Below are 115,343 nucleotides of genomic sequence, written 5' to 3'. Positions count from 1 at the left end.
TTATACAATTGAAGCTAATCCATTGTATAGTAATGCTATGGGAGGAGTGAAATTATATGTCAAAAATGAAGACTTGTTAAGTGCTCAAGAAATTTTATCACAAATAAGCGAAGTTTCATTAGATGATAATAATAAACCTATTAAATGCCCAAATTGTGGAGCAGAACAAATAGGTATGTTTACTTCGATAAAAGATTTAAAATCGTTAATCACGTTCACATTCTCAACACTTCTTTTAGGAATTCCATTTCGTACGAAGCATAAGTATAGATGTGACAAGTGTAAATTTGAATTTTAGTAACCAATGACAATCTGTTAAATCAGTAGTATCCGTGGACTATTTATTTGGAAACTTTTGAAAAGGATTTTTGAAAAGAAACTTTGTGAATCTTCCTTTATCTTTGTGAATCTTTGCGAAACAAAAAATCTATGAAATTATTTATAACAGGAATTGGTACTGATGTAGGCAAAACTATTGCTTCAGCTATTATAACCGAAGCTTTAGAGGCAGATTATTGGAAACCTATTCAAGCGGGGGATTTAAACACCTCAGACAGTCATAAAATAAAATCTTATATATCGAACGCTAAAACGGTACTTCATCACAATAGTTATGCTTTAAATACGCCAGCGAGTCCACATTTGGCTGCTGAAATGGATAACGTTGTTATTGATTTAGAAAAAATAGTAGAACCAGTTACGGAGAATCATTTGGTTGTTGAAGGAGCAGGAGGACTTTTTGTTCCCCTGAATAATCAAGATTGTGTGATTGATTTAATAAAACCAGACTATAAAGTAATTGTGGTTTCTCGTCATTATTTGGGAAGTATCAATCATACTTTATTAACTATTGAAGCTTTGAAAAGCAGAAATATTGCCATTGCGGGGATTGTATTTAATGGTAAGGAGAATCAATCTACAGAATCTATTATTTTGAAAAAAACCGGTATAAAATGCATTGGAAGAATTAATGAAGAACCCTATTTTGACCAAAATGTAATTCGAGAATATGCTGATTTGTTTCGAGAGAATCTTTTAAGTTTATAGAGAATAGAAAAAAGAACAAAGAGAATAGACTTTCTTATCTTTGTCTAAAATTATATTGTATGGTCTTTATTCTATACTCTATTTTCTATATTCAAAAAAATGACTTTAACAAAAAAAGACAGCCAATATCTTTGGCATCCTTATACCCAACATAAAACGGCTCAAACTCCTATTGCAATTACAAAAGGTGAAGGTGCTTTGCTTTGGGACGAAAACAATAAAGAATATATTGATGCTATTGCTTCGTGGTGGGTGAATCCTTTTGGGCATAGCAACAAATTTATAGCCGATGCTATTTATAAACAATTAACGACTTTAGAGCATGTTCTCTTTGGAGGTTTTACGCATGAACCAGCAGTAAAAGTAGCAGAAAAGTTAATCGAAATTCTGCCTAAAAATCAACAAAAAATATTCTTTTCTGATAATGGTTCGACTTCGGTTGAAGTGGCTATAAAAGTAGCTTTACAGTATTTTTTCAATAAAGGTGAGAAACGAACAACTATTATTGCTTTCGAAAATGCTTTTCACGGCGATACTTTTGCGGCTATGGCAGCAAGCGGAATTTCGTTTTATACCCAGGCTTTTCAAGGAATGTTTATTGATGTGGTGCGCATTCCAGTTCCGGTAAAAGGACAGGAACAGCAAAGTTTTGATGCTTTGAGAAAAGTGATTCAGGAGTATAATTGTGCCGGATTTATCTTTGAGCCTTTGGTACAAGGAGCAGCTGGAATGGTAATGTATGAGCCGAATGCTTTGGATGAGTTAATCCAAATTTGTAAAGAGAATAATGTGCTTACTATTGCTGATGAAGTCATGACGGGTTTTGGTAAAACAGGAAAAACCTTTGCTATAGATTATGCCGAGCAAAAGCCTGATATGATGTGTTTGTCTAAAGCATTGACAGGTGGAACGATTCCTATGGCGATTACAACTTTTACCCAGGAAATATTTGAAGCTTTTTATGATGATGATATTAATAAAGCCTTATTTCACGGGCATACTTTTACCGCTAATCCTACAGGTTGCGCTGCAGCATTAGCTAGTTTTGAGTTGTTGCAAACTCCTGAAATGCAAGCTAATTTGGTTCGGGTAAATGCAAGCCATTTGGCTTTTCAAGAACGTATTAAGAATCATCCAAAAGTGACTACTACCCGGGTTTTGGGGACTATTTTTGCATTGGAAATAAAGAAAGAAAACGAAGAAAGTTATTACGGAACGATGCGTACGAAGTTGTATAATTTCTTTATCGAAAACGGAATCATTCTGCGCCCGGTAGGAAATATTGTTTACATTTTACCGCCTTATATCATTACGGATGAGCAATTGCAAAAAGTCTATGAAGTGGTCGAAAATGCATTGGAAATAGTTTAAATTTGCTAAAAATTTTTCACAAAGATTCACAAAGAAAACACAAAGCTTCGCTAAGTTATTTTATAAAAGTTTTGTGAATCTCTCCGAAAATTCTTTTGCGAATCTTCGTGTAATAAAATAAAAAATCTTGTCACAAATAATCTCCATAACCGCTCTAGCATCTATTTCTCCTTTAGGAAATGACCAGAAAACTATTTGGGAAAATTATCTTTCTGAAAAACATTTTTTCTCTAAAAAGTATTTAGATAATCAGGAAAGCTGGGTTGCCTCGTTAGATGAAAATTCAAGGCAAATTGTGGCTGAATTGCAGCAATCGGATATTAAATACAAATCGTTAGATCCATCGGTTTTGTACGCCATGGCTGCTTCGCGCCAAGCGGTTGCAGATGCAGGATGGGATACCAATTCGGTTTTTGGAATCAATATCGGTTCTTCGCGTGGGGCAACAGATTTATTCGAAAAACATTTTCAGGAATATTTGGAAACGGGCAAGGCACAAACGTTAGCTTCGCCAACAACTACTTTAGGGAATATTTCTTCTTGGGTGGGACACGATTTACAAAGTACGGGACCTGAAATTTCGCATTCTATTACTTGTTCTACGGCCTTACACGCCCTTTTAAACGGTGTGGCCTGGTTGCGTGCCGGAATGGTTGATAAATTTCTTGTTGGTGGCAGTGAGGCCCCTCTAACCGATTTTACCATTGCTCAAATGCGGGCATTGAAAATATATTCGCATAGTGAGGAAGCCTATCCCAATCAGGCACTGAATTTAGATAAAAAACTAAATTCGATGATTTTGGGAGAAGGAGCAGCGGTTTGTTGTCTCGAAATGGGGAAGAAAGATAATGCTTTAGCTTTCATTGAAGGAATTGGTTATGCTACTGAAATTTTGGAACACAATATTTCTATATCATCAGAAGCGACTTGTTTTCAGAAATCGATGAAAATGGCTTTGCAGAATACCAATTTAGAAGATGTTGATGTAATTGTAATGCATGCGCCTGGAACCAAAGCGGGTGATTTAACCGAGTATAAAGCGATTCAGAAAATATTTGGAGAAAACCTTCCGCTGTTAACTACCAATAAGTGGAAAATCGGTCATACGTTTGGTGCTTCGGGAATATTAAGCGTTGAATTAGCCGTTTTGATGTTGCAACACAATCAATTTATTGGAGTGCCTTTTGCGAATGAGCAAACACAAAGCAAACCGATAAAAAAAGTACTGGTAAACGCTGTAGGTTTTGGTGGAAATGCGGTGAGCGTTTTGTTAGGAATTTAACTACGAAGCTCACAAGGAAGGCACAAAGCCCTCAGTTTTTTGTCACAGATTTGACAGATTAAACGGATTTTAAACGATGATTTGTTGTGTTTTTAAGTAAATGATTTTTATAACTGAACACTAAAAACCTGATTACTGATCACTGCTTTCCAAGTCTCTAGCTTTTTCATAAACCAGATTACTCTCAAATCCGCGTCTTAGCATAAAATCACAAAATTTTTTTCTTTTTTTTAGCAAATTGGATTCTTGAATAGATTCCCAATGTCTTGTTGCTAAAGTGTCAAAAGTACTGTAATACTCCTCAGAGCTAATTTCTTTTAAGGCAATATTAATCAAAGTCTGATTAATTCCCCTGAATTTTAATTCATTGGTAATCCTGATTTTTCCCCAATGTTTGATACGGTGTTTTCCCCGGGCAAAACTGCAGGCAAAACGCTCTTCGTTTAGAAAATTGTCGTTGATAAGATGTGCAATTATTTGATCTATTTCTTCCGAATCCATTTTCATGCTTCGCAATTTTTGCTCTACCTCTTCGTGACAACGTTCCTGATAAGCACAATAATGTTCTATTTTTTGGATGGCTTCTTTAAGGGAATAGACTTCTTTCATTCCTGAGGATTTTAGGTATTCAAAATTCGGTTTTTTTATTGATTTTTCAAATCATATTTTTTTGTTTGTAGCTAAGTGGTTGTATAACAGATAAAAAGGTGCTTTGACGATTTTTTTACTTTTTACGATTCATAATTGCTAACTTCAATAGAGAATTAATTGAAAATCATAATCTTATATGGTTTTTTTGACCTGACAAATACTGCTTTAATTCAAAAAAAATACCACATTTTTATTAGAGCCAGTTTTAATTGAATTAAAAAGATTTCTTGTATCAGTCTGAGGCTTTTTTTTATAAAAAAGCAATATAAAAGACCTGTCAAAACTTCATACTAAAAGGCAAACATTCATAAGTTAAAGAATTAGATGGAATTTAAAAAGCTCTAAAATTAATAGATGAGTTTGTTATCGGTATAAAATAGTCTTATGTGAAAAATATTTTGTTGGGACTTTATTGAGAATTGAACCTTAAATGCTGAAATTATGAAAAGAAAAATACTTCAGAATTTTGGACTTAATCATACAACGCAAAGAATTTACTCAATTATACTTTTGATTGGATTGTTTATTATTGGATTTAATCAAAACCTAGCAGCTCAATGTTCTATTGTTGCTAGCCCGGCAGGGAATATAAATGCTAGCACATTTACATGCGGGACTTTGCCACTTAGTGCTTGTAATGGTACTTTAACAGTTGGAAACGGATCTTCGATTACGAATATTTATATGGATGCAGAATTGAATTTAACATGTTTAGGTGCTATTCAGGTTATTGTAAAAAATAAGGGTTCATTTGATTTTTCACCAGGGAATAATCGTTTACTTCTTGCTGAAGGTTCATCGATAACTTTTGAACCGGGATCTGATTTGATTGGAGGGTCTTGTAATGCATCGGAACGAATCTACATAGGGACAAATTTATTAGCAAGTTGTAATGGTGGAGCAGGAGCCGATTTAAGTTTTGCTGATTTATTATCATATGCTGGAACAGGTAGTTTGGCCTCAAATAGTCCGGTTTGCGTTGGTAGTCAAATAACCCTTACGGCAACACCTCCTCCAACTTCTTCAGGTACTTTTACTTACTCTTTTTCTGGTCCGGGTCTTGCAGCGACCTCTTTTTCTTCCAGTCCAACATATAGTTTTACTGCAACTGCTAGTTCAGCCGGGACATATCAGGTCAAAATAAAAAATTCGGGTATTACAAATCCCATGATTGCTGAAAATTCTGTTAGCGTAAATACTTTACCAGCCACACCGACAATAACTCCAGGAAGTTCAACAACTTTTTGTGCAGGAGGAAGTGTGACATTAACATCAAGTGCCGGAACAGGATATTTATGGTCAACAGGAGTAACTACCCAAAGTATAAGTGCTACTACATCGGGTAGTTATACTGTTCAGGTAACAAATGCTGCGGGTTGTCTAAGTGCATCATCATTGGCTACAGTGGTAACTGTAAACCCAATTCCAACAATAACAGGAACGACTCCTTCATCAGTTTGTGGAACAGGAACGGTAACATTGGGAGCCACTGCTTCAGCAGGGACAATCAATTGGTATGCAGCTTCAACAGGAGGTAGCTCATTGGGAACAGGAACCTCTTTTACCACTCCATCAATATCAGGTACGACAACTTATTATGTTGATGCGACCAATTTGGGCTGTACTACAGCAACAAGAACGGCGGTTGTAGCAACGGTGAATCCGATTCCAACAATAACGGGAACTACTCCTTCATCAGTTTGTGGAACAGGAACGGTAACATTAGGAGCCACGGCTTCGGCAGGAACAATTAATTGGTATGCAGCTTCAAGTGGAGGTAGTTCATTGGGAACAGGTGCTTCTTTCACTACTCCATCAATATCAAGTACGACAACTTATTATGTTGATGCTACTAATTCTGGTTGTACTACAGTAACAAGAACGGCGGTTGTAGCAACGGTTAATGCCTTACCCAATAATGTAACTAATGGTTTTTCGGCAACTACCATTTGTGCCGGAGGTAGCCCCCAATTGACTTTTAATGCTGAGGCTTCTAGTTTTTCGGCACCTTATAGTATAACTTATAGAAATGATGCCACTTTAATACAGTATACAGTTGCAATTCCATCTTCGTCAGCTTATAGTTTTACACCCGCAGATAATCCGACATCAAATACAGGTTATACATTAGTTTCTATTTCTAATGCCTCTTGTACAAATACTACAAGTATTGTAGATTCTGGTGCTAATTTGATTGTTCGTCCAATGCCTACAGCTACTATTATTGGTACGACGAGTGTCTGTGTGGGAGATTCTTCTCCTAATATTACATTTGCAAATCCCCAATCAGTTGCTATCACAATAACATATAATATAAATGGAGGAGCAAATCAGACAGTTAATGTTGCATCAAATAATTCTTCGACTGTACCAGTTTCTACAACTGCTGCAGGATCTTTTGTTTATAATTTGGTTAGTGTAATTTATCAAAGTACTCCTAATTGTTCTAATACGGTTTCTGGTAGTGCAACGATAACCGTTAATCCGAATCCAACAGCCAGTGCGGGAAGTGCCTTGTCAGCTATCTGCCAAAGCAGTACTTCTGCAGCTATGGGAGGATCTGTTGGAGGCGGTGCTACTGGAGGTACTTGGTCAGGAGGCTCAGGAACCTGGACCAATGCTACTAATCCATCAACAGCGACTTATACAGCTAGCGCAGGGGAATCCGGCAGTATCACATTAACATTGACAACAAGCGGAGGATCCTGTGGTACAGTAACAGCGACAAAAACAATAACCGTTAATCCGAATCCAACAGCCAGTGCGGGAAGTGCCTTGTCAGCTATCTGCCAAAGCAGTACTTCTGCAGCTATGGGAGGATCTGTTGGAGGCGGTGCTACTGGAGGTACTTGGTCAGGAGGCTCAGGAACCTGGACCAATGCTACTAATCCATCAACAGCGACTTATACAGCTAGCGCAGGGGAATCCGGCAGTATCACATTAACATTGACAACAAGTGGAGGGTCTTGTGGTACTACAACAGCGACAAAAACGATAACTGTTAATCCAAATCCAACAGCCAGTGCGGGAAGTGCCTTGTCGGCTATCTGCCAAAGCGGTACTTCTGCAGCTATGGGAGGATCCGTTGGAGGAGTTGCTACCGGCGGTACTTGGTCAGGAGGCTCAGGAATCTGGACAAATGCCACTAATCCATCAACAGCGACTTATACGGCTAGCGCAGGAGAATCCGGCAGTATCACTTTGACATTGACAACAAGTGGAGGATCTTGTGGTACTACTACAGCGACAAAAACGATAACTGTTAATCCAAATCCAACAGCCAGTGCGGGAAGTGCCTTGTCGGCTATCTGCCAAAGCGGTACTTCTGCAGCAATGGGAGGATCCGTTGGAGGCGGTGCTACTGGAGGTACCTGGTCAGGAGGCTCAGGAACTTGGACAAATGCCACAAATCCATCAACAGCGACTTATACAGCTAGCGCAGGAGAATCCGGCAGTATCACATTAACATTGACAACAAGCGGAGGATCCTGTGGTACAGTAACAGCGACAAAAACAATAACCGTTAATCCGAATCCAACAGCCAGTGCGGGAAGTGCCTTGTCAGCTATCTGCCAAAGCAGTACTTCTGCAGCTATGGGAGGATCTGTTGGAGGAGGTGCTATTGGAGGTACCTGGTCAGGAGGTTCAGGGATTTGGACAAATGCCACAAATCCATCAACAGCGACTTATACAGCTAGCGCGGGAGAATCCGGCAGTATCACTTTAACATTGACAACTAGCGGAGGATTCTGTGGTGCTACAACAGCGACAAAAACAATAACCGTAAATCCAAATCCAACAGCCAGTGCAGGTAGTGCCTTGTCAGCTATCTGTCAAAGCGGTACTTCTGCAGCAATGGGAGGATCGGTAGGAGGAGGTGCTACTGGAGGTACTTGGTCAGGAGGTTCAGGAACTTGGATTAATGCCACTAATCCATCAACAGCGACTTATACAGCCAGCGCAGGAGAATCCGGCAGTATCACTTTAACATTGACAACTAGCGGAGGATCCTGTGGTACTACAACAGCGACAAAAAACATAACAGTTAATCCTTTGCCAACAACTCCAATAGTAGGAACTCTTATCCAACCAACATGTGTTATGTCAACAGGAAGTGTCGAGTTAAGTGGTTTGCCAGCCTCTGGTACATGGACTATAAACCCCGGTGGTTATACAGGAACTGGTACTACAACTACTATTTCTGGTTTAGCTGTGGGAACTTATAATTTCACGGTTTATAATGGGACTTGTACTTCATTGGCTACAGCAAATGTTGTTATTGATCCAGTGATTACAAATACTTGGACTACGTCCTGGTCTAATGGTACTCCAACAATTTTACAAGCTATTGTTTTTAATGGAAACTTTTCTTCCACTGCCGATTTGGACGCTTGTTCTTGTCAGGTTACAACTGGATCAAGCGTTGTTATAAATTCAGGACATACCTTAAAAATAACCAATCAAGTAGAAGTCTTAGGTACGGGGTCATTAACTTTCGAGAACAATGCGAGTTTAGTACAAATTAATGATGCTGCAATAAATACGGGAAATATTAATTATAAACGTTATACTACTCCAGTAAGACGTTATGATTTTACCTATTGGTCTTCTCCAGTTGCGGGACAAACTTTAAAGAATTTATCGCCTAATACATTAGGGGATAAGTATTATGGCTATAATCCTAGTACAGGCTGGGTGATTTATTATAATGGAGCGGCTACTATGGTAGCCGGTAATGGGTATCTTATCAGAGCTCCGGAAACATTCAGCATTACTGTTGCTGCAATTGATACAAATCCTGTGTTTATTGGAAAACCTAATAATGGTGTGGTATCTTTAGCACTGACTGCAAATAACTCCTATCTCCTAGGAAATCCTTATGCCTCAGCTATTAATGCGGATGCTTTTTTAGATGCTAATTCAACGGTGTTAGAAGGAACGCTTTATTTTTGGACACATAATTCACCACCAAGTATCTCCGTAGCAGGAGATGCTATTTATAATTATACTTCAAATGATTATGCAAGTTATAATAGAACAGGTGGAGTGGGAACAGGAACGGCAGCCATAACTGGAGGGGCAACTCCAAATGGCAAAATTGCAGCCGGTCAGGGATTTTTTGCGCCTACAAGTGTCACTGGGGGAACGTTGGTTTTTAATAATAGTATGAGAATTACAGGAAATAATTCACAGTTTTTCAAATTAAGTACTAGTACTAAATCAGCTATTACCGTAGCTATTGCAGAGAAAAATCGTATTTGGTTAAACTTAACCAATAAAGAGGGGGCTTTTAAGCAAACTTTAATTGGTTATTTAACTGGGGCGACTAATAATTATGATCCCGGTTTTGATGGTGTAACTTACGATGGAAACCAATATGTTGATTTTTATAGTGTGAATCAGGGAATGAATTTGTCTATTCAGGGACGTGCACTTCCTTTTGTTGAAAAAGACAGTATAACTTTAGGATATAAGTCGGCAATTAAAGGTGAATTCCAAATTAGCATCGATCATGCTGATGGGGCATTAATGTCACAAACAGTATTTTTAGAAGATAAAGATTTAAAAATATTACATGATTTGAGAAAAGAGCCTTATACTTTTAGTACAGAGAAGGGTGTTTTTAATACTCGTTTTATGTTGCGTTATGTAGAAAAAAATACAGTTGAGCAAGTTGATAAAACGGTGTTGGTTTCGGTAAATAAAAATGAAATTAGTGTAAGTTCTTCAGAAGATATGATATCAAAAATTATTATTTATGATATTTCAGGAGCAATAATTTATCAGAAAGACGAAATAGATACTAACGATTATGTGATTCAAAATTTGAATTTGGCACCTCAAGTTCTTATTGTAAATGTGATTTTGGTAAATGGAAAAACGACTTCAACAAAAATAGTTTATTAATACAAGGGCACTAACTAAGTTTTAGATTTATAATTATCCCGGTTGCGAAAGTAATCGGGATTTTTTTGTGATTAAAGAAGATTTGTGCATTCTTAAACTGACTTGTTTTGTTGTAATAAATCTTTTTTAAAATATAAACCATAGAGTTGATTTGTTGCTAAATACTTAATATAAAAGAGGGTTTTACAAGTGTTAAATATGCACTTCAACGAGAAAACAAGTACATAGACGTTTTTAGTTTTTTGAACAGGAAATTACATTTAATCTTGCTCTATAATTCAGTTTTATTAATTGAAAATTAAAGTTTTAAGGCTTGTCCGTCCCAAATCAATTTTGTTTTTTATGAGGCTAATTTTACTTAAGAAATCTTTTTTTATATTTTTAATTGTTTTGTTTTTTTCTTTTGCCTTTGTGACCAAAGGAAATGCACAGTGTTCAATTACTACATCTAGAAATACTACTGGACTTAGTTGTGGTACTTCTCCTTTAAGTGCTTGTGGGGGAGTTTTATACATAGGTGATGGAACGAATACTATGATATTAACAATGACGTCAAATGTGGATCTTTCTTGTTTGGGACCAATTCGTTTTATTATTAAAAATGGAGCTTCAGTAGATTTTTCTACAGGGAATTATGATCTTCAATTGGCTGCAGGTTCTTCAATTGAAATTGAAAGTGGAGGACAACTTGGGGCTGCAACTAACTGTAGTGCTTCAGATTTGGTTAAAATAGGAGGGATAAACGTAGCATCTTGTAATGGTAGTGGTGGTGGAGTTTTGACAGATTTTCCAGGTTTAGTTTCAAGTGGTGGTTATAGTTCTGTAAATGCTACAGCAAGTCCTAGTTCTTTTTGTGATTCTGCAAGTCCAACATTAACAGCAACGGCTAATCCTTCGAGTGGAGTTACGTTTAAATGGTACGATGCTCAAAGTGGAGGGAATCTTTTGGATACAGGAGCTACCTATAGTCCAGGGACAATTTATACTACCAAAACTTATTATGTAGAAGCTGTTTATAGTGGGTATAATACAGTAAGGAAAGCAGTAACTGTAACAGCAAATCAAACGCCATCAGGTTTAAGTTATACAATTTCTTCACCTAGTTATTGTCTTGGTAATGCTATTTCTGCTAATAGCGCTACATTAACATCATCAGGAAGTTCAAGTGTTACTTATTCAGTTAGTCCTGTATTGCCTTCAGGTTTGTCTTTAAATACCTCTACAGGTACTATTACAGGGACACCTACAGTAGCTATATCTGCTACAAATTATACAGTAACAGCTTCTAATACCTGCGGTAATACAACAAGCGTCTTAAACATAACAGTAAATACAAATTCCATTGCTCCAACTAGTATTACAGGAACAAGCACAATTTGCAGTGGAAACTCAACGACTTTATCTTTAAATGGTGGAACTGCAGGAGCAGGTGCTACAGCTAAATGGTATACCGGTTCATGTGGTGGGACTTTGGTTGGTACAGGAAATAGTGTAATTGTTTCACCAACAACCACTACTGTTTATTATGTGCGATATGAGGGAACATGTAATACGACAACATGTGCTTCGACAACGGTAACGGTGACGGCTACTCCAACTATTCCGGGAACGATAACTCAGCCAACAAATACATGTGCTAGTACTTCAGGAAATACATTTAGTATAGCAGCTGTTAGTGGTGCAACATCCTATACTTGGTCAGTTACCGGTACTGGTTGGTCAGTTACTTCAGGGGGAACAACAACTTCTGCTACTATTACGATAGGTTCAGGAGTTGGTACAGTTTCGGTTAGTGCTACCAATGCTTGCGGAACAAGTTTAACATCTACAACAGGAAATATCACTCCAACATCTGTCCCTGTTACTCCGGGAACGATAACTCAGCCAACAAATACATGTGCTAGTGCTTCAGGAAATACATTTAGTATAGCAGCTGTTAGTGGTGCAACATCCTATACTTGGTCAGTTACCGGTACTGGTTGGTCAGTTACTTCAGGGGGAACAACAACTTCTGCTACTATTATGATAGGTTCAGGAGTTGGTACAGTTTCGGTTAGTGCTACCAATGCTTGCGGAACAAGTTTAACATCTACAACAGGAAATATCACTCCAACAAATGCTCCAGCTATTCCGGGAACAATTACTCAGCCAACAAATACATGTGCTAGTACTTCAGGAAATACATTTAGTATAGCAGCTGTTAGTGGTGCAACATCCTATACTTGGTCAGTTACCGGTAGTGGTTGGTCAGTTACTTCAGGGGGAACAACAACTTCTGCTACTATTACGATAGGTTCAGGAGTTGGTACAGTTTCGGTTAGTGCTACCAATGCTTGCGGAACAAGTTTAACATCTACAACAGGAAATATTACTCCAACATCTGCCCCTGTTACTCCGGGAACGATAACTCAGCCAACAAATACATGTGCTAGTACTTCAGGAAATACATTTAGTATAGCAGCTGTTAGTGGTGCAACATCCTATACTTGGTCAGTTACCGGTACTGGTTGGTCAGTTACTTCAGGGGGATCAACAACTTCTGCTACTATTACGATAGGTTCAGGAGTTGGTACAGTTTCAGTTACTGCTACTAATGCTTGTGGGACAAGTTCTGCTTCTACAACAGGAAATATCACTGCAGTCACGGTGTCAGCTCCAACAGCAGGAACACCAACTAATCCAAACTGTGCAGTGCCAACAGGGAGTGTGCCTTTGAGTGGTTTGCCAACTTCAGGAACTATTGTTCAAACAGGAAGTCATGATGATACTTATATTATTACTGGAGGGGGAACACAAACAATAACAGGGCTTCTTCCTGGAAATTATAATTTTGCCGTTTCTAATGGAGGTTGTACTTCTGCCACGGTAAATGTTACTATTGCTAGTCCCGTTACAAATACTTGGTCATCTGGTTCTTGGAGTAATGGAACGCCTACAATTAACCAAAGATTGGTTTTTGCTTCGGACTATACAAATGTAAATGATGTTGATATTGAAGGTTGTTCTTGTCAGGTTACAGGTTCGGCAGCTGTTACCATAAAATCGGGACGTACTTTAAAAATTGAAAATGGTGTTGATATAGCTAGTACAGGTTCGCTTACTTTTGAAAATAATGCGAGTTTGGTTCAAATAAATGATAATCCTACAATAAACTCTGGGAATGTCAATTATAAACGTTATACTGCAGCTGTAAAACGTTATGATTTTACTTATTGGTCTTCTCCGGTTGCGGGACAAACTTTGAAAAATTTATCACCTAATACGCTTTATGATAAGTATTATGGTTATAATCCATCTACAGGCTGGATGATTTCATATAATGGAGTAGCTACTATGGAAGCAGGTAAAGGTTATCTTATTAGGGCTCCGCAAACATTTAGTATTACTGTTGCTGCAATTGATACTAATCCAGTATTTATAGGGAAACCTAATAATGGAGTTGTGTCTTTTTCAATTGCAGGGGATCAAGTGCATCTTTTAGGTAATCCTTATCCATCAGCAATTGATGCCGATGCATTTTTAACTGAAAATGCAAGTAAGTTAGAAGGTACACTTTATTTTTGGACACATAATTCGGCACCAAGTAATGCTGTTGCAGGCGATGCTACTTATAATTATACTACCAGTGATTACGCAACCTATAATCGTACTGGGGGAGTAAGTACAGCTCTTGCAGCTGCTCCAGGCGGAACTTTACCAAATGGGAAAATTGCAGCGGGTCAAGGTTTTTTTGCGCCAGCCAGTACTGCGGGAGGAACAGTAGTGTTTAAGAATAGTATGCGATTGAGTTCGACTGGGACATTATTAAATAATTCACAATTTTTTAAATTGAGTGGAACATCTAAAATGACAACTAATACCGAAGCTGAGAAAAACCGTATCTGGTTGAATTTAACTAACAAAGAGGGGGCATTCAAACAGACTTTAGTAGGTTATTTAACAGGGGCTACTAACGATTATGATGGTGGTTTTGATGGAGTTACTTATGACGGAAATCAATTTGTTGATTTTTATAGTGTGAATCAAGGAGTGAATTTATCTATTCAAGGACGCGCACTTCCTTTTGTGAAAAAAGATAGTGTGGCTTTAGGATATAAATCGACTATAAAGGGTGAATTCCAAATTAGTATCGACCATACTGATGGCACTTTGGCGACACAAAATATTTTCTTAGAGGACACAGATTTGAAAGTGCTTCATGATCTTAAAAAAGAGGCTTATACTTTTAGTACAGAGAAAGGTGTTTTCAATACTCGTTTTATATTGCGTTATGTAGATAAAAACGCTGTCGAGCCAGTGGTTGATACGCCACAAGTTGACGAAACGGTATTGGTTTCTGTAAGTAACAGTGAAATTGCTGTAGGTTCTACAGAAGATTTAATTTCAAAGATTATTATTTATGATATTTCAGGGAAAATTCTCTATGAAAAAGAGGACGTAGCAGCTAATAATTTTGTGGTGCAAAATTTAATATCTAGCCAACAAGTGCTTTTTATAAATGTAGTTTTGGCGAATGGAAAAACAACTTCAACAAAAATAATTTATTAATGAAGAGTTACTAACTAAATTAAATTTATAATTATCCCGATTGCAAAAGTAATCGGGATTTTTTTGTCTTAATCTGGAGTTGGTTGCTGAATTTTAATTTTTTTAGATTTATTTAATTGAAAATCTTATTGTTAACTTTATTTGGGCTGAATAATTGTAGTTTTAAACTTTATTATTTTGTTAAAAAACGTATTTTAACAGTAAATTACTTCTTTTGGTCGATTTTTTTTATAATTTTATTCTAGATTTTTTAACCCCCTAAAAAATTGTGTTTACCTGATATTATCATATCGGGCTGGCTATTTAATTTTTTTAATAAAGGGTTATGAATAAGATTTACTTTCTTTTTTTTGTGCCAATGAGAATGCTTGAGGCTACTCATTTCTCATTGTTAATGTTTTTTTTGATTTCTATCTTTTCCTATAGTCAGACTACTAAAACATTTAGTTCTTCGGGAACTCTTGAATTGCCTGCCGGTGTTACTAGTTTATCCGTTCAATGTTGGGGAGCCGGTGCTGGTGGTGGTGGATCTAATAATACATTGTCAGCTGCGGGTGGTGGTGGTGGTGGTGCATTTAAACAAGGAACTGTGACGGTAGGTGTCGATAAGGATAATGTGAAAGTTGCTTATATTGTTGGTGCAGGAGGTGCAGGAGGATCTACAACTAATATTAATGGTTCTGCCGGAGGTGTTAGTGTTTTTTCTACTGTTTCGGCTAATGGAGGAGCTGGTGGACAAGGGGGTACTTCGTTAATTCAATACGGTACAGGAGGAACCGGAGGCGCAGCAGGTGATTATAAGGGAGGAAATGGGGCTAATGCCTATCTTTTAGCAGGTTCCGTTATTCCTTTGGTTTTAGAAGCAAATAATGGAGGAGGAGGAGGGAGTAGTGCCGGAACAGCTTCAAACGGAAATAATGCTTCGGGAAAGAATGGAGGTGTAGCTGTAACTAATGGAGGTGCAGGAGGTGCAGGAAATTCACATAATGTGATAGATATACTGCTTTCACCGGATAATCCAGGTTCACCAGGTAGTTCGCCTGGAGGCGGAGGCGGTGGTGGAGTTGGGGTTGGAGTAGTTAATGGTGTTGTTGGTGGACTTATAAATGGTAACGTAGCAGCAAGTAATGGAGGAAATGGAGGGAACGGTCAGATAAAAGCGACTTATACCTGTCCTACTTACAGTGTTTCGAATGTTTCTTCTACAACTGCTTGCAATACTTTTGGAACGGCTACTGTTACGTTGACTTCCAGTGCTGCTGGATTGCCAATAGGTACTTATACCGTAACTTATGATAGAACAGTGCCCTCAGCATCAGGACTTATGGCTACTATGGTAGTAGAAACGGCAGGAACGGGTAGTTTTACAGCTGCCGGATTAACAACAGTAGGAACAAGTAGAATAACAATAAAAAGCTTAACATCGGTAGATTGTTCTACTAGTATTAGTAATCAGTATGCTGATTTAACCGTAGGAACTGTTCCTGTGCAACCTGGAGTAATTAGCGGATATACAAATCAATGTGCCGGAAACACTTCTCAAACTTATAGCATAGCTTCAGTAGCTAATGCTACATCATATATCTGGACAGTGGATTCTGCTTCAGGCTGGGCAATTACTACCGGACAAAATTCGAATTCAATTACAGTTACAGTTGGTAACGCTGCAGCTAATGTAAGCGTGGTGGCTGTAAATAGTTGTGGAAATTCTACAGCCAGTACTTTGGCAGTTAGCCTAAATTTGCCAGCTCCAACAGCGTCAGTTACTTTACAACCTACATGTGCAGTAAATACAGGAACTATAACCTTTACTGCTCCTGCTACGGGTGTAGGAATGAGTTATAGTATTAATGGAGTTGACTATTCTAATACTACGGGAGTTTTTACTTTGGTTCCTATTGGGAGTTATAATGTGACGGCTAAGTATCCTTCGGGTTGTGTTTCTAATGTGGCCGTAGTATCGATGCAATCCTCAGTTATTACCAGGACTTGGAATGGCTCATGGGATACTGTTCCTACCATAGAAAATAAAGTAGTTTTTGCAGCGAATTATAATAATGTGGATGCTGATATAGAAGCTTGTTCCTGTCAGGTTAATTCAGGAGCTTATGTTACTATAAAATCGGGACGCTATTTAAAATTAAGAAATGAATTAGTAGTTGATGCGAATGGTTCACTTACTTTTGAGAACAATGCCAGTTTGGTTCAAATGAATAATGAAAGTGTGAATTCAGGAGAAATTATCTATAAGCGGTACACAAAGCCTGTAAAAAGATATGATTTTACCTATTGGTCTTCGCCAGTAATAGGGGAGTCTTTGTATGATGTATCGCCTTTTACTTTAGGAGATAAATATTATAGTTATGATCCCAGTTTAGGTTGGCAAATTCATTATAGCGGTAATAAGATAATGCTGCCGGGAGAAGGTTATATTATCAGGGCACCACAAACTTTTAGTATTACCTCGGCAACAATCGATTATAATCCTAAGTTTGAAGGAAAGCCTAATAATGGAGAAATTAAAAAGAATTTAACTGGAAATTTGGTGCATCTTTTGGGGAATCCTTATCCATCGGCTATGAGTGCCGATGCTTTTTTATCTGAAAATGCAAGTAAATTAGAAGGGACACTTTATTTTTGGACACATAATTCACCGCCTAGTGAGAATGTGGATCCTTATGGGGATGCAAATACTAAGTATAATTATACTACCAATGATTATGCGACTTATAATCGTACAGGAGGAGTAGGTACTGCTGCTGTTACTGATTCGGATACAAATGATAATAACAATTTAAGTGTTCCAAATGGAAAGATTGCTGCAGCCCAAGGCTTTTTTGCGCCGGCAAGTGTAACAGGCGGGGAAATAGTTTTTAAAAATGAAATGCGTCTTTTGAGCGGAGTTGTAATGGATAATTCACAGTTTTTTAAATCGGGCGCAGTTTCAAAATCCGCTAATGAAGTAGAAAAAAATCGTTTATGGTTGAATTTAACTAATGCGCAAGGAGCTTTTAAGCAAACATTGATTGGGTATATAACTGGAGCAACAAACGAGTACGAAGGAAGTTTTGACGGTGTAAGCTATGATGGAAATCAATATGTGGATTTTTATAGTGTAAATCAGGAATTGAATTTATCTATTCAAGGTCGTGCTTTACCATTTCAAAAAAAGGACAGTATTGCATTGGGTTACAAATCGGCAATTGTAGGAGAATTTAAAATTAGTATTGATCATGCCGATGGTGTTTTAGCTTCGCAAAAAGTATTTTTAGAAGATAAATTGTTAGGTGTGCTATATGATTTAAAAGAACCTTATTTTTTTACTACCGAAAAAGGAATTTTTAATGATCGTTTTGTGTTGCGCTATCAGGATAAAACAGCAGTGATTGAGGATGATACTGATGTTCCAGATGTTGATGTTTCGGTTGAAGGAGTGTTGATTTCGACCAATGATAAGATAATAACGATTAATATTGCCGATGATGTAATTAGTGCTGTTTATGTTTATGATCTTTCGGGAGAAATAGTTTATTCGGATACAGCAGTTAATGCAACGGGAGCTATAATTGGTGATTTATCGGTTGGTCATCCGGTTTTAATTGTTCAGGTAGTACTGAAAAATGGTAAAAAAGCCTCTAAGAAAATAATCTATTAAGATTTCGATATAAATTAAAAAATCCATTAGATTTTTTAAGTCTAATGGATTTTTAATGTTTTAAAAAGATATATTTATTTTCCTTTGATTGATGCTTCTACATTACGCTCAATAGTATGTCCTGGGCGAGACCATTTTGGCTTTTCACCTAGAGGGGCAAATTGAGAATCAGCAGCTTCAACAGTTTTTGGTTGCGAAACTTTAGTAAATGGTTTTTGTGGATTTAGACCTAACATTTCAAACATTTTCATGTCTTCGTTAACATCAGGGTTTGGAGTTGTTAGCAGTTTGTCACCAGCAAAAATAGAATTGGCACCCGCAAAAAAGCACATGGCTTGTCCTTCACGACTCATGTTAGTTCTTCCTGCTGATAAACGCACCTGAGTTTCCGGCATAACAATACGGGTGGTTGCTACCATACGAATCATTTCCCAGATTTCAACTGGTTTTTCTTCTTCCATTGGAGTTCCTTCAACAGCAACTAAAGCATTGATTGGCACTGATTCCGGTTGTGGGTTTAATGTAGAAAGTGCAACCAGCATTCCTGCGCGGTCTTCGATGCTTTCTCCCATTCCGATAATTCCTCCGCTACAAACAGTAACATTGGTTTTACGAACGTTTTCTATGGTTTCTAAACGATCTTCAAATCCTCTTGTCGAAATTACTTCTTTGTAATATTCTTCAGAAGTATCAAGGTTATGGTTGTAAGCATAAAGTCCTGCTTCAGCCAGACGTTGTGCCTGGTTTTCGGTAATCATACCCAGAGTGCAACATACTTCCATGTCTAATTTGTTGATGGTGCGAACCATCTCTAAAACCTGATCAAATTCAGGTCCGTCTTTTACGTTTCTCCAGGCAGCTCCCATGCATACACGAGATGAGCCTGATTCTTTAGCGCGTAAAGCCTGTGCTTTTACTTGATTAACCGACATTAAATCGTTTCCTTCAACACCTGTGTGATAACGTGCTGCTTGAGGACAATAGCCACAATCTTCCGGACAACCTCCTGTTTTTATAGATAATAATGTAGATACCTGAACCACATTAGGGTCGTGGTGTTCTCTATGAATAGAGGCTGCTTCAAAAAGCAAATCCATCATAGGTTTATTATATATGGCGATAATTTCTTCTTTTGTCCAGTTATGTTTTGTAATACTCATTGTATTGTCTTTTTTGATGGCTCAAAAGTAGTCAAAATGTTCAAAATGGCAATGCAATAGCTTTAAAAAGGAATAGTAACAAAAGAACAGTTGAATTATTAATCAGATGAAAATTGATTATTCCAATACAGCATTAATAAAAGAGTGACAATTACAGACGAAGCAATGCCTTCAAACAATAATGATATGGAATAGGCATCAATGGTAGGATTGCCCCCAAAAAGGAAAGTTTCTGATAAAGATGCTACAAATGCATCCCCGCCTTGCAAATAACTGTAAATAACAAGTCCAATGATGCTTAAAATAACACCAATTATTGAGGTTAACATGGCAGAAACTGCATTTGAGACAAACTTTTTTTGGTTTTCTTTTAGATTCATCTGAATGGTTCTATTGACTCCGTAAAAAACAAAAAGTACATTTAAAAAGCGTAAATAAAACAAATGAGCCAGATTTAAAGTTTCCATCAAAAGAAAGTAAATACTAATAGCTATGAAAATAATAAATCCGTTTATAATTTCTTTAGGTGGTTTCATTTTGGCTGAATTGAAATTAAAAGATGATTTTTAAGATGGTAGGTTTTAGTCTGACGGATATTTTTTCTTCCAATATAACATTAGAGAAAAAGTTACAATTACCGCCGAAACAATTCCTTCAAAAAGTAAAGAAATGTTATAAGTCATTACAGAAGGGCTTCCTACAAACAATAATGATTCTGATAATGTTTTAATGTATTCGTCTCCTCCTTTAGCATAGATATAGGCTACCAAGCCCATAATACTAAAAAGCACACCGGCTAATGCAGTTAGTAATGCTGAAATGGCATTGTCAGCAAAATCAGTTTTGCCTTCGTTAAAATTAGTTTTTAAAGTTCTATTAACACCATAATAGATAAATACAATGTTGAATAGTCTTAAGAAAAATAAATTAGAAAGGTGCAAAACCTCCATTAGCAAAAAATAAAGAGCAATACCTATAAAAATAATAACTCCATTGTATAATTCTTTTGGCAGTTTCATACGCTTAATTTTTTAAGGTTAATAAAAAATACTTCTTTGATGAACAGGGTATTGTCTATCAAATTTACGTAAAAAACAGGAGTTTATTTAATAAAATGGACGTTTTTTTATTAGATTCTAAAGTTCTTTGATGTAAGAAAGTGTTTGGATTTTGTCTTTCTCTATTTGTTCTTTTAATAAAGTTATAGAGTCAAATTTTTCTTCTCCGCGAATGCGTTTTAGGATTGAAACAGTAATTTTTTGATCGTATAAATCGGCATCAAAGTCTAGATAATGAACTTCTACTGACAGCTGTTCGCCGCCAACAGTCGGGTTGAGACCAATATTCATCATACCATAGATTTTTTGTCCGTTGATTTGGCTAGATACAATATAGACTCCTTTTAGCGGAATAAGTTTGTAATCTTCCTCTATTTTTAGATTGGCTGTTGGAAAACCGATGGTTCTTCCCAGTTGCTTTCCTTTGATTACGGTTCCGGTTAAAATATAGTTATAGCCTAAGTATTTATTGGCTAAAAGCATGTTTCCTTCTTGGATAGCATTTCTAATTTTAGTCGAACTTACTGAAATATCGTTGATTTCTTGTGCGGATATTTGTTCGACTTCAAAGTTGTATTTTTTACCAAATTCGATAAGGTTGTTGATATCGGCGGTTCTGTTTCTGCCAAAACGGTGGTCGTAACCAATGATTATTTTGTGAATTTTAAACTGTTCAACCAGTACTGTTTTTACGAATTCTTCGGCTGTTAATCTTGAAAAACTTTCGTCAAAAGGATGGATAACAAGGTTTTGTATTCCTAATTCTTCCAGCAGATTTACTTTTTCGGCAATGGTGTTTAATAGCTTTATTTCGGAACGTTCCTGTAAAATCATTCTTGGATGTGGAAAAAATGTCAAAACAAGGCTTTCGTATTTTTCGTCAAGAGTGTTTTGAATTACTTTTTCCAGTATTTTTTTATGTCCAATATGTACCCCATCGAAAGTACCTAGAGTAAGGATTGTTTTTTTTGGAGAACTGAAATCTTTTATAGAATGAAAAATCTTCAAAGCAATTATTTTATGGTAGTGTAAATTTATGCTATTAATGCTGCAAATTTATACTATCTAAATTAAATATAACGGTGTGCCAATTCTATTTTTGAAGTATTTCTGTTGAATCTTAGAAAAAGTTGAGATAATTTTTAGTAAATGAGTTTGTTTTAATGCTGTAATTTAAACGGGACTGTTGGATATATTTTGATTAAAATGCTTTATTTTTGAAACAAAATATAAGCTAGTCATGAAAATAAACAGTGTATTCGTATTTATTTTATTGTGGTTTTCAGTTATTCATGCTCAAGATCAGGAACCATGGAAAAAAATCAATCCATCTGTTGCTCAGACTACAGCCAGACTCTTAGGGAAATTAGAGACTAATAATCCTATTTTATTTCAGTTTGATGAAGAGACTTTAAAAACCAGGCTTGAAAAGGTTCAGGATAAGACACTTTTAAATAATACAATTCAAATCACTGTTCCAAATGCTAAAGGAGTTTTGGAAAAATTTGCCATCCGTGAGGATTCAAATTTTGAGCCAGAACTTCAGGCAAAATATCCGGATATTCGCTCTTATTCGGGAACAGGTATTACCGACCCTTCTGCTGTTTTGAATTTCAGTATGTCTCCATTGGGAATACAAACGATGATTACCAGAAATGGAAATCAGATGGAATTTATTGAAAAAGACACAGAGAATAATGATGTATATGTGGTTTTTGATTCCAAAAGTAAATTGAAAGAACGCTTGCCTTTTAGTTGTGCTACTGACGATGAGTTAGCTTTAACCCAAAAAATAAGTAGTCAAACGGCTAAATTAGTATCAAGTGATAAAAAATTCAGGACTTTGCGATTAGCCTTGTCTTGTACGGGAGAATATGCAGTCTATCATGGAGGTACTGTTTCTCTTGCACTAGCCGCTATGAATGCTACGATGACAAGGGTGAATGGAATTTTTAGTAGAGATTTGGCGGTGAAGCTTCTTATTATAACTAATAATAATTTGGTAATCTATACCAATGCTTCAACTGATCCTTATTCTCCATCAAGTACGGGTGTAGGTGATGAAAATACCGATGGGAAGTGGGGAACGGAATTGCAGGCTAATTTAACAAGCGTTATAGGTAGTGCTAATTATGATATTGGTCATTTATTTGGAGCAACTGGTGGTGGCGGAAATGCTGGTTGTATAGGTTGTGTTTGTGATGCCGGAAAAGGAAGTGCTTATACCTCTCCATCTAACGGGGTTCCTAAAGGAGATACTTTTGATATTGATTTTGTGGCTCATGAAATGGGGCATCAATTAGGGGCAAATCACACTTTTTCTTATGATATTGAAGGAACAGGAGTGAGTATAGAGCCGGGAAGTGGTTCAACCATTATGGGGTATGCCGGTATTACAACCGATTATGATGTAGAACAACATTCGACGGATTATTTTTCATTTGCAAGTATTAGCCAAATTCAGAATAATTTGGCGTCTAAGATTTGTCCGGTTGTTACCACTATTAGTGCTGCTGCACCGACCGTAAATGCTGGTGCTGATTATACAATTCCAAAAGGTACAGCTTTTGTTTTAAAAGGAACTGGAGGTTCTTCGTCTTCGGCAACTTATGTTTGGGAAGAAAATGATTCCGCTACTTCAGCAAGTGGTGATTTGAGTTTTGCATTGAGTACTAAAACTAATGGTCCTCTTTTCAGGTCTTTTCCTCCCGTAAATACTCCTGTTAGATACATGCCAAGTTTTGAAAATGTTTTAGCAGGAAGGTTGACTAGTAAATGGGAGTCGGTGTCTACAGTTGCCAGAACACTCCATTTTGTTTTAACGGCCAGGGATAATGCTGCCGAGGGATTGGCTCAGACTCTTTCAGATGAAATGGTGGTTAATGTAAGCGGAACAGCAGGGCCGTTTGAAGTGACTTCTCAAAATATAGACAATTTAAGTTGGTTTCAAAATACGAACCAAATCATTACTTGGAATGTAAATGGAACGGATGCTTTGGCTGGTTCATCAAAAGTTAATATTAAGCTTTCAACCGATAATGGGGTTACGTTTCCGGTTACTTTAGCTTCGGCTGTCGCCAATGACGGTTCTGAAACGATTTCTGTGCCTAATGTTTCGTCTCAATATTGTAGAATTTTAATTGAACCAACGGATAATATCTATTATGCTATCAATAGTAAGACATTCGCAATAGGGTATACAGTTGAGTCTAGTTGTCAAACTTATGATTTTTTAACAACGCCGTTTAATATACCAGAGCAAGGGAGTTTTGCTTCTAAGACAATAACTGTTTCTTCTACTACTTCTTCTGTGCTTGATGTGAATGTAAATATTGATATTTCGCATACTTATTTTTCAGATGTACAGATGGAACTTGTAAGTCCGCAAGGGACTGTTGTAAAGTTGTTTTATAATGGATGTGGTACTACTAATGGTCATTTGTTGTTGAATTATGACGATGCCGGAGGAGATTTGTCTTGTGGGAATACAGTTTTGCAAACTGTTGCTCCTTTGGGAGTTTTAGGTGATTTTAATGGCGAAAATCCACAAGGAACCTGGACATTGCGTATTCGTGATATTTATACCAACGATACCGGAGTTTTAAATGCGGCTTCGGTTAGTATTTGTACGCAAAATTATACTTTGGTGCCTTATGATGAAATAACTCAGGATTTAAGAGTGAGTTCTAATCCTAATGATGGTAATTTTAATGTAAAATATATTAGTACTTCTTCTAACAATACGATTGAAATTTTGGTTTATAATGTTTCTGGGAAAAGGATATTTAATAAAAAATATCCTAATAATGGTGGTTTTGATGAAGATATTCAGTTACCAAATAAGCCTCAGGCGGGAATTTATTTTGTAACGTTGATAGATGGAGATACAAAAAAAACAACCAAAATGATTGTTAATTAAGGATTGTGATTTGTAATAAAAAAAAGGCTGGAAAATAATTTATTTTCCAGCCTTTTTTTTATTTTCCATTAAAGCTTGTCATGGTGTTTTCGAGGCCAGCCGTTCCGAAAGATTTGATAATCTCGGAGGCTACTTCAAGGCGTTCAGGGAGTGCTTCTTTTTCGGAGTCATTCCATTCGCCCAACACGTAATCTACTTGTCTTCCTTTTTTAAATTCGTCACTTATTCCAAAACGAAAACGGGTATATTGATTGGTGTTTAATACCAGGTTGATGTTTTTTAGACCGTTGTGACCGCCATCGCTTCCTTTGGGTTTGATTCGGATGGTTCCAAAAGACAGGTTTAAATCGTCGGTGATAACAAAAAGATTCTCCAGTGGTATGTTTTCTTTTTCCATCCAATATTGAACTGCTTTTCCGCTTAAATTCATGTAGGTATTGGGTTTTAAAAGAAAAAAACTTCTTCCTTTGAATTTGTATTCGGCTAATGAACCCAGTTTCACGGTTTGAAAATCAAGACTTTCTTTTTTGGCTAAATAATCCAATACTTTAAATCCAATATTGTGACGTGTGTTTACGTATTCGGCGCCTATATTTCCTAGTCCTACAATTAAATATTTCTTCATTCGTTTGTGTTCTCTTCTTTTGATGGTGATTCAAATGTTTAATCCCGATAGCTATCGGGACATTTTATCATGCTGCAAAAGTAAGTTAATTTGTTAATCCAGAAATTTGATGCAAGAAAATTTGAGATAAATTTTAGAATTATCTGGGAATGTTTTTTGTGGTTGTTGTTCTCTTTTAAAAAATTAATTTATGTATTGATTTAATATATCAACTAATTTTATTTTAGATATAGGTTTGATGATGTAACCGGAAACGGAACTTATGTTTTTTGCTCTCTCAACATCATGTGGGGAAATAGATGAAGTGCAGATATAAATAGTTATTTTATTTAAATGATTTGATTTTACTTCTTTGAATTCATCGAGAAACTCCCATCCATCCATTATTGGCATGAATAAATCAAGAAACAGGATGTTTGGCAGGTTGTTTTCTTCTTTTGAATGTTCTTTTAAATATGTCAAAGCTTCTAATCCATTCATGAAAGTGTTTATCTGTTCTACATTTTGTTGTTGTTCCAGAATTTTCTTTGTTATGAAGAGATAAGTTGTGTCGTCATCAACCAATAATATTTTTACTTTTTTCATCTTTTTTGATTGTTAATTTTTATAAAGAAGGTTGATCCTGTGTGTTCTTGGCTTTCTACCCAAATTTCCCCGTTCATAGCGTCAATTTGTGTTTTTGTCATAAATAATCCAAGTCCTTTTGCGTCGGGATGTTTATGAAAAGTTCTTCGTATTTTAAATATGGCCTCTTTGTGTCTTTTTAAGTTTATGCCTAAACCATTGTCTTTTATTGTAAGAAGGATATGGTTGTTAATTAGTTTAGTGTTGATTTTTATGACTAAATTTCTATCAGGAGATCTGTATTTTATTGCGTTACTTATCAGATTAGAGAAAATGCTGTCTAAGTATTTTTCGGGATAATAAACTGTTGGAGCTTCATTGCAATCGATCTCGACAGTTATATTGTATTCCTTAATTTGTGTTTGAAAATCGATGAGTGATTTTTTAATGCATTTTCTGAAATCTAATTTTTTCGATTGTATTTCTAGATCTTGTTTTACTTGCAGTGATTCTACTAATTTGTTGAATATTTCATTGATGTGATTAACAACAGGACGAATTCTTTGGAAAGCTTCTTCTTTATCCTCTTCTTTATCGGTTTCTTCGATGAAATCTAATAACATAGAAATATTTACTAATGGAGCTCTAAGATTATGAGAAATGATATTGCAAAAATCGATTAGCTGTTTATTATGGTATTCAGCCTTGATTAGCATTTTTTTGATTTCTTCTTCTCCCTTTTTTTTATCTGTGATATCTGATCTAATGGCAACATATTGATACGGTTTCCCTGTCTGATCTAAGAAAGGAATAATTGTGGTGTCAACCCAATAGTAAGAGCCATCTTTGGCTTTGTTTTTTAACTCCCCTTTCCAGATTCTGCCGTTAGCTATTGTTGTCCAGATTTCTCTGATGAAATCCTTAGAATGATGTCCGGAATTGATAATTCGATGATCCTGTCCTAATAATTCTTCTTGTGAATATTTAGATATCTTGCAAAAGTTCTCGTTTACATGAGTGATAATCCCTTTTTGGTTTGTTATTGCAACAATAGAAGATTGGTCAAGCGCATGCTTGTAATAAGAAAGTTCGTTGTCTTCTTTTGGTGCTTTTTTTTCTGTGCTCATGATTTTTTCTCCGTGTTGTCCAATCAGGTTAGGTTGTGGTATTTAATCAAAAGTCAGGATTATTGCTTTTTTTGATGTGTCAAAAAAGTAGTATAAATATATTAATAAAAATTTTATTAATATATTTTTTATTGAAAATAATAGTAGTTGGATTACAATTGTTGTGTTGTTGCTAAACTGGGTTTTGTTAAGAAGCTTGTTATGTATGGCTTTTTAAGCTGTTATTTCAGAATGGGATATAGTAAAAACAAAAAAAAGCACCAGTTGGGAAACTGATGCTTTTAAGTATATTGAAAAAAGATTATTTTTTCTTTCCTTTTGCAGGTGCTTTTGCTGCTTTTGCTGCTTCTTGAGCTGCTTTCATAGCCGCACGAGACATCTTCACTTGACAGATAACTGTGTTGTCTGGGTGCATGATTTTGAAGTCTGGTGTAGGTACTTTAGTAACATATAATTTGTTCCCCATATCAAGTGGAGTAATGTCAGCTTCAACGAAATCTGGAAGATTTTTTGGTAAAGCTTTAACTTTTAATTTACGGTTGTTGATACGTAAATCTCCACCTGCCATAACTCCTTTAGAGTTACCAGTGATTTTTACAGGAACTTCAATAGTGATTTCTTTGTTGTCATATAATTGAAAGAAGTCAATGTGTAAGATTCTGTCAGAAACTGGGTGAACCTGAATGTCTTGAAGAATTGCATTGAATGATTTTCCTTCTAATTCGATCACAACTGTGTGAGCGTTTGGAGTGTAAACCAAGTTTTTGAATGCTTTTTCTTCTGCTGAAAAATGAACTGGTTGATCTCCTCCGTATAACACGCAAGGAACCGCTCCAGCATTACGTAAGGCTTTAGTAGCAACTTTGCCCACGCTTTCTCTTTCTGATCCTTTAATTGTAATCGATTTCATTTTAAATATTTATATAGTTATTAATTAAACTCTTTTTTTAAGTCCTTAGTGGTTAGTTTTTGAGTCCTTAGTGGTTGACTAATCGCTGAGGACTAATCACTAGGGACTAAAAAATTACATGATGAATTTTCCACTGATGGAATTGTTGTTTTGTACCATTTGCATTACTTCTGCAAAAAGCGGTGCACAACTCACTACTTTGATTTTGTTTGATTCTTTCTTTAATGGGATTGAATCGGTAACGATTAATTCGCTTAATTTCGAATTTTCTATTTTTTCATAAGCTCCGCCTGATAAAATAGCGTGAGTACAAATAGCTCTTACGCTTAGTGCTCCTCTTTCAATCATTAAGTCAGCTGCTTTTGCTAATGTTCCTCCTGTGTCAATCATATCGTCAACAAGGATAACATTACGGCCTTTTACTTCACCTATTAATTCCATGGTGTCAATAACGTTAGCTGCTTTACGTTGTTTGTAGCAAATAACAACATCTGACTCTAGGAATTTTGAATAAGCATAAGCTCTTTTAGAACCACCCATGTCTGGAGAAGCAATTGTTAGGTTTTCTAACTTAAGGCTTTCTACATAAGGTAAGAATATGGTTGAAGCAAAAAGGTGATCTACTGGTTTTTCAAAGAACCCCTGGATTTGATCTGCGTGTAAATCCATGGTCATGATTCTTGTTGCTCCTGCTGTTTCCAGCATTTTAGCTATTAATTTAGCTCCAATTGGAACTCTTGGTTTGTCTTTTCTGTCTTGTCTCGCCCAACCAAAGTATGGCATAACAGCAGTAATGTGTCTGGCCGAAGCGCGTTTTGCAGCATCAATCATTAATAATAACTCCATTAAATTGTCTGTATTCGGGAAAGTAGAACAAACAATGAAAACACGTAATCCTCTGATTGATTCTTCGTAAGAAGGTTGAAATTCGCCATCACTATAATGTGACATTGATACTTTACCTAATGGAATTCCGTATTCTTCGGAAATTTTTTCAGCTAGATAGACACTTTGTGAACAAGCAAAAATTTTAGCTTCTGGTTCTTTTTGTGACATTTAATTTGTTGTTTTTATTCCGCTGCGCTCCATACAGGTTTGGCTTTGTCTTTTTTTAAAGCCAGATTATGTATAAATGCCTCGGGTGGAGTTAGTTAGTATATGCTGTTTTAACGAGCTGCAAATTTAGAAAATTAATTTGACTGTGAAAGTAAAATTTTAAGATTTTTTCTTAGAATGTTTAAGAATATTTTTTACATTTGCACCGTGTTAAAGAAAAGACATTTGGTCTAAGGATTAAATTTTCTTTATTGCGTTGAGATAATTGTTATTATCTCTGTCTGCTAAGCCCGGATGGCGGAATTGGTAGACGCGCTGGTCTCAAACACCTGTGGGAAACCGTGCCGGTTCGACTCCGGCTCCGGGTACGAAAGTCTCTTCGAAAGAAGAGGCTTTTTTTGTTTTCTAAATGTTTCTTATAAAAGTTATAGGAGTCATGCCTAAAAAGGTTCAATTCCGGCTCTGGTACAAAACCGCTTCGAAAGGTGCGGTTTTTTTTGTTTTTATATTTTTTCAATTATCCTTTTTTTATTTGTTCTAATGGACTTCATCTAGAATTAAAAAAGGAATAAGTGTTTTATTATCTCGGGTGTATATTGTAATAAACTTCGGTTTTAACAGTGTTTATGCTTGTTTTTACTGAAATGACCCCGTTATTGTGTTGTAATACCCCTCTCGTCTTTTGAGCTGTTATCTAAATTTGTAATGTAGATTTTGTCATTCCTTATTTAAGCTGGCTGTTTTTATTTTTTGGTTAATAATTAGGATGGTTTTTTAATGTGTTTTTTTATTAAGCTGATTTGGAATGACGATTTTCTATTTTGGAATTAAAATTTAGATAATCAAAAATAGATAGATGAAGAATATTTTTTTAGCAGCTGTTTTGCTTTTAGGGACACAGATTAATTTTGCTCAGACCAACGAATGGGAGAATCCTCAAATAGTTGATAGAGGAAAAGAAGCGGGTAGAAGCTCTTTTCTTTTATTCAGTAATGAAGCTGAGCTGAAAACCAATAATCCGCAAAAATCAGAGCTGTATCAGAGTTTGAACGGAAACTGGAAATTCAACATTGTTAAAAGTCCGTCTCAAAGACCGATGGATTTTTTTGCAACAAGTTTGGATGATGCCAATTGGAAAAACATTCAAGTACCTTCAAACTGGGAACTGCAAGGCTATGACATTCCTATTTATACTAATATTACGTATCCATTTCCTAAAAATCCTCCTTTTATAGCTGGCGATTATAATCCTGTGGCTAGTTACAGACGCAGTTTCGCAGTAGCTGATTCCTGGAAAGACAAGGAGATTATACTTCATTTTGCTTCTATTTCGGGTTATGCCAGAGTATTCCTGAACGGAAAAGAAGTGGGAATGACTAAGGCGTCTAAAACTCCGGCCGAATTTAATATTACTTCTTTTTTGAAAAAAGGGGATAATTTAATTGCGGTACAAGTATTCCGTTGGCATGATGGAAGTTATTTAGAAGATCAGGATTTTTGGAGATTAAGTGGTATCGAGCGTGATGTTTATTTGCAAGCGATGCCTAAAACTACCGTTTGGGATTATTTTGTGAAAAGTGAATTAGACGGTCAATATAAAAATGGAATTTTTAATCTGGATGTTACTTTAAAATCTTTCGAAAACAATAAGATAAAAAATCCTGCTGTTAAAGTGGAATTGTTTGACAATGATGGGAAAGTTGTTTTTTCAGAAAGTAAAAAAGTGGGTTCGAAAGAACAAAAAATCAGCTTTGACAAAACAATTGAAAATGTGAAACAATGGAATGCCGAAACGCCTAATTTGTACCGATATACCATTACTTTGCTTGATAATAAAGGAAATGCATTAGAGGTTATTTCTAAAAAAACAGGTTTTAGAAAAGTTGAAATCAAAGATGCCCGATTGTTAGTTAATGGCAAGGTGGTTATGGTAAAAGGGGTAAATATCCATGAACATGATGATGTAAATGGGCATGTGCCAAATAAGGAATTAACGATGAAAGACCTTCAGTTAATGAAGGAATATAATGTTAACGCCATTAGAATGAGTCATTATCCGCATGATACTCATATTTATGATTTATGTGATGAATATGGTTTTTATGTAGTTGACGAAGCTAATATTGAAAGCCATGGAATGGGAGCAGAATGGCAAAATTGGTTTGATAAAACAAAACATCCTGCGTTTTTACCGGAATGGGCGCCAGCTCATTTGGACCGTATCAAAAGAATGTTTGCAGTAGATAAAAATCATCCTTCGATTATAATCTGGTCTTTAGGGAATGAATGCGGAAATGGTCCTGTTTTTTATGATGCTTACGATTGGTTAAAACAAGTGGATTCTACGCGTCCGGTTCAGTTTGAACAGGCTGGGGAGAATAGAAATACCGATATTGTAGCTCCTATGTATCCAAGTATTAAGAGTATGAAGGCTTACGCCAGCTCTGATAAAAAACGTCCTTATATTATGTGTGAATATGCACATGCTATGGGGAACAGCAGCGGAAATTTTCAGGAATATTGGGATATTATCAATAACAGTAAACGTATGCAAGGTGGATTTATTTGGGACTGGGTTGATCAGGGAATAAAAACTAAAAATGAAAAAGGAGTCGAGTTTTGGGCTTATGGCGGCGATTTAGGAGCTGCTCATTTGCAAAATGATGAAAATGGTTGTGCTGATGGACTTATATTTTCGAATAGAACTCCAAAACCGGCATTGAATGAAGTAAAGAAAGTATATCAAAACATTCAATTTCAGTTCAATAATGAAGCTGGTTTAGAGGTGACGAATCATTTTAATTTTACCAATCTTTCTAATTATACTTTTAAATGGGAGTTGATTAAAAACGGATTAACAACGAAGTCTGGAGAATTTAATTTGGATGTAAATCCTGAAGAAAGTAAAAAAGTTGCTTTAGATTTAGGTTCATTTGATGAGGGGGCAGAATGTTTCTTAAATGTTTTTGCGGTTTCAAAATACGATGCTCCTTTGGTTGCTAAAGGACATGAATTTGCCAGAGCGCAATTTGCAATAGGAAAAGGGGATTATTTTAAGAATAATGCCATGGCTTCTAAGAGTCCATCTAAATTGAAGTATGCTGTTAAAAACAATGTGCTTTCTTTTGAAACTGAAACTGTTGCAGGTGAATTTGATTTGAAAAAAGGAGAAATTGTAAAATATGCATTGAAAAATGATGCTAATACTATGATTTCAAATTTCCCAACGCCTTATTTCTGGCGTGCGCCAACAGATAATGATTTTGGAAGCGGGATGCCAAATAAATTGGTGATTTGGAAAGAAGCGTCAAAAAATCCAGCAGTTGTAAGTGTCAATTTCGATAAAAAATCTTCAGAAGGTTTACTGATAAAAGTGGCTTATCAATTAGCTCAGGCAGATGTTCCTTATACTGTAGATTATCTGATTCAAAATGATGGTTCGATTAAGCTTACTGCAGCTGTTGATATGACAGCGAAAAGTTTGCCTGAATTACCACGTTTTGGGATGCGTTTAAAATTAAACGGAGCGTATGATAATCTGACTTATTACGGAAGAGGTCCTTGGGAAAATTATTCCGATAGAAATACGGCTGCGTTTGTTGGGACTTATTCAGATAAAGTGATGAATCAATATGCGCGAAATTATATTCGTCCACAGGAATCAGGTTATAAGACCGATGTTCGCTGGTTGATTTTGAAAAATGCTAACGGACAAGGTTTGAGAATAACAGGGGAACAACCTATTGGTTTCAGTGCCTTGAATATTTCAACAGAGGATTTAGATCCCGGGAAGCACAAATCGCAACGCCATCCTTCTGATTTGGATTTGAATTCTAAAGAAGCGGTTTATCTGCATTTAGATTACAAACAAAGAGGTGTTGGTGGTGATGATAGTTGGGGAAGTTTGCCTCATGAGCAGTACCGATTATTGGATAAAAAATACAGCTATTCTTACGTAATTTCATTAGTTAATTAATTTAGTGGTTTTTTGTGTGTTTCTTTAGAAGAACCTGTGATGTTTATTCATGGGTTTTTCTAATTTTAGGGATTGAAGCACGATTGTTTTTATAATTTGATTTTTTGCTAATACTAATTTCATAATCCAAAAGCACACTATTTTGAGAAATAAAATTCTATCTTTTTTACTACTTCTAATTTGTTTTACGGCTAAATCACAAGCTCTTGCCGGATTGCCTGTGCCAAATTATGCTAAAGAAAAATATGATATTGGCTATTTGGGTATCGAAAATGGATTGGCTAATAATGCGGTGACCTCTGTTTACAAGGACAAACGGGGTTTGATGTGGTTTGGTACTTATGATGGAATAAGCAGGTATGATGGCTATAATTTTTTGAGTTACAGAAATGAACCCAATGATGTTAATTCGTTAATCAATAATAGGGTTGTAAGTATTTGCGGGACTCAAAATGAAGTTTGGATTGGTACTAAAAAAGGTATAAGTGTTTATAGTTATTTAACTAATAGATTTAGTACAAGGTATTATGAGGATCTTAAAACAGGGAAGAGTGAGTTGATTGATTTTGTTATCAATGAAATCAAAGATTATAAAACAAGAATGTATATTGCTACTGCCGGTAAGGGCTTGCTTTATTGTTCAGAAAAGGGTGGAAAAATTAATGCTATTCCGCTTTATGGAAATGGAAAATTGCAGTGGGATTATCATATTCAAGGAATAGATTTTGATAAGTCAGGCAGATTGTGGGGGTTTGTACAGGGTGAAGGTCTTGTGACTATGGATCCAAAAGCAAAAAAACTCTCGGTGGTATATGCTGAAATTCTAAAAGGGGATTGTGTTTTTTATGATGGATTTTCAAATGTCTGGGTCGCAATTGAAGGAGGTTTGTTAAAATACAATACCGTTAATAAAACACATCGTATATATAATAATCAAGAGATACAATATCCCATTGCTGATTTGATGTATAAGCCCGATACTAAGGAACTTTGGATAGCCACAAATGGTAATGGTGTGGTTAAGTACAATTTTGCTTCGGATACTTTTTCGTTATTGAGTGCGAGTTTGAATGAAGAGAAGTTAAATAGTAACGCTATTTCGTCATTATTTTTAGATAGTGGTAACAGGGTTTGGATTGGAACCTTAAGAGGTGGAGTAAACAGGGTTGAAAATAAGAAAAGTACTTTCACGACTATTTCAAAAAATGAAAAAGTAGCCAATACATTGCCAAGTGATTTTATTCTTTCTTTATGTGAACAAGACAGAGATCATCTTTGGGTAGGTACTGATGGTGGTGGGGCAAGTTTATGGGACAGAAAGAATAATGTGTTTAAAAATTATTCCTATAGTTTGAACAGTCCTAATTCGCTGGCTAATAATTTTGTAACAACAATTGTAAAAGATGCTAAAGGTACCTGGTTTGGAACTTATGGTGGAGGTGTTTGTCTTTTTAATTCTCAAAGCCAAAGTTTTAAAAGATACCAACTTTTTAATCCTAAATACAATATAGCTCAAAAGAATATCTGGGTTTTGTTTCGCAGTAAAGAAGGTGTTTTATGGGCAGCTTCTCCTGATGAAGAAGGATTGTATCGTTATAATAATGCAACTGACCAATTTGATTTTGTCGATGCAAAAATTAGAGGTATCATTTCATTGACAGAGGATGTGCAGGGTAATCTTTGGTTGGGAAATTTCACCAAACTGATTAAATTCAGTCCAAATACGATGCGACGTCAGGAAATAGAGGTTAAATATCCGGTACGATCTATTGTTTCTGTTTCTAATACAAAAATGCTTGTTGGTACCGAAGGGGGAGGTATGATGGTTTTTAATCCTCAAACATCTCAGAAAAAATTTCTGACTCAGGCTAATGGGATTTCAAATAATTCCATTTTAAATATTGTTCGGGATAATCAGGGTACTTATTGGTGTAGTACCTACAATGGTATTTTTACATATACTATTTCTAACGGAAAAATAACAACTTATCATGATGCCGATGGGCTTCAAAGTAATCAGTTTAATTACAATGCAGCTCTTAAACTTTCTACAGGAGAAATAGTTTTTGGAGGAATTAAAGGTTTTAATGTTATTGATACCAAGATCAGTAGTCAAATTCATGATTTTCCTAAACTGGTGATTACTTCTATCAAAGTAAATAATAAAGCTATAGAGGAATCGGGCGTAACCACTTTTGGGGTTGATAAGTTAAAACTTCCGTATGATGAGTCGATGCTGAATATAGAATTTGCAGCATTAGAGTACAGTTTGCCCGAAAAAATATCTTACGCTTATTTTCTGGAAGGTTGGGATTCCCAATGGCATTATGTCGGTAATATAAGAAGTGCCAACTATTCAAGATTGACAGAGGGTGATTATACTTTAAAAATTAAATCTACAAATGCAGAAGGAGTTTGGAACTCTGAAACCATTTCATTGCCTATTACCATATTGCCACCTTGGTATAGAAGTTCTTTTGCTTATTTTCTTTATGTTTTAGCCATTGCTTTTGTAATATATATGGTTGATAAATACCAAAGAAAGCAAGCCCAACTTAAGTATGAGGTTCAGCTTTCTCAAGATTTAGCGAAACAGGAGAAAGAATTGAATGAAAAGAAATTAACTTTTTTTACCAATATATCTCATGAGTTTAGATCTCCATTAACGATGATTATTAATCCTCTTAAAGATATCATTTATGGGAATAATCAAAAAATAGAACCTGGAGCTATAGAAATGGTGTATAGTAATTCCCGAAGATTATTGAGTTTAGTAGATCAGTTGCTGCTTTTTAGAAAAACAGAAACTGAGACGGGGAAACTTAAAATTGCACAAATTGATCTTGTTGAGCTTTGTAAAGAGGTGTTTAGCTGTTTTGTACATCATGCCAAAACTAAAAAAATAGATTATAGTTTTAGTATTTCTGAAGAAAAAATCTACGTTTATGCAGATCGGGAAAAAATTGAGATGGCGTTGTTTAATTTGATTTCCAATGCCTTAAAATTTACTGAAAAAGAAAATGGTGCGGTTGCCGTTCATTTGCGTTCTGTTGGTAATGAGGTTGTTGTGAATGTTGTTGATAATGGCGAAGGGGTTCCGGATGCTGATAAAGACAAAATATTCAATCTGTTTTATCAATCGAATAAAAACATCAAAAACAATCGTAAAGGATTTGGTATTGGTCTTTATTTAGTAAAACAGTTTGTCAGTCAGCATCATGGAGAGGTGAGTTGTGTTGACAATGAAAAAGGAGGAGCAACATTTGAAATTAGATTACCACTAGGAAAAGAACATTTTGGTGATATAGAAATACGCGAAGATCTAAGTGACAGAACCTTGTTTTTAGAAGAATTTTTAGAAGACAAAGCATTACAGGGGGATAATTTAGATAAGAATGAAGAATCTGAAGTTGTAGAAGAGCTAATTAAAGATGCAAAGAGTATTTTAATTGTAGACGATAATCCTCAGATAAGAAATTATTTGAAAAAAATATTAGCGCCTAAATATAGTGTTACTGCTGCCGAAAGTGCAGAAAAAGCATTGGAGATAATCAGGAAAGTACAGCCAGATTTGATTATTTCGGATGTGGTTATGGGCGATATGAATGGTGTGACTTTTTGTAAGCATATAAAAAGCGATGAAGAATTAAAACATATTCCTGTAATATTACTCACAGGAGGAACTTCGGAAGATGTGAAGCTTAAAGGTGCCGAAGTAGGTGCTGATGATTACATTACAAAACCATTTGATAATGATTATTTGTTAGCACGAATTAACGGAATCCTTACACGACGTGATAGTGAGCAGAATTATTTGCTTAATTCAGTTACAAAAAAGGTAGCGAGCCCAAAATTGTCTGATGAAGACAAAAAACTTCTGGATAAAATAGTGGAAGTCATTGATGCCAATTTAGATGTGGAAAGTTTTAACATTAAAGATTTGGCGAGCGAATTAGGGATGAGTCATTCTTTAGTTTATAAAAAGATTAAAAAGATTACTGGAAAATCGGTTACTGAATTTACGCGTAATGTACGATTAAGAAAGGTAGCCACTTTGTTGATTACAACCGATTTGCAAATAAGTCAGGCAGCTTCAGTAGCAGGTTTTGGTGATATTAAATATTTCAGAAAACAATTCCAACAGTTTTATGATATGAATCCTTCTGAATTCAAGAAGAAATATCAAAACGTAAAAGATAACAAATACATATTGAATGAAAGTTTCTGGAAATCGACCTGATTGCTGGGTTTGATGTCTGGTTTTTTGTCACACTGAGCTTGTCGAAGTGCTTGTGTATTGTTTAAAGGTCTTCGACAAGCTCAGACTGAAATAAGTAATATTTAATGGAATTTTAGATAAGGAAAATTAAAAACTAAATTAAAAATACATGAATAATTATCTGCAGAAAGCGGTTTTGTTGTGCTTTCTCTTTTTTGGGGTTATTAATATACTCTGCTCACAGTCTAAAAGGCTTCATAAAGATTCTCCTGAAAAAGTTCGGGAGTTTTTTGTGTCTTCTTTAATTAAAATTGGTGATCCGGTTCTGAATGCTTTGAGTAAGGATCAATTAAAAGCGCAAATGCCTATTGAGAAATCTCCGGGCGCCTGGGATGACAGGACTCATGTAACACATTTGGAAGCATTTGGCAGATTGCTTTCAGGGATGGCTCCCTGGCTGGAATTAGGTCCTGATGCAACATCTGAAGGGAAATTAAGAGCAAAATATATTGATTTGGCTCAGAAATCGATTCATAATGCGACCAATCCCGATGCTGCCGATTTTATGAATTTTGCAAAAGACAAGCAGCCTTTGGTTGATGCCGCTTTTTTTGCTCAGGCTTTGTTACGTGCGCCAAAACAACTTTGGGAACCACTTGATGATACCACTAAAGAAAATGTGATTAAAGCATTGAAATCATCCCGGGTGATAGAACCTTATAATAGTAATTGGTTGCTTTTTGCCAGTATGATAGAAACGGCAATTCTTAAATTCGATAAGGATGAAGATAAAAAGCGATTGAATCACGCCTTGGAAGAACATAAAAAATGGTATTTGGGTGATGGAATGTATGGCGATGGTCCTGATTTTCATTGGGATTATTACAATAGTTTTGTAATCCATCCGATGCAGTTAGACATATTAAAAACACTTGAAGAGAAAAATGGCGGTTATAAAGAAGATTTTAAAACGGTGTTAAATAGAGCTAAACGTTATGCTGCTATACAGGAACGATTGATTTCTCCTGATGGAACTTATCCGCCTATTGGGAGATCCTTAGCGTATCGTTTTGGAGCTTTTCAATTGTTGTCGCAAATTGCACTTTGGAAAGAATTACCAAAAGAAGTTGCTCCTGCTCAGGTGCGTTCGGCATTATATACGATGATTCATAACCAATTGAATGTGAAAGGAACTTTCGATAAAAACGGTTGGCTTCAAATAGGTATATACGGTCATCAGCCTAATATTGGCGAAGGCTATATATCGACAGGGAGCTTGTATTTGTGTACTGAAGCTTTTCTGGTTCTCGGTTTGCCGGCAACCGATTCTTTTTGGAGTGATGAATACCAGTCCTGGACACAAAAGAAAATTTGGTCTGGACAGGAAATTGCAATTGACCATGCTTCAAAATAATTTTGAAAAACCAAACTAACTATATATAATCATGAATTTTAAAAAACCAATTTTTATTCTAATGTTTGCTGTTGCTGTAGTAACTGTTAGTTGTAAAAGTACCGCTCTAAAGCAAGAAACTGCAATTAAGGAATCTAAAGAAGAAGTAATTGCTATTATTGATAAGGTAAATAGCCATTGGCAGGATACACATCCCGAATTAGGTAATGCTTTTTGGAATATTGCTGCTTATCATACCGGAAATATGGGAGCTTATAAGGTGACCAAAAACAAAAAATATTTGGATTATTCTATGGCCTGGGCTGAGAAAAATCAATGGATGGGAGCCAAATCTCAGGATAAATCAGAGTGGAAATACAATTATGGCGAAACTGATAAGCATGTGTTGTTTGGCGATTGGCAAATTTGTTTCCAGACTTATATAGACTTATACAATTTCACAGGAAAAAATGATCCTAAAAAAATTGCTCGTGCCCGTGAAGTGATGGAGTACGAAATGAGTACTGTAGCCAATGATTACTGGTGGTGGGTTGATGGTTTGTACATGGTGATGCCGGTAATGACCAAGTTGTATAAACTAACAGGAAACGAACTGTATTTAGAAAAATTAGATTCTTATTTAACCCATGCTAATGGTATTATGTATGACGATGAGGCTAAATTGTATTTCCGTGATGCAAAATATGTGTATCCAAAACACAAGAGTACCAATGGTAAAAAAGACTTTTGGGCAAGAGGAGATGGATGGATTTTTGCCGGTTATGCCAAAATTATTCAGGATTTACCAAAGAAAGCAAAACACAGGCAGGAATACATCAATCGCTTTAAAGACATGGCTAAAGCCTTGGCAGCTGCCCAACAAAAAGAAGGTTACTGGACAAGAAGTATCTTAGATCCGGAACATGCTCCGGGACCAGAAACCAGCGGAACGGCATTTTTTACTTACGGATATTTATGGGGAATCAATAATGGCATTTTAGATAAAAAGACTTATTTGCCGGTAGTTGAAAAATCATGGAATTATTTGACTCAATTTGCGCTTCAGGCAGATGGAACGCTGGGTTATGTTCAGCCCATAGGCGAAAAAGCCATCCCTGGGCAAGTAGTCGATAAAAACTCTACAGCTGATTTTGGTGTAGGTGCTTTTTTATTGGCAGCATCAGAGATGTATCGTTTTGTGAAATGATTTGAGTAAAGTTTACGAATTTGTCGAGTTATATTTAAAAAAAAAAATATTTATGGGCAAAAAAAATATTTTTGCAATTGTACTTTGCTTTTTTTGTATTTTACAAATGGTGGCTCAAGAAAGAGAAACGATTAATAATACTGAAAAGTACAAGCAGTTTGGGCTTGTGTGGGGGTTGATGAAATACCATCATTCTGAAATAAGTAAAGGAAAATACGATTGGGATGCTGTATTTATTGAAAATGTTGATAAACTTGAGGGTGTTGATACGCAAAAAAGTCTCGATGAATTTTTATTGAACTTTATATTATCAATTAAAGTCAGTAAAATAAAAATTGCTAATGATAGAGATGATTTATTCAAAAGAAATTTGGATTATGATTGGATAGAAAAATATTCGGGTAACGATAAACTATATACTTATTTAAAACAATTAAAAGACAATACCATTATTAGTGACTATTATGTTTCTAATCAATCACTTTCTAAAATTCCCACGTTTGAAAATGAGAAAGGATTTAAATCATTTGACTATAAAATAAAAGTCCATAGGCTACTGGAACTGTTTAGCTTTTGGAATGCCATCCAGTATCATTATGTAAATAAATATTTAATGGATAAAAACTGGTTTAGTCAGTTAGAATATTTTGTTGATGATTTCTCAAACTCTGCTACTCAACTTGAATACGAATTGGCAAAAACTAAATTAATTGTATCGCTTAATGATTCACATTCTTATTATTTTGCGAAACCAATAGCTGATTCCTTGTTAAAATTTAGGCCTCCATTTGATGTAAAGGTTATTAATGACACTTTAGTAATTACTGGAATATTGAATAAATTAGGAAAAAAAGATGATTTAAAATTAGGAGATTTGATAGTTGAAGTTAATGATATAGATATTAAATCAATTAGCAAACAAAAGATAGGTTCTGTGTTTTCTTCCTCAAATGATTCTTTTTTAAAAAAGTGGTCTAATAGATGGCTAATGTGGAATACTGAAGATAGTATTAAAGTTAAGATAAAGAGGTCAAATTCTATTACTACTAAATATATCCATCTTTATAAAACATTTGGAGATAAGGATTATTCTTCTTTACCGTTTTTTCATATAGATAAAGAATGGAAGCTAATTGATAATAATATTGGTTACATAAATTTAAAAACTATTTCTAAAGATGAAATACAAAAAGCTTTTGAGGAGTTTTCTAATACAAATGGGATTATAATAGATTTAAGAAATTATCCAAAAAATATTTCAGAAAGTGATATTACAAAATATACTTACCCTCAAAAAAGAAAATTCATTAAGGTGCTTTTTCCAATGGTAAACAGACCTTCATTAGCAAACTTCGATGAGCCTTTGATTAGTTCTATTATTGACCCTTTTAAAAGTGGCAGTAAAAACTCCCAATACTATAATAGAAAAATTATTTTATTGGTAGATGGCTCAACTCAAAGTAAGGCGGAGTTTATCGGCATGGCTATTCAAGCTTCACCTAATTGTATAACTGTAGGTGAAAACACTGCGGGTTCTGTTCTGAATATAGCCGTTTTTACAATGTCAGACGGGACAAAGACTAATTTTACTAGTGTTGGGGCATTTTATCCAGATGGGACTGGGGTTCAAAGAAAAGGTTTAAAAATAGATTATTTTGTTAATGAAAATACATCGAATTTCACAAAAGATCAATATATTCTTAAAGGAATTGAATTAATAAAAGCTGTAAAAGAGAATGTGAATTAATTTGTGACATTGTAAATAATTTTTAAAACAAAATCGGCTGTATTTCAATCAGGAAATACAGCCGATTTTGTTTTGTGTAAAATAACAATGGCAGTGGCTTTAGTTGAAACTCTTGTTTGGCGAAAAGTTAAATAATTTGTGTATTGTCAGATAATTTGCATTTTATTTATATATGGTGTAAAAATTAGCTTGTTTAATTGTGTAAATACTAATATTACCCTTTTTTAATATTATAATCTCCCCCTTTGTGTCAAAACTGTTAAGGTAAATTTGGACTGTTAATGAGGGTGTTGTTGCTCTCATTGTAGAGTTTATAAATGAGTATATAATAATTTAAAATGATTTCAGTATGAGGAAAAATTACGCAGTTTTATTATTATTTTTAACAGCCTTCGTATACAAAATACGGGCACAGGCTCCTAGTCTTCCGGTTAAGACAGGACTAAATACAAGTCTGAGTGGTTCAAGGACTTTTAGTAGTAGTACGGGTTCAGACATTGTATCGTTTCCGTTATCTAATCCAAATGAATTTACCTTAGAGGTAAAAGCTAAAATAAATGCAGCTCAGGGAAGAGGTTTGGATGTAGAGTTAAAAAATGCTTCGGGTCTTGGAGTAAGAACATCATTAGATAAAACTACGTTTAATAATTCAACAAGCTTATCTTCAATTAGTAATTTAAGTACTTCGGTTGATAACGGTCAGGAGCAAACTTATCGATATGCTGTGAAAGACGGAGTAGCACATATTTATCAGGATGGACATTATCTAACATCTAAAACGCTGGATTTGGTAAGTGATGCCAATGCGGCTACGCAAACTATAGTTTATGGTGCGGATAATATGCTTGGCAGATGGGCCGGAATTGTTGGGAATAATTCAGGAAAGCCTACTGATTACGGATGGGCTAATACTTATGCCAGCCTTCCTTGGAATACGGCTAATTCTACAAGTGGTGTCAGGTATTTAGATGTGACTTCGGGACATACCTATGAATCAGACAATTCGGTTTTTAAAGGTCGAATAATGTATATCCGTTGGGATGGTAGTGCCTATTCTTCATCAACTTATAGTTATCCGGTAAAATTGGAAAAAGGGCTGCAATATGAGTTTTCATGGTTGTATGAATATATATCTAATGCATCCGCTGGTGTTAAAATGAATGTAGCTATTTCATCTGCTGCAAATGGTACAGGTGTACTAACTTCAAAAACATTTGTTACGGGTAGTGCTAATAAATTAAGAAAAGGCGATTTTACTTTTGTGTCTCAGGTAGACGGAACTTATTATGTGACGATAACTGGCGATTATGCTCTTTTTGCAATTGCTAATCTTAAACTTAAATCGACTAATTTAATTAATCCTTGGGATGGTTTAGCCGAGAATAACGCTGGAAAACCATCGGATTACGGTTGGATAAATCCTGCTGCTGCTACTCTTTTTAATACGGCAAATGCTACCAGTGGTGTAAGATATGTGGATGTAACTTCCGGACATACTTTCGAATCAGATGGCTCTAATTATTCAGGAAGATTGATGTATATCAGATGGGATAGCAGTGTTGTTGAAAATTCAACTTATTCTTTTCCGGTACAGTTAGAAGCTTCCAGAGATTATCAGTTTTCATGGATTTACGATTACATTTCAAATGGGGCTCCTAATGATAAAATGAAAGTATCCATCACAGATGCTACAGGAACTGTTCTTTCGTCAAAAACATTTACTTCAGGAGCTATCAATAAATTGAGAAAAGGAGATTTGTCCTTTCAGTCTCAAACGGCAGGTACTTATTATATTAATATAAGTGGGGACAAGGCTCTTTTTGGTATCGCTGACTTAAAAGTAGCTTTAGAAAGTGTTCCAAAAATTGTAATTGGGAAAAATTATACTGATGGAGCTGTGAATATGGAGGTGAGTTCGGTAACTTATGAAGATGCTGCTTATGCTCCGGAAAAAGTTATTGCTGCTGCAACACAAACTTTAGAAACTACAACTAATTTAAATGTAGGAGCTTTATCCAAAACAAAAATGGTTTTAAAATCATCGGCTTCTTTGTATTTAAATAATGGATACAATCCGTTGATTAATTCAACAGTAGATTTAAATTCTACAGATGCCCGTGTGTATTTCGAAAATATTAGACCATCAGAGGTTATTAGTTCATATTTAAACTTAATAACACTAAATGGTGTTGCTGCAAGCAATAATGCTAATGTATTTGTCGCAAATTATGGAAACGGGGCAGTAGTTGTGCCACATTCAGTTGATTATGAGCCTTTGGAAGTGTTTTCAGGAGAGAATTATGGAGGAGATGCTAAAACATATAAAATAGTTACTCCTTATACAAATTTGGGTTCTTTTGACAACAATATAAAATCATTCAAATTGAAAAAAGGCTATATGGTGACTTTTGCTTCTAATTCTAATGGAACGGGATATAGCAGGGTTTATATAGCTGAGAGCCAGGATCTGTTAGTGCCTGTTTTGCCGGCTTATTTGAACGGTACAATTTCTTTTGTCAGAACAATGCGATGGAATGAAGTTACTAAAAAAGGTTTGGCCGGAGGTGGTCAGGATGCTCAGGCAGCTTCTAATATTTCCTGGTATTACAACTGGAATACAGGTGGAACTACAACCCCTAATATCGAATATGTGCCTATTCGTCAAACTCTTTATTGGCCGGATTTTGGACCTGCCAATACTAAAGAGGGTTATACCCACTTTTTAGGATACAATGAGCCTGACCGTCCGGATCAGTCTAATATGACCGTTGATCAGGCTATTGGTGGTTGGCCGGGATTGATGCAATCAGGTTTACGATTAGGTTCACCGGTTACATCTGATCCTTTTAATGCCTGGTTGGGTAATTTTATGACTCAGGCTGAAGCTAAAAACTATCGGGTTGATTATATGGTGCTTCATTGCTATTGGTACAAAACTGCAGCACAATGGGCGAGTGATTTACAATATATTTATGATAAATATAAAAGACCAATATGGATAACAGAGTGGAATATTGGGGCTAACTGGACAGGGAATTCTTTTCCTGACGGACCTGTTATGCTTACCGATGCCAATGCGACTAAACATAAAAATGATTTGATTGCGGTGTTGAATGTGTTGGAAAGTGCCAATTATGTGGAGCGTTATTCAATATACAATTGGGTGCAGGATTCCAGAGCCATGTATGTTACTATTGATGATGCTTTTAAGACAAGAAATCCTAATTGGGCGAGTTATGCTTGGTTACAAACAGCACCGGTAATTTCAACATCGGCAAATTCATATACTGTTTTAACACCTGCAGGTGAATATTATGCTAAAAATGCTTCTAAAAAAGCCTATACTCCGACCAGAGAATTTGTTAGCGTATGGAAACCTTTGGTAGAGACCTTAAGTTATAAGTTATCGTCTGATTATAAAAATATAACAATTAATTGGACGGGGCTTAATCAGGATTTGGTAAATAAATATGTTATAGAGCGAAGATTAGAAGGAGAGACAGATTTCTCTGTTTTTTACGATTCGACAAATTATGCTGCTCTTAGTGTGAATGATACTGTGCATTCTAAAGCTGAGTACAGAATGAAAGTAATAGGAAAAGATAATGCCGAAACGGCTTATTCAAATGTAATTACGTTTACTAAGGCTGTTGTTGCGGATGCTCCTGTTGGGGTTACAGGGGAAGCTATAGCGACTTCGATTATCAATTTGAGTTGGCCGGCTGTTGACAGAGCTGAGTCTTATAATGTAATGAGAGCAACTAGTGTAGATGGGACTTATGAGGTAATTGCTCCTTATGTAACCGGAACCAGTTTCCAGGATACAGGATTGACTAAAAATACTAACTATTACTATGCTATAACGGCTTTAAATTCCGGAGGAGAAAGTGCTAAATCGACTCCGATTCTTGTAAAAACACCGGATTTTGTTATTCCTGATGAGGTTTCAAATTTTGTTCTGGCTTCGGGTGATGCCAAGGTAAAATTAGCATGGGATAAAATGTATGATGCCCAGTTTTATGTGAAGCGTTCTACATCTGAATCTGGTCCGTTTACAACTATTGGAACAGCTGAATCAGGGAATTATGTTGATTTAACGGCTCTAAATGGTATAACTTATTATTATAAGATTGTTGCGTTTAATGAAATAGGAGAAGGAACAGAGTCGGAGGTAATTGTTTCCAGACCTAATTTAGGGCAACACGCTTATTATGATTTTAGTGAAAATACCGGTTTAAATGCTCATGACCAGTGGGGTAATTATGATGGAATTTTAGCTGCTACTACAAGCTGGACGAGTGGTAAAGCGGGAACAGGAGTTGGTTTTAACGGAAGTTCAACTTCTTACATTACACTTAAAGATGGAGTTGTAGAAGGATTAAATGATTTTACTATATCTACATGGGTAAAATTAAATAGTTTATCGAATTGGTCAAGGATTTTTGATTTTGGCGATAGCACGGGAAGTTGGATGGCTTTAGAAGCGGCTAATGGAAGCGGAAAGTTAAGTTATGAGATAGTTACAAGTGGTCAGACTAAAAATACTTTAAGTTCACAATATACTATGCCTCTTAACCAATGGGTACATTTAGCTTATGTGCAAGAAGGGAATATTGGTAAAATTATCGTTGATGGAGTGGAAGTAGCAAGTGGGGCAGTTACTGTTAAGCCTTCTGCATTAGGAAAAACAAAGTTAAATCATCTGGGGAAATCTAAATATGCAGATCCTTTTCTAAATGCTTCAGTGGATGAGTTTAAGATTTACAACAGAGCATTAAGTGCGGCAGAGATTGCGGAAAGTGCTAAATTAGGTCAAAGTATAATGCTTAATCCGCTTGCTCAAAAAGAAATGGGTGATGCCGATTTCTCTCCTGCAACAGCTACTTCAGGACTTGCTGTAGCTTATAGCAGTTCGGATGAATCAGTTGTCAATATTGTTGATGGGAAGCTACACATTCTTGCAGCTGGTATAACAACAATTACTGCAGCTCAGGCTGGTAATGCCGATTATAGTGCCGCAGCTCCTCAAACGCAGTTAGTAACGGTTGTGAAAAAGAATCAGATTATTGATTTTGCTTCAATTGAAACAAAACTAATTGGAGATCCAGATTTTAATCCGGCTGCGACCGCTACTTCAGGTCTTGCTGTTACTTATAGTAGTTCAGATGAATCAGTGGTTAGTATTGTTAATGGTCAAATTCATATTGTAAGTGCAGGTTCTTGTGAAATTACGGCTTCACAATCGGGTAATAATGTATATAGTCCGGCAGCAGTTGTTAAACAACAATTAATAGTTAATAAGGAATTCTATATAGATGGAGATCATGATGGGTTTGGATCTTCTACTGTAGCCTTATTGCCGGTAAATGAAGTTTCTGAAGGTTTTGCTACCAACAATACCGATTGTAATGATAGTGATACCACTGTTCATCAACCTATTCAATATTATGTAGATGCAGATAAGGATGGATTTGGATCGAATGTGACAGCAATGTTTTGCACATCAGTTGCTCCTCAAGGATATGCTACAAACAATACGGATTGTAATGATAACGATGACACTGTTCATGAGCCTATTCTTTATTATGTAGATGCAGATAAGGACGGATTTGGATCGAATGTAACAGCAATGTTGTGTTCATCAATAGCGCCAGAAGGTTATGCTACTAACAATACCGATTGTGACGACAGTAAAATTTTATATGCTGATAACGATGGTGATGGTTTAGGTTGGGGTTCAACTGTAGCCTGTGGTGTAGAAAATAATGATGATTGTGATGATACCAATGCGCTACAATTGACAGCAAGGATTCCAGCTGTTTATGCACTTAATGCTGCTGTAGATGAGAAAAATACTATTTATATAGGCTATGCATCATCATCTCTTAATGTTAGTGTGACGCCAACAGGAGGAACAGCGCCTTATGCTTATGTTTGGAATACAAACCAAAATACGCAAAGTATCACTGTTTCAGCAGCCGGAACTTATGCAGTTTTGGTAACGGATGCTAAAGGTTGCCAGACTTCGGCTTCTATTGTGATTAATGCAATCAATGTACAATGTGGTAATTCTAATGATAAGGTTATAATTTGTCATAATGGTAAAGAAATTTGTGTAAGTCCTAATGCAGTTCAGACGCATTTGAATCACGGGGATAAACTGGGTTCTTGTACTAGAACAGTTAGTAGAAACGATGCAGCGGATAAAACTTTAATTGTTAATGAAGATACTGATGTAACGGTGTATCCTAACCCGGTTGTAAGTGAAGTGAAGGTGAAAGTGAGTGAGGTGCATGCTGGTGCAAAACTTGAGTTGTACAATGTTTTAGGTGTAAAGATGAAGTCTCTGTCTTTGGTAAATACTTTAGAAGTTATGTCATTGGAAGGATTGCCTTCAGGAAGCTATTTGTTAAGAATTACAAATGGAGATACAATTACTGTAAAGAATATTATCAAGCAATAGATAATAGATAAAATTGAATTAAAACCGGCTCTTGTGAAAACAGGAGCCGGTTTTTTTATTTGTAAAAGTGGTATTGGGGAGTATTATTTGTGTAAAAAAACAACAGTTAATTTGTTAATCATTGATTTTTATTTTGTAATTTTTAAGAAATGTCTTAAAAACAAAGGTGTTTTTATTGTGTAATACTAATTTCCCCCCTTTATATTATTATAATTCCCTCTTTAGAACTCTAGTGTTTGGATTAAATTTGTAATGTGAATTATATGTTAATACAGACTGAGATTGTCTTAAAAAATACTTAAGATGAAATTTAATATATCACTATAATTTAAAACTAACGAACTATTAATTAATCAAAAATTACAACCAAGAGATGACAAAATTTATTAGGATGAAGAAGGTTCCTGATTGTGTATCCGGATTTGATTTGAAAAAGAAACTTACCCTATTTTGTGCGTTGGTTTCTTTGTCTCAAGTGCATGCTTACACTATTAGTTTTGAAAGTGCAACAGGGTTAGAAAAAGTACAGCAGCAAAAAAGCATAAGTGGGCAGATTAATGATGAAAATGGAATGCCGTTACCGGGTGCTACAGTTTTGATAAAAGGAACTAAAATAAGTACGATAACCGATTTTGATGGAAAATTTACTTTGAAAGCTGATGAGAATTCAGTGTTGATAGTTTCTTATATTGGTTATGCAAATAAAGAAGTTGCATTAAACGGGAAAACTACTATTAACGTAAAAATGCAAAATGATGCAGCTTCATTAGAAGAGGTTGTCGTGGTGGGTTACGGTAAAATGAAAAAAACGGATTTAACAGGTTCAGTTGTACAGGTTAAACCGGATAATTTGGCAAATCAAAATCCGCAAACGGTTCAGGATGTATTGCGAGGTGTTCCGGGTTTAAAAGTAGGCTATTCGTCTGATGCAAAAGGAGGAGGTTCTTTGCAGGTTCGTGGACAAACTTCTGTTTACAATCCTAATGGTGCTGGGCATAATTCACCGCTTATTATTTTAGACGGAATGCAATTCTATGGTGAGCTTTCAGAAATCAATCCTGGAGATATTGGGCAGATAGATATTTTGAAAGATGCCTCGGCTACTGCTGTGTATGGTTCTAAGGCTGCAGCAGGGGTAATTATTATTACTACAAAAAAGGGTAAGAATGGTAAGCCTGTTATTAGTGTTACATCAAACATGACAGTTAATACTAAAAGTGCCTATAGAGATGTGTATTCTCCGGAAGGTTATTTAAAATATCGTGAAGATTGGGAAACAGCTAAAACTTATGGGGTGAATACCGCAAGCGGACAATATGAACCTTATATTGCAAGTCAGGTAGGTCAGGTAGGCTATTTCTCAAATCCAAATGATTTAGGTAAATATGGTATCACTCAGGCACAATGGTTAGCTTATCAACCAAGTGGTTTAACACAGGGTAAAAGTTTGGCTGAAGTATGGGGGCTTCGCTTAGGCTTACAAAACGGACTTATATTAAATAATTTCATAGCCGGAAAAACACACGATTGGTATAAAGGTACTTTTAGGACGGGATTGAATCAGGATTATAATGTAAATATATCCGGAGCCAGTGATAAGGTAAATTACTATTTATCAGTGGGGTATTTAGATTCTGAAGGAGCTATTCAGGGTAATGATTATTCGGCGGTTCGTGCCAATATGAAAGTTAATGGTCATGTTACTGATTGGCTTGAGTTTGGAGCAAACGTTAATTTTCAGGACCGTACTGACGGGGATATTACAGTTGGTACAGGGACTAATTATTATGATGCTAATATGATGAGAAATAGCCCGTATGCGAACTTTAGGGATGCAAATGGTGATTATGAGAGACAGCCAATGGGACCAACTATTGGAGGCTATAATTATTACTACGATCGTCAATTCATGGAATTAGAAAGAGGGTATACGGTGTTGAATACTATTTTTAATGCCAAAGTGACTTTGCCTTTAGGGATTACTTATTCGTTAAATGTTTCGCCACGTTATCAATTCTATTACAATCGTTTTTTTCAATCTACAGGTAATAAAAATTTGAATGCTGCTAATATAGGTGTTGATAGGGATAACGGTAAAAATTTTGATTGGAATATGAATAATACATTAGCATGGGATCATACATTTAATGAAAAACACCATATTGTGGCCACTTTTGTTCAGGAAGTGGAAGAACGTCGTTCATGGTTTGATGAAATTAATGCACGTAATATTCAGCCTTCTGATGCCTTAGGTTTTCATAATACCGCAAATGCTACGCGTGCTAATAGTTCGTTTTCAACAGCCGATACGCATCAAACAGCCGATGCATTAATGGCAAGATTGTTCTATTCGTTTGATAATCGTTATATGATTACAGCGACTGTACGTCGCGATGGATATTCAGCATTCGGGACTAATAATCCTTATGCGACATTCCCTTCTGTTGCATTGGGTTGGAATCTTAGTAAAGAAAGCTGGTTCAATTGGGATGCTATGAGTACAGCTAAATTACGTGTGTCTTATGGTAAAAATGGGAATAGATCACTTGCAGATCCATATGTTTTTTTGGCTAACTTAAGAAGTCCTGAATCAACTATGGGTTATATTGATTCTTCAGGAAATCTTGTAGATATGAAGTATTTAGAAATTGATCGTATGGCTAATCCAAATTTACAATGGGAAAAAACAGCGGCAACTAATATTGGTCTTGATTTTGGGTTCTTAAATGACCGTCTTACGGGTACTGTAGATGTGTATAAATCAGTTACTCACGATATGATTATGAGTCAGCGTTTGCCTACTTTCACAGGATTTGAATCTATTGTCACTAACCTTGGAGAGGTAGAAAATAGAGGTGTTGAATTGAGTCTTAGTTCTGTTAACATGAAACAGCCCAACTTTGAATGGCGTACAAGTGCAGCTTTTTCATACAATAAAAACAAGATTAATAAATTGTATGGCAGTATGGAAACTATTCTTGATGCTAATGGTAATGTTATTGGTCAAAAAGAGTTAGATGATAAGACTAATGGATGGTTTATAGGTAAGGCTATCTCTGAAATTTGGAATTATAGGGTAGCAGGAATCTGGCAAAAAGACGAGGCGGCAGCTGCAGCAGTTGTTAGTCAACGTCCTGGTGATCCAAAAATAGCCAATAATTATACTGCTGATGATGTTAATGGAAAACCGGTTTATAATGATAAAGACAAGGAATTTTTAGGGCAAACAGATCCTCCTATTAACTGGTCGTTGCGTAATGAGTTTACAATTTATAAAAATTGGGATTTAGCAATTAATATGTATTCCTATATGGGACACAAATCATTGAATGGTAATTATATGAATCAATACAATGCAGGAAGTTTGTATACTAATAATTATAATTCATTTGTAAATCCATATTGGACAATTGATAACCCAACTAATGACTGGGCGCGACTTGATGCCAGAGGACCTGCAGGAGCTGGAACAGATAAATTATATAATCGTGGTTTTATTCGTTTAGATCAAATTTCAATAGCGTATAAATTTCCTAAAGAGCTTATTAAACGTTTAAATATGAATAATGTGAAGGTTTATGCTTCGGTTCGTAATGTAGCAACCTGGTCTGTAGATAAAAATTGGAAATATTTTGGAGATCCGGAAACTGGAGGCCTGGCTACCAGGATGTTTAATTTAGGTTTTAATTTAACGCTTTAAAAATTACTCAAATGAAAAGATATATAAAAAATAAAATTTCAAAACTGCTTCCCTTAGTTGTGGTAGGGGCTTTGTTTGTTTCTTGTTCGAAAGATTTTCTCGAACCGGATCCGCTTTCTATTTTCGAACCTGAGACTACATTTACTACCGAGGCAGGTTTGCAAGCTACTCTGGCAATTGCCGATAAGAGTTTGAGAAATAATTATATCCATTTTAGTTATGCTAATAATAGTGTGCCTATTGGTACTGAATATGTTTTTTCTGATATGGCAAAATATGGAAAAACCGACGCCAGTACTACAGCGGCTGATTATGCTAATATTATTACGCCTACCGGAACTTTTCAAAGAGATCCGGGTGATGGAATTTATCTTGGATTCTATTGGGATGAAGGATATAATGGTATTAAATTCGCTAATACGGTATTGACTTACGTTAATCAGGTGCAAAACTTATCTGATGATGTAAAGAAAAAATATATAGGGCAGGCCTATTTTCACAGGGCATACCGCTATCTTAATTTAGTATATCAGTTTGGTGATATACCATTAGTTACTAAGATTCTAGAGGTGCCTAAACAAAACTATTCTTCTACTAAAAAAGAAGCCATCATCGAAATGATTACAGCCGATATGGAGAAGGCTGTAGAATGGGTGCCGGAACAATCGCAATTGCCTTATAAAGGACTGGTTAACAAAGGTGCTTGCCGTCAGTTGTTGATTAAATGTTATTTGGCATCGGGTAGATTTGCCGAAGCTGAGGCGCAAGCGGATATTTTGATTAATCAGTCTGGCTATTCTTTAATGAAAAACACTTTTGGAACTTTTGATCAGGGAGGAAAACCGGAAACATGGAAAATTACCAGAAATGTTATTTGGGATTTACACCGACCTGAAAATAAGGTTATCGCTGCCAATACTGAAGCGATCCTGATTATGCCTAATAGCGGGGCGCAGTCGTTTTTAGGATTTGCTTCTATGCGTATTTTTGGTCCACTTTGGGCTTCAGGAAATCTAAGAACTCCCGATGGTAAACAGGCAGGATTGCGTATTGCTTCAAATAATGCTAATTACAATCCATTGTATGACTATAATAAAGCATTTGGACGTGGAATTGCTACTATTAGTGCCTCGTATTATTCACAGGTTCCTATGTGGGTTGTAAATAATGTTGAGGATAAGCAAGATCTTAGACATAATAGTACGGTAGGGAACTGGGTAAACATGGAAAATCTTAAATACAATGATAAAACTTCTACCTATTTCGGTCAGAATTTTAGAATGAAAGATGGAACTACTTTGCTAGCAAGAGATAGTATTCGTGATTATTTTGACTTCCCTTTATATAAAATTTACTTACATGATGTTGTACAGGAAGCTAATCCAAGTTCAACTGATTTTCAAGGTGCTACTACAGGAAGTATAGCTCATATGTATTTATACCGTTTAGCTGAAACCTATTTGTTACGTGCCGAAGCGCGATTTTATAGAGGTAATGTTGCTGGGGCAACTCAGGATGTTAATGTTATTCGTCAAAGAGCAGGAGCTGCGCAAATGTACAGTGCTGTGACTATAGGTGATATTTGTGCCGAAAGAGGGAGGGAACTTTACCTGGAAGAATGGCGAAATGTAGAGCTAAAACGTATTTCACACTGTTTAGCCATGAGCGGAAAACCGGATGAATGGGGTAATACTTACAGCCTTAGTAATTGGGATAAGCAATCCGGAAGGGATAATGCAGGAGGTAGTTATTGGTGGCAACGTATTGTGCATTACACACTTTATAATAAATATCCAAATGGAATTGTTGTGCCAAATGGCACTAAAATTTATTCTATGGATAAACGTAATAATTATTGGCCTATACCAAACAGTGCTATCACTGCTAATATTAAAGGAAAGCTGAGTCAGAACTTTGGTTATGATGGTTATGATGCCAGTGTTAAAGTTTGGGATAAATGGCAAGACGCTGTTGCAGATGAAGATAAAGTAGAATAATTTATTTGGTTTGTTTTGGGAAAAGGGATGTAATTGATTTTACATCCCTTTTTTAATTTTAAAAAATAATCGGAGGATTTATTGTGTTGAATTGTGAATGGAAAACAAAGTGAAATTCTATTTGATTAAAAAGGAAGTTTTAAATCTATTGTTTTAAAATTTTGTTAAAAAAGAGGGTTTCGGGTTGTTAGTTTTGATTCTTCAGTTAATTGAGTATTGTGTAATTTTAACGCTATTTTTTTACTTGATTATGAAAAAAACACTATTTTTTGATAAAATAGTAAATTTACCCCCTTTTTAATTCCATAATACCCCTCATAAGACTAGAGGTCTTCTGTTAGATTTGTACTGTGAATGATATGTTAATACTGTTTTAATTCTCTTAAAGAATACCCAAAACTGGTTGAACGTGATTTAAACTTCAAGGGTGTTTTTTGAGAGAACTAATAGTTGTTTAGGAAAAATACATAGGGATTCGTCTGCGTATTTTTTTAAGTGTAAAAAAAACATTTATATTGAAATAAAGAAGACTTAAGTTGTTTTTGTTTGTCAATAAAAGTTTTCAAATCAGGATTAGCTATTTCACAAATACATGAACATAAATACTAATTAATAGTAACTTTTAAATTATGAATCTATGGAATAAATAATCTACTAAAAACGCTAACGAATTATCTACAAATCAAAAATGGAGTAGTAGATAAGAATAATTTAACTAACCAAAAATTAAAACCACACATGGTAAACTTTATTAAAATAAAGAAGAAGACTCATCGTGTTTTAGAATTTGATTTAAAAAAGAAACTTACAGTATTATCAGTATTAGTTTCTCTATCTCAGGTTCATGCACATGTTTCTAATGTTGTAAGTATAAAAAAACTAGAAATAGTACAACAACAGCAAAGAACTATTAGCGGGCAAGTAACTGATGAAAATGGAATGCCACTTCCTGGAGCAAGTGTACTTGTGAAAGGCACTAAGAATTCCACAATGACAGATTTTGACGGAAAATTTACTTTGAAAATCAATGAAGGAGACAAGATATTGACTGTGTCTTTTGTAGGTTATGAATCGACAGACGTTTTAATTCAGAACAAATCGGTTTTTGAAGTCAATATAAAACCAAGTTCGGAAGGACTAAAAGAAGTTGTTGTAGTAGGTTTTGGAACTCAGAAAAAAGCCAGTATGGTGAGTTCTATTACAACAATTAATCCTAAAGAATTAAAAGGACCTACCAGTAACTTAACTACAATGTTAGCAGGTAGAGTTGCGGGAATGGTTGCTTACCAAAGAAGTGGTGAACCAGGTTCTGATAATGCAAACTTCTTTATTCGAGGTTTAGGAACTTTTGGTTCAGGAGCTTCAAATCCATTGATTTTGATTGATGGTATAGAATCTACAACAACTGATATGGCGCGTTTACAGCCGGATGACATAGATACTTTTTCTGTATTGAAGGATGCTGCTGCTGCTGCTGTGTATGGAGCTCGTGGAGCTAATGGAGTGGTGTTAATTACTACCAAAATGGGTAAAGATGGTATTACTAAATTTAATTTTAGGACAGAAACCAGAATGTCGTCTAATTCCAGAAATTTCAATTTTGCTGATAATATTACGTATATGAAGCTGGCTAATGAAGCTACACGTACCCGTAATCCTCTTCTTGGAGATGTATATGATCAAAACAAAATTGACAGAACTATTGCCGGAGATGATCCTTATTTGTATCCAAGTAATAACTGGATTGATCAATTAATTAAAGATTATACGATTAATCAGGGCTATAATTTTAGTGTTAGCGGGGGTGGTCAAAAAGCCAGATATTATGTAGCCAGTACTTACAATGTCGATAATGGTGTATTAAAAGTAGATGGCTTAAATAATTTTAATTCTAATATTAAATTAAGAAATTATTCTTTACGATCAAATGTAGATATGACATTAACTCCTACTACTAAAGGTATTATTCGTCTGTATGGACAGTTTGATGATTATAATGGGCCTGTTGGAGGATATGATGAAAGAGGTAATCCTATTAATGGAGGAGCACGTATTTTTAATCTTACTATGTGGTCTAACCCTGTAGCATTTCCTAAAGTGTATCCGGCAAGTTATCTCCCTTATATTGATCATCCTCTATTTGGAGGTGCTTTGACAGGAGGCGATAATGGTGCAATATTAGTAAATCCTTATGCAGAAATGGTTCGCGGATATCAAAGTTCAAAAGGATCAACAATTCAGGCACAGGTTGAATTACAACAGGATTTAAAAGTAATAACTCCGGGGCTTAGCGCCAGAGCTATGGGGTATGTAAGAAGATATGCGTTTTACAATGAAGCTAGAAAATACAATCCATTTTATTATAAATCTTTTATAAGTCCTGTTACCGGAGAACTTGAAATATCAGTTATAAATCCGGGAGGCCAGGGAAGTTTTGGTACAACCGGATCAGAAAATCTGGATTATTTAGCGGGAGATAAAATATTAGATTCTCGCATTTATCTTGAAACAGCGGTTAATTATAACAGAACTTTTAATGAAAAACATGCTGTAAGTGGTATGTTGATTAATTTATTATCCAGTTATGTGCAGGCAAACTCTGCTTGGATTTCTCTTACAGATGTAGCGAAAACACTTCCTAGCAGGAATCAGGGGGTTTCAGGTAGGTTTACTTATGGCTATGATAATAGATTTTTGACTGAATTTAATTTTGGATACAATGGATCGGAACGTTTTGCCAGTGGACATCGTTATGGATTTTTTCCTTCATTTGGTTTAGCTTATCATATTTCTAATGAGAAATTTTGGGAGCCTATTAAAGACGTTGTGACCAATTTTAAAATCCGTTCTACTTATGGATTAGTGGGTAATGATAAAATTGGAAATAATAATGATCGTTTTTTCTATTTGTCAAATGTTAATATTAATGATGGAAGTTATGGTGCTTCTTTTGGAGAGCAGTATACAGATAGTAACCCAGGGGTATATGTGGGGCGTTATGCCAATAATAACATTGGTTGGGAGCAGTCAAAACAAATCAACTTAGGGATGGATTTGGAATTGTTTAAGTCATTAAATTTTGTAGTAGATGTTTACAAACAGAACCGAACTCATATCCTTCAAACCAGAGAAAATATTGGTGCTACAATGGGACTTACGGCAACTCCGGCAACTAATTATGGAGAAGTTGAGAGTAAAGGTTTAGACCTAGCTGTTACTTACAATAAACAATTCAATAATGATTGGTACACACAGTTAAGAGGTAATTTTACTTATGCTGCTAATAAAGTTTTGGTATATGATGAGATTAATTACCCTGCAAGTATGGCTTATCGTTCAAGAATAGGTCAAAGTTGGAATCAAACGTATGGTTATATAGCCGAACGTTTGTTTGTGGATCAAAATGAGGTTGATAATTCGCCATTGCAATTTGGTGGACCGGGAACAGGAATAGTAAAAGAATATACAGGTGGGGATATTAAATATCGTGATGTTAATGGAGATGGTCAAATTACAGCTGCAGATATGGTGCCGATAGGAAATCCTACTGCTCCGGAAATAGTGTATGGTTTTGGAGGTACAGTAGGCTATAAAAAATTTGATTTTAGTATTTTCTTTCAAGGTGTAGCCCGTACTTCCTTTTTTATTAACCCGGAAAACATAGCACCATTTGTGTTAAATGGTTCTTATCAAAATAATTTATTGAATGTTGTAGCACAAGATCACTGGTCTGAAAATAATAAAGATTTATACGCTTTTTGGCCAAGATTGAGTAATACGTTTGTGGCTAATAATAATAAGGTGTCAACTTGGTGGATGAGAGATGGTGCTTTCTTAAGATTAAAATCAATTGAAGTAGGGTATAATGCTCCTGAAAAATTAATGTCTAAAATAGGAGTTAAGGGTTTAAGAGTCTATTTAAGTGGTAACAATATTGCCGTTTGGAGTAAGTTCAAACTTTGGGATCCGGAAATGGGAGGAAATGGTTTAGGTTACCCTATTCAATCGGTTTATAATTTGGGACTAAAAGTTGATTTTTAAAAAAATATAAAGTATGAAAACTAAAAAAAATATAGTTAATAAGAGTTTCCATAAACTTCAAAAAGTTTTTGGAGCGTCAATGGTAATACTTTGTTTGTTCAGTTTAGAATCATGTGAAAATAGTTTTTTGGATGTTGTTCCAGATAACATAACTACACTTGAGTCTGCTTTTAAATTGAGAAATGAAGCTAAGAAATATTTATATACCTGTTATGCCTATATCCCTAAAAATGGGGATGGAGTATATAATATAGGAATGCTAGCAGGAGATGAAACATGGATACCACCTAATCGTGCTGCTATTACCAGTTTTGCGTTTAATATTGCTACGGGTACACAAAGAAAAGCAGAAACTTATATGAATGCCTGGGAGGGTAATTATCAGGGAGCAGGTCCTGGAGATCGTTATCCACTTTATGACGGGATTAGGCATTGTAACGTTTTTCTAGAGAATGTTGAAGATAGAACTAAAGTGCCGGATTTACAGGAAGGCGAGCGTTTAAGATGGATAGCTGAAGTGAAATTTTTAAAAGCCTATTACCACTATTATTTAATGCGTATGTATGGGCCTATTCCAGTTGTTCGTGTCAATGTTCCTATCGATGCATCTAATGATCAAATTCAGGTTGCAAGAGAGCCTATAGACTCAACTGTTGATTATTTAGTGAGTTTGCTGGACGAAGCAGCAGTAGCATTGCCTCCGATGATTACTGACAGACTGAATGAATTGGGTAGGGTTACAAAGCCTGTGGCACTTGGTATGAAAGCGGAGTTGTTACTTATGGCGGCAAGTCCTTTATTTAATGGAAATGCAGACATGGTAGGATTAAATGCTAAAGATGGAACACCATTGTTTAATCCGGTTTATGATGCCACCAAATGGAAAAGAGCAGCCAATGCTGCAAAGGAAGCAATAGATGCTGCCGAAGCTAATGGGCATAAAATATTCTATAAAAACAATGTGGCATTTACTATTTCTCAAACTGCTAAAACGAAACTGAATATTACGCAAGCAGTAACAGAACCTTGGAATGACGAAGTTATTTGGGCAAACCCAAATAGTCGTACCTATGAATTACAACGACTTTGTATGATGCCTTTAGCAAGTACGGTATCACATTCTCAAGCCAGAAAAGTGTTTTCGCCTACTTTAGAATCGGCAACTAATTTTTATACTAAAAATGGTGTGCCTATTGAGGAAGATAAAACTTTGACGTTTGGAGATATTACTGAGTTGAAAGAAGCTACTACAGCTGATAAATTTAATATTAAAGAAGGGTATAGAACTTCGATTTTAAATTTTAATAGAGAGCCGCGTTTTTACGCCGATTTAGGTTTTGACGGAGCTATTTTCTATAAATCCTCTAGCGGTTCTGATGAAACAAAAGAAGTTATTAGAGCTAAATACCAAGATTATGCAGGAAGTGCAGATGCTTTTGATTTTAACGTAACAGGATATTATATTAAAAAATTGATAAACTGGGATCAAACTTTTGGAGGAGGAACTATGTATAAAGAGTACGCCTGGCCTGAATTGCGTTTGGCTGATTTGTATTTGATGTATGCTGAAGCACTTAATGAAGCTGACGGAACTGCCGCTACAACAGAAGTATTGAAATATGTGGATCTTATTCGTACTCGTGCCGGATTAAGCGGCGTGGTAGATTCCTGGACTAATTTTTCTAATAATCCAGCCAAATATACTACCAAAGATGGTATGCGTGAAATTATTCACAGAGAACGCAGTATTGAAATGGCCTTTGAGGGTAAAAACTATTGGGACATCAGACGTTGGAAAAAAGCAACTCAGGAATTTAATGAACCTATAAAAGGCTGGAATGTTTATGGAATTACAGAGGCTAATTATTATCAGGTAGTTACTTTAAGTCAACAACGTTTTGTAGCTCCAAGAGATTATTTCTGGCCTATTGAAGAAACAACACTTATTAGAAATCCTAATCTGATTCAAAATCCAGGTTGGTAATAATCATAAAAATGAAGATTATGAAACGAATTATAAAATCCCCTATAAACATATTATTGTTGTGTTTGACCTTTGTTTTTGCAGCTTGTAGCGAGGATCAAGGCCCTGAACCTTTAGAGCACAATTCTAATCAGCCAGCAGTGGTAACAAATATTACCATTCAGAATTTACCAGGAAAAGCGAAACTGACTTATACTTTACCAACAGATGATGATTTGTTATATGTAGTTGCCCGATATACTCTAGAAAATGGAACGCCTATGGAGGCCAAAGCTTCTTATTATTCTAATTCTTTACTTTTAGAAGGTTTTGCCGGTGGATCGACTACTGAGGTTAAGATTTATGCGGTTAACAATAGTGAGACGGAATCAAAACCGGTTGTAGTATCTGTAAGTCCTGCTCCGGCACCAATTTTTGATATTTTTAAATCATTGGCTGTTCTGCCTGATTTTGGAGGTATTCGCATCTCAGCTAATAATCCTACCAAAGAAGAAATTGGTATTTTAGTGATGCAAAAGAATATTCAAGGAGATTGGGTGCCACTTAGAAATAGTATTTATACTTCGGTAGATGAAATTAAACGAAGTTTAAGAGGTTTTCAGTCAGTAGATCAGGAATTTGCAATTGTGGTTAGAGATAAATGGTTGAATTATACAGATACTCTTGTTACTACAATAAAACCATTATTTGAGCAATTAATGCCTAAATCGGCTTATGTTGGAGTTCATCTTGCTAATGATGCAAAAACGATAAATAATGCTTATCCTGTTTCTAATTTATTTGATGGCCAGTTTTTAGAATATTGGGGTTCTTATTTTACAGACAGAACCATTGATGTAGGGAATCATTTGGTAACTTTTGATATTGGTGCAAAAACAAAGTTAAGTCGTTTAAGACTTTGGCAATTTTCAGAACCTATAGGGGGACAAAGGATGTACTACTATTTAGGTGCTATGAAAAAGTTTAGAATATGGGGAAGTAATACCTTAAATGATGGAACGCTCAATAGTAATTGGACTTTATTAGGCGAATACGAAATTAAGAAACCGTCAGGGTTGCCTTACGGACAGGAAAATAATGATGATCTTTTAGCGGCCAGAGATGGAGCCGATTATGAAATCGCCTTAGATAAACCGGCAGTTCGCTATCTTAGAATTGAGTGTTTAGAAAACTGGATTGGAGGTAAGTTTATGGCTGTTTCAGAAGTACATGTGTACGGTAATCCTAATTTTTAATATTAAATAGAAAACAATGAAAAATTTAAGGAATATTTTAGTGACGGCTTTTGCTGTGGCATTAATTCTTGTAATACATTCTTGTACAAGTAGCGATGATTATTTAAAATTTGTTGACGGAGGAGCGATTTCTTATACCGGTAAAATTGATTCTTTAAAGTTTTTTCCGGGTAGGGATAGATTGAAAATTAAGGGGCTAATTATTTCAGATCCTAAGGTTTCTCAATTGAGAGTCTATTGGAATACTAAAAAAGATTCTGTTGTAATACCCATTAATAGAACTTCAGGAATTGATGAGGTTTCTTCTATTATTGAAAATCTACCGGAAAACATCTATAATTTTGAAGTGAAAACTTTTGATGCTAAAGGGAATAGTTCCATTTCTCAGTATATTACAGCTCAGACTTATGGAACTCGTTATCAGGCAAGTTTAACTGACAGGAAGATTGTTTCCAGTAAATTATCCAGTGATTTCTCTCTTACAATTGATTTTGCAACGATGGATTTAACTACGGGAGCTTATGCAACTGAGGTGGTTTATACAGATAATTCAAATGTGCAACATGCTGTAACGGTACCTGTTACTCAAAATCAGCTTGTGGTATCTAATTATAAAATAGGAAGTAAGTTTAAACAACGTTCATTATTTTTACCGGTTAAAACTGCAATAGATATTTTTTACACGGATTTTGTTTCTAAAGAACCTCAGGTTATTGATCTTACTTATATGATTAAGAATAATAAGCGTCCTTTTTTAACATCATCAACAGATGGAGGCAGATGGGGGACATTAGCCGATTGGACTACTAATGCTGCCTGTAAAAATCACGGTGGCTATGGTGGCTGGGACGGTGGCTGTTGTGGTAATCCTCCGGGAACAATCAATTTGGAATCAGGTTGGGGGGCTCCGGTGATTACCAATGGTAAGATATATCAAACAATAACATTAGAAGCCGGGACTTATATTTTTAATGCTCCTTTATTGGCATCTGGTAGTGGTCTTAATAGTGGCTATACTTTGTCGGATTATGTTTATTTAGCCGTCGCAAAGGGTAGCATATTACCGGACTCAAGCGGTGGAGTTCTTGAAACAGATCCTGCAACCTTAGGATTTAAAAGAATAGTGAATACCATGAATTCTGAAAGTGCAATTATTACATTTACTATTACCCAATCGACGCAAATTACTTTGGGTATTTCTACAACACAAGGAAATGAAAGATATGGTCATTTCTTATCTTTCAGTTTATTTAAAAAGAATAACTAATTTATTACCAATAATAGAAATGGCATGTTTTTTTACATGCCATTTTTAAAATTTAAAAGAATGATGAATTTGTATAGTTCTTAGATTTTTTTATAGTTAAGTTAAGTTTAAGAGGCTGTCCAGAAATTAATTTTCGGACAGCCTTCTTTTATTTTATTAAAAGTCCATTTAAATCTTGAAAATAATAATCAGGGAATGATTGCTCTGAGTTGTTATTAGAAAACAAGACGAGAATTTCAATTGATTTTTAAATTTTTGTTAAAGAGTAGAGTTGTCAGTTTGAATAGTGTTTCTATTTGGTTTTTGCTTATTGTGTATTGTGTAGTTTTATAGTTAATTTTTTACAATGTGTTAAAAAATAAGGTGTTTTTGTTGTGTAATACTAATTTCACCCTTTTTTATTATCATAAATCCCCCCCCTCGACAATTAGTGTTCTGCTAGATTTGTAATGTGAATTATATGTTAATATTTCGATAAGTTAAGCTTAGCGAAGATTTTAAAATAGCCTTGTTATGATTTTATTATATCTGATGTTATAAAAATTCACACACTAACAAACTATTAATTAACCAAAAAATTACAAACAAACATGACAAAATTTATTAGGACGGGAAAAGCTCCTGATTGTGCATCTGGATTTGATTTGAGAAAGAAACTGACAATATTTTGTGTATTGGCTTCCTTGTCTCAGGTACAGGCGTACACGATTAATTATGCAAGTGAAACAGGACTTCAAAAAGTACAACAGCAAAAAAGTATTAGCGGACAAATTAATGATGAAAATGGAATGCCGCTTCCCGGTGCAACGGTTGCTATAAAAGGTTCTAAAATAGGAACCATAACCGATTTTGACGGGAAATTTACTTTGAAGTTAGATGCTAATTCAAAGGTTTTAGTTATAAGTTCAATAGGGTATCAAGCCCAAGAATTAACAATAGGAAATCGTACTGATTTTAAGGTTTCTTTAAAACCAACTTCAGAAGGTCTAAATGAGGTAGTGGTAGTAGGATATGGAACACAAAAGAAAGAAAGTGTTGTAAGTGCTATTACGACAATTCCTGTTGGAGAAATCAAAGGACCTTCAAGTAACTTGACAACCATGATGGCGGGAAGAGTATCAGGTATGATTGCTTACCAAAGAACTGGAGAACCAGGTTCTGATAATTCTGATTTCTTTATTCGTGGATTAGGTTCTTTTGGATCAGGAAAAGTAAATCCTTTAATCTTGATTGATGGTATTGAATCTACAACAACGGATATGGCGCGATTGCAACCTGATGATATCGAGGCTTTTTCGGTGTTGAAAGATGCTTCGGCAGCGTCTATTTATGGTGCCCGTGGTGCTAATGGAGTAGTTTTAATTACTACTAAATCAGGTAAGGATGGTAAGCTTAAAGTAAAGTTTAGACAAGAGAATAAAATTTCCAGTAATACTAAGAATTTTAAGTTTGCCGATAATATTACTTATATGGAACTAGCTAATGAAGCTGTTTTGACTAGAAATCCAATAGGTGTTTTGCCTTATTCGCAAACAAAAATCGATAGAACGGGGCAACCTGGATCAAATCCGTATTTGTACCCAAATAATAACTGGATTGATCAATTAATAAAAGATTATACTTTTAATCAAGGATACAATTTAAGTGTTAGTGGTGGTGGTGATAAAGCACAATATTATGTTGCCAGTACTTATAATATTGACAATGGAGTATTGAAAGTAGATAATTTGAATAATTTTAATTCTAATATTAAATTAAGAAATTATTCTTTCAGATCTAATGTTAATATGAAATTGACTCCTACAACCGAAGGAATCGTTAGGTTATATGGGCAGTTTGACGATTATACAGGGCCATTAGGAGGAAATGATGCTAATGGGAATTGGGTTTCCGGAGGAGGAAATATTTTTAATAAGGCTGTTTGGTCTAATCCGGTGGCTTTTCCTGCTACCTATCCTAGAGAATTACTTCCTTATATTGAGCATCCATTATTTGGAGGTGCTGTAACAGGGAATGGAAGTACTACTTTGTTAACGAATCCTTATGCCGAAATGGTTAAAGGATATGAGGTATATAAAGCTTCAACGGTTCAGACCCAAATTGAATTGAAACAAGATCTTAAAATGCTTACTCCTGGCTTGAGAGCAAGAGCAATGGGATATATAAGAAGATATTCTTATTATAGAGTTTCAAGACAATACAATCCGTTTTTCTACAGCGCTACATTGAATCCAGAAACTCAGGAAATCAGCTTGAATTTACTAAATAGTGGAATGGAAGGTTCTATAGGCACTACAGGAACTGAATATTTAAATTATAGCGAAGGTGCTAAAAATATTACTTCAACTATATATTTAGAGTCAGCACTTAATTACAACAGAACTTTTGCTGAGAAACATGATATTTCAGGGATGCTGATTAATATTGTGCAATCTAATGAATCGGGTAATGCCGGAAATCTTCAGGCTTCATTACCTAGTAGAAATTTTGGTCTTTCAGGACGTTTTACTTACGCTTACGACAATAGATATTTAGCTGAAGTTAATTTTGGATACAATGGTTCTGAACGGTTTGCTAAAGACAATCGATTTGGATTTTTCCCTTCTTTTGCTGCTGGTTATATCATTTCAAATGAAAAGTTCTTCGAACCTTTACTCAATGTAGTAAGTAATCTTAAACTTAGAGCCAGTTTCGGATGGGTTGGTAATGATCAAATAGGGAATTCTTCGGATCGTTTCTTTTACTTGTCTAATGTGAGTTTGAACGACTTGAATTATGGCAATAGTTTTGGAGAATTGAGTGGTTATTATCGTCCGGGTGTTTCTATTTCAAGATATGCAAATAGTAAAATTAGTTGGGAGCGTTCAAGACAAGTTAATATTGGGATGGATTTAAAATTATTCAATTCAATTAATATTGTTGTAGATGCTTTTAAACAAAACAGAAGTAATATTCTTCAAACGCGTTCAAACATAGGTTCTACTTTAGGACTTTCGGTAACTCCTTCAACTAATTTTGGTGCAGCAGAAAGTAAGGGGATGGATATGTCAATTACCTATAATAAGAAATTTGGAGACAATTGGTGGACAAATTTAAGAGGGAACTTCACCTATTCTACAAGTAAAATATTGAAGTACGATGAGAATTATTACCCGCCAGAATTAGATTATTTGTATAAAAAGGGGAATTCCATCGCTCAAACTTACGGTTACATTGCAGAACGATTATTTGTTGATGATCAGGAAGCTGCGAATTCACCAAAACAATTCGGTACTTATGGAGGTGGAGATATCAAATACAGAGATGTAAATGGTGACGGAGTAATTACAACTTTAGATCAAGTGCCTGTTGGTTATCCTACTGCTCCTGAGATTATCTATGGTTTTGGAGGTACATTAGGTTATAAAGATTTTGATTTTAGTTTATTTTTTCAAGGTTCTGCCCGTTCATCATTCTTTATTAATTCAAAAAACATTTCTCCTTTTGTTACCAATGGAGGAGCTCAAAACGGATTGTTAGAAGTAGTAGCTAATGATCACTGGTCAGAGGATAATAGAAATGTATATGCTTTTTGGCCAAGATTAAGTAACAATTTTATTGAAAATAATAATCAAACATCAACTTGGTGGATGAGAAATGGTGCTTTTTTACGTCTTAAAAGTGTGGAGTTAGGTTATAATGTGCCTAAAAGTTTTACTGAGAAATACCATATTTCTGGTTTAAGATTGTATGCTAATACAACGAATCCTGTTGTGTTTAGTCAGTTTAAATTATGGGATCCTGAAATGGGTGGAAATGGTTTAGGATATCCTGTTCAATCAACATACAATTTTGGAATATTGCTTGATTTATAAGCTGTTGTTATAAAGTAAAAGCATTAATAAAAACGAATAATTATGAAATATAATAATAAAATAACAAATAGATTAAGAAAATCTATTTTGCCTATAGCCACTTCTTTTATGGCGTTGTTAGTGATGGAGTCCTGTTCTAGTGATTTCTTGGACGTTGTACCTGATAATGTCGCTACTATTGAAAACGCATTTAAATTGAGAAGCGAAGCCGAAAAATATTTATTTACCTGTTATTCTTATCTTCCAAAAGATGGAAGTGTATACCACAATACAGGTTTTCTAGCCGGAGATGAAATGTGGATTCCGTATCAAACTTCGATTTATAGTGATGCCTTTGAAATTGCAAGAGGAAGTCAGAGAATTTCAAATCCATTTGTAAATTCATGGGATGGGAATTATACTGGTGGAGGACCTGGTGATCGATATAAATTATTTATAGGAATACGTCATTGCAATATCTTTTTAGAAAATCTTAATGATGTTACTAAAGTACCCGATATTACTTTTGCCGAGAGACAACGCTGGATAGGAGAAGTTGAGTTTTTGAAGGCTTATTACCATTTTTATTTATTAAGAATGTATGGTCCAATTCCATTGGCTGCTGAAAATATTGCTATTGATGCCCCTGAAGATGCAATCAATGTAAGAAGACGACCAGTAGATGAATGTGTGACCTTTATTACTGATTTATTAGATGCAGCTACGGAAAAATTGCCAAACGATAATGAAATTATCTCCACAACCGAAGCAGGTAGAATTACAAAAACGATTGCTTTAAGTATAAAGGCTAAAGTCTTATTGATGGCAGCGAGTCCTTTGTTTAACGGGAATTCTGATTTTGCATCTTTGGTTAATAAAGACGGAACTAAATTGTTTAATGCTACTTATGATGCCAATAAGTGGAAATTAGCGGCAGATGCTGCATTGGCGGCTATTCAAGCAGCAGAAGCAAACGCAAAAAGTTTGTATGTTTTTCCTCAGTCTCCATTTAATCTTACTGCGGGGACTATGACTCAAATGAGTATTCGTCAGGCAGTATGCGAAAGATGGAATTCTGAAATTATTTGGGGTAATCCTAATAGTCAAACCAGTGAGTTGCAACAATTGTGTATGGCTCCATTGGATGTGAATCATAATCATAATGATGCCAGAAAAATTTTATCGCCACCACTTAAAATAGCAAAAATGTTTTATTCTAAAAATGGGGTGCCTATTAATGAGGATAAAACATTAGATTTTACTAATGAAAAAGAATTGCGTACGGCTACTAATGCAGAGCGATTTAATATTAAAGAAGGATTCCAGACAGCAAGAATCAATTTTGACAGAGAGCCTCGTTTTTATGCTGATTTGTGTTTTGACGGAGGAGTTTGGTATAAATATGACAGCCCTTCTAAAACCGATGATGGAACAGTTTGGGGATTGAAAGGTAAATTTGGAGATCCTGCGGGGGCAACTCATGCATTCCATACTAATGAAACGGGATATTTTGTAAAAAAATTAGTCGATTGGAATCAAATTACTTATACCACAGGTGGTTCGTCTTATAAAGCCTACCCTTGGCCAGAAATACGTTTGGCCGATTTGTACCTAATGTATGCTGAAGCTTTGAATGAATCTGAAGGGCCTTCAGCAACCGTTTATCAGTATCTAGATCGTATCAGAACAAGAGCAGGATTAGCCGGAGTTGTTCAATCTTGGGCAAATTTCTCTAATAATCCATCAAAACCAACTACGCAATTAGGTCTTCGTGATATTATTCAACAAGAACGATTAATTGAATTAGCTTTCGAAGGACAACGTTTTTGGGATTTACGTAGATGGAAGAAAGCCGCTGAGGTTTTAAATGCACCTATTACGGGTTGGAATGTTAAAGGAGTTGATGCCTTATCTTATTATCAGGTTAGAACTGTATATCAACAAACATTTGTAGCACCAAGAGATTATTTCTGGCCAATACCAGAGAGTGCAATGATTCAAAATCCAAATTTAGTTCAAAATTTAGGCTGGTAATTTTAAAAAGATTTAATTATGAAATGGAAAATAATATTGAGAAGTATTTTCACAATTACAGTGGCTTCATTAGTTATTAGTTGTGATCAAAATAATCTGGAACCGTTGGAGAGTAATTCAACTCCTCCTGCTCAGGTTGAGAATGTGACTGTGCAGAATTTACCTGGCAAGGCAAAAATTACCTATACTTTGCCTTCTAATCAGGATTTGTTATACATAAAGGCAGAATATACTCTTGCAAGCGGCAAGAAAATGGAAGTAAAGTCTTCTTATTACAACAACTCTTTAGAGATTGAGGGCTTTGCTAATGCAGGCGAGTATGATGTTAAGTTGTATAGTGTTAATAGAAGTGCTACTGAGTCAACACCGGTAGTGGTAAAAATACATCCTTTAGAATCTCCTATTTGGAATGTTTTCAGAAGTCTTGATGTTAAGGCAGCTTTTGGAGGTATTCGTGTTGATGCTACTAATCCAAATCGTGAGGATGTTTCTATTTTGGTTATGGAAAAAAATAATCTGGGAGACTGGGTTGTTGATACTAAAAGTATTTATACCTCGACTGATTTAGTTTCTAAAACACTTAGAGGATATAGTGTGACAGAACATAATTATGCTATTACCGTAAGAGACAGATGGCTGAATACTACTGATACTTTGTTTACAACTATCAAACCTCTTTTAGAGTTGTCAATCCCAAAATCAGGATACAAACATTTTCCATTACCGGGGGATACTAAAACACATGCTACGGCTGTTCCTGCGGGAATGTGGGATGGTGAATTGCAAAACTGGCCAAAAGTTTTCTTGACAGATGGTTCTGTAATAGGACAACATGTTGTTACAATTGATACAGGGATATTGGCAAAAATGAGTCGAATAGTTATTTGGGATTATCCGGAGTATTACTTAGGAAGATCGTATTACTATATAGGGGATTTAAAAGAGTTTGAAATTTATGGTTCGGCCAGTCCTAATCCTGATGGAAGTTTAGATGGTACTTGGGTTAAACTAGGAACTTATAATGCAACTAAACCATCCGGACTTCCTTATGGTCAACAATCGAATGAAGATTATCAAACAGCATTGGCTGGTTTTAGTTGGGAATTTGACGTAACAGCTCCTAAAGTTCGCTATTTGAGAATTAAGTCACTTAAAAATTGGGCAGGAATTGGAACTATGGCAATTGGAGAAATCCAGGTATATGGTAATCCTAACTAACGATGTTTAACAATAAAAAAGGTATTATTATGAATACAATAAAAAAATATTTTGTACATGCTTTTGCTCTTGTGATTGTAGCTGGGGTAATAAGTTCTTGTACTTCCATGGATGAAGGTTATAAAGACTTTATAAAAGATGGGGAAGTATCATATACGGGAAAAATAGATTCTTTGCATATCTATTCAGGTAAAAATAGAGTTCAGATTAAGGGACTTTTTATTTCAGATCCAAAAATTGCCGAATGTAGAATATATTGGGATAACAGAGCAGATTCTGTAGTAGTACCGATTGCCAGAACGCAAGGAGTTGATGAGCTGAATGTTGTTATTAATAATTTAGTGGAGAATGTACATAACTTTGAGGTGCGTACTTTTGATAAATTAGGCAATAAATCAATTCCTGTTTATAAGGTGGGTACGGTTTACGGAGATCGTTATCAAACCTCATTGTATAATAGACCTATAGCTTCTAAGTATTTTTCGCCAAAATTGACAACTATTAATTTTGCTTCAATGGATTTGTCAACTGGTGCTTATGCAACTGAAGTAACTTATACAACTACAGCTAATGTAACTGCTAAAGTTCAACTGCCTATAGCTCAGTCCAGATTAGATATTGCTGACTTTAAGTTAGGTTCTGCGTTTACTTATAAAACTTTATTCAGACCAAATCCAACGAGTATTGATGTTTTTGAGTCGGTTACTACAACTGTTACTGATAATGAAATACAATATTTGAATAATTTTTATTACCCATTTACAAGGTTGACTTATGATGGAGCAAGATGGGGAGTACCTACTGATTGGGTTGTTAATGATGCTGCAAAAAGTCATATTGTTTCAAGTGTAAATTATGGAGGATTAGATGCTTTGTATTTTAGTTTCGAAAGTGGCTGGGGACAGCCTGCTATTAATAATGGTAAAATTTATCAAACAATGACATTGCCAGCAGGGACTTATACTTATACAATAAACATAAATGCTACCAGTTATGCTGCTGATGCAAATGATAAAGGATATTTTGTAGTGGCAATCGGAAATACATTACCTGATGTTGCTTTAGTTGAGACTGCTGCTAGTACTTTGAAGTGGGAAAGAGCGAAAAATGTAACTCCTCTTATAAGAACCTTGAGTTTTACTTTATCAGCTGATACTCAGGTTTCAGTAGGGGTAGTGACTACTTCGGCTGTAATGACTTCATCTACAGGTAGGCATTTAAAAATTAACTCTTTTAAATTGGTTAAACAATAAGAATAAGCAATAGAAGCAGCACAATAACAGAAGTTATTGTGCTGCTTTCTTTTTTGTCTTTTTAAAACTTTCGGTTATCAATTACGGGATTAGTAAAGTTTGAAATCCTGTTAATCAATGATAAAAATGATGAGTTTTTAGTTGAATAAAATTTCGTTTAAACCCAAATTATACTGAAAAAGAACCTAAAAACACCTGTGAAAATAGGTGTAATAACTAATTATGCTCTAAATGGAAAGAAAAAATTATTCCCAATTCTTATTTTTTTGTTTTGTATTGATACTCATCTCCGGTTGTGTTACAAACAAAGAAAAACCTTTTAAGAATAAGGATTATAAATTAGTTTGGAATGATGAATTTAATGTTAATGGTGCTCCGGATGAAAAGAATTGGAATTATGAAACAGGGTTTGTAAGGAATCTGGAAAATCAGTGGTATCAAAAAGAAAATGCCTTTTGTAAAGATGGTTTTTTAATTATTGAAGCCAGAAAAGAAAGCAAGGCTAATCCGGATTTTGTGTCTAAAGACCATCATGATTGGACCAAAAATAGAGATTCTATAAAGATAACTTCTTCCTGTTTAATTACTAGGGGGAAACATTCCTGGCAATACGGCCGATTCGAAATGCGAGCTAAAATTCCTGTTGGAAAAGGAATGTGGCCGGCATTTTGGACTTTGGGTGTAAAGGGAAATTGGCCAGCTAATGGCGAGATTGATATTATGGAATATTATATGGGGAAAATATTGGCCAATGTGGCGTGGAAATCTGATAAACCAGATACAGAGTGGGATAGTGCGACGGCGATGTTGAGTGATTTTAAAGAGGATTCCTGGGCTGATAAATTCCATATTTGGAGGATGGAATGGGATGCCTATTCGATTAAATTATATGTTGATGACCAATTGTTAAATGAAACTAGTGTAAAAGAAACCATGCTAAGGGCAAATCAAAAGATAATTCCATTCCAGCAACCTCATTATTTATTAGTGAATCTGGCAGTAGGAGGGATGAATGGTGGCGATTTCACAAATGCCAGTTTCCCTTCAAAATATGTGATAGATTATATCAGGGTTTATCAAAAAAAGAAGTAGAATGAAATTAATATTTTCAATAGTTTTAAGTTTAGTATCCTCTTTCATTTTTAGTCAGAACGATTCTTTCATTCCCGGAAAAGAATGGAAAGACACTAATGGTGTGCATATTAATGCTCATGGTGGAGGTATTATTTTTGTGAATGGAGTTTATTATTGGTACGGAGAGTATAAGACTGCCGGTCGTGGGGGAAATACATCCTTGCAGGGAGTTAGTTGTTATTCGTCAAAAGATTTGTACAATTGGACTAATGATGGCATTGTTTTAAGGGTTGAAAATAATCCTAATTCGGAGATAACCAAAGGCTGTATTATAGAACGTCCGAAAGTCGCCTTTAATAAAAAGACAGGCAAATATGTAATGTGGTTCCATCTAGAGTTAAAAGGTCAGGGTTATGATGCCGCCAGGGCAGCTGTTGCCATAAGTGATAATCCTAAAGGTCCTTTTAAATATATAAAATCCTATCGTCCCAATAAAGGAGTCTGGCCAATGAATTTTGATGATAAATTTAAATCCGCATCAATTGGAGAGCATCAATTAAAGTCATGGACACCAGAATGGCTGGAGGCGATTAAAAACGGAATGCTTGTTCGTAGGGATTTTGAAAAAGGACAAATGTCCAGAGATATGACTGTGTATGTTGATGACAACGATAAAGCCTATCTGATACACGCAGCAGAAGATAATTTGACACTTCACATGTCTGAACTTTCCGATGATTATTTAGACTTCACAGAAAAATGGACAAGAGTGGCACCAGCAGGGCATAATGAAGCACCAGCTGTTTTTAAACAAGATGGTGTTTATTATATGATTACTTCTGGTTGTACGGGTTGGGATCCGAATGAGGCACGTTCGTTTAGTTCAAAATCAATATGGGGACTTTGGGAATCTCTCGAAAATCCGTGCGTTGGGAAAGATGCTGCTCTTACATTTCATTCACAAAGTACTTATGTTTTGCCTGTTCAGGGGAAAAAAGGTCAATTTATTTTTATGGCAGATCGATGGAAACCGGATAACCCGATTGACGGGACTTATGTTTGGCTTCCCATTCAATTTGATAAGGGAAAGCCAATTTTAAAATGGTTTGATAAATGGGATTTAGATTTTTATAATAATTAACAAAAATAAAAGTATGAGAAAATGTTTTGATTTATTACTGTTGTTACTTCTAGTTATTTCTTCCTGTTCTTCAGGAAATGCTTCTGATGACACAATTGTTAAAGAACCAGATAATGTTGGAGTCTTGGCAACTTTAAAAACAAATGAAGCCGAAGATATTGCAGCAAGGCAAGCTTTAGTTTGGGGGATACTTGAGAATAATGGAGGGACTAGTGTTGTAGAACGTGGAGTGTGTTATGGAACAATAGCTAATCCAAACTATGAAGGGTCAAAAAGTATTGCAAGTGTTGTTAAGGGTACTGGTGAATTCAAAGCAGAGCTTACTAATCTGGAAGGAGGAACCGTTTATTATGCCCGAGCCTATGCGGTAAATAAAAAAGGGGTTGCCTATGGTAATCAAATTAGTTTTAAGACTAAAGATTTAGCTTCTCCATTATTGGTTTTAGGAGCAATTAAAGTTGCTGGTGCGCAGGATTTATTTTTTGATGTAGAGTTGAAAGAACACGGGGATTTAGCTATCCAGGAAATAGGATTGGTGTATAATACTGTAAAAGAGCCTACTGTTGCAAATAATAAAATAGCCAGAAGTACTGTTGAGAATAAATTTAAACAACGTATTACTAATTTAACCCCTGAAACTTTATATTACGTTAGACCATATGCAGTAACAACGAATGGTGTTTTATATGGAGAAGAATTTGTTATTAGTACTATAAAAAAAGGAAATTTTACTTATTCATTTAATCAAAATGGGGCTGATGCTGCAACTGTCAATCGAATAAAAGCAGCATTTGATTTGGCAACAACATATTATAATAATTTCACATCAATTGTTAAACATGTAACTGTAAATTACTCACCGGGTACACCTACTGCCGATGCTAATTTTGCTGGTTGGATTAATGTAGGTTCTAATGCAGCTTATCAAAAAGCAGGAACAGCAATGCACGAAATGGCTCATACAGTAGGTATTGGGCAACATTCCAAATATTGGGAACTAATGTATTCAGGTACATGGCATGGTAAGAGAGCTAATGAAATTTTGCAAATGATGACAAATGATCCTAATGCAGTAGTAAAAGGAGATAATACACATTTCTGGCCTTATGGGGTGAATGGATCTTGGGAAGATGATGGTAGTGATTTTCTTTATATGATGAATGCATTAATATTACAAGGAATGAAAGCTGATGGATTGCCTAGTAATTAATTATAGAATAAGATAAATAGGGTGTGTGTAAACAAGGCATAAATGGAGTAATTTATTTATGCCTTGTTTTTCTAGTAGTAATTTTTAAAAACTGGTAGGAACTGCTGTTGAAAATTTAATTAAAGGTATGGTTTTGAATTTCATACTTTTAGAAAAACCAAATGAACAAATTATAATTTTTAGGAACCAAAAAAAACTTATTATGAAGCACATTTTTACATTATTGATTGTTGTTTTTTCTGCAACATTATCGGCGCAGACAGAACAAAACCATATTCCTGTTTCAAAATCAATTGTTGGAATTTGGCGGCTAATAGACGAAAAAACACTTATTAATGGCGAATCTATAAAAATAGTAACAGGAAACTACAAAGTAATTAATGCTGATGGCACCTATTACACGTTTGTAACTTGGCCTAATGAAACAACAATTGCACAATATGGATCTTACGAAATAGAATCAGACAGTACTTTAGTGGAGCACATCATAAAGCATGTGCTACACCCTAGTCTAAGTGGAAAAAATTCACCTATTAAATACAGCTTGATAGATGAAAATACGATGATTGTGGCTTGGAGTTATAATCTAGATGGAAATATTTGGATAAATGAAAAATGGATTCGTTTGCCTTTGGCTGTTCCAACAAGGGCCAGCGGTGTAAAGCTTGTGCATCCTGGGACTCAAAAGCAGTAATTTTGATGACTTTGATGCCTAATAAAAAACACACTAAGCCAAACAATATGAAAAAAAAAATTTGTTGATTTATTATCTAAGTTGTTAAACTTATCAAGCAGCGGAGCATAAATAGAGTCTCTGAAATTCGAAAGAATGTTGGATTTTTATGTATGCTTTGTTTTTTTATCTAGTGGCTTCATTTGAAAAACTGGTGGGAACTGGTGTTGAAAACTGGATTTAATACATAGCTTTGAATTTCATGTTTTTAAAAAAGCATTTATAACCAGTATTCTAATTCATATATTTAATGAAATCCTTTAAATTATTTTTTTTCTTATTTCTGGCTATGCCTGCATTTGTTTTTGGAGCTGATATCCAAATCACGAACCTCAAGGTAGAAAATGCAGTAACTCCTATAGGTCTTGATGTGCCTCAGCCCGTTTTTAGTTGGCAAATGGAAACATCAAGCAAAAACAGAGGCTATTACCAAAATGCCTACCAAATTATTGTAACCAATAATCAGGGGAATGAGGTTTGGAATACCGGAAAAGTAAAAAATGGAGAATCCATTAACATTAAATACAAAGGCGAAAACTTTATGCCCACAACTTTGTACAATTGGACAGTTAGTGTTTGGGATCAAAAAGGGAAAAAATATTCCGCAAAGTCTTGGTTTGAAACTGGTTTATTGAATCCTAAAATGGTGACGAATTTGGATTCAGATAAAGAAACAACTGCATGGTATGGAGCAAAATGGATTGGTGGTAATGCCAATGATATGGTTTTGCATTCCCAATATCTTCCAGTTTTTATTATTAATAGTACGATACAGTTGGATCAAAAGTTACAATCGACCAAAGCATCTTTAATTTATGGTGCTAATGATCAAAGATTAATGGATCGAAATAAAAATCAGTACAAACTGGAAAACAAGAACGGTGAAAGTTATATTCAGGTTGAATTAGATATTGCCTCTTTGAATTCAGATGGAAAAGCAAAGCTGAATATTTATCGGGTAGGTTATTATCCAAATGATAAAAAAGAAACTCCTTTTAAAAGTTTTCCTATTCCGAATTCGATTATTAATAAAGACAACAAGTATAATCCGCATACTGTAAGTCTTCAAAGCTGTTTGGGAGTTACTAAAATTTATATCGATAGGAACTTAAAGGAAAATCTGGTAGCTAATCTCAATCTAAATCCATTAGGAGCTGGAGGCGATTTTATAGCTTTTCCTGTAGTGGGCGATATTGGTTTTTTAGTGTCTAAAGGAGAAAAAGCGCAATTTTCTAAAATTGAAATTAAAAATTACCGAAGTCCTTCGAATGTGATTTTTTCTGATAATGGTAATACTCCAGGTATATTCTCCTCATTTAAAGAAGTAACTGTTGAAAATAATAGCTATGCTGTAACGGGAGGAAATAATGGAGCTTTTGTTTTGGCTAATCCAAGTCAGAATTCCATGCCAATGTTGCGTACCGTATTCGGAATCGATTCTCCTAAAATAAGTAAAGCGCGATTGTATGTTACGGCACGTGGTATTTATGATGTTTATTTAAATGGGGAAAAAATAGGAGACGATTATTTTAATCCGGGGCTAACACAATACAATAAAACCCATTTGTACCAAACCTATGATGTAACGGCAAATATCCGCGAAGGAAACAATGTTTTGGGAGCCATTCTCGGAGAAGGCTGGTGGAGTGGCGGTAGCACATTTGTTGGTGATAACTGGAATTTTTTTGGTGATCGTCAATCGATGCTGGCTAAACTGGTAGTTACTTATACCGATGGAAGCGAAAAAATTATCACAACTAATCCTGAAACATGGACGTATTTTAATGATGGACCAGTAAAGTATAGCAGTTTTTTTCAGGGTGAAGTCTATGATGCACAAAAAGAAAAAGCAATTGAAGGCTGGAGTACAGCCGGATATGATGCGTCCCGTTGGAATCAGGCGGTAGCCATAGGAACAAATGGATTTGTAAGTTCAGAAGGAACGGTTAATCTACCCCACTTTAACAATTTTACCGATGCTCAATTAACAGGGCAGTTTGGTACAACCGTTAAACCCATTAAAGAATTAACGGCTCAATCGGTTACAGAAGTTCGTCCGGGTGTTTTTGTTTATGATATGGGACAAAACATGGTAGGCGTGCCAAAAATTATGCTGACCAATATAGAAAAAGGAAAAACCATCACATTGCGTTATGCCGAAGTTTTGTATCCTAATTTACCTGAATATAAAGGAAATGAAGATTTACTGATGCTTGAAAATGTTAGGGCAGCCATGTCACAAGATATTTATGTAACCAAAGGAGGTAACGAAATCCTAACGCCACGATTTACATTTCACGGCTATCGTTATATAGAAATTACTGGAATAGAAAAAGCTTTACCCTTAAGTGATGTTAAAGGAACGGTATTGAGTTCTATTCATCAATTGTCTTCTCATTACCAAACCTCAAATCCTTTGGTAAATAAATTATGGGAAAATATTACCTGGTCAACCTATGGAAATTTTCTATCGATACCTACCGATTGTCCGCAGCGCAATGAACGTTTGGGATGGAGTGGCGATATTTCGGTTTTTTCTAGAACTGCAGTTCATTTATCAGATGTGAAACAATTTCTGAAAAGACACATGCTGGCGATGCGGGATATACAAAGGGAAGATGGACGTTTTCCGGATGTAGCTCCTATAGGTGTTGGATTTGGAGAAACCATGTGGGGAAGTGCAGGGATTACAGTTGCCTGGGAAAACTATTTGCAATATGGAGATACAAGTTTGTTAGAAGAGCATTATGAGGCTATGAAAAATTATGTCAATTACCTTATAGCCGATATTGATAAGCAAACTGGTGTTTTCAAAGAAAAAGAAAGAAATACCTGGGGATCACTAGGAGATTGGCTGAGTTTAGAAGATTCAAAAAACGAAAAAACACTATTTTGGGAAGCCTATTTTATTTATGATTTGGAAATTATGTCTAAGGTGGCAACGCTATTAGATAAAAAGAAAGATCAGGAACATTTTTCAGAATATTACAAACAGCGTAAAGATTTTTTCAATAAAACCTACATTGATAAAGCAACAGGGAAAACGTCTTTTAGAGGTAAAATTGTAGATACACAAACGTCTTATGTGTTGCCTTTTGCCTTTGCTATTTTGAATAAAGAGAATTCAGATTTGGCTATAAAGCCGTTTGTGGCTTCCATACAAAGAGAAAATAAAACAGATCAAGGTGTTGTTTGTCCGCCCTATTCATTAATGACAGGATTTATTGGTACTGCATGGGTGAATAAAGCACTTTCGGATAATGGATATTCGAATGTTGCCTATCAATTATTACAAAATAAATCGTATCCTTCGTGGTTGTATCCTGTCACCCAGGGAGCCACGACTATTTGGGAACGATTAAATTCATATACACATAAAGACGGATTTGGAGGAAATAATAATATGAATTCGTTTAATCATTACGCTTTTGGAGCGGTAGGAGCATGGATGTATAATTATTCGTTAGGAATTCTACGAGACGATAATGCACCTGGATTTAAACATTTCGTTTTGCAACCAGAACCAGATACTACCGGACAAATGACTTTTGCAAATGGATATTATGATTCGATGTACGGACGTATTGAAAGTAGTTGGGAAGCAAAAAATGGCAAATATGAGTTCCGTTTTGTTGTGCCTGCCAATACAAACGCAACACTTTATCTACCAGCTTTAAAACAAAGTGATGTAACGATAATTGGAAAAAAGAACGGAATCAAATTTTTGAATATAGAAAATAATAAGGCTGTTTTTAAAGTGGAATCTGGAGAATATAATTTCGAAACAGTTATTACTAACTAAATTAATTACCAAAAAGCAATGATGAAAAGTATACAATTTGTAGCATCTTTATTTTTACTTAGTTTGTTGACACTGAATTGTGTTTCAGCTCAGACGGAAAAGAAGAGTGATTTTGAAGGAAATCAAAATTTCAATGCGGATTGGAAATTTGAATTGGGAGATTCACCTGAGAATAGTTCGGAAAATTTAGACGATAAGAATTGGAGAAAATTAGATTTGCCACACGATTGGAGTATTGAAGGGAAATCAGAACGAAATAATCCAAGTGCTGGCGATGGCGGATTTTTTCCAATGGGAATTGGATGGTATAGAAAAGCATTTTCCGTACCTGCTGAATGGAAAAACCAAAAAGTAGCCATCTATTTTGAAGGGGTTTATATGAACGCTGAGATTTTTGTGAATGGGAAATCAGTAGGGATTCAGCCTTATGGTTATACTTCTTTTGAATATGATTTGACATCTTATTTAAAATTTGGACAACAGAATACCATTGCTGTTAAAGTAGATAATTCGAAACAAAAAAATAGCAGATGGTACAGTGGTTCAGGGATTTATCGTCATGTATGGTTGAAGGTGAAAAATCCTATTCATATAAAAAACTGGGGAGTTGCTATCAGTACGCCGGAAGTAAATAATTCGAATGCAATAGTTCAAGTTAAGACTATCGTGAAAAACGAAACAGTCAGTCCTCAAAGTATTTTGCTTTCAACGAATATTACAGATAAAAAAGGAAGAGGAGTAGTCAGTGCTGATACTAAAATCGAATTGCAATCGAATGAAGAAAAAGAAGTAACTCAAAATATAACGGTTAAAAATCCTGTGTTGTGGTCGCTAGAAACGCCTAATATGTATCAAGCAAAATTAACAGTCAAAAAAGAGGCTAAGATTGTAGATGAGATTACAAAGAATTTTGGAATTAGAACTATTGAGTTTACTCCCGAAAAAGGATTTGTGTTAAACGGCAAAAAGATAGAGTTAAACGGAGGTTGTGTGCATCATGATAACGGAGCTTTAGGAGCTGCAGCTTATGACCGTGCCGAAGTAAGGAAAGTAGAATTGTTAAAAGCTGCGGGATTCAATGCGCTAAGAACATCGCATAATCCTCCTTCGGAAGTTTTTTTAGATGCCTGTGACCGATTGGGAATGTTGGTGATAGATGAAGCTTTTGATGGATGGAGAACACAAAAAACTACCTATGATTACGCCAGTATTTTTGATAAATGGTGGAAACACGATGTAGAATCTATGGTTTTGCGCGATAGAAACCATCCTTCCATTATTATGTGGAGTATTGGTAATGAAATTATTGAAAGAAAAGAACCGGCAGCGGTTGAAACGGCAAAGATGCTGGCTAATGCTGTGCGAAATATAGATGTGACACGCCCGGTAACTTCGGCGATGACCACTTGGGATAAGTCATGGGAGATTTTTGATCCGTTAATGGCGGCACACGATGTGGCAGGATATAATTATCAGTTGCATCATGCTGAATCCGATCATGCCAGAGTGCCTTCGCGAATTATTGTGCAAACGGAGTCTTATCCTAAAGATGCTTTTGCCAATTGGAATCTGGTGCAGAAACACAATTATATCATAGGCGATTTTGTATGGACAGCCATGGATTATTTAGGGGAATCAGGTATTGGTCGTTATGTGTATCCGGGTGAACCGGCTGGCGAACATTGGGAAGCGAATTTATATCCTTGGCATGGGGCTTATTGTGGTGATGTGGATTTAACAGGATGGAGAAAACCCATTTCTCATTATCGAAGTATGTTGTATAACAATAATGAGAAAATTTATATGGCAGTACGCGAGCCCAATCCCGAAAGTGGAGCAATTAAATTGACTTCCTGGGCAGTTTGGCCTACATGGGAAAGTTGGACCTGGCCAGGTCAGGAAGGAAAAAATATTGAAGTAGAAGTATATTCGAAATATCCTAAAGTAAGACTCTACCTGAATGATAAGGTTATTGGTGAAAAAGAAACGGGTTTGAGTCAGGAGTTTAAAGCAACTTTTGCAATTCCGTTTGCTAGTGGAAAATTGAGAGCAGTAGGTATAGAAAATAATAAGGAAGTAGAATCGGTTTTGTTACAAACAGCCCAACAACCAACTAAAATAAAATTGACTGCCGACCGTAAAGAAATAGCTGCCGATGGTCAGGATTTATCTTATATAACGGTTGAGATTACAGATGATAAAGGTGTTTTGAATCCAAATGCAGCAAACCAACTTAAATTTAATGTTTCAGGTCCCGGAGTTATAGTAGGTGTTGATAATGCTAATTTAAAAGATACCGATTTGTATGCGGCCAATACCCGTAAAGCATGGCACGGACGTGCGATAGTGATTATTAAAAGCACAAAGAAATCTGGAGCTATTAATTTTGAAGTTACTTCGCCAGGTTTGGAAACCGCAATTATTAAATTGAAAACGATTAAAGGTAAATAGCATAGTATGTAATTGCTAGATTGTTTCATTTTAATTAATCTAGTGGCTATTTTAAAAAACCGGTAGGATCCGGTCTGTATCGATGAAGTTTCTTTCTATTTTTACTTTAGATATTAATTTAAAAATCAATTAATGGTGGGGAAAAATATTACGATGCTGTTTTTAGTTTTATTAATTACATTCGGAGTCAATGCTCAGAAAGTAACTTGGAAGTATACTACTGAAAAAGAACCATGGAAAAAAGGTACAGATTTAAGTTTTAAGAAATCAAGCGAAAAAGCTGATATTGCTATTTATCCTGACAAAAAGCTGCAAAAAATGGACGGATTTGGAGCTTGTTTTAATGAATTAGGTTGGGAAGTTTTGCAGGCTGTGGATCAAAAAACAAGAAATACTATTATTACCGATTTATTTTCAGCTGAAGGTGTGAATTTCTCTTTGTGTAGAATTCCATTAGGCTCTAATGACTATTCATTTAATTATTATTCTTATAACGATGTTCCTGAGGATTTTGAAATGAAAAATTTCAGTATTGATAGAGATCGATACATTCTTATTCCATATATAAAATCGGCTATGGCCATTAAGCCTAATTTACAAATATGGGCGTCACCATGGTCTCCTCCATTGTGGATGAAAGTTAACAATCATTACGCTATGGGATCCTATAATGGCGATAAGACTATGAATGAGGGGCAGGCTATTAGAAATAATGCAACAGCTTTTAAAATGGAAAATAGGTATTTACAAGCTTATGCATTGTATTTTTCAAAATTTGTCGAGGCATATGAGAAAGAAGGTATTGATATTTCGTCGGTTATGGTGCAAAATGAACCTATTTATCAACCTCATTGGCAAAGTTGTACATGGCGACCTGACGATTTAGCTTATTTTATTGGTAAGTTTTTGGGGCCTCAGTTTCAAAAATCGGCTACCAAAGCTGATCTTTGGTTGGGTACAGTTAATTCTGGAGATCCGAATTATACCCGTACTATATTGAATGACAAGGAAGCTTCTAAATATATTAAGGGACTTGGAGTGCAATGGGATGCTAAAAATGCTATTGCTACTATCAATAAAGAGTTTCCAAATATGCCTATCATGCAAACAGAGTCTGAATGTGGAAATGGAGACAGAAACTGGAAATCGGCTGAATATACATGGTCATTAATCAATACCTATTTGACAAATGGAGCAAATAGTTATATGTATTGGAATATGGTATTGGATCCATCTGGAGCAAGTACATGGGGATGGAAACAAAATGCTATGATAACTATTGATAAGGAAACAAAAAAAGTAAGCTATAATCCTGAATATTATTTAATGAAGCATTTAAGTCATTATGTATTGCCCGGAGCTTACAGGCTTGAAACTTCTGGTGGAAAAGATCATTTGGCTTTTGTAAACCCAAATGGAGAAATTGTTTTAATGGTTATGAATAAAGATGAAGAAACTAAGCTTGTTACATTGGCTGTAAATGACAAACAGGTTTCATTACAATTAAAAGGAAAGTCTATGAATACATTTACATTTTAAATATAAAAGTCAATTTGATGTATTTATATTTGTTTTTTTAGAAAAAAAATAAGTATTAGAAAGGTACTATATTATTAAACGAGGCATAAATGGAGTCATTCATTTATGCTTTTTGTTTTAGTTTTAGTTTGTCTAGTAGCTTTTTAAAATAACCTTAGGTACTGGTGTTGTTGGTTTGGTTTTATGTATAATTTTGGATTTAATGTTTTAATTTTAGAATAAAAAATAATTAACTAATAACCAATAAACCAACTCAATAAATGATTTCAAATAATAAATTTTCGATAGTTAAATGGATTACAGTTTTACTTGTAAACGGTATTCTTTGCGCTCAGGAAGCTAAGCCGCCAATAATGGGTTGGAGTAGCTGGAACAATTTTCGTGTTAATATCAATGAAGATATAATTAAAGAACAGGCTGATGCAATGATTAGTTCTGGATTATATGATGCAGGTTATCGCTATATTAATATTGATGACGGTTATTTTGGAGGCAGGGATTCTTCAGGAAATCTCTATCCTAATAGTGCTAAATTTCCATCAGGGATGAAAGCTTTGGCAGATTATATTCATAGTAAAAAACTTAAGGCAGGAATCTATACTGATGCTGGAATAAATACCTGTGGTTCTATTCATGATAAAGATGAAAAAGGTATTGGAGTTGGTATTTATGGGCATATAGATCAGGATTGCAATACTTTTTTTAATACATGGGGATATGATTTTCTAAAAGTAGACTGGTGTGGTGGTGAAAGAATGAAACTCAACGAAAAAGCTGAATATACCAAGATTATTAATGCTGTTAAGATTATCAATAAAGATTTGGTTTTTAATATTTGCCGATGGCAGTTTCCCGGCGAATGGGCAATAGATAAGGCTGATTCCTGGAGGATATCCTCCGATATCAGAGAGAAATTCTCTTCCATTCTTAAAATCATAGATTTGAATGCCGATTTGTATAAATACGCATCAGCCGGGCATTATAATGATATGGATATGCTACAGGTAGGTAGGGGTATGAGTTATGATGAAGATAAGACTCATTTTTCTATGTGGTGTATGCTTAATTCTCCTCTGTTAGCGGGGAACGACCTTAGAAACATGTCTAAAGAAACTATAGAAATTCTGACCAATAAAGAAGTAATTGCGTTAAATCAAGACAAAGGATTTTATCAGGGCAGAAGAATATTCAAAGAAGGAAGTATAGAGGTTTGGGAAAAATTACTGGGTAAAAATGGACAGGATGGTAAAGCTATTGCTGTGATGAACCGTGGCGGAAACGCTGTCAATTTTGTTTTAAAACCAGAATTAGTAGGTCTTAAAAAGTCGACAGAAATACGGGATTTGTGGCAGCATAAAAAGTTGAGGGAAATAAAGAAGGGAATGAAATTTAAAATTCCTAAACACGGTATAGTGGTGTTGCTTACAGAATAATAGCAATAGATTGTATATAAATTATTTATCTAGTGGCTATTTTTAAAAACTGGTAGGTAGTGGTATAGTTTAATGAGGTTTATTTCTATTTTTGCTATCGAAATCAAATAAATGAAAAATAAACCACATTATGTCTACTTCTGAAAATAATTTATCCCATTTAGAGTCTGCTGTTACTTCTTTTTATGAGTTAACCAATAAAAATGGTGCACAGCTTAAAGTAATTCCTTTTGGAGCTACCGTTACAGCATTGAAAATTCCGTTGAAGAGCGGCGAAATTGTAGATGTGGTTTTAGGATTTGATACTGTTGAAGGCTATGAGAAATCCTTTCAATTAGATGGTTCTCCTTATATGGGAGCTACTGTGGGGCGTTATGCAGGGAGAATTAACGAAGGAAAATTTGAGCTTAATGGAAAAAGTTACCAATTGGCTATAAATAATGGGCCTAATTCTTTACACGGTGGGATTGCTAATTTTAGCAAAAAAAACTGGAATGTAGATGCGGTAACAACTGGCGAAAATCCATCGATTACGTTGAGCTATGTTAGCACTGCTAATGAAGAGAATTATCCGGGAGAACTTTCGGTAAGTTTGACTTATACTTTATCTGAGGAAAACGAATTGATTATCGAATACAAAGCTACCACTACCGAAGATACTATTATCAATTTAACACATCACAGTTATTTTAATCTTGACGGGCACAAATCGGATGTTTCTGGGCAGGATTTAATTGTTCATGCGCAAAAAGTAGTTGAAACCAGAGAAGATTGTATTCCAACAGGAAATATTCTGGAAGTTGCCAATACTGTATTCGATTATAGAACGGCAAAAAAATGTCCTGCAACTATCGACAACACTTTTGTAGTGGAGAATAATGATGAAGTGAAAGCTACACTTTTTAGTCCTGCGACTAATTTAAAAATGGATGTTTACACAGATCAGCCTGGGGTTCATATCTATGTAGGCGGAAATTGTGGTCCTGACTTAAAAGGGAAAGAAAATGCAACTTATCACGCCTTAAGCGGAATTTGTTTTGAAACCCAAAATTTTCCGGATGCTCCAAATCACGCTAATTTTCCAAGTGCCATTTTGAAGAAAGACGCTATTTACGGGCATAAAACGACTTATAAATTTGAATCACTATAAAATCTAATACTACTTCAATTTCTAACCAATGAATGATATTTTAATTAATAAAACAACAAGCTATTTTAAGGAAACTTTTGGTTCTGAGCCAACAAAAATAGTGCTTTCTCCAGGGAGAATCAACATCATCGGGGAGCATATCGATTACAATGACGGTTATGTTTTGCCTGCTGCTATCGATAAGATTATTTGTTTTGCTTTTGCAAAAAACAACACCAATACTTCTAAAGTAATTGCTTTAGACCTGAATGATTCTTTTGAAATTGATGTTACGGCTGAGGTAAAATTAGACGATAACGATTGGACTAATTATATTAGAGGGGTAATCAACCAGTTAAAAATAAACGGATTTCAATTGGAAGGTGTAAACTGTGTTTTCAGTAGTAATATTCCTGTGGGTTCCGGATTGTCTTCTTCTGCGGCTTTAGAATGTGGATTCTTATTTGGAATGAACGATTTATTCAACTTGAATATCAAACCAATTGATATTGCCTTGTTAGGACAAAAAGCCGAGCATTGGGTGGGAATCAAATGCGGAATTATGGATCAGTTTTCAAGTGTGATGGGACTGGAAGATAAAGTAATCAAGATTGATTGCCGCACTTTAGAGTACACTTACCACGATGCTAATTTCAGCGATTATTCATTGATTTTGTTTGATTCGAATGTAAAACACTCATTGATGACTTCGGCTTACAACGAAAGAAGACAGCAGTGTGAAGAAGGAATTGCAATTGTTAAAGCAAATTTCCCTGAGATAAAAAGCTTTAGAGATTGTACGGAACAAACCATAATTGATTTGAAAGACAAAATGAGTCACGACGTTTTTAGACGTTCTCTTTTTGTAGTAAAAGAAATCAACCGTGTTATCCAGGCTTGTGAAGCATTAGACAATGGAAAAATTGAATTGTTAGGCGAACTGATGTTTGCTACTCATGATGGCTTGTCTAAAGATTATGAAGTAAGCTGCGAAGAGCTGGATTTATTAGTAGATTTGGCTAAAGAAGAAACTGCAGTTATCGGTTCTAGATTAATGGGTGGCGGTTTTGGAGGCTGCACCATCAACCTGGTTAAAAAAGGACAGGAACAACAAATCAAAGATAAATTTTCGAAATTATATACCGAAGCTTTCGGAATCGAATTGAAAATTTATGACGTTAAAGTAAGTAACGGAACATCACTATACACTAAATAATGACTATGAGAAAGTTTGATATCAACGAAGATCCGCATAGAAGATATAATCCTTTGATTAATGAATGGGTTTTAGTTTCACCACATCGTTCAAAAAGACCTTGGCAAGGACAAAAAGAAGCGGTAAATACTGTTGCATTGCCAGAATATGATCCGGAATGTTATTTATGTGCTGGAAATGTTCGTGCTAATGGCGAAGTAAATCCGGCTTACGAAAGCAGTTTTGTTTTCGAAAATGACTTTGCTGCGCTTAAACAGGAACCAATTGATTTTGGAGGAAATGAAGAAGGAAGTTTCTTCAAGGCACAGCCTGAAAGAGGAATTTCAAGAGTGGTTTGTTTTTCACCAAGACATGATTTGACTTTACCGGAAATGGATGTGGATGGTATCGTGAATATTATTCATACCTGGCAAAAAGAATACACTGATTTAGGTAATGTTGATTACATCAATCACGTACAAATTTTTGAAAATAAAGGAAGTGTAATGGGATGTAGTAATCCGCATCCACACGGACAAATCTGGGCTCAGTCTTCATTGCCAACACAGGTGGAGAAAACCCAAAACAATTTGAAAGCCTATTTTGAAAAAAATGGTACTAATCTTTTGCAGGATTATCTAAAAGAAGAATTAAAAGTAAAAGAGCGTGTGGTTGTTGAGAACGATCATTTTGCTGCAATTGTTCCTTTTTGGGCAATCTGGCCTTTTGAAACCATGATTGTTAGCAAACGTCATATTACTAAAATCACGGATTTTACTGAAGATGAGGTAGCTGCTTTTGCTGTTATTTTGAAACAATTAACAACAAAATACGACAATCTTTTCGAAACCTCATTCCCTTATTCTTCAGGAATTCACCAGGCTCCAACAGATGGTGAAGAGCATCCGGAATGGCAATTTCACATGCATTTTTACCCACCATTGTTGCGTTCGGCTTCAGTGAAAAAATTTATGGTAGGTTATGAGATGATGGGGGAATCTCAAAGAGATATTACGCCAGAGAAGAGTGCCGAAATGTTGAGAAACTTATCTGAGGTACATTACAAACAAAAATAACTAAACTGATATTTAAAAAAACAAATCATGAAAATACTTGTTACGGGAGGTTTAGGTTTCATAGGTTCACATACAGTAGTCGAACTACAAAACGAAGGTTTTGAGGTGGTTGTTATTGATAATTTATCAAATTCATCTGAAGACGTTTTAAAAGGAATTGAAGCTATAACAGGGAAAAAACCACTTTTTGAAAAACTGGATTTAAGAGAGAAATCGGTGGTTCAGGATTTTTTCAAACGCCATTCGGATGTAAATGGAGTGATTCATTTTGCAGCTTCAAAGGCAGTAGGAGAGAGTGTGGGGAATCCTTTGTTGTATTACGAAAACAACATCAATTCGTTGGTGTATTTACTTCAGGAATTAGAGAAAAAAGAGGATGCTAATTTTATATTCAGTTCTTCTTGTACGGTTTATGGTCAAGCCGAAACAATGCCCATCAACGAAAATTCAGCAATCCAACCTGCAATGTCTCCTTATGGAAATACCAAACAAATAGGAGAGGAAATTATTACCGATGTGGCTAAAGTAAGTGGTATCAATGCTATTTTGTTGCGTTATTTTAACCCGATTGGTGCTCATCCATCTGTTGAAATAGGTGAATTGCCAATAGGTGTTCCGCAAAATTTAGTACCATTTATTACGCAAACAGGAATTGGTTTGCGTAAAGAATTAATGGTTTATGGTAATGATTATCCAACGCCGGACGGAACTTGTATTCGCGATTACATTCACGTAGTGGATTTAGCTAAAGCACACGTTATTGCTTTGCAACGATTATTGAATAAGAAGAACGAAGAAAAAGTAGAAACTTTTAATCTGGGAACTGGAGTAGGAAGTTCAGTATTAGAAGTGATCAATGCTTTCGAAAAAGTAAGCGGCAAAAAATTAGCTTACCAAATCGTTGACAGAAGAGAAGGTGATGTTACTTTGGCTTACGCCAATACGGATAAAGCCAATAAAGTACTGGGCTGGAAAACCCAATTAAGCCTGGAACAAGCTATGGAAAGTGCTTGGAAATGGGAACAAAAAATCAGAAGCTAGGCATTCATTGGGAATGACTGTTAAACCAATTATTAATTTTAAATAAAAACTATGAGCTCAAGTCTCGGATTTGCAGATTATGCAGTATTCATCATCTACTTTTTAGTAGTCTCAATCTACGGATATATTATCTATCGCAAGCGCGAAAAAAACGAACACGACGCCAAAGCGTATTTCTTGGCAGAAGGGACATTAACATGGTGGGCTATTGGAGCTTCACTTATTGCTTCTAATATTTCTGCTGAGCAGTTTATTGGAATGAGTGGAGAAGGATTCTTCTTAGGAATTGCTGTTGCCGCTTATGAGTGGGTTGCTGCAATTGCGTTAATTATAGTGGCAGTTTGGTTTATTCCTGTTTATTTGAAAAACAAGATTTATACCATGCCTCAATTCTTGAAAACACGTTACAATGATTCAACGGCTTTGATTATGGCTGTTTTCTGGTTGTTTTTGTATGTTTTTGTAAACTTAACTTCAATTTTATATTTAGGAGCTGTTGCCATTAATGGATTAGCGGGAGGAGAATACCTTCATGTTATTATGTTAGGATTAGCAGTATTTGCTTTAATTATCTCTCTTGGAGGTATGAAAGTGGTAGCTTATACTGATGTTATTCAGGTTGCAGTATTGATTATTGGAGGTTTAGTTACTTCTTATATCGCTTTAACAACAGTGGGACAATATTTCGGTGTTGGCCAGGATGCTATTGCAGGATTCAAAGTATTGATGGAAAAAGCACCGGAGCATTTCAAAATGATTATTCCAAGACCAACAGCTACTTCTTCTCAATTAGAAATCGATAAATACCTTACTTTCCCTGGGATGTTATCTTATTTAGCGGGTATTTGGATTATCAACTTAAACTATTGGGGATGTAACCAATATATCACTCAAAGAGCTTTGGGAGCTGATTTACAAACGGCTCGTACAGGAATTTTGTTTGCAGGTATGTTGAAATTATTAATGCCTGTAATTGTAATGTTACCTGGTATTGCTGCTTATGTTTTATACGAAGGAGGACATTTACCTCAATTAGTTGGAGGAAAAGACGGAGCTTATTCAGCGATGTTGACTTTCTTGCCAACAGGATTAAAAGGATTATCAGTTGCTGCTTTGACTGCAGCTATTGTGGCTTCGTTAGCAGGTAAAGTGAACAGTATTTCTACTATCTATACTTTAGACGTTCATAAAAAATACATTCAAAAAGGTGCTTCAGACAGAGCTCAGGTAAACATTGGTAGATATGCCGTTTTTGCTTCTATGGTTCTTGCTGTATTGTTTACCTGGAATGATTTGCTAGGAATTGGTGGAGTAGGAGGATTTACTTATATCCAAAAGTATACAGGATTTATTAGCCCTGGGGTTTTTGCTATGTTTTTCTTAGGTATGTTCTGGAAAAGAACAACTGGAACAGCAGCTATTGTTGGGGTTATAGCAGGTTTCTTATTATCAGTTTTATTCAACGAATTTGCACCGGCAATGTTTGGAAACGAAACTTTCTTATACACAGCTTGGCCAAATGGTAAAGGTGGTTTTGAGATTCCATTCCACATTTGTATGGGATTATCATTCTTGTTTACAATGCTGCTTATGATTGGAATCAGTTTTGCTGGACCAAAAGTAAATCCTAAAGCTTTTGAACTAGATACTGAAATGTTTAAGGTAAAACCACAAACAACAGTATTAATCATTCTTACATTATTAATTATCGCTGCTTTGTACGTGAAGTTCTGGTAAGATTAAAATAATAGTTTTAAATGTGAAAATGTGGAATCGAATTCGTTTGATTTCACATTTTTTTATTTGAATAAGGTTAAAACATGATTTGCTTTATCTTCTTAACATAGATTAAGATGTTTCTTTTTTCAGAATCGTAAATTTGTTAAACAAAATATGATATATAAAGATCGATTCAAAGCAGCAAGCTAACCAATAAGTTGTTGTTTTTTGTCTAATAACTATTTAGCAATCTAATAATCTGAGCATGAAACCAGAATTCGAAAATATTCCTCTTGTCAAAAACGAACAAGAGCAGCAGTTTGAAATTACTGTTGAAGGACATAAAGCCTTTATCGTTTACAAAGAACAACCTAATGTTATTGCTTTAATTCATACCGAAGTAGAACCCGAATTGGAAGGAAAAGGCGCGGCTACAGCTGTAATTGAAAAAACATTAACTTATATTGAAGACAACAATTACAAACTCATCCCTCTTTGTCCGTTAGTGTTTGCTTACATCAAAAGACATCCGGAATGGAAACGCATCGTTGATGGTAGTTTTCATGGATTCAATTTCTTATAATTAATCAATTTAACCTTTTTTACTATTACTATGAGCAGTATATCACCTATTCGAGACCCCAAAAACGATCATTTGCTAAGTCCTGAAAATGCAGCACTTATTATTATTGACTATCAACCCATTCAGGTATCCTCAATCAAATCGATGGATCAGACCCATTTAGTGGAGCAAATTGTACGCTTGGCCCAAACGGCAAAAGTGTTTGATATCCCTGTAATTTTATCAACTGTAAATGTCCAAACGGGTAGAAATAAGGATACGATTGCTCCTTTAAAAGAAGTTTTAGCCGATACCGCTTCTTATGACCGTACCAGTATTAATGCCTGGGAAGACAAGGAATTTTATGAGGCTGTAAAGGCGACAGGAAGGAAAAAACTAATCATGGCCGCACTCTGGACAGAAGCCTGCTTAACGTTTCCCACACTGGATGCTTTAAAAGAAGGTTTTGAGGTTTATCCTGTTGCTGATGCTGTTGGCGGGACTTCAGCTGAAGCGCATAACATTGCATTGCGAAGAATAGAGCAGGCGGGGGCTCAACTCATTTCGGTAAACCAATTGCTTTGTGAGTTACAGCGCGATTGGAATCGTGAGGAAACCGTTCCTGGTTTTTTTCAGGTTTTATTTAAAGATGGAAAAATTTAAAAAGCCTATCGTTGAAAACCATTAACAGGACTAAAAATAAGTGGTAAATCTATTTTAGGACGAGAGAAGATGCTATCGCGAGCTGGGGATATTATTAACTCAAATAGTTAATAAATTAAAACCGTTAAAAGAATTAGTTTTTGAACGTCAATTTAGGGCGGTCGTTTTTATTAGTTTTATGACGTTTTTATTAAAGTTTATTAAAGTTTATTAGCGTATATCAACCAGAAAAAGAGTGATTTTTACGACTAAAATCAACAAAACACATATATACACATAAACGTTCCCGCGCGCCTGAGAGCGTTGTAAGGTCAATAAAATCAAGACATGAGAAGGAATTGGTGCGCACGTTATTAAATTTAAGCATTAAATTTGCAACGATTTCTTATATTAATCGTTGCAAATCGTAGTTTTTAATGTATTTTTGTCTTGTCGAAAAGACTTAAATTTAAGGTTTATATTTAACATTAATGTCATAAAAATGGTTTCAAAATCATTTTTTAAATGTCTTTTTTGTTTTGCTATAAACAAGTTAGAGGTAATAAAAAAAACCAAAACCCTACACCGATTAGTAGAGTCTTGGGTTTAACAATCTAACAGCATCTTTGAAAGACCTGTATACCTTTTTTAATTTACGACTGGAATTTAGATTTTCACAAGGAATCTATAAGTTCCACCGTCGGCTTTATAAATTCTTTTTCCTTTTACAGTTCTGTATTTGGAAAAAACAAATTTATAACCAGGTGGCGCAATTTCGAATTCTTTCATGCGATTTGGTTATTAAATTAATAATATGGAATGATGACTAGGAATCATCAAACTTACAGAGTCTTATTTCAAAGAACAAACAACATTCAGATTTACAATCGGTAGTAAACTGATAAACTTCAACAAAAACTAGGCTACTGTTTGGACGACAGGAATAGCCTTTTTTTTCATTTATGACATTGAGATACAAAATTACGGCATTTTGTGTCAAAATAGTATAGTATTTTCATATTAAATTTTAAACAATTACCCTGAAAAAACTCAATCATTTGAGGGTCAAAACAATAAGGGCTAAAAAAAATACTAAAAATTTTAGTAGTTCTTTCAAATTTTAACATTTGCCGAATTCCCCACGTGGCTTGTAATTAATAGAATTGAATTTTCTGCAACTCAGAAGATAAGTCTTTAAATTAAAAATGTGAAATCAAATTCGTTTGATTTCACATTTTTTTTATCACATAGGTTACAATTCCCCAAATGATTAATTGATTTTCTTCAGTGACTTTTATGGGGCTGTAACTGCTATTTTCGGGCATTAGATAAAGACAATCTTTTTCTAATTTAATGCGTTTTACGGTAAATTCTCCGTCGATAAAGCAAATAGCGATTTTGTTGTCTTGTGGTTCAATGCTTCGGTCTACAATCAGTACGTCTTTGTCATTGATACCGGCGTCAATCATCGAGTTTCCTTTTACCTTAATATAAAAGGTAGCCAGGGGATTTTCGCTCAGTTCTTTATTTAAATCGATATTGTTCTCCATAAAATCAGCCGCGGGAGAAGGAAATCCTGCCGAAACACCATCAGGGATGAAAGGAATTCGTAGTTCACTTTCGTAATCAGGTTTGTAAAAGCTGAGTTTTTGGTCTTTTTTCATTCGCATCGTATTTCGAGAATATCTTTAAATTTTGTGGTGTATTTTGGAGACAAATGATTCTGATTCATGTCCCAGGTCAGCTCTAAATTTTGGCTGGCCAATTTTACTTTGGTGTCGCCAATTTTGGTGTTAAGACTATCCATTGCTTTCATCAGTGCCAAATGCTTTGGATTTTCTTCTTCAAACAATTGAAACTGTTTTTGGTTTTCGCCAATGAGTTCGCTAACAATAACTCCTGCTTTTTTAAATTTCAAATGTTCGTTGCCCTGGTGTATTTGTTTCAGTAATTCGATAGCTGTATTGGCAATCGTTAAAGTCGAATTGGTTGAATAGGGCAAAGTGATTGCTTTGTTAAAATAGTATTGGGATGTCTTTACACTATGTTTGTCAATAATGAGCATTACTATTATAGTATGGCAACAAGATTTCTGACGGCGTAATTTCTCCGCACAAACGGCTGCAAAAGTAGTGATGCGTTCCCGGAGTAAATCAAAATCGGAGATTTGTTTGGGAAAACTTCGGGTAATGGCGATACTTTTCTTTTGTTCGGCAATAGGTTCTAAATCTAAAACCGATTTTCCTTCCAGTTCTGCTTTTAATCGAAGGCCGGTTACGCCCATTTCTCTTTTTATCCAGGCTTCGTGTTGCGGTTGTATAAAATCTAAGGCAGTATTGATGTTTCTTAGCTTTACTTTTTTACGCATTCGGTAGCCAATGCCCCAGACATCTTCAATTTGGGTCCATTTTAAAGCTTTGATGCGTTTTTCTTTAGAATCGATTACATAAACCCCCTGAGTTCTGTCCGGGAATTTTTTGGCTATTTTATTCGCTACTTTCGATAGGGCTTTGGTTTCTGCAAATCCGATGCAGGTAGGGATTCCAATCCATTTTCGAACACGAGTCTTCATTTGGAGACCATAATCGTGGTAATCGGTAATATTTAATCCATCGAAGTTCAGGAAGGCTTCGTCAATGCTATAAATTTCCACATTTGGGGTGAACTGGTTCAGGATTGCCATTACACGACGGCTTAAATCGCCATAGAGTGCGTAATTAGACGAAAACAGCTTTACGTTTTTCTCTTTTACCAAATCTTTAATTTGGAAAGCAGGCGCACCCATAGGAATTCCGGCTGCTTTGGCTTCGTAACTTCTGGAAATCACGCAACCATCGTTGTTAGATAAAATCGCAATAGCCTTGTCGTTGAATTCCGGTTGGAAAACACGTTCGCAAGAAGCATAGAAATTATTACAATCGACTAAAGCATACATGATACAAAATTACGTAATAGACTTGTTGCCGAATCCTGTCCCGGAGTTAATTTTTAGAAATTTTAGAAAGTATTTTGATTTTTCCGAAAGATAATAAAGTTGTGTTTTCTGTTATAAACTATGCTATATTAACTTTAAAATGCTCTAAATTACCATTTTTTAACTAAAACGTTTTCGTAAAAGGTAATATAGCATAGAAATGTGAAAAACCACTGCAGTTTAATTCTATGTTAGCATACTATCTTTGAACCAGTTAAAAGAATTATAAATCTAAAAAATTCTAATTATGAAAAAGATTCTAAAACTTAGTTTCGTATTAATGGTAGTTCTAATTGCTATGAATACTCACGCAACTGGCGTTAAAATTTCTAAAAGTGAAAAAGCTAGTTCAAAAAAGATGGTAACCTTTGCTCTAAATGATATTAACAAAGCTAATGTTTCTATTTATGATGCAAATAATAAACTGTTAAGCACAGAGAATGTGTATACATTAAATTTGAATCCACTTAAATCAAATGAAAAAATCGTTAAAACATACGATTTAAATCCTTTAGCTGACGGGGTTTATTACCTGGTAGCTGAATCTAAAACTAAAACGGTGAAATATGAAATTCTTGTAGTGAATGAAACTGCAACTATCATGTCAGATCCTTATTCAGAAGTAAATAAAATGGTTGCGGTTAAATAATTAACTTTTGGTTAGGTTAGTAGTTAAAAAGACTCCTTTTTAGGAGTCTTTTTTTTGGGTTAATAAACGGTATATTTTATGTAAATATGGTTGTTGTAAATTCAGTTAATAATTTTGTTATTCTTAATAATTAATTTCCATTTCGTTTTATAGAAGTATTGTAGATTTAGATAAAAAACATTAGTAAGTTTGGTGGATATTCTACTTTTATTTTATTATCCTTGTATTGTTATATAACTGGATGTTTAAGTTTTAAAAATTAAATGCAAGATAAGATTAGCTTTAAAGAAAAAGTTGGTTACGGCTTAGGAGATGCTGCTTCTTCAATATTTTGGAAGATCTTTAGCGTATATCTTATGTTTTTTTACACTGATGTTTATGGTTTGGCACCTGCTGTGGTGGGGACCATGTTTTTAATAACTAGAGTGTGGGATTCCTGTTTTGATATTGTAGTTGGAATTATTGCTGATAGAACTAAAACTCGTTGGGGTAAATTCAGGCCTTATTTGTTATGGGTGGCAATTCCTTTTGCATTAATTGGGGTGTTGATATTTTATACTCCTAATCTTGACGATAAAGGTAAAATTGTTTACGCTTATATTACTTATTCTTTGATGATGATGATTTATTCGTTAATCAATGTCCCTTATGCTTCTCTGTTGGGCGTAATATCTTCAGAAAGAAAAGAACGTACTGCACTTTCATCTTATAGAATGTTTTTTGCTTTTGGCGGAAGTTTGTTTGCTTTGTGGCTAATTGAACCATTAGTTCATTATTTTGGCAAAAGCTTAAAATCCGAATCCGGTTGGTTGGGGATGATTGTGGTCTTTGGTATTATTACCACCATTTTTTTCTGGCTTTCTTTTTTTTTAACCAAAGAAAGAGTTCAGCCTATAAATGAGAAAGTTAATTTAAAAGAAGACCTGAAAGATCTTTGGGCTAATAAACCTTTGTGGATTTTATTAGGGTCAGGAATAGGCACTTTAATATTCAATTCGATACGCGATGGTTCGGCTGTTTATTATTTTAAATATTATATAGACAGTAGTCAAAGTTATACATTAACATTGTTTTCGGAACATTTTGTTATGACTCCCACTACGCTTTATTTAGTTTTAGGTCAGGCTGCAAATCTTATTGGAGTTATGGTTGCTACACCGATTGCTAATAAAATGGGAAAGAAAAATACTTTTATGATAGCTACAGTTTTAATCGCTATTTTAAGTTTTTTGTTTTATTTTTTCAAGAAAGAGGATATAGTATTGATTATGTCTTTTCAAGTACTGATAAGTGTTTGCGCGGGCTGTATATTTCCTTTAATTTGGTCTATGTATGCTGATAGTGCCGATTATTCGGAATGGAAAACAGGGCGACGTGCAACAGGGCTTATATTTTCTGCTTCTTCAATGTCACAAAAAATAGGATGGACTATTGGGGGTGCGGGTACAGGGTGGCTTTTAGGGTATTATGGCTTTAAAGCTAATATAGACCAAAGTTTGTTAGCGCAAAATGGGATTTTATTGATGATGAGTATTTTGCCAGCTATTGCGGCTGTTATCTCATTATTTTTTATTTTGTTTTATTCTCTTGATGAAAAAAAGTTAGAAGTTGTGGAAAATCAACTTGCTAGTAGAAGAAAGTAATTCTTTTTCTTTCTTACAATGGTTTAAAATTCAAAGTTGAACCCTTTTTGAGTAAGCAGGTCGTATATTTCCTGGTCAAATTGGTATAGTTTGGCAGCTCTATGTGATACATCTTGTTGTTTTTCATCTAAAGGCTTTAGCAATTTCATGTGTAAAATTTTTCTTCTAAAGTTAGATTTATCCATTTCGATATCTAAAATTTCTTCATAGAGTTTCATTAGTTGTAATAATGTAAACTTTTCAGGTAAAAGATTGAAGCCAATAGGTGCTTGACGTACTCGATTGCGTAAATGTTTTAAACTGTAATTGATGATTTCATTGTGATCAAAAATCAAATCCGGAATGTTTTTAATTTTAAACCATTTAGCGTCAGTCAATACTAAACTCGCTTTGAGTTTGTCATCTTCTCTTTTTATTAGAGCATAATATCCAATAGTAAGTACCCTTCTGAAGGACACACGTTTTGGGTCTCCAAAAACTTTTAATTGTTCCAGGAAAACATTGTCAAGTCCGGTAAGCTCTTCCAATAAACGATTGGCAGCATTATCGATACTTTCTTCTTTTTTTATCCAACCACCTGGAAGCCCCCATTCTCCTTTGCTATCTCCTTCTCCGTGTTGTACTAAAAGGACTTCAAGGGTTCCGTTGTTAAAGCCAAGTATTACACAGTCAATAGAAATATCATCAATAGCTGATCCTTCAACTAATGACATAGATTTGGTGTCATTTTTCTCATTTGGCATAATGGTATAATATTTCACGAAAATAATAAAATATAAGTAACAATGCTTTTGCGATGCATAATATTTGTTATATGTATATAAATTCTTAGAATTTTTTACTTAATCTTTTTTTATTGCTTAAAATTTTGTTAATGTAAAAAAAAGCTATATACTTGTAGTCAAATTAACCATAAGGTTGTTTCGAGCCCTTCAAAAATATATTTTTTTAAAAAGAAGTCTTTTTAAGATTTGAAAGCTATTTATGAATTGAGATAAATAGAATATTGATGCTAAATAAATTAGTATGAATAATAGAGAGTAAATTAGAATACCTGAAATAATTATAATTAAAAAACCATTAACTAAAAAATTAACCAATTCTTAAATTATTATGAAAAGAAAATATTGTATTTCGACAATGCTTCCCTTTTGTATAGCAATCTTGTTCAGCATGTTTATGCTGCAATCAAGTTTTGCGCAACAGCGATCTCTTTCTGTAAGTGGAAAGATAACATCTAGTAACGACGGTATGGGGATTCCCGGTGCAACTGTTAAAGTAGAGTCTACCAATAAAAATACTACAACTGATTTTGATGGTAAATATCAAATTAATGCGGAATCTGACGCTGTGTTAATAATCAGCTATATAGGTTATAAAACACAACGAGTATCGATAAAAAACCAAACAGTAATAAACATTGCCATGCAAGCGGAAACAGCAGATCTTAAAGAGGTTGTTGTGATAGGGTATGGCTCTCAGAAGAAAAAGGTATCAACAGCTGCTACTTCTTTGGTTTCGGGAAAAGACATCCAACAAGTTGCCAGTCTTGATGTTGTTAATGCTTTACAGGGACAAAGTTCAGGGGTGTCCATTACCTCTACGTCAGGACAACCGGGAGCTGGAATGGCTGTAAACATACGTGGTGTGGGAACCGCAGGAAACAGCTCTCCTCTTTATGTTGTTGATGGAGTTGTTGTGGATAATGGTATTGGGTATCTTGATCCATCCACTATTGAAAGAGTCGATGTTCTTAAAGACGCTTCGGCTGCATCTATCTATGGAGCCAGAGCAGCTAATGGAGTTATATTAGTGACGACTAAAAAAGGAAAAGATGGTAAGATGAATGTGTCTTTAAATAGTTATACAGGATATCAGGAAATTGCCAAAAGATTAGACCTGCTTGATTCAAATGAATATGCAGTTATCATGAATGAATCAAGGGTGAATTCAGGTTTTACACCTTTGTATACTGCAGCGCAAATAGCTGCACTTCCTAACCACGATTGGCAAAAAGATTTATTCAATAATGGAGCCGCAAAACAAAATCATTCCTTAATGATTACGGGTGGGGATAAAAAATCGACAATTGCTACAGGATTATCTTATTATGGACAAGAAGGTCTTATAGGAAGTCAAAATAATCAATCACAGTATGATCGTATAACATTCAATGTCAATACTACATCTGAAGTTATAGAAAATCATTTGAAAATCGGAGAAAATTTTTCTTTCGCCAATATCAAAAGTAATGGTGTTTCTGACCAGGGTCTTTACAATAACAGTATAAGAAGTTTTCTAAATGCCTCTCCTTTAGACGCTGCCTATGATGCCAATGGCAATTTTGCAACTTCAATTATTGCGGCTGATGTTTTTAATCCCGTGGCTTCTTTATATCATAATAACTTTAAAGAAGATAAAATAAATCGTTATGTGGGAAATGTATTTGCAGAAGCAAAATTCTTGAAAAATGTTACTTTCAAAACGAGTTTTGGAGTGGATATATCGGATAGTTCATTTCGTTCTTTTAAACCGGTTTATAATGAAACACTTTTTGATAATAATCTGATCTCAAGTGTTACACAAAGTTCCAATAAAAGTTTGGGCTGGTTATGGGAAAACACATTGCAATATAAAGCTTCTATCAATGATATTCATCATTTTGATGTGTTGTTAGGAACTTCTGCTAAGTCAAATACTTCTGAAAGTATGGGAGCCACAGGCAAAAATTTAACTTTTAATGATTTTGACCATGCTTATTTAAGTAATGCAACAGATAAAACATCAAACACAGTCTCCGGTGAAAGATACGATTATAGACTTCAATCTTATTTTGGTAGATTGTTATATGATTACAACAATAAATATTTATTCACTGCCACATTAAGAAGAGACGGTTCTTCGGAGTTCGGAACCAATAATAAATATGCTTACTTTCCTGCGGTATCAGCTGGATGGAACATAGATCGCGAAAGTTTCTTTCCACAAAATAGTTTTATAAAATCTCTTAAAATAAGAGCCAGTTGGGGACAAAACGGTAATGATCAATTTTCAAAACGATTTGCTTACATGTCAACAATAAATTCTTATGATAAAAACTATCATTTTGGGACAGGTCCTAATGAAACACTGTATACAGGTTCTAGTCCAGATGCACTTTCAAATCCTGATTTAAAATGGGAAACATCTGAGCAAACTGATTTTGGTTTTGACGCTGCATTATTCTCAAACCTTACTTTGACATTCGATTATTATAACAAAACAACCAAAGATTGGTTAGTACAGGCAGCTATTCCTGAAATTGCCGGAGCTACGCCTCCTTATATAAATGGTGGAGATGTTAATAATAGAGGAATTGAATTAGGATTAGGATATAGAACTAATTTTGGAAAAGACTGGTCATTTTCTATAAACGGAAACATATCCCATAATGAAAACAAAGTGCTTCGTGTAGCCAATTCTGAAGGCATAATCCATGGTGACACTAACCTCCTTTTTCAAGGTTTGGATGAAATGAATCGTGTAGAGGTAGGACAACCAATAGGTTATTTTTACGGACTTAAAACCAATGGTATTTTTCAAAATGCAGCCGAAGTTGCGGCGGGAGTTCAGCCTAATGCATTGCCTGGAGATGTTCGTTTTGTGGATTTAAACGCTGACGGCAAAATTGATGCTAACGATAAAACTAAAATTGGAAATCCAAATCCGGACTTTACTTATGGGTTAAATATGGAACTGTCTTACAAAGCTTTTGATTTCTCGATTTATACCTATGGCGTTTCAGGAAATCAAAATGTTATTGGGCTTCGTAGTATTGAACGTCCTTACTCTAATTACACAACGACAATCTTGAATCGTTGGACAACAGAAGGAAGTTCTAATTCTATACCAAGAGTTACTTATGGTTCAGATGCGAATGGGAATTATACTAAGATGTCCGATTTATATGTTCAAGACGCCGGCTTCTTTAGAATCAAATCGGCTACGCTAGGTTGTGATTTGACAAAAGTAACAGGCATGTTAAATTTCTTTTCAAAATTCAGATTATACGTTGCCGCCAACAATCTGTTCACTTTTACGAAGTATAGAGGAATGGATCCGGAGATTGGGTTTGGAAATACAAACCAATCATGGGCAAAAGGGATTGATGTGGGTTACTACCCACAGCCAAGAACTTATATGATGGGACTTAATGTTAACTTCTAATTATCAAAAAAATGAAAAATTATATTAAACTATTTACGGCATCAACCCTATTAATATTAAGTTCTTGCTCGAATGATTTTTTAGACACCGCACCGGTAACCGAAAAGGTTGCAGAAAATTTTTATAAAACCCCGAAAGATGCTTTTGAAGGACTTGTTTCTATATATGATGTATTGCAACAGGAAGGCGGCTGGGCAGGATTTCAAATGATTACGGAAGAAGCCTCGGATAATTGTTTTGGAGGTTTTGGAACCGCTGATGGAATAGCTGTTTTGGACTGGGATCGCTTTAAAAACAGCTCAGATCCGGAAATGAATAATGTTGTTTGGCAAAGCTGCTACAAAGGAATATACAGAGCCAATATTTTATTAGAAAATTTAGATAAAGTAAATTGGGGTACCGATACTGCACTTAAAGCAAAATATGAGGCGGAAGCTCGTTTTTTAAGAGCCCATTTCCATTTTGAATTAGCGAGAATTTTTGGTGATATTGTTCCACTGGATCATTCTATTAACACCAGTGAATTTAATTCTCCAAGATTGGCTCCGGAAGTTACTTATGCTTTAATTGCTAATGACTTAAAATTTGCTGTAGAAAATCTGGGTACTGAAAATTATTCTCAAGTAGGAAATCCAAATTACGGTCGCATCACTAAATGGGCTGCAGAATCTTATTTGGCGAAAGCTTTTATATTCTATACAGATTATTATACTAAACCGGATTTAGCCGGAGTAGTGACCAAAGCTCAGGCAGTAACCTATATTAATGATGTTGTAAATAATAGTGGTCACGCTTTGATTACAGATTATTCTCGTCTATGGATAGCTGCGTCACTTGCGAATTATGCAGGTGAAGGCAATACAGAAATGGTTTGGGCTATTCGTTATAACGGAAGCGGAAAAGGAGACTGGAATCTTCATGAAGGAAATCGTTTGTCAGTATTAATTGCGCCACGTGGTGGAAATATAGGTAGATATGCTTACGGTTGGGGTGGACTTCCTGTTACCCCAAGTCTTTATGGTGCATATGAAGTTGGAGATACTCGTAGAGATGCTACCATCATCAATTTTGCTGGAGAAGGATTGAATTTTGATCCTGCACCAAATAAAAGAGACCAACGTCAATATACAGGATACGCCTGGAAAAAATATTGCCCTGTTACCAATGAAGCCGGAATTGCAGACGTAACTGCCAATGGTGGAAATTTCCAAATTGACAATGTCGAAGATTATGCTGTAATACGATTTTCGGATGTATTGTTAATGGCAGCAGAGCTTAATCTTGGTACAAATGATGCTTTTGCAAAAACTTGTCTCGATAAAGTTCGTGATCGTGCTTTCCAAAATGCCAGTCACCGTGTTGCAGCAACTTTACCAAATATCATGAAGGAACGTCAATTAGAACTGGCATTAGAAGGACAACGTTTTTTTGACTTAATCAGACAAAGTCCAGCTATAGCTAAAGCTGCTATTGACAATGTAAATAGTGATTCTCAATTTAACGTAACATTTAGAACTGAAACACTAGGATGGTTTGCAATACCTCAGTCACAAATTGTACTTTCTAACGGAGCAATAAAACAAAATCCAGGTTGGTAATAACCTTAAAAATAATGACTATGAAAAATATATTTTTAACATTAATAGCTATAATTGCAGTGGGTTCGTTATTTTCTTGCGAACCGGTAGAAGATCGTAACAGTCTTCCTGCAATGTCACTTATGTCTACAGACCTGAATTTTACGGCTGTAGTAAATGGGAATACCATTCAATTAAAAAACCTAACTCCGGATGTTATACCTTATTGGAGTTATGTTGATTCAAAAGGGAATGAATTAGGGCATTCAAACCTAAATGAAACAACTATTCCAATGCCATTTGCGGGTACTTATACCATTAATTTTTCAGCTTATACACAAGGCGGTTCGGTAACAGCCACAAAAACGGTAACCATTTCAAAAAATGATCAAACTTTATTTAGTGATCCTAGATGGGCAATGCTTACTAACGGTATAGCCGGAAAAACATGGGTATTTAATATGGTAACTGAAAGTCCATTTGCATTTGTTGGTGGTGGATATATAAACAAGACAGTAGAAGGAGATTGGGCTTGGTATCCAGGGAGTATCAATGATGTTTCATGGTCAGGTGTAGAAAACAAAAATTGGGGAGAAGTTACTTTTGACCTTAATGGAGGTTATAATGTTAAAGTAACACAAACTTCATTGACTACAGGAAGTACTGTAAAAACCACTAAGTCCGGAACGTACAATTTTAGTCTTTCAACAGGGGCTAAAAATGACAGAATCATATTAAACGGAGGAATAGAAATGCTACATCTTAATGCCTATTATAACGATGTAATGTCAGGATTCTCGTTTTCTAATGTTAGGTTAATTGAGCTTACAGCAAGTTCTTTAAGATATGCCGCAATTCGTAATGACGGTGTGCAAGTAGTTATGAATTTAGTGCCTAAGAGTTAAATAGAAAATATTAGGAAAGTTATTTGAATCGTATTGATTGATGTCTTTATCCTAATTCAAGAGCTTCTAAATAAGCAGATAAATTAGAATTAGGGTTAAGTTTCAAAGAGCTGAAAAGTAATACTATATTTACATCAGTCAAATGATTCAATTAAAATAATAATAAATATAAATTTCCATAAAAATGAAGAAAACTCAAATAACGGCTCTATTTTCAATCTTTGTTTTTGGATTTCTAGCTATTCCAAAAGCAACAGCACAGATTCAAAATGCAGATGTGTTAAATGCGCCGATGGATATCAGTAAAGATTTCCAGAATTATCTCAATACGTTTTATTTTGCCGATGAGCTTACAGCCTTTGATCCCCAAACAGGAAAGGGTACAGTAAAATACCTCAGATACAATTACAAAACGCGTCAGGCTTTCAATAATATGATGATGAAACCTGATATGGAGAAAGCGAACGAATTTCCAGCTACTGAGTATGAGGTTTCTCCTGAATTGCCTTTCCAAATTCAGTTTGTTTCTGATCGTACGTTGAGAATTAAGACAACTTCAGGGCCACAATTTCGCCCTCAAAAAGAATCCTTGATGTTGGTTGACGGAGTAGCTCCGAATCACCCGGAATTATGGAAATATTCTAAAATAGAAGGCGGTTATAAATTTATCAGCAAACACGGTTCGGTCGAAATTCAAACGAAACCTTGGCACGTAAAAATTTATGACGAAAAAGGAAAATTGTTGACAGGAACCTTACATGATTCTGATTTTAAAAATACGTATACGCCAACACTTCCATTTTCTTATGTTCGTAGAAACAGCGATTATTCCAGAAGTATGGGAGCTGCTTTCAGTTTAGAACCTGACGAAAAAATATTTGGTTGCGGGGAATCATTCACACAATTCAATAAACGCGGTCAAAAGGTGGTTTTATGGACCGATGATGCCAATGGAATCCAAAATGAAACGATGTACAAACCCGTTCCCTTTTATATGAGCAGTCGTGGTTATGGGGTGTTCATGCATCATTCAACTCCTATCACCGTTGATTTTGGAAGATATTTTGGCAGCGCCAATGAAATGTATATTGGTGATGATGAAGCCGATTTGTTTTTCTTTATCGGAGAACCAAAAGAAATACTGGATGAATATACCAATTTGACCGGGAAAGCAGCCATGCCACCACTTTGGTCATTTGGTTTCTGGATGAGCCGTATCACCTATTTTTCTGAAAAAGAAGGGCGTGATGTAGCAAGAGATTTGCGTAAATATAAAATTCCAACCGATGTGATTCACTTTGATACCGGATGGTTTGATGTGGATTGGAGAAACAACTATGAGTTTGCAAAATCCCGTTTTCCTGATGCAGAAAAAATGATGTCGGATATGAAAGAGGATGGTTTCCATGTATGTTTATGGCAATTGCCTTATTTCACTCCGAAAAACACCTTGTTCAATGAAATCATGGATAAAAATCTGGCGGTAAGAGATAGAAAAGGAAATCTTCCTTATGAAGATGCAGTGCTGGATTTCTCGAACCCTGAAACGGTGACTTGGTATCAAAGTAAATTGAAACGTTTGTTCGATCAGGGGGTAAGTGTATTCAAAGTTGATTTTGGAGAAGCTGCACCGCCAGACGGAATTTACCATTCCGGACGTACGGGTTTCTATGAGCACAATTTATACCCTTTGCGTTACAACAAAGCGGTTGCCGAAATTACTCAAAAAGAAAAAGGATATACTTTAATCTGGGCCAGAAGTACCTGGGCTGGTAGCCAACGTTACCCATTACACTGGGGAGGTGATGCCGAAACAAGCAATGGTGCAATGTCGGCCGAATTAAGAGGGGGACTTTCATTAGGATTAAGCGGATTCAGTTTTTGGAGTCATGACGTAGGAGGATTTGCAACTAAATCTCCTGAAAATTTATACCGTAGATGGGCACCATTCGGAATGTTTACTTCACATGTGAGAAGTCATGGCGAACCTCCGCGCGAACCTTGGCTGTACAGCAAAGACTTTTTGGAAGGATTTAGAAACGCCGATAATATGCGTTACGAATTGATGCCGTATATCTACGCACAAGCCAAAGAAAGTTCCTCTAAAGGATTGCCTATGATGCGTGCCTTATTTGTAGAATATCCAAATGATCCGGGTGCCTGGTTGGTTGATAATGAATACTTATTTGGGTCTAGCATGTTAGTGGCTCCTTTATTTGAAGAAGTAACCGAAAGAGATGTCTATCTTCCTGAAGGAACCTGGATTGATTACCAAACCAAAAAAGTATACCAAGGCGGATGGCATAAAATTAAAGCAGGTGCTATTCCAATCGTGGTTTTGGTTAGAGATGGTTCAGCTATTCCTCACATTGCATTGGCACAATCTACAAAAGACATGGACTGGAGCAAATTAACATTAAAAGTATATGCTACAGATGCAACCACAACAGCTACTGCAAAAGTATTCTTGCCTGAAGGAGATGCAGTACAAACCATTACAGTTTCTAAAAAAGGAAACAATTTTGAAGTGGCTCCAAATGTATTAAACAGAAAAACCACTTTTAAAACGGAGTGGATAAAATAACAATTTGGTTAGTTTAAGTTGGGTCTTTTTAAATCGGATGCAGTTTAGCAGCGTCCGATTTATAAAAGGCGAATTAAGAAAAAAAACATGAAAAAATACCTTGTACTTCCCGCTGTACTGCTTTCAATCGCTATTGGATATAGTCAGAAAAATAAAAATGCTTATGAATTGGCTTCGCCAAACGGGCAAAACAAAATCAAATTTGAGTTAGTAAAAAATGCTCCAAAATATGCGGTATCACACGGAAAAACCGAAGTGATTACACCATCGGATATGGGATTTTTACTAAAAGGAAATGAAAATTTAAGTACTGATTTCGAAATCAAAAGTGTAAAAAACTCCACTTTCGATGAAACCTGGGAACAGCTTTGGGGAGAAAAGAAAAACATCAGAAACCACTACAATCAATTAGTAGTTGAATTACAGCAAAAAGGGAAAAACAAACGTAAACTGGAGATTCAGTTTCGTGCTTTCGATGATGGAGTTGCTTTTAGATATGTGTATCCAAAACAAAATGTAAAAGACAGTATTTTCATTATGGATGAAAAAACAACTTTTAACTTAAAAGAAGATGGAAAAGCGTGGTGGATTCCGGCAAACAGAGAAAACCGTGACGAATATCTTTTTAAAGATGCTCCTGTGAGTACGCTTGATACCGTTTTGACTCCGCTTACTATTGAAAGCAAAAGCGGATTAGCATTGAGTTTTCACGAAGCCAACTTGGTAGATTTTGCCAGTATGACTTTGGTAAATACAAGTGGAACGCAACTTAAATCTGATTTGGTGCCTTGGTCTGACGGTGTAAAAGTTCGCGTGAAAGATACGTTTACTTCTTCTTGGAGAACGATTCAAATTGGAGAAAAACCGGCAGATTTAATTACTTCTTATTTGATTTTGAATTTAAATGAACCAAATAAATTAAAAAACACAAGCTACTTCAAACCTTACAAATACTTTGGAATTTGGTGGGGAATGCACATCGGGAAATATACTTTTTGGGAAAGCGACAAGCAAGGCGCAACAACCAAACATGCCGAAGAATATATTGATTTTACTGCCAAAGAAGGATTTCATCATTTATTGATTGAAGGCTGGAACAAAGGCTGGACTCCTGCCTGGTATGAAAACAAAATGCATATGTTCAGTTTTACAAAAAGTGCCGACAATTTCGATTTAGAAAAAGTAGTAGAGTACGGAAACAAAAAAGGTGTCGCACTTATCGGTTACCACGAAACAGGTTCCAACTTAATTAACTATTTAAAAGAAGTTGACGAAGGTTTTGCATTGTATAAAAAACTGGGAATGCATTCGGTTAAAATTGGTCATGTAGGTTCTAAATTAAATATGAAGGAAATGCACTTTGGACAATTTGGAGTGAATTATTTCAGATATATTTTAGAAAAAGCAGCCGAGTATGATTTGGCCGTATTATACCACGAGTCCATAAAAGATACAGGGGAACGCCGTACTTTTCCAAATATGGTGTCGAGAGAAGCAGCACGTGGACAAGAATATAATGCCTGGAGCGAAGGAAATCCCCCGAATCACTTGACGATTATTCCGTTTACAAGATTGCTTTCAGGACCAATGGATTTTACACCTGGGATTTTTGATGTTGAGGTAAAACAAGGGTATCCCGGAAAAAGAGTGCACGGAACTGCGGCACAGCAATTGGCATTATATGTAACTATTTATGCTCCGATTCAGATGATGGCCGACCTTCCGGAAAATTACGAAGGAAAACCAGCTTTGCAATTCTTAAAAGATGTGCCAACAGATTGGGAAGATACTAAAGTATTAGAAGGAAAAATTGGGGAATACATCACCACAGCCCGTAAAGACAGAAACAGTGCCGATTGGTTTTTAGGAACTATTACCAATGAAAAAGCAAGAGATGTAAATGTTTCTTTATCATTCTTAGATTCAAATGCGACTTACGAAGCTCAGATTTATGCCGATGCAGCAGGAACTGATGAAACTCATAATCCATCAGAAGTAGCAATTTCGAAGAAAACGGTAAAAGCTTCCGACTCCTTACAATTACACCTTGGTGGAGCAGGAGGAACAGCAATCAGATTCAAAAAAATATAATTATGGATATTCAAACCCGAAAGGTTTTTAAAACCTTTCGGGTTTACTAACTCGACGATTTAAAAATATAATTTTCAGATGAAAAGAAATTTAAAAATACTGTTTGCCTTCATAAGTCTAATCAATATTAATTTGTTTGGACAAAATTCGAATGTAGTAAAATCTGAAAACAGAATTATAAAAGTCGATTATAATAAATCTGCGGGTAAGTTAAACACCATGTTCAAAGAATGTATTGGAGCAGGGAGAGCTAACGAAGGTTTGCGAGCCGATTGGCAGCAACAGTTAACCATGGTCAAAAAAGAATGTGATTTCAAATACATCCGAATGCATGGTTTGCTGACCGATGATATGGCTGTATATAGAGAAGATGAAAAAGGAAATCCAGAATACAATTTTCAATACATTGATGCTTTGTATGATTTTCTTTTGAGTATTAAAATGAAACCTTTTGTGGAGTTAGGCTTCATGCCATCAGCATTGGCAAGTGGTCCTGAAACTATTTTTTGGTGGAAAGGAAATGTCACTCCTCCTAAAGATTATAACAAATGGGAAGATTTAATTCGCAATCTGACTAAACATTTCACCGAGCGTTACGGTGCCGAAGAAGTGAAAACCTGGTATTTTGAGGTTTGGAACGAACCTAATTTATCGCCGGGTTTTTGGACAGGTACTCAGGAAGAATATTTTAAGTTGTATGAGTATACTACAAGAGCCATCAAAAGCGTGAATAAGGCTTATAAAGTGGGAGGTCCTGCCACAGCAGGAGCTGCTTGGGTTCCTGAAACAATTGAATTTTGTACAAAAAATAATGTTCCATTGGATTTTATATCAACCCATACCTATGGTGTAAAACAAGGTTATTTGGATGAATTTGGAACTTCGGGAACCATTTTGAGTAAAGACGATTCAAGTGTCAGTGGAGAGGTTATTAATTCGAGAAAGCAAATAGTAAATTCAGCGAAACCAAATCTCGAATTGCATTATACAGAGTGGAGCACATCGTATACACCGGCAGATCCCATTCACGATAGTTACCATTCTGCGGCTTATATTTTACAGAAATTAAAGCAAGTTGGAGGTCATGCAAACTCGATGTCGTATTGGGTTTTTACCGATATTTTTGAAGAACCGGGACCACGATTTACCCCTTTTCATGGAGGATTTGGATTGTTGAACACACAAGGGATTAAAAAGTCAGCTTATTTCTCTTATTATTTCATGAATAAATTGGGAGAAACAGAACTTCAAAATACAGATACGTCATCTTGGGCATGCAAAAATGCAAAAGGGGACACACAAATTCTTTTTTGGGATTTTACCAATACACATCCGGGAGACAAGGAACTCAATCAAACCTATTATGCACAAGTATTGCCTTCTCAGTCTAAAGGAAAAACCAAAATTGAAATTAATGGTTTAAAACAAGGAAAATATAAAGTCGAAGTATACAAAACTGCTTATAAAGTTAACGATGCTTATACGGCTTATTTAGAAATGCAAAAACCAAGTCAGCTTACCAAAGAACAAGTGAAAATCTTGAAAGAAAAAAGTACGGGAGATGCTGTCGAAAGCCAGATAGTACAAATAAATTCGGAAGGGAATTTTACCAAAGAATTTAATACTAACGAAAATGATGTTTTCTTGTTGAATCTTGTAAAACAATAAAATAGCTTAAAAATAAAAATATATAGAGATGAAAAATAGAATAGTGTATCTGTCGGCTTTTTTGGTATTTGTTGCCTTTTATTCTTATGAAAATAGAGCTCAAAGTACAAATAGTAATCAAGGAATTTCGGATGAAAGAGTTTATGAAGGAAAAGAAATCACCGATGCTAATGATGCTGAAATTGACAAGTTAATTTCGCAAATGACCTTGGAGGAAAAAATAGGGATGTTGCATGGAAATAGTATGTTTGCCAATGGTGGGGTAAAACGATTAGGTATTCCTGAATTAAAAATGGCAGATGGACCATTGGGTGTCCGTGAAGAAATTTCCCGAGATAGTTGGGCTCCTGCAGGATTGACAAATGATTTTGCAACCTATTATCCTGCCAGTGGTGCTTTAGCCGCTACCTGGAATACAGAGATGGCTTATACTTTTGGGAATAGTGTAGGGCAGGAACTGCGTGCCAGAGATAAGGATATGTTGCTTTCTCCGGCCATCAACATTGTCAGAACGCCACTGGGAGGAAGAACTTACGAATACATGACCGAAGATCCTTTCTTGAATAAAAAAATTGCGGTGCCCTTAGTTGTTGGTTTACAAGATAATGATGTCATAGCTTGTGTGAAGCACTTTGCTGCCAATAATCAGGAAACCAATCGTGATTTTGTTGATGTGCAAATTGATGAACGTACCCTTCATGAAATTTATTTACCAGCTTTTAAAGCAGTAATCACTGAGGCAAAAGCCTATAGCGTAATGGGAGCCTATAACAAGTTCAGAGGTGAGTATTTATGTGAAAACGATTATATGCTGAATAAAATATTGCGAGATGAATGGGGTTTCAAAGGTGTTGTCGTCTCTGATTGGGCTGCAGTGCATTCTACAGTAAAAACCTTGGAAAATGGTTTGGATATAGAGATGGGAACTCCAAAACCATTCAACGAATTTTTCTTGGCAGACAAATTAATTGCTGCCGCTAAAAAGGGAGAAATCTTAGAAAAAGAAATTAATATACATGTCAAAAGAATCTTGCGTACTTTATTTCAGGTAAAAGCAATGGGCGGAAAAGATCGTGTAAAAGGAAGTATTGCTACAGAAGCTCATTATCAAGATGCTTATAAAATTGCTGCAGAAGCGATAGTTTTATTGAAAAATGAGAATAATGCATTGCCTTTGAAATTGGATGGCGTAAAATCTATTGCAGTAATTGGAAATAATGCCACAAAGAAAAATGCTTTAGGAGGATTTGGAGCCGGAGTAAAAACGAAGAAAGAAATCACTCCTCTTGAAGGTCTGAAAAACAGATTGCCTTCTTCTATTAAAATTAATTATGCAGAGGGATATTTAGAGCGCTACGACGAGAAAAACAAAGGAAACTTAGGAAATATTACTTCAAACGGTCCAGTTACAATCGATCAATTAGATCCTGCAAAAGTTCAGGAAGCAGTTGAAGCAGCGAAAAACTCAGATGTTGCGATTATTTTTGCGGGTTCAAACCGTGATTATGAAACAGAAGCATCAGATCGTAGAAATCTGAAATTACCATTCGGACAAGAAGAATTAATTAAAAAAGTGTTAGCCGTAAATCCAAAAACAATTGTAGTAATGGTTGCTGGAGCGCCTTTTGAAATAGAAGAAATAAGTAAGAAAACGAAGGCTTTGGTGTGGAGTTGGTTTAATGGTTCCGAAGGAGGAAATGCTCTGGCTGATGTGTTATTAGGAAAAGTAAATCCATCAGGGAAATTACCTTGGACTATGCCTAAAGACATTATGGATTCTCCTGCCCATGCTACCAAAAGTTTTCCTGGAAATAAAACAGTTACTTATGCTGAAGGAATTTTAGTGGGTTATCGTTGGTTTGACACTAAAAATATTACGCCTTTATTTCCTTTCGGATACGGACTATCATACACCACTTTTGCTTTTGAAAATGTTAAAGCGGATAAAAAGGAATATCATAATGATGGTATAATTACAGTTTCTGTAGACGTTAAAAATACAGCTAAAGTTGACGGTAAAGAAGTGGTTCAATTGTATGTTTCGAAATCAGATTCAAAAATTCAACGTGCTGCCCAAGAGTTAAAAGGATTTAAAAAGGTATTGGTTAAAGCGGGCGAGAATCAAAAAATCACCATAAATGTTCCTGTGAAAGAATTAGCGTATTACAATGTTACTTCAAAAAAATGGGTTGTAGAACCGGGAAGTTATACGTTGAAACTAGGAACATCTTCGAGGGATATAAAGAAAGAAGTTGTTGTACTTATTAAGTAAAAAATAAAATAAAGAAGCTATGAAAGGAATAATTAAAAGTTGCCTGTGCTAACAGTCGATTTTAATACAAAAAGATGAAAAAAATATTTTACATAGGAGCATTGTTTTTATGGGTAATTAACATGGTGAATGCACAAGACAGTTCCCATTTTTTTTCAAAAAAAGATTTAATGACTTTTGGGATTTATTATTATCCGGAACATTGGGATTCGTCAGAATGGGAACGGGATATCAAAAACATATCAGATTTAGGATTTCAATTCATTCATATTGCCGAATTCTCCTGGATTGATATGGAGCCCGAAGAAGGGAAGTATGATTTTAAGTGGTTGGATACCGTTATTGGTTTAGCTACAAAATATCATTTGAAAGTTGTTTTAGGAACACCCACGTCTATTTCTCCAGTTTGGATGGGAATAAAATATCCGGAGATTTACCTTTTAAATTCCAATTATCAAAGAGCAGAGCATGGTACAAGAGGGGTGCAAAGCTTGTCTAATCCTGTTTGGAGAGATTTTTCTAAAAAAATCATCACACAAATGGGGCAACGATATGGTAATAATGCGGCGGTTATAGGTTGGCAATTGGATAATGAACCCGAAGGTAAGGAAGATTATAGTCCGTCCTCACAACTAGCTTTTCAAATTTGGCTTAAAAATAAATACCAAACCATTGCAGCGTTAAATAATGCCTGGGGAACTGCCTTTTGGAGCCAAACTTTCAGTGATTTTAGTCAGATTAAAATTTACAATGCCAATCTGGTAGGCTGGTGGGGAACCAATCCGCATGCACTCTTGGATTTCAAACGTTATACGGCTGATACACAGGCAGATTTTTTGGATTTTCAAGCGACAATACTTCGTTCTCTAGTTTCTAAAAATCAGTATGTTACGACTAATTATACGGCTATATCAGCTGGCGCAGATCCACGAAGAACCCATAAATTAGATTTTAATTCTTTTACATCTTACCCCAATAAAGGAAATGCTAATATTGGTGACAAAGGTTTTAGATTAGGCGATCCTAAAGAGCTTTCTTTTGCGTTGAGTTTTTTCAAACAAGAGCATACAAATGCCGGAATTATGGAGCTTCAGCCCGGTTATGTAAATTGGGGAGCCGTCAATCCTTTATTGGAACCGGGTACTGTGCGTATGTGGTTGTACCATTGTTTTGGAGGTAATTTATCCTTTGCCTGTTCGTATCGTTATCGTCAGATAAATTACAGTTCTGAACAATATCATGCAGGAATTATGAAACTTGACGGAGTAACGCTTTCGCAGGGTGGAAAAGAGTACCAACAGGCAATAAGTGAAATGAAAATTTTGCTAAAAGCTTACAATCCGGAAGCTAAAATACCTAATGAAATACAAGCTCGTAAAACGGCGCTGTTGTGGAATTATGATAATTATTGGAGCATGGGAAGGCAAGGCCAAACAACGCAGTGGAATACGTTGCCGTTTTTTCAGAAATATCTGGAAATGGCCAAATCGTTTGGAGCTCCGGTCGATATTGTATATGAAAATGATAATTTGAATGAATATAAGTAGTAATCGCTCCAGCATTTGAATTGGTTGATAAAGCTCTTATTGCTAAGTGGGAAAACTATGTAAAACAAGGAGGGAATTTAGTGTTAACGGTTCGGACAGGAGTCAAAGATCGCAACGGACATATTTTTAGATCTGCTTGGGGTGAAACAATTTCGCCTCTTATTGATGCTAAAATTGATAATTTCGACCATTTGCCTGCAAATGTTGAAGGTAAAATAACAGGTTTAGGCAAAACGTATTCTTGGAACAATTGGGCCGATTTAGTCGAAGCCAATCAAAATAAAAATGTTTTGGCGACTTATGCAGATCAGTTTTATGCAGGAAAAGCAGCAGTTGTTACCAATACCATTGGAAAAGGAACTGTTACATATATTGGTGTAGATACAGATGATGCCAGTTTAGAGCGTGATGTTCTGAGAAAAGTTTACGAACAGGCGGGAGCAACTACCGAAAATTATCCAGAAGGAGTTTATGTGCAATGGCGTGATGGATTTTGGATAGCGGTAAATTATTCATCAACGGACTATCAATTGGAAATTCCTCCGAAAGCTGAAATTCTTATTGGTAACGGTACTTTGAAGCCAGCAGGAGTTACCGTTTGGAAAGAGTGGTAATAGCCTTTTTGAGAATTACTGAAGGATTTTTGTATAATTTAAAATATTAAAAATGAAAAAAAATATAGTCTTTCTTTTTTTGATTTGTAGCCTGATTGCAAACGCTACTGTTCGAATGCCTTTGTTGTTTTCTGATGGGATGGTGTTGCAACGGAATAAGGCAATTCCGGTTTGGGGATGGGCAGATGCCAATGAAAAAGTAGTAGTTCATTTTAACAAGCAAACCAAAACTATCCAAGCCGATAAAAACGGGAAATGGATGGTAAATTTAGATTCGGAAAAAGCGGGTGGGCCTTTTGAGCTAACCATTACGGGGAAAAACAAAATTGTCATCAAAGATGTTTTGGTTGGAGAAGTATGGATTTGCAGCGGACAATCCAATATGGAATTTCAGATGTATAAATTGCCTGATTTCGAAACTCAAAAAGAGCAGGTAAATAACCCAATGATTCGTCATTTTGGAGTAGCCCAGGATTTAAGTGGTATGCCAAAAGAAGATTTAAAAGCAGGGAAATGGGCTGTTTGTAATAAAGAAAATGTTCGTGATTTTACGGCTGTAGGTTTCTTTTTTGCTAAAAAATTATATGCTGAATTAAAGATTCCTGTAGGGATTATCAATACTTCCTGGGGAGGAACTTGTGTAGAGACCTGGACAAGCCGTGAAGCATTCGAGAAAAGTGACGAATTCAAAGACATGATTGCAAATGTACCTCAGGTTGATATGGATTCGGTTTTTGAAATATACAAAAAATCACTTTTAGAGAATATACAAAAAATTCAAGGTTTTGAAGTAACTACGACTAACGAAAATCAATTTGCAACGTTGGATTTTAAGGATGCCAACTGGCCTGAAATAAAAGTGCCTTCATTGTGGGAAAACCAGCAAATTGGAAATATTGATGGGGTGGTTTGGATGCGAAAAACCATTGTTTTATCAGCGGAGCAAGCCAAAAAAGAGGCTGTTTTGCATTTGTCTAAAGTTGACGATGAAGATCAAACGTATGTTAACGGAGTTCAAGTGGGCACCAATAATATTTGGGAAGCCCAAAGAGTTTATAAAATTCCTGCCGGCGTATTAAAAGAAGGAACAAATGTAATAGCTGTTAAAATTACTGATTATTCAGGTGGTGGCGGTATTTACGGAGATCCTGCCGATTTGAAAATCGATTTCAAAGATGGTAATATCCCGCTGGAAGGACTTTGGAAATTTAATGTAGTGCAGCTAAAAATAGCTTTATCACCTAATAGTTATCCATCGTTATTGTATAATGCGATGGTAAATCCATTAATTCCGTATGCTTTTCAAGGTGTTTTATGGTATCAGGGAGAAGCTAATGTGACCAGAGCCAAACAATACAAAGTAGCATTTCCTTTGATGATTACTGATTGGAGAGCCAAATGGAACCAAGGCAATTTCCC

At 35.3% G+C, this 115,343-nt stretch carries 65 protein-coding genes and 1 tRNA gene (2 of these 66 cut by a window edge); 52 read left to right on the top strand and 14 right to left on the bottom strand.

Features of this window, described 5'->3' with window-relative positions; translation table 11 throughout:
- The 4 genes from EOD40_RS01350 to EOD40_RS01335 form a co-directional block, all read left to right on the top strand.
- Window positions 1-298: the 3' portion of a putative signal transducing protein gene (locus EOD40_RS01350; RefSeq protein ID WP_128193100.1), read on the top strand. Its footprint begins 110 nt before the window's first position; only the last 298 of its 408 coding nucleotides appear in the window; its start codon lies beyond the left edge, outside the window; it ends in the stop codon at window positions 296-298.
- Window positions 299-429: 131 nt separating this feature from the next.
- Window positions 430-1,047, top strand: coding sequence for a dethiobiotin synthase (gene bioD, locus EOD40_RS01345; protein ID WP_128193099.1), 618 nt, complete (start codon window positions 430-432; stop codon window positions 1,045-1,047).
- 99 nt (window positions 1,048-1,146) lie between these two features.
- Window positions 1,147-2,418: an adenosylmethionine--8-amino-7-oxononanoate transaminase gene (gene bioA / locus EOD40_RS01340; protein ID WP_128193098.1), complete on the top strand. Its 1,272-nt coding sequence runs from the start codon at window positions 1,147-1,149 to the stop codon at window positions 2,416-2,418.
- A 127-nt stretch (window positions 2,419-2,545) separates the two neighbouring features.
- Entirely contained in the window at window positions 2,546-3,700 is a 1,155-nt protein-coding gene (locus tag EOD40_RS01335; protein ID WP_128193097.1) for a beta-ketoacyl synthase N-terminal-like domain-containing protein, read from the top strand.
- 132 nt (window positions 3,701-3,832) lie between these two features.
- Here the strand turns inward: EOD40_RS01335 and EOD40_RS01330 are convergent, their stop codons facing one another.
- A complete protein-coding gene (locus EOD40_RS01330; RefSeq protein ID WP_128193096.1) occupies window positions 3,833-4,309 on the bottom strand; it encodes a regulatory protein RecX in 477 nt (158 codons plus the stop codon).
- A gap of 483 nt (window positions 4,310-4,792) precedes the next feature.
- Here EOD40_RS01330 and EOD40_RS01325 point away from each other — a divergent pair, with 483 nt between their 5' ends.
- The 3 genes from EOD40_RS01325 (at window position 4,793) to EOD40_RS17910 (ending at window position 18,461) form a co-directional block, all read left to right on the top strand.
- Window positions 4,793-10,258, top strand: a complete 5,466-nt coding sequence (locus EOD40_RS01325) for an Ig-like domain-containing protein (protein ID WP_128193095.1) — start codon at window positions 4,793-4,795, stop codon at window positions 10,256-10,258.
- Between the two features lie 342 nt (window positions 10,259-10,600).
- The gene (locus tag EOD40_RS01320) at window positions 10,601-14,806 is read left to right on the top strand and encodes an Ig-like domain-containing protein (protein WP_128193094.1); all 4,206 of its coding nucleotides are present in this window, start codon (window positions 10,601-10,603) and stop codon (window positions 14,804-14,806) included.
- A gap of 325 nt (window positions 14,807-15,131) precedes the next feature.
- Window positions 15,132-18,461, top strand: coding sequence for a T9SS type A sorting domain-containing protein (locus EOD40_RS17910; protein WP_164905434.1), 3,330 nt, complete (start codon window positions 15,132-15,134; stop codon window positions 18,459-18,461).
- 74 nt (window positions 18,462-18,535) lie between these two features.
- On the opposite strand, the gene bioB is transcribed toward EOD40_RS17910, so the two are convergent.
- The 4 genes from bioB to EOD40_RS01300 all read right to left on the bottom strand — a co-directional run bounded on the left by bioB (window position 18,536) and on the right by EOD40_RS01300 (window position 21,687).
- Entirely contained in the window at window positions 18,536-19,621 is a 1,086-nt protein-coding gene (bioB, locus tag EOD40_RS01315; protein WP_128193093.1) for a biotin synthase BioB, read from the bottom strand.
- A 98-nt stretch (window positions 19,622-19,719) separates the two neighbouring features.
- Complete coding sequence (locus tag EOD40_RS01310) at window positions 19,720-20,157, bottom strand: hypothetical protein (RefSeq protein WP_128193092.1); 438 nt, start codon at window positions 20,155-20,157, stop codon at window positions 19,720-19,722.
- Window positions 20,158-20,202: 45 nt separating this feature from the next.
- Entirely contained in the window at window positions 20,203-20,640 is a 438-nt protein-coding gene (locus EOD40_RS01305; protein ID WP_128193091.1) for a hypothetical protein, read from the bottom strand.
- A 117-nt stretch (window positions 20,641-20,757) separates the two neighbouring features.
- Window positions 20,758-21,687, bottom strand: coding sequence for a bifunctional riboflavin kinase/FAD synthetase (locus EOD40_RS01300; protein ID WP_128193090.1), 930 nt, complete (start codon window positions 21,685-21,687; stop codon window positions 20,758-20,760).
- A gap of 232 nt (window positions 21,688-21,919) precedes the next feature.
- Between EOD40_RS01300 and EOD40_RS01295 the strand changes: the two genes are divergently transcribed.
- Window positions 21,920-24,598, top strand: a complete 2,679-nt coding sequence (locus EOD40_RS01295; RefSeq protein ID WP_128193089.1) for a reprolysin-like metallopeptidase — start codon at window positions 21,920-21,922, stop codon at window positions 24,596-24,598.
- Between the two features lie 58 nt (window positions 24,599-24,656).
- Here EOD40_RS01295 and pth read toward each other — a convergent pair whose 3' ends face one another.
- From pth to EOD40_RS01270, 5 genes are all read right to left on the bottom strand, one after another.
- The gene (gene pth, locus EOD40_RS01290; protein WP_128193088.1) at window positions 24,657-25,223 is read right to left on the bottom strand and encodes an aminoacyl-tRNA hydrolase; all 567 of its coding nucleotides are present in this window, start codon (window positions 25,221-25,223) and stop codon (window positions 24,657-24,659) included.
- 183 nt (window positions 25,224-25,406) lie between these two features.
- A complete protein-coding gene (locus EOD40_RS01285; protein ID WP_128193087.1) occupies window positions 25,407-25,808 on the bottom strand; it encodes a response regulator in 402 nt (133 codons plus the stop codon).
- Entirely contained in the window at window positions 25,805-26,914 is a 1,110-nt protein-coding gene (locus EOD40_RS01280; RefSeq protein ID WP_128193086.1) for a PAS domain-containing sensor histidine kinase, read from the bottom strand. Before EOD40_RS01280 ends, EOD40_RS01285 begins: the two co-directional genes overlap by 4 nt.
- A gap of 301 nt (window positions 26,915-27,215) precedes the next feature.
- On the bottom strand, window positions 27,216-27,824 hold the full coding sequence (locus EOD40_RS01275) for a 50S ribosomal protein L25/general stress protein Ctc (RefSeq protein ID WP_128193085.1): 609 nt from the start codon (window positions 27,822-27,824) through the stop codon (window positions 27,216-27,218).
- A 114-nt stretch (window positions 27,825-27,938) separates the two neighbouring features.
- Entirely contained in the window at window positions 27,939-28,880 is a 942-nt protein-coding gene (locus EOD40_RS01270) for a ribose-phosphate pyrophosphokinase (protein WP_128193084.1), read from the bottom strand.
- Between the two features lie 288 nt (window positions 28,881-29,168).
- Here EOD40_RS01270 and EOD40_RS01265 point away from each other — a divergent pair.
- The 32 genes from EOD40_RS01265 to EOD40_RS01110 all read left to right on the top strand — a co-directional run bounded on the left by EOD40_RS01265 (window position 29,169) and on the right by EOD40_RS01110 (window position 91,215).
- Window positions 29,169-29,248, top strand: a tRNA-Leu gene (locus tag EOD40_RS01265).
- A gap of 488 nt (window positions 29,249-29,736) precedes the next feature.
- On the top strand, window positions 29,737-32,856 hold the full coding sequence (locus EOD40_RS01260; protein ID WP_128193083.1) for a glycoside hydrolase family 2 TIM barrel-domain containing protein: 3,120 nt from the start codon (window positions 29,737-29,739) through the stop codon (window positions 32,854-32,856).
- A gap of 142 nt (window positions 32,857-32,998) precedes the next feature.
- Window positions 32,999-37,096: a hybrid sensor histidine kinase/response regulator transcription factor gene (locus tag EOD40_RS01255; RefSeq protein WP_128193082.1), complete on the top strand. Its 4,098-nt coding sequence runs from the start codon at window positions 32,999-33,001 to the stop codon at window positions 37,094-37,096.
- A gap of 148 nt (window positions 37,097-37,244) precedes the next feature.
- Window positions 37,245-38,489, top strand: coding sequence for a DUF2264 domain-containing protein (locus EOD40_RS01250; protein ID WP_128193081.1), 1,245 nt, complete (start codon window positions 37,245-37,247; stop codon window positions 38,487-38,489).
- Between the two features lie 31 nt (window positions 38,490-38,520).
- Window positions 38,521-39,675, top strand: a complete 1,155-nt coding sequence (locus tag EOD40_RS01245; protein ID WP_196781405.1) for a glycoside hydrolase family 88/105 protein — start codon at window positions 38,521-38,523, stop codon at window positions 39,673-39,675.
- Window positions 39,676-39,727: 52 nt separating this feature from the next.
- On the top strand, window positions 39,728-41,422 hold the full coding sequence (locus tag EOD40_RS01240) for a S41 family peptidase (RefSeq protein WP_128193080.1): 1,695 nt from the start codon (window positions 39,728-39,730) through the stop codon (window positions 41,420-41,422).
- A 349-nt stretch (window positions 41,423-41,771) separates the two neighbouring features.
- Entirely contained in the window at window positions 41,772-47,885 is a 6,114-nt protein-coding gene (locus EOD40_RS01235) for a glycosyl hydrolase (RefSeq protein WP_128193079.1), read from the top strand.
- 391 nt (window positions 47,886-48,276) lie between these two features.
- Window positions 48,277-51,585 carry a SusC/RagA family TonB-linked outer membrane protein gene (locus EOD40_RS01230; protein ID WP_231129554.1) on the top strand — a complete coding sequence of 1,103 codons (3,309 nt, stop codon included), beginning with the start codon at window positions 48,277-48,279 and terminating at the stop codon, window positions 51,583-51,585.
- Window positions 51,586-51,596: 11 nt separating this feature from the next.
- Window positions 51,597-53,582: a RagB/SusD family nutrient uptake outer membrane protein gene (locus tag EOD40_RS01225; RefSeq protein WP_128193077.1), complete on the top strand. Its 1,986-nt coding sequence runs from the start codon at window positions 51,597-51,599 to the stop codon at window positions 53,580-53,582.
- A 738-nt stretch (window positions 53,583-54,320) separates the two neighbouring features.
- Entirely contained in the window at window positions 54,321-57,623 is a 3,303-nt protein-coding gene (locus EOD40_RS01220) for a SusC/RagA family TonB-linked outer membrane protein (RefSeq protein ID WP_128193076.1), read from the top strand.
- Between the two features lie 13 nt (window positions 57,624-57,636).
- Window positions 57,637-59,607: a RagB/SusD family nutrient uptake outer membrane protein gene (locus EOD40_RS01215; RefSeq protein ID WP_128193075.1), complete on the top strand. Its 1,971-nt coding sequence runs from the start codon at window positions 57,637-57,639 to the stop codon at window positions 59,605-59,607.
- 20 nt (window positions 59,608-59,627) lie between these two features.
- On the top strand, window positions 59,628-60,842 hold the full coding sequence (locus tag EOD40_RS01210; protein WP_164905433.1) for a DUF4959 domain-containing protein: 1,215 nt from the start codon (window positions 59,628-59,630) through the stop codon (window positions 60,840-60,842).
- Between the two features lie 16 nt (window positions 60,843-60,858).
- Complete coding sequence (locus EOD40_RS01205; RefSeq protein WP_128193073.1) at window positions 60,859-62,109, top strand: DUF4998 domain-containing protein; 1,251 nt, start codon at window positions 60,859-60,861, stop codon at window positions 62,107-62,109.
- Between the two features lie 590 nt (window positions 62,110-62,699).
- The gene (locus tag EOD40_RS01200; protein WP_128193072.1) at window positions 62,700-65,963 is read left to right on the top strand and encodes a SusC/RagA family TonB-linked outer membrane protein; all 3,264 of its coding nucleotides are present in this window, start codon (window positions 62,700-62,702) and stop codon (window positions 65,961-65,963) included.
- A 42-nt stretch (window positions 65,964-66,005) separates the two neighbouring features.
- Window positions 66,006-67,976 carry a RagB/SusD family nutrient uptake outer membrane protein gene (locus tag EOD40_RS01195; RefSeq protein ID WP_196781404.1) on the top strand — a complete coding sequence of 657 codons (1,971 nt, stop codon included), beginning with the start codon at window positions 66,006-66,008 and terminating at the stop codon, window positions 67,974-67,976.
- Between the two features lie 18 nt (window positions 67,977-67,994).
- Window positions 67,995-69,194: a DUF4959 domain-containing protein gene (locus EOD40_RS01190; protein ID WP_128193071.1), complete on the top strand. Its 1,200-nt coding sequence runs from the start codon at window positions 67,995-67,997 to the stop codon at window positions 69,192-69,194.
- 29 nt (window positions 69,195-69,223) lie between these two features.
- Entirely contained in the window at window positions 69,224-70,447 is a 1,224-nt protein-coding gene (locus EOD40_RS01185; RefSeq protein WP_164905432.1) for a DUF4998 domain-containing protein, read from the top strand.
- Window positions 70,448-70,678: 231 nt separating this feature from the next.
- Window positions 70,679-71,539 carry a glycoside hydrolase family 16 protein gene (locus EOD40_RS01180; RefSeq protein WP_128193069.1) on the top strand — a complete coding sequence of 287 codons (861 nt, stop codon included), beginning with the start codon at window positions 70,679-70,681 and terminating at the stop codon, window positions 71,537-71,539.
- 1 nt (window position 71,540) lies between these two features.
- Entirely contained in the window at window positions 71,541-72,662 is a 1,122-nt protein-coding gene (locus EOD40_RS01175; protein WP_128193068.1) for a glycoside hydrolase family 43 protein, read from the top strand.
- Window positions 72,663-72,675: 13 nt separating this feature from the next.
- The gene (locus EOD40_RS01170; RefSeq protein WP_128193067.1) at window positions 72,676-73,872 is read left to right on the top strand and encodes a hypothetical protein; all 1,197 of its coding nucleotides are present in this window, start codon (window positions 72,676-72,678) and stop codon (window positions 73,870-73,872) included.
- A 202-nt stretch (window positions 73,873-74,074) separates the two neighbouring features.
- Window positions 74,075-74,566, top strand: coding sequence for a DUF4488 domain-containing protein (locus tag EOD40_RS01165; protein ID WP_164905431.1), 492 nt, complete (start codon window positions 74,075-74,077; stop codon window positions 74,564-74,566).
- Window positions 74,567-74,855: 289 nt separating this feature from the next.
- Window positions 74,856-78,407, top strand: a complete 3,552-nt coding sequence (locus EOD40_RS01160) for a family 78 glycoside hydrolase catalytic domain (protein ID WP_128193065.1) — start codon at window positions 74,856-74,858, stop codon at window positions 78,405-78,407.
- Between the two features lie 18 nt (window positions 78,408-78,425).
- Window positions 78,426-80,858, top strand: a complete 2,433-nt coding sequence (locus EOD40_RS01155) for a sugar-binding domain-containing protein (protein WP_128193064.1) — start codon at window positions 78,426-78,428, stop codon at window positions 80,856-80,858.
- Window positions 80,859-80,990: 132 nt separating this feature from the next.
- Window positions 80,991-82,397, top strand: a complete 1,407-nt coding sequence (locus EOD40_RS01150) for a glycoside hydrolase family 30 protein (RefSeq protein ID WP_196781403.1) — start codon at window positions 80,991-80,993, stop codon at window positions 82,395-82,397.
- 260 nt (window positions 82,398-82,657) lie between these two features.
- Entirely contained in the window at window positions 82,658-83,830 is a 1,173-nt protein-coding gene (locus EOD40_RS01145; protein WP_128193063.1) for a glycoside hydrolase family 27 protein, read from the top strand.
- Between the two features lie 130 nt (window positions 83,831-83,960).
- Window positions 83,961-84,980, top strand: a complete 1,020-nt coding sequence (locus EOD40_RS01140; RefSeq protein ID WP_128193062.1) for an aldose epimerase family protein — start codon at window positions 83,961-83,963, stop codon at window positions 84,978-84,980.
- 28 nt (window positions 84,981-85,008) lie between these two features.
- Entirely contained in the window at window positions 85,009-86,175 is a 1,167-nt protein-coding gene (gene galK, locus EOD40_RS01135) for a galactokinase (RefSeq protein ID WP_128193061.1), read from the top strand.
- A 5-nt stretch (window positions 86,176-86,180) separates the two neighbouring features.
- Entirely contained in the window at window positions 86,181-87,230 is a 1,050-nt protein-coding gene (locus EOD40_RS01130) for a UDP-glucose--hexose-1-phosphate uridylyltransferase (RefSeq protein ID WP_071186157.1), read from the top strand.
- A gap of 27 nt (window positions 87,231-87,257) precedes the next feature.
- Window positions 87,258-88,271, top strand: coding sequence for a UDP-glucose 4-epimerase GalE (galE, locus tag EOD40_RS01125; protein ID WP_128193060.1), 1,014 nt, complete (start codon window positions 87,258-87,260; stop codon window positions 88,269-88,271).
- Window positions 88,272-88,322: 51 nt separating this feature from the next.
- On the top strand, window positions 88,323-90,008 hold the full coding sequence (locus EOD40_RS01120) for a sodium/sugar symporter (protein WP_128193059.1): 1,686 nt from the start codon (window positions 88,323-88,325) through the stop codon (window positions 90,006-90,008).
- 247 nt (window positions 90,009-90,255) lie between these two features.
- Window positions 90,256-90,573: a GNAT family N-acetyltransferase gene (locus EOD40_RS01115; protein ID WP_128193058.1), complete on the top strand. Its 318-nt coding sequence runs from the start codon at window positions 90,256-90,258 to the stop codon at window positions 90,571-90,573.
- Window positions 90,574-90,603: 30 nt separating this feature from the next.
- Complete coding sequence (locus tag EOD40_RS01110) at window positions 90,604-91,215, top strand: hydrolase (protein WP_128193057.1); 612 nt, start codon at window positions 90,604-90,606, stop codon at window positions 91,213-91,215.
- A 645-nt stretch (window positions 91,216-91,860) separates the two neighbouring features.
- Here the strand turns inward: EOD40_RS01110 and EOD40_RS18270 are convergent.
- The 3 genes from EOD40_RS18270 to EOD40_RS01100 form a co-directional block, all read right to left on the bottom strand.
- Window positions 91,861-91,983, bottom strand: coding sequence for a hypothetical protein (locus EOD40_RS18270; RefSeq protein WP_262707518.1), 123 nt, complete (start codon window positions 91,981-91,983; stop codon window positions 91,861-91,863).
- A 440-nt stretch (window positions 91,984-92,423) separates the two neighbouring features.
- A complete protein-coding gene (locus tag EOD40_RS01105) occupies window positions 92,424-92,864 on the bottom strand; it encodes a LexA family protein (protein WP_128193056.1) in 441 nt (146 codons plus the stop codon).
- Window positions 92,855-94,129 carry a Y-family DNA polymerase gene (locus EOD40_RS01100; protein ID WP_128193055.1) on the bottom strand — a complete coding sequence of 425 codons (1,275 nt, stop codon included), beginning with the start codon at window positions 94,127-94,129 and terminating at the stop codon, window positions 92,855-92,857. The genes EOD40_RS01105 and EOD40_RS01100 overlap by 10 nt, the downstream gene beginning before the upstream one ends.
- 286 nt (window positions 94,130-94,415) lie before the next feature.
- Between EOD40_RS01100 and EOD40_RS01095 the strand changes: the two genes are divergently transcribed.
- Together EOD40_RS01095 and EOD40_RS01090 are read left to right on the top strand one after the other, a co-directional pair.
- Window positions 94,416-94,817 (top strand): hypothetical protein, encoded by a 402-nt coding sequence (locus EOD40_RS01095; protein ID WP_128193054.1) that lies wholly within the window; start codon window positions 94,416-94,418, stop codon window positions 94,815-94,817.
- 263 nt (window positions 94,818-95,080) lie between these two features.
- Window positions 95,081-96,460 (top strand): MFS transporter, encoded by a 1,380-nt coding sequence (locus EOD40_RS01090; protein ID WP_128193053.1) that lies wholly within the window; start codon window positions 95,081-95,083, stop codon window positions 96,458-96,460.
- A 23-nt stretch (window positions 96,461-96,483) separates the two neighbouring features.
- Here the strand turns inward: EOD40_RS01090 and EOD40_RS01085 are convergent, their stop codons facing one another.
- Window positions 96,484-97,203 carry an NUDIX hydrolase gene (locus EOD40_RS01085; RefSeq protein WP_128193052.1) on the bottom strand — a complete coding sequence of 240 codons (720 nt, stop codon included), beginning with the start codon at window positions 97,201-97,203 and terminating at the stop codon, window positions 96,484-96,486.
- A gap of 370 nt (window positions 97,204-97,573) precedes the next feature.
- On the opposite strand from EOD40_RS01085, the gene EOD40_RS01080 reads away from it, so the two are divergent.
- The 10 genes from EOD40_RS01080 to EOD40_RS01040 all read left to right on the top strand — a co-directional run.
- Window positions 97,574-100,666, top strand: a complete 3,093-nt coding sequence (locus EOD40_RS01080; RefSeq protein WP_128193051.1) for a SusC/RagA family TonB-linked outer membrane protein — start codon at window positions 97,574-97,576, stop codon at window positions 100,664-100,666.
- Between the two features lie 11 nt (window positions 100,667-100,677).
- Entirely contained in the window at window positions 100,678-102,264 is a 1,587-nt protein-coding gene (locus EOD40_RS01075) for a RagB/SusD family nutrient uptake outer membrane protein (protein ID WP_128193050.1), read from the top strand.
- Window positions 102,265-102,284: 20 nt separating this feature from the next.
- Entirely contained in the window at window positions 102,285-103,148 is an 864-nt protein-coding gene (locus EOD40_RS01070) for a hypothetical protein (RefSeq protein ID WP_231129553.1), read from the top strand.
- 184 nt (window positions 103,149-103,332) lie between these two features.
- Entirely contained in the window at window positions 103,333-105,732 is a 2,400-nt protein-coding gene (locus tag EOD40_RS01065; protein WP_128193048.1) for a glycoside hydrolase family 31 protein, read from the top strand.
- Between the two features lie 87 nt (window positions 105,733-105,819).
- Window positions 105,820-107,823 (top strand): glycoside hydrolase family 97 protein, encoded by a 2,004-nt coding sequence (locus tag EOD40_RS01060; protein WP_128193047.1) that lies wholly within the window; start codon window positions 105,820-105,822, stop codon window positions 107,821-107,823.
- Window positions 107,824-107,901: 78 nt separating this feature from the next.
- A complete protein-coding gene (locus tag EOD40_RS01055; protein WP_128193046.1) occupies window positions 107,902-109,491 on the top strand; it encodes a GH39 family glycosyl hydrolase in 1,590 nt (529 codons plus the stop codon).
- Between the two features lie 28 nt (window positions 109,492-109,519).
- On the top strand, window positions 109,520-111,763 hold the full coding sequence (locus tag EOD40_RS01050) for a glycoside hydrolase family 3 C-terminal domain-containing protein (protein WP_128193045.1): 2,244 nt from the start codon (window positions 109,520-109,522) through the stop codon (window positions 111,761-111,763).
- Window positions 111,764-111,837: 74 nt separating this feature from the next.
- Window positions 111,838-113,310: a beta-galactosidase gene (locus EOD40_RS01045; RefSeq protein WP_196781402.1), complete on the top strand. Its 1,473-nt coding sequence runs from the start codon at window positions 111,838-111,840 to the stop codon at window positions 113,308-113,310.
- Between the two features lie 20 nt (window positions 113,311-113,330).
- On the top strand, window positions 113,331-113,924 hold the full coding sequence (locus tag EOD40_RS18310) for a beta-galactosidase trimerization domain-containing protein (RefSeq protein ID WP_196781401.1): 594 nt from the start codon (window positions 113,331-113,333) through the stop codon (window positions 113,922-113,924).
- Window positions 113,925-113,976: 52 nt separating this feature from the next.
- On the top strand, window positions 113,977-115,343 hold the 5' portion of the coding sequence (locus EOD40_RS01040; protein WP_128193044.1) for a sialate O-acetylesterase. Its footprint extends 583 nt past the window's final position; the window shows 1,367 of its 1,950 coding nt (coding positions 1-1,367); the start codon lies at window positions 113,977-113,979; its stop codon lies off the right edge, out of view.

This window comes from Flavobacterium sufflavum (genome assembly GCF_004016525.1).
Taxonomy (GTDB): domain Bacteria; phylum Bacteroidota; class Bacteroidia; order Flavobacteriales; family Flavobacteriaceae; genus Flavobacterium; species Flavobacterium sufflavum.
Note: the sequence above shows the minus strand (reverse complement) of the source record. Positions and strands in the feature narration are given on the sequence as shown.

What these genes read in the sequence shown, in the direction of transcription:
- EOD40_RS01110 (WP_128193057.1), top strand. Translation starts at nt 90,604, where the DNA reads ATGAGCAGTATATCACCTATTCGAGACCCCAAAAACGATCATTTGCTA.
- EOD40_RS01060 (WP_128193047.1), top strand. Translation starts at nt 105,820, where the DNA reads ATGAAAAAATACCTTGTACTTCCCGCTGTACTGCTTTCAATCGCTATT.
- bioA (WP_128193098.1), top strand. Translation starts at nt 1,147, where the DNA reads ATGACTTTAACAAAAAAAGACAGCCAATATCTTTGGCATCCTTATACC.
- EOD40_RS01250 (WP_128193081.1), top strand. Translation starts at nt 37,245, where the DNA reads ATGAATAATTATCTGCAGAAAGCGGTTTTGTTGTGCTTTCTCTTTTTT.
- EOD40_RS01055 (WP_128193046.1), top strand. Translation starts at nt 107,902, where the DNA reads ATGAAAAGAAATTTAAAAATACTGTTTGCCTTCATAAGTCTAATCAAT.
- EOD40_RS01065 (WP_128193048.1), top strand. Translation starts at nt 103,333, where the DNA reads ATGAAGAAAACTCAAATAACGGCTCTATTTTCAATCTTTGTTTTTGGA.
- EOD40_RS17910 (WP_164905434.1), top strand. Translation starts at nt 15,132, where the DNA reads ATGAATAAGATTTACTTTCTTTTTTTTGTGCCAATGAGAATGCTTGAG.
- EOD40_RS01090 (WP_128193053.1), top strand. Translation starts at nt 95,081, where the DNA reads ATGCAAGATAAGATTAGCTTTAAAGAAAAAGTTGGTTACGGCTTAGGA.
- EOD40_RS01050 (WP_128193045.1), top strand. Translation starts at nt 109,520, where the DNA reads ATGAAAAATAGAATAGTGTATCTGTCGGCTTTTTTGGTATTTGTTGCC.
- EOD40_RS01225 (WP_128193077.1), top strand. Translation starts at nt 51,597, where the DNA reads ATGAAAAGATATATAAAAAATAAAATTTCAAAACTGCTTCCCTTAGTT.
- EOD40_RS01130 (WP_071186157.1), top strand. Translation starts at nt 86,181, where the DNA reads ATGAGAAAGTTTGATATCAACGAAGATCCGCATAGAAGATATAATCCT.
- EOD40_RS01115 (WP_128193058.1), top strand. Translation starts at nt 90,256, where the DNA reads ATGAAACCAGAATTCGAAAATATTCCTCTTGTCAAAAACGAACAAGAG.
- EOD40_RS01210 (WP_164905433.1), top strand. Translation starts at nt 59,628, where the DNA reads ATGAAACGAATTATAAAATCCCCTATAAACATATTATTGTTGTGTTTG.
- EOD40_RS01205 (WP_128193073.1), top strand. Translation starts at nt 60,859, where the DNA reads ATGAAAAATTTAAGGAATATTTTAGTGACGGCTTTTGCTGTGGCATTA.
- bioB (WP_128193093.1), bottom strand. Translation starts at nt 19,621, where the DNA reads ATGAGTATTACAAAACATAACTGGACAAAAGAAGAAATTATCGCCATA.
- EOD40_RS01145 (WP_128193063.1), top strand. Translation starts at nt 82,658, where the DNA reads ATGATTTCAAATAATAAATTTTCGATAGTTAAATGGATTACAGTTTTA.
- bioD (WP_128193099.1), top strand. Translation starts at nt 430, where the DNA reads ATGAAATTATTTATAACAGGAATTGGTACTGATGTAGGCAAAACTATT.
- EOD40_RS01140 (WP_128193062.1), top strand. Translation starts at nt 83,961, where the DNA reads ATGTCTACTTCTGAAAATAATTTATCCCATTTAGAGTCTGCTGTTACT.
- EOD40_RS01155 (WP_128193064.1), top strand. Translation starts at nt 78,426, where the DNA reads ATGATGAAAAGTATACAATTTGTAGCATCTTTATTTTTACTTAGTTTG.
- EOD40_RS01305 (WP_128193091.1), bottom strand. Translation starts at nt 20,640, where the DNA reads ATGAAACTGCCAAAAGAATTATACAATGGAGTTATTATTTTTATAGGT.
- EOD40_RS01235 (WP_128193079.1), top strand. Translation starts at nt 41,772, where the DNA reads ATGAGGAAAAATTACGCAGTTTTATTATTATTTTTAACAGCCTTCGTA.
- EOD40_RS01170 (WP_128193067.1), top strand. Translation starts at nt 72,676, where the DNA reads ATGAGAAAATGTTTTGATTTATTACTGTTGTTACTTCTAGTTATTTCT.
- EOD40_RS01075 (WP_128193050.1), top strand. Translation starts at nt 100,678, where the DNA reads ATGAAAAATTATATTAAACTATTTACGGCATCAACCCTATTAATATTA.
- EOD40_RS01200 (WP_128193072.1), top strand. Translation starts at nt 62,700, where the DNA reads ATGACAAAATTTATTAGGACGGGAAAAGCTCCTGATTGTGCATCTGGA.
- galK (WP_128193061.1), top strand. Translation starts at nt 85,009, where the DNA reads ATGAATGATATTTTAATTAATAAAACAACAAGCTATTTTAAGGAAACT.
- EOD40_RS01160 (WP_128193065.1), top strand. Translation starts at nt 74,856, where the DNA reads ATGAAATCCTTTAAATTATTTTTTTTCTTATTTCTGGCTATGCCTGCA.
- EOD40_RS01295 (WP_128193089.1), top strand. Translation starts at nt 21,920, where the DNA reads ATGAAAATAAACAGTGTATTCGTATTTATTTTATTGTGGTTTTCAGTT.
- EOD40_RS01120 (WP_128193059.1), top strand. Translation starts at nt 88,323, where the DNA reads ATGAGCTCAAGTCTCGGATTTGCAGATTATGCAGTATTCATCATCTAC.
- EOD40_RS01095 (WP_128193054.1), top strand. Translation starts at nt 94,416, where the DNA reads ATGAAAAAGATTCTAAAACTTAGTTTCGTATTAATGGTAGTTCTAATT.
- EOD40_RS01070 (WP_231129553.1), top strand. Translation starts at nt 102,285, where the DNA reads ATGAAAAATATATTTTTAACATTAATAGCTATAATTGCAGTGGGTTCG.
- EOD40_RS01175 (WP_128193068.1), top strand. Translation starts at nt 71,541, where the DNA reads ATGAAATTAATATTTTCAATAGTTTTAAGTTTAGTATCCTCTTTCATT.
- EOD40_RS01185 (WP_164905432.1), top strand. Translation starts at nt 69,224, where the DNA reads ATGAATACAATAAAAAAATATTTTGTACATGCTTTTGCTCTTGTGATT.
- EOD40_RS01230 (WP_231129554.1), top strand. Translation starts at nt 48,277, where the DNA reads ATGAAGAAGGTTCCTGATTGTGTATCCGGATTTGATTTGAAAAAGAAA.
- EOD40_RS01165 (WP_164905431.1), top strand. Translation starts at nt 74,075, where the DNA reads ATGAAGCACATTTTTACATTATTGATTGTTGTTTTTTCTGCAACATTA.
- EOD40_RS01280 (WP_128193086.1), bottom strand. Translation starts at nt 26,914, where the DNA reads ATGAGCACAGAAAAAAAAGCACCAAAAGAAGACAACGAACTTTCTTAT.
- EOD40_RS01245 (WP_196781405.1), top strand. Translation starts at nt 38,521, where the DNA reads ATGAATTTTAAAAAACCAATTTTTATTCTAATGTTTGCTGTTGCTGTA.
- EOD40_RS18270 (WP_262707518.1), bottom strand. Translation starts at nt 91,983, where the DNA reads ATGAAAGAATTCGAAATTGCGCCACCTGGTTATAAATTTGTTTTTTCC.
- EOD40_RS01045 (WP_196781402.1), top strand. Translation starts at nt 111,838, where the DNA reads ATGAAAAAAATATTTTACATAGGAGCATTGTTTTTATGGGTAATTAAC.
- EOD40_RS01215 (WP_128193075.1), top strand. Translation starts at nt 57,637, where the DNA reads ATGAAAACTAAAAAAAATATAGTTAATAAGAGTTTCCATAAACTTCAA.
- EOD40_RS01240 (WP_128193080.1), top strand. Translation starts at nt 39,728, where the DNA reads ATGGGCAAAAAAAATATTTTTGCAATTGTACTTTGCTTTTTTTGTATT.
- EOD40_RS01285 (WP_128193087.1), bottom strand. Translation starts at nt 25,808, where the DNA reads ATGAAAAAAGTAAAAATATTATTGGTTGATGACGACACAACTTATCTC.
- EOD40_RS01270 (WP_128193084.1), bottom strand. Translation starts at nt 28,880, where the DNA reads ATGTCACAAAAAGAACCAGAAGCTAAAATTTTTGCTTGTTCACAAAGT.
- EOD40_RS01275 (WP_128193085.1), bottom strand. Translation starts at nt 27,824, where the DNA reads ATGAAATCGATTACAATTAAAGGATCAGAAAGAGAAAGCGTGGGCAAA.
- EOD40_RS01260 (WP_128193083.1), top strand. Translation starts at nt 29,737, where the DNA reads ATGAAGAATATTTTTTTAGCAGCTGTTTTGCTTTTAGGGACACAGATT.
- EOD40_RS01150 (WP_196781403.1), top strand. Translation starts at nt 80,991, where the DNA reads ATGGTGGGGAAAAATATTACGATGCTGTTTTTAGTTTTATTAATTACA.
- EOD40_RS01310 (WP_128193092.1), bottom strand. Translation starts at nt 20,157, where the DNA reads ATGAAACCACCTAAAGAAATTATAAACGGATTTATTATTTTCATAGCT.
- EOD40_RS01190 (WP_128193071.1), top strand. Translation starts at nt 67,995, where the DNA reads ATGAAATGGAAAATAATATTGAGAAGTATTTTCACAATTACAGTGGCT.
- EOD40_RS01105 (WP_128193056.1), bottom strand. Translation starts at nt 92,864, where the DNA reads ATGCGAATGAAAAAAGACCAAAAACTCAGCTTTTACAAACCTGATTAC.
- pth (WP_128193088.1), bottom strand. Translation starts at nt 25,223, where the DNA reads ATGAAGAAATATTTAATTGTAGGACTAGGAAATATAGGCGCCGAATAC.
- EOD40_RS01100 (WP_128193055.1), bottom strand. Translation starts at nt 94,129, where the DNA reads ATGTATGCTTTAGTCGATTGTAATAATTTCTATGCTTCTTGCGAACGT.
- EOD40_RS01320 (WP_128193094.1), top strand. Translation starts at nt 10,601, where the DNA reads ATGAGGCTAATTTTACTTAAGAAATCTTTTTTTATATTTTTAATTGTT.
- EOD40_RS01325 (WP_128193095.1), top strand. Translation starts at nt 4,793, where the DNA reads ATGAAAAGAAAAATACTTCAGAATTTTGGACTTAATCATACAACGCAA.
- EOD40_RS01195 (WP_196781404.1), top strand. Translation starts at nt 66,006, where the DNA reads ATGAAATATAATAATAAAATAACAAATAGATTAAGAAAATCTATTTTG.
- galE (WP_128193060.1), top strand. Translation starts at nt 87,258, where the DNA reads ATGAAAATACTTGTTACGGGAGGTTTAGGTTTCATAGGTTCACATACA.
- EOD40_RS01220 (WP_128193076.1), top strand. Translation starts at nt 54,321, where the DNA reads ATGGTAAACTTTATTAAAATAAAGAAGAAGACTCATCGTGTTTTAGAA.
- EOD40_RS01080 (WP_128193051.1), top strand. Translation starts at nt 97,574, where the DNA reads ATGAAAAGAAAATATTGTATTTCGACAATGCTTCCCTTTTGTATAGCA.
- EOD40_RS01085 (WP_128193052.1), bottom strand. Translation starts at nt 97,203, where the DNA reads ATGCCAAATGAGAAAAATGACACCAAATCTATGTCATTAGTTGAAGGA.
- EOD40_RS01180 (WP_128193069.1), top strand. Translation starts at nt 70,679, where the DNA reads ATGGAAAGAAAAAATTATTCCCAATTCTTATTTTTTTGTTTTGTATTG.
- EOD40_RS01330 (WP_128193096.1), bottom strand. Translation starts at nt 4,309, where the DNA reads ATGAAAGAAGTCTATTCCCTTAAAGAAGCCATCCAAAAAATAGAACAT.